The sequence below is a fragment of the Haladaptatus pallidirubidus genome (assembly GCF_020700235.1).
Lineage (GTDB): Archaea > Halobacteriota > Halobacteria > Halobacteriales > Haladaptataceae > Haladaptatus > Haladaptatus pallidirubidus.
Window position 1 is genome coordinate 715286 of the sequence record NZ_CP085301.1, and the last position, 108624, is coordinate 823909.

Below are 108624 nucleotides of genomic sequence, written 5' to 3' on the forward strand. Positions count from 1 at the left end.
TGAGATAACCGTCGATGCACCGACCCGCGCTTTCGAACTCGATGCTTTCGGGCTCGATTGGTGGGACCGGCCACGCCTCAACCTCGGATCGAGTGATTCGGTGGGTTTCGTCGCTCGTATCGACGCGGACTTCCGGCGAGCGTCGGGCATCCGCGTGCAGATACGCCAGACCGTCGCCGGATGGCGACGGTCTGGGATGGACGTTCGTTCCGGGCGTTTCGACGAGGAGTTCCGTTCGTCCCGAGAGCGTTACCGAAAAGATGTGGCGTTCGCCGGGGTTGTTTCGGTTCGAGGCGAAAACGAGGGTTTCGTCGTCCGTCCACCGCGGCGTTCCGTCGGCGACGCCTTTGTCCTCGAAAGTTCCTTCGGTGAGTTGCGTTCGTTCGCCAGTTTCGACATCGACGACGTGGATGTGATCCCACCCGTCGAGAGGAAGGACGAGGGCGATTTTCGTCCCGTCGGGGGAGACCTCAGGTGCACCCTGCGAGACGACGCCGCGTTCGCGGTCGATTTCCCGCGCGAGGACGATTTCTTCGCCGTCTTCCGGGTCAACTGCGACGATTCGCCGGACGCGGCCACCTTCGCCTTGCCGGTCGAGAACGACCCGACCGTCGGCCAACCACGCCGGAGTGTGACTCGCCATTTCGCCGCGAGTGCGCCACACTAATTCGTCGGCTTCGACATCGACGACGCCGACCTGCGTCGCCTCGTCGCCAGCGAATCGATAGGCGAGATACGTATCGTCGGGAGACCACGCGAACATCCGAGATTCGGCGAGGAACGGGCCGCGCTTCGGGACGTCGTAGGTTCGTTCGCTCCCCGTCGCAACGTCGCGGACGACGGGTCGGCCGTCGCGGTAGAATGCGAACCGTGACCCGTCGGAAGACCACGTGTAGGCTTCCCGGTCGTCCGGGCCGGAGATGAGTCTGCTTGTCGTCTGCCCGTTCGGGTCGGCCAGAAAGAGGTCACCGTCGTCGGTGGCGACGAGCAGTTCCGCGGCGGTCGGCGACCACGAAATGTCGGTGACGAAACTGTTTTCGGGCGAGAACCGCCACGTTCGCTCCCCGGTTCGGTCGGAGACGAACAGTGCCTTTCCGTCGTCTTCGTACAGCGTGACGGCGAGAAACTCACCGTCGGGAGACCACGAAGGAGTAGCAGGATACTCCACATTTAACACGTCAGAGAGTGTGAGGCTCGATGACATACCCACCTAATTTACACACAGCCTCAAAGCGATTCCCAATCCGGCGAGGGTAGTTGAATACATTTTGATGCGTCAGTAGTTCCGTCCGCCGAGTTTCGTTAGAAACGCATCGAGCACTTTCTGCTCGCCTTTTCGGAGGTGTTCGAGGAACGTCGGCCCGCTGATGCCGAAGTCGTCGGCGATGTCGTTCGCAGACACCTCGCGGGGCCAGTTGTAGTAGCCGACGTCGTGTGCTTCGAACAGGCATTCGGTCTGGCGGGCCGAAAGCGAATCGTAAATCTTGTCGCTGGTGTCGGCAAATTCGACGTTGTCGTGGGGGTTCACTTCGTGGATGGCTTCCAGCGTGATGTCGTACTCCTCTTCGAGGCGGGCGAACACGGATTCGAGGCGGTCGGAGCGCACGAGAACTGTCCAGTGTTCGTATCCGCCGGTAATGTGAACCGGTTCGATGGGCATGAACTCCGAGTTGACAATTTCGGGAACGATGCTCGATGCGCGCTCGTAGGTGACGACGACGCGGGCGCGACTGCCGCCGTCCTTCAGGATGGCCGTGCTCTCGACGACTCCATGGGAGTCGATGGCTTCGACGAACGTTTCGACGTCGTGGTCGCCCTCGGAGACGAGAATAAAGTCCCCTTTGACCGTCTCGTCGGTCGGATAGAGCGATTTCTCCAGAATATGCGTCCCGTCGTACTCGTCGGTCACTTCCAGTGTCCAACAGCCGGGATGCCACAGTTTGAGTTCGACCTGTCGATAGGACGCCCCATCGTGTTGGTCTCTGACGTGGATGACACTCATGGCATGTGATTACGCCACACGGTGAAAAATTTGTGGGATTTTCCGGTTTATATTTTACGCTGGGCGGCCCACACCGCGGTCGCGCCGAGCAAAATCGCGGGAACCAGCGGCACAACGATGTACGCGAACTTGAACGGAAGGTACGGCGGATTGATGTAGATGAGAAGGGGCGCGATGATGAACGCGAGCACCATCACGGCGACCAAAACCCATCCGCTTCGTCCGAACTCCCTGCTTTCAGTCATCATAGTTCACTGTCGGGTTTGACGACGACTTTTCCGAATCCGTCGCGATTTTCGAGCATTTCGTGGGCGCGCGCCGTCTCACTCATAGGAAGCACGTCCCGTATGGCGGGTTCGAAGGTACCGTCCCAAACCAGTTCCAGCGCGTCGTCCGCTTCGCCGTGAGAGGCCATCGTGGAACCGATGACGGACAACTGATTCCAGAAGATGCGGTTGATGTCCGTTTCCGGATTGCCGCCCGTGGTCGCCCCGCAGGTTAGAATCCGTCCGCCCTTGGCGAGGCTCTTGAGGGAGTCCTGCCACGTCGCCGCGCCGACGTGGTCAACGATCACATCGACGCCGCGCTTGTCCGTCAGGTCGCGGATTTGCTGGACGAAATCGTCGTCCTCGTAGTTGATGGCGTAGTCCGCGCCGAGTTCGCGCGCGTGGTCAAGTTTCTCCTCGCTGCTGCCGGTCGCGTACACAGTCGCCCCGGCGTAGTCCGCGATTTGGACGGCGGCGTGCCCGACGCCGCCGGACGCGCCGAGAACCAGCACTTTCTCGCCGGGGCGAACGTCCCCCCGGGTGAGGAGCATGCGCCACGCGGTCTGGAAGACGAGTGGCGCGGCGGCGGCCGTCTCCCACGAAACGCCCTCCGGAACCCGAAGCAGGTTGTCCTCGGGCATCACCGCGAGTTCACTGTGAATTCCGCGAACGTGTTCGCCGATGACGTGGTATTTCACGCACATCGAGTGCTGGCCGTGGCGGCAGAACTCGCATTTTCCACAACTGACGCCCGCCGAGAGGGCGACCCTGTCGCCGGATTCGAAGCGAGTTACGTCCTCGCCGACTTCGAGAACTTCGCCCGCTCCGTCACTACCGGGGATGTGCGGCATATCGAGCGAGAGACCGGGAAGCCCCCGTCGCGTCCACACGTCCAAATGGTTCAACGCGCCCGCTTTCACGTCGATGAGAACTTCGTTTCGTGCCGGTTCCGGGTCGGGGAACGCCGCGTAGTCGATAACCTCCGTCCCACCGTGCCCTTCGAACTGGACGGCTTTCATGTGCGATAGGTCGGATGGGAGGCCTAAAACTGTACCTTAACGGATTCGCCGACGATTTTTAGGAGTCGCGATGGGAACGAACAGCTATGGTCGATTTTCAGTCACGCGATACACGCCGCGCACCGATGGACGAGGAGGACGAGGAAGCGGACGAAACCGCCGAAGAATCCAACGGCAGGGAGAGAGCGGACGAACAGGAAGAAAACAAAAAACGGCAAGAGGAAAGCCATCAAAACTACCGCGATGAACGCGATCACGACGGCCAACAGCACGACCACGGTGACCAGCAACACGACCACGGGCACGACCACGACGACCACCACGCGCACGACGTGGACGAACTCGGATTCGGCGTCGTCACCGTTTCCTCCTCGCGCTCGCTCGACGAGGACGCCGGGGGCGATGCCATCGCCGAACTGGTCGAAAACGACGGACACGACATGGTGACGCGGGAACTCGTCGACGACGACTACGATTCGGTGCAGAAAACCGTGGACAACCTCGTCGGGCGAAAGGACGTGGACGTGGTCGTGACGACCGGTGGAACCGGCGTCACGCCCGACGACGTGACCATCGAGGCGGCGACCCCGCTCCTCGAAAAGGAACTACCGGGATTCGGCGAACTGTTTCGCAGTCTCTCTTACGACGAAATCGGGACGAAAATCGTCGGAACGCGGACGACGGCGGGCGTCGTAGATGGCGTCGTCGTCTGCTGTCTCCCCGGCAGTGAAAGCGCGGTTCGACTCGGAACGGAAGAAATCCTGCTTCCAGAAGTCAGCCATCTCGTCGGATTGTCGGGGCGGGAATCGGCGGAATGAGATTTAAAAATCGAAAGCGGAACTCAGAGACGAAGCGGTTCGGCCATCTCCCACCGCGAGGCGAACTGGCTATTGACGTTCGCCGCAAATTCAGGATCTTTGAGGTCTATCATGGCGAACGCCTCACCCGGCGATAGCGGATTGGCCACCTCGATACACACCTCGATTTCGTCAATGAGGTTGAACGTCCCGTCGAGTTTCGGCGTCGTCCGCACTGAAAACTGCGGATGATCGGAGAGCGTCGTGGCGTAGCGGTCGCCGACGCTCGACGGCAGTGTCCGGACGAGTTCCGGCGACATGAGCACCGATACTTCGACGTCGCGGTCGAGCGCCCGCTCGATGTGTTCGGTGACGGTTTCGCCAACGTCGCCGATGTCGAACGTCGGCGATACCCGCCCGGCGACCATGACGATTCGCTCCTCGGCAGCGTCCAATCGCTCTACGAGCAGTTCGAGCGATTCTTCCGGGCCGACCGCCGCAGTCCAAAACCCTTCTTCGATGGGCGGTTCGGCGGTGTTGAGTTCGGTGCTCAACTCGTTCACGATGCCTTCGTACTGCTCCGCCTTCGCGTCCAGTTCTTGCAGTTTGTCGTCCAGCAGTCGGTCGAGGGCGGTGCTCGGTTCGACCGCGACGTACTTTTTCGGCCGACTCGCGCTCTGACTGCGGACGAGATTGTGCGTCTCCAAACTGTTGAGAACGTCGTATATCCTCCCCATCGGTACTTCGCTCGCGCGCGACAGTTCTTTCGCCGTGGTCGGCCCGGTGTTCAACAGTGCCCGATACACCCGCGCTTCGTATTCCGAGAGACCTAAATCGCGGAGACTTGCCATGTCTGTTGACATTACGCTAACTCTATAAAAACGCTCCGTGCGTTCGATGAGGTTTCAACCGCGCGCTTGCTCTTCCCCATACTATTCATACTAAAAGAAATCAGCTGCGAGTTCGTTCAGTTCGGCGGGCGTCCTCGCCGGGTCGGACACCGTTCCCGCGGAGACGAGATAGGCGCGACCGTCTTTCAACTCAGCGTCCGCGCCATTCACACTACCCACACTGGTCGCGTTCGGTACGACGACTTTCTCGTGGTCAGCGATACGAAGGCCCGCGCGGTGGAGGTCTGACCCCGCCGGAGCGGCGACGACGACTTGAATCGGTCGTCTACACAAGCGGGATGCGGCGGTTCCGTAGCCCGCGACCTGCACGCCGATTCTGTCCGCCGCGCCAGCGAACGCACCGAGTGCTTCTCGCGCCGTCTTCTCGTAGCGCAGTTCGTCGGTGAGAATCGAGAGGTCAACCAGCGCGTCGGCAAGCGCCGCGTTACCATCGACGGGACGAAGCGGACGGGAAAGCAAACCCGGCCCGTCCATCGGCCCATCCACGAACGCGCCGTCGTCCTGCTGGAGCGTGTCGATGGCGTAGTCCGCGACTTCGCGCGCGGTGTCGAGGTAGCCGGAATCCGTCCCATCGTCGTCGCCAAGCACCTGTACGGCGGTCGTGAACGCACGAGCGACGTGTGCGTGGTCGGCAAGCAGACCGGATTCGACCGGAGCCGTGCCATCTTCTACCCCATCGCTCCGATAGTGAACGACCGCGCCGTCGTCCACGAGCGAGTCGAGGAAGTTCAGCGTTCGCTCCGCGTAGCGTCGAGCGTAGTCGTCGTCGGTGTAGGCCGTGAAGGTGAGCAAGGCGTCGGCGGCCAACGCGTTCCAGTCCGCGAAGGCAGTGGAGTCGATGGCGGGCGCACTCTCGCTCTCGCGGTTGCTCGCGTCGCCGCCGTAATCTCCATCGCCGGATTGTTGGCTTCCGCCGAAGGCGTCGCCGTTCCAGAGCGTCGTCGTCAAGTACTCGATGGTTTTTTCGGCGGGATCGCGGTAATGCTCCTCGCCCGTGTACAGGTAGGCGTTCGCGTAGGCGCGTACGAGCGCGGCGTTCGCGTCAAGTACCTTCTCGTGGTGGATGTCGTTCCAGTCGCGAGTTCCGGCGTAGCGGAAGAAACCGCCGTCGTAGTTGTCGAAGAGATTCGCCGTAACGGGCGACAGGGTGGCGAGTGCGCGCTCTCGATCGCGTTTCAGCGCGAACTCGATGGTTCGAGGGAGGGGGAACTTCGCGTCGTCGCCCCACCCGCCGTGAGTCGCGTCGAATCGGTCTTCGACCTGTCCGACCAGCAGGCGCTCGATTTCCTCGGTAATCTCACCGGCGGGCGGATTCTGGTCGCGAACGTTTCGCGGCACCTGCGCCGCTTCTTTCCCCTTGTGCTTCCAGAGGTCGCGCACCTGTCCGACGACTTGCCGCATGGTGTCGTGGTCGAGGAACGTCGCCCCGGTCAGGTGCTCACCCTCGGGCGTGAGGAAAACGGTCGAAGGGAATCCACCCATGTTGTAGCGCTCCCTGACGCGAGGGTGGCGGTCGATGTCCACTCGAATCGGAATGAAGGAGTCGTTGACGTTCGCCGCCAGCGTCGGTATTGAGTACGTCGTCTCGTCCATCTCGTGACACCACGAACACCACCGCGCCGAGAGCGACAGCAGGGCAGGTTTGTTCTCGTCTTGAGCTTCCTCGAATGCGTCCGCCCCCCACTCTCGCCACTCGATTTTCGTTTGTTCCGCGGACTCGTCCATGCGCGAAGATTTGGGACGGATGGGGAAGTGGTTTCGGAAATCGGATGCTCGGAACGGAAGACCGTTCGAGTTGCCAGATAAGGACCGAGTATCCAAACGTTCGTTTCGCTGGGAGACGGAAAGCCATTTCAACCGAAACGAGCAGTGAGCCACGGGAACCAAACGCCACGATTTTGACAATCAAATGCAGTCGTAACCGATGGGACAATTACGACGGGAAAGTCAACGGCAGCATCTCGACGAACGATTCACAGAGCAACGGTCGCGGGACGGGAGTCGGATGCAACTCATCGAAATCACAACGAAAACGAACTTCCGAGCGTCGCAAAACCAAGTTACAAATTCTTGATAGCCATGACGGCGTCTTCGAGTTCCGGAGCGTCGAAAAACTCGCGACCGACGTAGGCGTTTGCACCAGCGGCATACAAGTCGCGGGCGGAGGCCAGTACGTCGTCGGGAAGCGGTTGCGGGTCCGCCCCGCAGAGCGATTTCCAGTCGGCGACGTCACGTTCTTTCGCGCGTTCTTTGGCGTCGTACACCGAATCGACCCATTCGGCCTGTTCGCGCTTGTGATACTGGCGGATGAACTCCTTGCTCACCTGCTGGCTGTAGAAGGTGAACCGATTTTCGTCGAAGGTGCCGACGACGTCTCCGACTCGAATCTCGCCGTCGTAGTAGAGGCACTCGATTTTTCCGTCCTCGTGAACGAGGTCGGCTTCGGCGGCTTGCCGAGTGATGATGTCGTTCACCTCGTGAGCGAGGTTTTCGAGGGATTCGATGCTGGCTTTCCCGGCGATTTTGTCGGCCTCTCGCCGCGAGAGATAGCGGTCTTCTTCCTCGTACTTCGTGGAGAACTCGACGACCGGCTCTTCGAGTTGCACCGCACCCTCCGGCCACTCCGGAAAGTCAAGGCCGTGGTCGGCGGGGTCGCTCCGGCGACGGAGACTCGACCCGACCGGAACGCTGTTCCGGAAGACAATTTCGAGCGGGATGAGATAATTTTCGTCGGCACCGCTGTGGAATAAATCGTAATCATAGTTCCGTCCCTCGCGAGGTAGGTTCGGAACCTGTGTGAGATCGATCACCATCTCGGTCGGGGGAGCAGTCGCATCCGCGAGGGGGACGACTTCGCCGTCAGAGACGACGCCCCGGTAATGGGTCGGAATCCCCTCGTTTTCGAGCAGTTCGAAGTTGAACGCCCCCATGGTGCAGAGGCTCGCGCCTTTGTCCGCTATTTCGTCGGGCATCTTGCCCCAGTCGAACACCGAGTAGTCGTCGGTAAAGACGAACGAGCCGCGTCCGAGGGAGTCCGGCGTCGGTTCGCGCTCGACCCGAAACTCCTTCACACTCGTCATGGTATGTGCTCTACCGTCCCCAGACTAAGAAGTTTCCATCCTTGTGCTGAAATGAGCCGACATGTGGCCGAACAATATACATAGTCGTGCGATGGATTCGGCCGTGACCCACTGCTTTTTCACGGTCGAACTGGATGAAGGCGTATGGCTAACGTGCGCGCGGAGAGCAACATTCCGCGGGGGGAGTTCGGATTCGAACACGTCCCCGAAACCGACCAGTCGTTCGAGAACGCGCTCGAAAAAGCGCGAACCGGCGAACGCCTGACGGTTGCGGACGGCGTCGAGCTGCTGACGACCGGCACGAACTCACCCGGCATCGACATCGGACGGAAAGAGATGGTGCTGGAGGCCGCAGACCGGCGCAGGGAGGTGGTGGTCGGCGACCGCGTCACCTTCGTCGCCAACCTGAACAACAACGTCACGACGGCCTGCAACACCGGTTGTCTGTTTTGTAACTTCAAAAACACCGCACAGAACTTCGAGGTCGGCGGCGGCGAGCACAGCGGATTCACGAAAACGCCGGAACAATCGCGCGAAATCGTCGCCGACGCCCGCGAACGCGGCATCTACGAAGTCACGTCGGTCAGCGGACTGCACCCCGGACTCACGTTGGACGACGAACATCGCGAAATCCTCGAAGCGAGCGACCGCGGCGATTTGAACTACAAACCGCCCTCGGCATACGAAACCGACCCGAGAACCTACGTCGAACATCTTCGAGCGATGAATCTCCCCAGAATTCACGTCCATTCGATGACGCCGGAGGAGGCGTATCACGCCCGGCGAGGGACGAACTGGGGATACGAGGACGTGTTCCGGAAACTGCAATCCGCGGGCCTCGCGAGCGTGCCGGGAACCGCCGCCGAAATTCTAGTGGACGAAGTTCGCCGCGTCATCTGCCCCGGAAAAATCGACACGAACGAATGGCTGGAGTCGATGGAGGCCGCGGCGAGCGTCGGCCTCGATATGACGGCGACCATCATGTACGGCCACGTCGAAAACGAGATGCACCGCGTCATGCACCTAGAGCGCGTCCGCGACCTCCAAGACCGAACGGGGACGATAACCGAGTTCGTTCCGCTCTCTTTCGTCCATCGAAACACGCCGCTGTACGAGCGCGGCATGGTCGATGCCGGCGCGACCACGCACGAGGACGAACTGATGATTGCGGTTTCACGGCTCTTTCTCGACAACGTCGATAACGTCCAATCCTCGTGGGTGAAGTACGGCGACGCGCAGGGATTGAAGATGCTCTCCTGCGGCGCGAACGACTTCATGGGAACCATCCTTTCAGAAGAAATCACGAAGCGCGCTGGCGGCGAGTTCGGCGAGTTCCGCTCGTTCGAGGAGTACGTTGAGATGATAACCGCAATCGGTCGAACGCCCGCGGAGCGTTCGACCGACTACCGCCAGATTCGAACCATCGATCCCGACGATTCCCCGTTCGGACCGGAGCTGGGACCGTGTGCCGACGGGACGCCGCTACTTCGGTGAACGATTCCCCTCACGTCTGAACTTCGAAGCGCGCACCGTCGGCTTCGATGATTCGCTGAATTTGGTCGGAAATCCAACCGTCGTCGCCGAGGAATTGCCGGTACACCGGGAGACGCTCACGAAGCGGCACGCCCGCTTCCGCCGCGATATCCTCCAACTCGCGCAGTGCCGGCCACGCATACTCCGGATTGATGTGGTCGTCCGTCACGGGCGACACGCCGCCCAAATCGTCCACGCCGCAGTCGAGCAGTTCGCGCGTCGGCGAGAGATTCGGCGGAACCTGCACGGAAATCTCCTCCGGGAGTGCCACCCGAGCCATCGCGACTGCCCGGCGCATCGTCTCGACCGACGGTTGTTCGAACCGCGACCGCTCGTTCGGCACGACGTTCTGGACGATGATTTCTTGAACGTGGCCGTGGCGTTCGTGAAGCTCTCGAATCGCCAGCAGGCTTTCGGCCCTGTCGCGCCAGTCCTCTCCGATTCCGACGAGCAGGCCGGTCGTGAACGGAACTTCCAACTCGCCCGCGGTGCGTATCGTGGCGAGTCGCTGGCCGGGATTTTTCCGCCGCGGGCCAGCGTGCGCCGCCACATCCGCCGTCGTCTCGAGCATCACGCCCATGCTGGCGTTCACGTCCGCGACGAGTTCCATCTGCTCCGGCGTCTGGTCGCCCGGATTCGAGTGGGGAAGTAAGCCCTCTTCCAGCGCGAGTTCGCACACTTCGCGGAGGTAAGAATGGATGGAGTCATGGCCCCACTCCGCGAGTTGGTCATTGACCCGCGTGTAGCGGTCGTCCGGGTCGTCGCCGAATGTGAACAGAGCTTCCGTACAGCCCGCATCGACGCCCATTCGGACGATTTCTCGAACCTCCTCGGGCGAGAGCAGGGAAGCTTCCCCAGGCGGATCGAAGTAGGTGCAGTACGTGCAGGTGTACCGGCAGGCCGTGGTGAGCGGAACGAAGACGTTTTTCGCGTAGGTGAGCGACTCCGCCGGTTCCGCGTCCTCCGGAGTGACGGTGAGCAGTCGGTCGATTTCCCTCTCGTCGAACGCGATGTCGATGTCGTACTCGTCGGCCCCCGGAATCATTGGTTGGTGGTTGGGTGGGCGGGTAAAAGTCCGTTTGGAAATAGGGATTTGAAGTTGGACAATTCCGAGAACGAGCGAGATGATTGAACGTGTTGCTAGTGACTGCCGACTCCTAATACCGCAACCCACCGCAGACGCCACACTCCTCCCCAACCAATTCCTTCGCTCCCTGCCGGTCGCTCAGTCATCCCTCGCACGACTCCAGCACAGTCCTTCGGACGACCCCACGGCGTTCTCGTGAGCGAACGTGAGCGAGATCCTCGAAAATCGAAGATTGTCGGGATGTGACGAATGGGGTGGTTCGTAACCAACTCGGACGAGATTCACTCGTCCGAGTTGCGGGAGGAGGTACGGGATTAGGAGTCGGCAATAGCTAGCCTGAAAGTAAACCAGCCATTTTCTATACCGTGATCTGAAAGGGAGTTAGCAGTCCCTATCACTACGTTCGCAACTAAGCACGCAGTTTTCCACCTCACTGTTTTTCAATCCCGTATCCCTCGAATCCAAATATTCAAGCATTCTTCCTTTCAACACAAAATAACGGATGTCTCCCCCCGACGACGCCTCTCCCCGCGAACTACTCCGCTGGCTCAGAACGACCGAGGACGAACCAATCGCCATCGTCCGCGAGATACTCACCACGGCGATGTGGGCGGTCGGAATCGGTCTACTCCTCTTCGCCGTGAGCGGCGTCTGGCCGCCGATGGTCGCCGTCGAAAGCGGCAGCATGGAACCCCAAATGGAGCGCGGCGATCTCGTCTTCGTGCTAGAGGAAGACCGACTCGCGGGCGACGGTTCCCACGAGGACACGGGCGTCGTCACCCACCGCGCCGGGATGGAGTCCGGCTATTCGGAGTTCAACGAGCCGGGCGACGTGATAATCTTCAAACCGAACGGCGACAGCAGAGAGACGCCGATTATCCACCGCGCGATGTTCTGGGTAGATGAGGGCGAGAACTGGTACGACGAGGCGAACCCCGACTACGTCGGGAGCGCGAACGACTGCGAACAGCTGGCTAACTGCCCGGCACCGCACGCCGGATTCATCACGAAGGGCGACAACAACGGCGGTTACGACCAAGTCGGATTCGGCGCGCACACAGGCCCCGTCAAACCGTCGTGGGTCGTCGGCAAGGCGAAACTCAAGATCCCGTGGCTCGGCCACGTTCGCCTCCAGTTCGCCGTCGCAACCCCGCCGGAACTGCTGGATACAGACCCTGCCCCGGAACCCCGCCCGGCGATGAATACGAGTGCTAATCCGATAGCTGTCTCGACGTAGTCTTCGACCTACCGGTTTTTCTCTTCGATTCGTTGTTCCCGACTCGCTTCAACCCGGCCCTCAGTCACCGAGAGCGAGAAGCCAGCCTTTCGAAGCCATTTGCAAGCCGCTCCGTCGCTGTGCATCAGCACTTCCGCGAGGTCGCCCGATTCGTCCACGTCGGTCGCCAGTCGATGCGAATCCACCTCGACAACCGACGCCCCGACATCGCCCGCGATTCGGCAATGATCGAGATACGAGGTTCCGTGGTAATCCACCCGAAAGTCGGGATGGCGGGAGACGAGCGCATTCGTCCCGCCGCCGCGACCCGGCGCGAGCACCACGTCACCAGCGGTCGAAAAGAGTTGTTCCAGCACCTCCGGCGTCGCCAGCGCGAGGTCGGCCATCACGATTGCGGTGGGTTCGGTAGGTTCCCCTTCCGCCAGCACGTCGTTCACGGCGGGCGTCAGCGGTCTGGAATCCACTGTCTGCGGGGCATCAATGTCGATTGAACTGGTGGTGAGTACCCGCGGCTCCTGCCCTGTCGCGCGGATCGCGGACAGCACGTCTTCGAGCATCGCCAGCGAAAATTCCCGGCGCTCGTCGGGGGCGAGAACGTCGGCCAGTCGCGTTTTCGGGTCGGTCGCCGAGAACGGCACCACCACCTGCATGGCCGGTTCTACTCGGTTGCCGTGTTAAGGGGTTGCGAAAACCGTGAGTTATTCGTGGCGTGCGGCCTGAACCATGATTCCACCCTCGCCGATGTCCACGATGATTTCATTGGTTTTACTGCCGCCCATATGCCATTCTTCAGTTTCGTCTCACCATTTGTGATTTGAACAGTGACGCTGTAATCTCCGGCAGACAGGACGCTCTTTTCGAACGTCGGAGTCGGCCTCGATGTCGAACGAATTGGCAAAACTGCGCTCGTCGGTAGTCGTTTCTTGGAGTGGACTGATTTCTATATCGACGGTTCTCGAACCGTCGAATAGATTGTTGATTCGCAGTCCGACAACTTTTTCGTTCGTTTCCGCACTCGATTGGAGGACCTCTAAACACCCCGCAGAGACGACACTCCCGAGCAACGAAGCGACCGCTCTCCGATTCATACCTGATACTAAATAACTACAAAAATATGCTTTGTACAAAAATCCGCAAGAAACGACTGCCGCGTTACCGCAGTCGGTTCGTGTTCTGTTGCTGGGAACGGTACCAGAACCCAGCGCCGCCGATGACGACGAGGCCGAGGACGGCGACGCCGCCGTACATCAGTAGTTTGCTCTGCTGGGCCGACGCGTTGGCGTCCTCGGTTGCCGAGTTGGCGCTTTCTTCCGCCTGTCCGGCGATGTCCACGGCGTTACCGAAGTTGCCCGCCTCGTAGGCGGAGATGGCGTTTTCGACGCGGCCTTCCGCGTCGCCCGTGTCCGCGCCGTCTGGCGCGTTGTCGATTGCATCCTCCGCGTCAGCGATCGCGGTTCGCGCTTCCGAACTGTCCTCGGTGTGGTGGTTCGCGTTCCACGTCTGGATTTCGTCGCTGTTGCCGCCGTCCCGGGTCTGGCTGAGCGTGGCGAACGCGAACTCCTGTTGCGAGTCGTAGGTGAAGTTCTCGATTTCGGGCACGGTGCCGGACACCTTGACGACCGCCTCGCTCGCGTCACTGTCGAGCGCGAGCGAGTGGTTGAACGACTGTCCGTCGTAGGACTCCTTCGCCTTCTGATTTCCGGCTTGGTCGTAGGTCGTCACCGTCCACGTAACGTCCGTGAGTTCGGTTTCGCCGTTGAGCGTCCACCGCTCGTAATCGCTGTAGAGGTCGGTCAGCGTCAGTTCTGCGCTTACTTCGCCACCCACTTTCGCGTCGTCGGGCACACCCTGCGCGTCGGTCGAAATCGCCGCAACGGGCGCGACCGCCGAGAGGGCCATCGTGACGACGAGGAGGAGTGCTGTCAGTTTAGAACAGCGGATCGAGTTCATCCTCATCATCCTCGACGAGACTTTCGAGATTTGTCTCGCTCTCCTGTCGAATGTCGTCTATGTTGTCCTGTGCCTCGATGGCGACCTGCTGGAGTTCCTTGATTCGTGGAACGTTCGTCACTCCGGAAAGGAGGACGACGCTGGCCACGTTGGGTTCGCTAACGGGGTAGTCTCCGCCGCGAACTTCCATACTGCCGGTCTGCTCCTCCAGCCATTTCCGCCCGCGCTCTATCCCTTTGCGGTTCAGATGCTCCGATGGGCCGCTCATAACGAGCAGTGCGCGTTCGGTTCCCTGAATCTCACACGGGAGCGTCAGACGGCCGAGCGCCGCCTTCCGCACCAGGCTGGTGATTCGGTTCGTCGTGTGAGCGGTGTCTTCTCCCGTGCCGCCACCGTTTCCGGTGAACCGCGACAGAAGTCCGCCGGAGTTCTGCATCTCGACTTCCTCGGCGGCGTAGCCGATTGTCGAGACGCCGCCGCCGGCGAGCATGTTGATGATTTCGCTGGAGTCGACGACGCTCTCCGCGACGTCGTCGCCGCCGCCGATTTCACCCGCTCCGAACAGGATGCCGAACCGCGTGACGATTTCCTCGTTGATTTCTGAGTAGCCGCTTTGGACGCTCTCGCCCGACTGCCGCCACGAATCGTTGTCGAACACCATCAGGTTGTCCACTTCGCGGACGAACGTCTGGAACGAACGCGCCGCGTTCAGGGTGTAGATACCACCCTCGTCGCCGCCGGGGAGGATGCCGAGCCCGTAGACGGGTTCGGTGTAGATGCGTTTCAAGTGTTTTGCGACGACTGGTGCGCCGCCACTGCCTGACCCGCCGCCCATTCCGGCGATGATGAGGAAGGCGTCAACCTCGTGGACAGGAATGTTGTCGATTGCTCCCTGCACTTCGTCGATGTCCTCTTCGGCGATTTCCGCGCCGAGTTCGTTGTCCGCACCCACGCCGTGACCTTTGACGCGGGACTGTCCGATGAGCACCCGGTTTTCCTCCGGAACGTGCTGTAGACCCATGAGGTCAGCGCGAGCGGTGTTGACTGCGACGGCGGCGCGCACGATGCCGCTCTGTGTTCGCTGGTCGTATTCCAGGAACTTGTCAACGATTTTTCCGCCAGCCTGACCGAATCCAATCATCGCGAGTTTCATTTTTCGGTACCGTTCTCCGTTGAGAGAACACCAGAACTAAATACCGTATAAACCTTGTGATGTTTGGTGTATTACTTAAAAGAGAGTCACAGCAGTAACCGCCCCGAGGCAGTATTTTGTCAGTTATTTGGTGAACTAACAGACAGTACTCAGACAACCCCTCTTTAAGTCTGGATATGTCCATCACTCCGGGGTTATCAAGTGTGGATATGTGCAATATCAAAATATATTTGTCATGACTGTGCGCGCTCTGCCAGCGTTCAAATCAACGGTCGTTTCGCATCGCTTCGACGCCGAGATACTCCGCCAGTGTCGTCAGCGAATCGGGTTCGACGCCGAACACCGCCACTTCGTTTTCCCGAACCGTATTGTCGAACCGTAACGACCGATACTGGTCGCCGCCCATCGGCACGCCCGGAATCGCCCCGCCAATTTTCAAACCCGCTCCCGCGAGTGCCATCGGAACCGGGACGACCGTGACCGGTTGTCCCTCGGCTTGGCGCACGAGTTTCGCTACGTCCGCCAGCGTCAGCACTTCCGGACCACCGAGTTCGTAGATTTCGCCGTCGTGAAATTCGTCCACCCCGTCGGCGAGCATCGGGACGAGGTCTCCTATCCAAATCGGTTGGAACCGCGTCTTTCCGCCGCCCGGAAGCGGGGCCAGGTACGGAGGAGTGAGTTTCTTCGTAAACGAGAGAAATTCGCTTCCGTCACCGAACACGACCGACGGACGGAAAATCGTCCATCGAAGGTCTGAGTTTTTCACCAGTTCCTCCGCCTGTCCCTTCGCCCGAATGTACTCCGTCGGACCGGTCGGACTCGCCCCAAGGGCGCTCATCTGTACGATTTTCCCGACGCCATGTTCCTCGGCCGCCTGCACGATGTTCTGGGTTCCACCGAGGTGGACGCTCATATGCGTCGCTCCTCGAGGCGGTTTGAACAGTGGCGATAGCGCGACAAGGTTGACGACCGCGTCCTGATTTTCGAACGCGCTTTCGATGGACGCGAGCGCGGTTACGTCGCCCATCGTTCGTTCGACGCCCTCAGGGAAGTCCGCTTCGTCTGGATTTCGTGCGAGTGCGGTTACCTCGTGGTCTCGGTTGTGCAATTCGCGGATGAGGTGCCGTCCGATAAATCCGGTACCACCCGTCACGAGAATCTTCATAGTACAGATATGTGCGTCACTGTGGGTAAATCTACCTGCCACGAAACCCGCAACGTTTTACCCGGCAACCCGAACGTTCGGATATGCTGATAACGCTGGAGGGACTGGACGGAAGCGGAAAAACTACCGTCTGGGAGGTACTCCACGAGGAATTTTCAGACGCGGTGTTCACCCGCGAACCGACGAATTCGTGGTACGGCGAGGCAGTCAATCGTTCCATCGACGACGACGACGCGGATTCCATCGCCGAACTGTTTCTGTACACCGCGGACCACGCGGCCCACCTTTCGAACACGATTCGGCCCGCGCTCTCCGACGGCAAGCTCGTCATCTCCGACCGCTACTCCGACTCTCGCTACGCCTACCAGGCAGTGGCGCTGGACGGCCATGTCACGCGACCCATGGAGTACATCATCGGCGTCCACAAGCCGTGGACTCGCCCACCGGACTGCACCATCTATCTCGACGTTGACCCCGAAACCGGAGCGGCGCGAAGCGGCGCGACGAATAAATTCGAACAGGCCGGATTCCTCGCGCAGGTGCAGTCGAACTACGAGCGACTGATGGACGCCGAACCGGGACGATTCGTCTGCGTCGATGCGACACGGTCGCCGGAGGCGGTCATCGACAGCGTCGTTTCGACAATCGAGCGCGTCATCGACGAACCGAATGAGCAGTGAGAACGAACGAGTAGTTTTCAGGGGCCGGGTCGTATATCGGCTATGGCAGACCGGGACGACGATTCGGGATTCAGTTTCACGCTCCCTCCGATGCGTATTCCGCCGGTAACACTCCCGGATCGGGTTCGACTCATCGTGCCCGTTTTCGAGCGTCCGGAGCAACCGGACAAATCGACGCGACTCCGCGTCCGCCTCAGGACGCTCGTCGCCTTTTTGCTCCTCTTCGATTTGGTTGACGCCCTGTTGGTTCTGCAAGGGTCGCCAGCGCCGTGGTTCCGGGCCGTCATCGGAACTGCGCTGCTGACAATCGTCGTCGGACCCGTCAGTTTCGCGTACTTGTGGGAAGGACTCGCCGTTTTCGCTGGTGTGGGTTGGCTAGCGGTCGCGCCGTCAGCGACTCTGTTGTTGCTCGCGCGGTTCCTTCGGTAGGTCGATTTCCTCGGGCGGGGGCATCCAGAACAGGTCGATGGAGAGCCCCAGCGTGAACGGAAGCACCCAGATGAGGATTAGGGCGGTGTCCCTATCCTGCAGGCCGGTTCCGCCGAAGCCAATCGCCCCGCTCAACAGAATCGTCGTGGCGACGTAGACGAGGGGAACCAACAAGAGGGAGTACACCACCGCACCCCACTTCGTCGAGAGCCGAAGGCGGAAAAAGCGGATGACGACCGCTGTGATGACGGTGTTGATGGTGATGATGACGAGGAAACCGAGCGCCGTGGCGGCCGAGACCATACCCGACGGTAGGGTGTCAGTGCTCTTTTGCGTACCGGATGCCGACAGGGAGAGTGAAACGGGTGCCTCGTTGTTTAAGATGCTCGCGTACGGCAATTTGTTCATCTGAAAGAAAATGATAGAGACGAAACTTTTCCGGTGAGAACGAGTAGCGAAGCGATGAGTGACTGATGGAGCGAAGGCGTGGCCAACAAGCGTGATGTGCAACCATTGAAATTCAGATTCTCTCTCCTGACCGTTCTCATATCCGGCCTCAAAACGCCTACCCGAGGCAAACCATTCGAGACGAAACCCCCGCTATCGCAACAAGGTTTACGCCGGAACAGGCCCTCCCGTCCACCATGGCAATCACTGCACGCGACCTCATGACGACGGAGGTAGAAACGGTCGCACCCGACGACGAAATCAGCGAGGTGCTGACCCGTCTCGCCCGGGAGAAGTTCAACGGATTTCCGGTCACGGAGGACGGAAAGTTAGTCGGTATCGTAACCCAGCACGACCTCGTTCACATCTTCCAACCGAGCGACCGAACGCTGTGGATTCCCATCGGTTTCCCGCCGTTTCTCGAAAGCATCGAATACGGATTCGACCTCTCGTGGGACGGCCTCGACACCAGTCTCGGACTCGTGAAAAATGCGCGAAAGCCGATCCGAGAAATCATGACCGAAGACGTGGTGACGGTCACGCCGGACGACGAATTAGACCGCATCCTCGACCTGCTGGCCGACGCCGAGTCGGACATCAACCGTCTGCCGGTGCTCGAAAACGACGTACTCGTCGGAATAATCGCGCGGCAGGACGTGATTCGGGCGATTCGTGACCAACGTCGGTCGTCGAACTGATTGAGTCGAGCGCCGGTGTCCCGTGTCTGCTGGCTTTACTTCTTTATTTGTATAAGAAATAAATTGAATCTAGGTTAATAGGGTGAGATATTAAGTTGCGGTACGGTTTGCGTTCGGTATGCGTTCACACAAAACGCTCGGACGACGAACGTTCATGACTGCCGCCGCTTCCGCCGCCGCCACTGCAACCGGTGTCGGCGCACTGTCCGACACAGCGAGTGCCGCTCGGTTCAACGAGTACAGTTCCGTCTACACGACCGAAAGCCTCTCCGTTCGTTCCGGTCCCGGAACCGGCTATTCCCGAAAAGCGGTCGCCGACCAGTACACCGGCGGCTACGTCGTAGGCGGCCCACAGAGCGCGAACGGCTACACGTGGTGGAAAGTACGGTACAACGAGGACGACACCAGTTCGGCTGTCACCGGTTGGTCGGCGGGCGACTGGCTTGTCCACTCCGACTTTTCGTATCCGGCCACCGGAACCGTCACCTCGACCTTCTACGACGGTCGAAGTTCTGGCAATCACGGCGGGGTCGATATCGCCAACGACACTGGCACGAACATCCTCGCAACCCGCGGCGGCACCGTGAGTACCGTCGGATGGGATGGCGATGGCTACGGAAACTACATCATCATCGACCACTCCGGGGGCTACCAGACGCTGTACGCTCACCTCTCCAACGTCTTCGTCTCCCGAGGCGAAAGCGTCTACTGGGATCAGCACATCGGCGACATAGGTAGTACGGGGAACTCGACCGGTCCTCACGTCCACTACGAGATTCGTCACAACGGCACCAGACAGTACGTTCCGCCGAGCGAAGAGTCCGAAGGGAACTACTACTTCGCCCGCTCCGGCGTCCCGAAAGTGTACTACTGAATCCGGCATTCGGTGGGGGTTTTCGAAAGCTACTCCCTTCCGCGAGGCAGATATCGTACAGTGACCCAGTACAGAAATGCAGTGCTGTTCGTTCTTCTCGCCGCCGTCTGGGGATCCGCGTTCATGGCCATCAAGGTAGGTTTGAAATACTTTCCTCCCGTGCTGTTCGCGGCCATCCGCTACGACGTGGCGGGCGTGTTGATGCTCGCGTACGCCGTCTACGCCACCGACAGATGGTACCCTCAAACGCGTGGCGAATGGAAACTCGTTCTCGTCGGCAGCGCGCTTATGATTGCGGGCTATCACGCCTTTCTCTTCGTCGGCGAGATGGAGACGACGAGCGCGGTCGCCGCGATTATCGTCAGCCTTTCCCCGGTTTTGACGACCGGTTTCGCACGTGTTCTCCTTCCCAGCGAACGACTCGAGCCGTCCGGAATCGCGGGTCTCCTACTCGGACTCGTTGGGGTTGCGATACTGAGCCAACCGAATCCGAACAACCTGCTCGCGGACGATTTTGTCGGCAAAATCCTCGTCCTGCTGGCGGCCGTTTCGTTCGCCCTCGGAAGCGTTCTCTCTCGGCGAATCGACGCCGAACTCCCAATCGAAACGATGGAAGCGTGGTCGATGGTGCTCGGCGCGCTCATGATGCACGGACTCAGCGTCGCCCGGCCGAGCGAATCGTTCGCCGCCGTTCGGTGGACGCCCGAAGCAATCATGGCACTGGTTTACCTCTCGATTGCCGCCAGTGCAATCGGCTTTCTGGTCTACTTCGACCTGCTGGAACGACTCGGCCCAATCGAAATCAACCTCGTCTCCTACGTCGCGCCGGTTTTCGCCGCGGCCGCTGGCTTCCTGTTCCTCGATGAAACCATTACGCCGCTCACCGCGCTCGGCTTTTTCGTCATCTTCGCGGGGTTCTGCCTGCTGAAACGTCGCGCAATTTCGCGCGAACTCCCGCGAATTACGGGCGTGTTTTCGTCCGGTCGGTGAGAACTGAAGTTCGGATAAACGTCGAGAATCTACAAGGGAAATTCCCCGGTTGCGATGCTCTCCGCAATCATCAGCATGTAGTCGATATGCGGTTCCCAGTCGGATTCGGCCCCAGTTTCGATTCGTTCCCGGTGAAAATCTTCCCAGACCACTGCGAGTGAGAAGGCAGCATACGCACGGTAGAACCGTTCGTTCTCGAATCGGATTCCCGTCTCGTCTTCGTAGCGCGCAACCATCTCCCGTCGGGTGGGACTGCCGGATTTCGCCGTTCACGGCGAAATCCCCTGTTCGTTCCGCTCTCGTAACTGCCGTATCACGGCTTCGTTCGAATATCGCGCTTCGAGTTCGTCGAGCGACGGCGTCGGGTCGTTTTCGTCCTGCCAGCGGAGCAGAAGGTATCCGAGGTCGATTCGCGGGTTGCTAAGCATCGCCGTCTCCCAGTCGAGAACGCCGACGATTTTAGGATCATCCCCCTCTGCGAAAAGGGCGTTTCCAGGCCTTTAATCCCCGTGAACGATGGTTTCCTCCGTTTCAGATGGGGCGTTTCGTCGGAGCCACTTTGCGACGGACTGAAGTTCGGGCGGTTCGTGACCTGTTACGCTCGCCGACGCAACAAGTCGCTCGGTGGTGCGAGCGACTAGTTCTCGCGGAGTTTTCCGTTCACAAACGTCTTCGAATGGTTCGACGGCCAGCGAGTGCAGTTCGGTGAGCGAGTCTATCAGGTTGTTCGCCAGCTTTTCGCGCGATTGTGCGTTTTGAAATCGCTCGGGAGGTCGGAACCAAGCGGAACCGATTCCCCGTCGAGATGCGTGATGACGAAAAATGAATCACCGATAATCGACTCGTCATCGCAAAACAAAACCGGCACTGGTGTGTGTACTGCGGTATCTCGAAGCCACTGCATCACCTCGTACTCCTGTTCTAACTGGTTGACGTAGCTCGTGTGCCGCAACATGTTCGGCCGTCGAACGATGTACCCGTTTGCGTCTTCTTCGGTCGAAACAGCGACGGTCAGATTGAGCCCATCGCGAAGTACCTCGGTTTCGACCACGACTTCGTCTAGTTCCGTCGAAAGATATGATTCGAGAATGGCGAAATCGACGCCCGTCTCGTTCGTAGTCATAAATTGGCAGAAACTGCCGGTTTTCATAAAACTTCTCTCGGAGAAGATAGCGAACAAAAATCGGATACGGTCACCGGTGTGACTCCCCAGTCGTCTACTCGTGTCGCGCCGTTCCTATCTCTCTGGACTCTACGGAGTCACGAATCCGTACAGAACAGCTTCGCCGTCCGTCCCTCCAACGTCCGGAAGTGTTGCCCGTTCCGGATGCGGCATCATGACCGCGACGGTGTCGGTCTCGCCGACGATTCCGGCGACGCTTCCTTTCGACCCGTTCGGGTTCGTCTCGTCGCTCACGACACCGTTTTCGTCGCAGTACCGGAAGAGCACTCGGTCGTCCGAATCGAGTTCGTCGTACCGCTCGTCCGTGATTTCGAACCGACCTTCGCCGTGGGCAATCGGCACTTCGATGACTTCGCCCTCCTCGTAGGCGGAGGTCCACGGCGTTTCGGCGTTTTCCACGCGGAGCTTGACGTGTTCGCACTGGAATCGCGCGCTTCGGTTGGTCGTGAACGCGCCGGGCGTCAGCCCCGACTCGCAGCCGATTTGCGCGCCGTTGCAGACGCCGAGAACGGGAACGCCCGACTCCGCGGCCTCGCGGATCTCTGCCACGACTGGGGAGTTTGCAGCGATTGCTCCCGCGCGGAGGTAGTCACCGTAAGAGAATCCGCCGGGGAGCATCACGCCGCTCACGTCCGCGGGGAGACCGTCTTCGTGCCAGACGAGTTCGGCGTCGATGTCGAGGTGGGAGAGCGCGCGCTTCGCGTCCCTGTCGCAGTTGCTCCCGCCGAACCGGACGATGGCGACCGTCATCGTTCCTCGATAGCCACCGTGTAGTCGTGAATCGTCGGATTGGCGAGCAGACGTTCGGCCATCTCTCCGGCGCGTTCCTCGGCGTTGGACGCGGATTCCGCGTCGAGGTCGATTTCGAACTGATCCGCCGAACGGAGCGATTCCAGTTCGAAGCCGAGTCGGTCGAGCGCTTGCCGGGTGGTTTCGGCTTCGGGGTCAAGGACGCCCTGCTTCAGGCGAACCGTCACCGTCGCGGTGTAGGCAGTCATCACCTGACCCTGCGCGTCTGTGTTCAAAAACTCTTTTGGAACGAAACCGATACACACGTTTGTGTATTGCGAACCGCAACGCGCTTCGGAGACTCATGCGTACTACCGCAACTGCGGATGCGCCAATCAGTTATTGTCGGTTGGCCCTCCCTACTCCAACATTCACTCGTGATTGATCTCGATCGTTATTTTTCAGGCACCCCACAATTCCTGTAATCGCCTGTGAAAATTTTGCACGGTCGGCAACGTTTTTGCCTCCGCCAGTTCTTACACCTATTCCATGACTGTCCTCCGTGTACAGCAGGTGAGACGATGAGTTCCCGCGAATTGACCGAAATAACCGTCGTCGGCAACGACGACACCGGACTCGTCGCCCGCGTGACGACCCTCCTCTTCGAGCGTGGAATCAACATCGAAGACGTTGACCAAGCGGTTCGTGACGGCACCTTCCGGATGACGATGCTCGTCGAAACGAGCGAGATGACGGTGGACGAACACCAACTTCGGTGTGACCTCTCCGCCCTCGGTGACGATTTGGGCGTGGACGTTCGGGTACGATTTCCGTCGGAGCGCGACACCCGACAAGTCGCCGTCCTCGTCACAAAGGAATCGCACTGTCTCCAGCGACTACTCGACACCCGTAGCGACCTCGACGCCGAAATCGGCGTCGTCATCGGGAATCACGACGACCTCGAACCGGTCGCCGAACGCCACGGCATCCCCTTCCACGACGTTGGCGACGAAAACGGGAGTCACGACGAGGAACAGCTTCTCTCCGTACTGGACGACTACGATATCGACTTGCTCGTCCTCGCGCGATTCATGCGAATCCTGAGCCCGGAAGTCGTCTTCCGATACGAGGGTCGCATCATCAACATCCACCCGAGCCTCCTTCCCGCCTTCCCCGGCGCAAAAGCGTACCGGCAAGCGAAAGAGGCGGGCGTCCGCGTGGCGGGCGTCACCGCCCACTACGTAACGACCGATTTAGACCAAGGCCCGATCGTCACCCAGCGCGTGTTCAACGTTCCCGACGATGCGGCCGTCGCGGAGATGCGCGAGCGGGGACAGCCCCTCGAAGCGGACGCCCTTCTCGAAGCGGTTCGCCTGCATCTGAACGACGACGTGTCGATTCGACGCGGACGCACAGAGCTCGGTGATTCGGAGACCGAGTACAATCTCGGCATGCCGTCGGAACTCGACGAGGAGACCCCCGACAGTCCGGTTGACGGCAACGTCGTCAGTGGAATGGTCGGCGAGTCGGTCGGGAAATCGGACGATTAACGAATCGCGGATTCGGGTTTCGATTCTGCTCGGCGTAAACCAGGCCTGCGAAAATCACAGGCTCTCACAACACCGGAAACTACCGATTTTCTCCGGGGTCGCGTTATTCGAAATCTCGCCGCATGGCGATTTCGAACCACGGGCAGAGACGGAGTTGGCGGTACCACCGCGGATTCTCGTACAGGCGCTCGTAGGGCACCCACATCAGGCCGCCGACTTCCTCCTCTACGGGGTCGAGCGAGGTGTCCTGAAGTGTGAGTTTCAGTACGGCACAGACTTCGTGTTCGACGCCTTCTTGGGGGTAGTAGCGTTTGTACTCGAATTTGTCCGTCTGGCGCAGGTCGTCGTACTGGTCGGGCGAGATACCGAGTTCGTCTTCGAGTCGCTGGCGGGTGGCCTCCTCTTGGGACTGACCGGGATTCGGGTGGGAGGCGACGGTGCCGTCCCAGTAGGTGTCCCAGAGTCGCTTGGTCGGTGCGCGCTGGGCCAGCAGGATGTTGTCGTCCTCGTCGAAAATGAGCGCTGTGAACGCTCGGTGGCGGATGCCATCGCCCGTGTGGGCTTCGAGGCGATTGACGATTTCCAAATCGTTGTCGTCGCCGTCCACGGCGACGACGGATTTGCGGGCGTTTTTGTGGGTTTCACCGGAATCTTCGGCGGCGACATCACCGGACGAGTTGGTGGCGTTGTCAGCACTCATACCGGTATAGAGAACCATCCGTTTCAAACGTTCTTCGGAACACGTCCGAGGACGGGCCGTCATCACCGTCTTCGATTTCCGGTTCGAGTCGCGCCATTTACCTTCGCGCGAGTTCGACAGTCGGGTAATGACCGACGCGGCCACTACCGGGGACGACTACTCCGGACTGCTCGGCGCGTTTCGCTACAGTTTCCGGGCGAGCGATTCGCGGACTTTCCGCCTCTACGTCCTCGTCAGTTTCGTCCTCGGCTTTCTCTTCGCCCTCATCTTCCTCTTTGCGCTCATCTTCTGGTTCGTGGAGACGCTCGGCCACTCCGCGTTCGACACGTCCTCGAACGCCTTCCTCGGCGTCGTGGCGCTGTTCGTCCTCGGTCCTCTCTTTGCGCCCGTCCTCTTCGTCGCGCGCCGACACCGCCGCGGCGAAGCGACCGTTTCCACCTACGACACGCTACTCGCGCTCGGCGGATTCCTGTTCCTCGGCTCGCTGTACGCCGGACTCATCATCACGGTTCCGCCGGAGTACCAGTCCGCCAACGCTGGCGCAATCGGGTCGTTTCTCTACTCGCTCCCGCAGTTGTTCGGCCTCGTCCCGCCGCTCGTCTCCGGATTGCTGATTTTCGTCCTCCATCGAGCCGCCCGATAGCGAAATTCCACCGTTCCCTCGAAATTCCAAAGCTCCAAAACTCCAAAACGCTCCTCCGGAGCGCAATCCGGAAAAGGCCCCGCGACCTACCCACGGCCATGACAGAGAAGACGAGTACCTTCCTCGTCACGCACGCAGAAGAGGAGTCGGCAGTGCTGAAGGACGTTCACGACGGACAGGTGCACGCCCTTTCTGAAAATCCCGGCGTCGAAACCCACGACGCCGTGGATGCGACGGTCGCCGCCGAACCACCCATGGAAATGACGTGGGAAGTCGTGGAAATCGATGACCAGCGACCGCTCCGGGTTCACGAAAGCGAGGAACCGCCCACGGTGCAGGAGCGCGACATCGCGGAGGAACAGGAAATCGGCGACCTCGAACGAACTGAACGCGCCGGAATCGGCGAGATTCACGTCCTTTCCGTATCAGCGGATGAAACCGATGCCGCCGTGAGCGACGTGCTGGAGGACGAAGGGACGCTCGCGCGCGCCGCCCGACTCGGCGTGAATCGCGTCGAAATCCGGTCGGAAGACGGCGTGGTGAGCGTTCGTTATTTGCCGTAACTATCCGTTGTCGCTCACGCCGAGAATCGCGCCACAGTGCGGGCAGTTCCAAACGGTTCTCGAACCAAAAAATCCGCCAGCGGACGCATCGCTTTTGACCCGTTTTTTCGATTTCTTCGCCGCAATCAGGATAGTGCGGTTATGCAACACGGAATCGGCGAACTCATCCGCGAGGAACACGACATCCTCACTCGTTACAGCTAATCTTTTCTACCTGACTCAGAAAGCCTCTCGTATGGCAATGCAACCGCACCTGCTCGTTGACGAGGGCGATCTGAACGACATCGCGCTGATTCCCGGCGACCCTGGCAGAGTTGACCGAATCGCAAAGCAGTGCGATTCCTCGGAAGTCGTCTCGGAGAACCGCGAGTACAAGGTCGTCAACGCGGAGTACGAGGGCGTCCCGCTGACGATTTGCTCGACCGGCATCGGCTGTCCCTCCGCGACCATCGCCATCGAGGAGATGGAAGCCGTCGGCGTCGAAACCGTGATTCGCGTGGGAACGACTGGCGCGCTCCAGAAAAACATCGAAATCGGCGACATGGTCGTCGCCACGGGCGCGGCGAAGGACGAGGGGACGAGCCGACGCTACGAGAAGGACACCTACCCGGCGGTGCCGGAGTACAACGTCCTCTCCGCGCTGGTCGATTCCGCGGAGGCCAACGACGAAGACGTCCACATCGGCCCGATTGCGTCCGACGACGCCTTCTATGCCGAAACGGACGAGTACGTCTCGGACTGGGAAGACGCGAACATCCTGTCGGTCGAAATGGAAGCCGCCGCGGTGTTCTCCGTCGCTCGCCGGAAAGGCATGCGTTCGGGAGCAATCTGTACGGTTGACGGCAATCTCGTGAAGGGTACGCAGAAGGGTACCGACACCGAGGACGACGAACTGCCGGAAAAAGCGAAAAACAACGTCGAGCGAGCGATTCGAATCTCGCTGGACGCGGTCGTCTCGTTGTCGGGATAACAGAACGCATTTATTCTTAAATCGCCCTGTTTTTCCTATGTTCGATGACCTGCGGATGCGATATCACGCGGCCCTCCGACGCATTCGCCGGTTCGAGCGGCGCGAAATCAAGCAGTTCGTTCGGTGGGTCGAACACACTCGGAATCTAACCCGGCTCACGGTGCTGGTGGTAGCACCGCTTCTCATCGCCGGTATCACGTGGCTTTCGAACGCGGTGAACATCATTACGTTCCTGATTTTTCCGCCGCTCGCATCGGGAACCTACACCCTCTTTACCGACCCGGAAGGAAAGTACGCCTCTCCAACCCGATTCGTCGGCGGAATGACCGCCGGGGCACTCTGTGGCTGGGTCGCACTGGTGTTTTCCGCCAGATACCTCTACCACGTCCCGCCGGAGTCTATGACGATTCACGCGGGCGGGGCGGCGCTCGGTATCCTCCTCACCGTCCTCGTGACGTGGTCGCTCGACGTGGAACAGCCGACTGCGTTTTCGTCCGCGCTCCTCGTCCTCATGTTCCCGCTCGGCGAGACGGGAAGCTTCGGAAGCTTCTTGTCCGGGTTTCTGTACGTCGTCGGCATCGCTATTTCGAGCAGCATCGTCGCCGGTGTGTTCGTCCTCTGGCGACGCGAGTTCTACGAACGTCGCGCGCGCTATCTCTACCGTTCCACGAAAGGCGACGACCACGTCCTCGTTCCGATGCGCGGCGAAGATGCCGAGCAGACGGCCATGTTCGGCGCGAAACTGGCGGCGGCACACGACGCGGGAAAAGTCGTCCTCATCGACATGGTCGATCGAACCGCAATCGAGGAGGCAGAGGAGAGTATCGAGGCGTCCGCCCGGAATCAGACGAAGCGTCACACGAAACTGGTCGAGCCCGAATCGGCGGAACTCTCGTCCCGAGACGAATCCACCGAAGCCGAGGCTGAAGCACAGGCCGCGGATGTCGCGGCGGACAGACTCGAAGCGCAGGCGCACCGAATCCGGACGCGGATGGGCGTCCCCTGCGAAGTCGTCGTCGCGGGCGACGGAAAGACGCCCGCAAGAACGGTTCTCAGTACCGCTCGCGAAGTGAACTGCGACCTCATCGTGGCGCCCTACGAGAAACGACACGGCGGACTTTCGCCGTTCGTCCGCGGCCTGTTCCGCGGAAACGTAGACGCCATCGCGTATCGCCCCGGCCTCGATGGAAATCCACGTCGAAGGTGGAAACGAGTCTTGGTTCCCGTCAGGCGAGCGGGTAACACTGCCCACACGATGATAGATTTCGCTCGGCGTCTGGTCGGCCGTTCGGGGTCGGTCAGTGTCTGCACCTGCATCGACCGCGAGGCGGAACGACGGGCCACCGAATCGACGCTCGCCGACCTCGTGGAGGCGTTTTCCGGGTCGTTCGAAACCCGCGTCTCGCGGAGCAGTATCGAGGATTTCCTGTCGGCGAACGACGACCACTACGACCTGATGATAATCGGTGCGAGCACCGACCGAAGCGCGGCATCCCGATTTATCTCTCCGCCGACGTTCGAACGAATGCACGAAATCGACTGTGACGTGGCGGTCGTCCACCGCGGGTGATAGTCGGTCTTCGTCGGGTAGCGAATGTGCCCGGCCGAAAACTCCGCCGGGCACATCAGAAATCGTCCAGCGTCCGGTTCGTGCGGTCGCCTGCCAATTGCTCGGCCAGTTCTTCGACGTGTTCTCCTCCGAGCGCCGCTTTAACCAGCATCCGCCCGACGAAGGCCGGGCTGACTACGATGTCGGCACCCGCCCGCCGAAACTTCTTCACGTTCTCGTGGTCGTTCGCACCGGCGACGATTCGAACGTCCGGATTCAGCTGTCGAGCGGTCAGCACGGTGAGGGCGTCGTCGGCGTCGTCGTCAGTTGCGACGAGAACCGACTGTGCCCGGTCGATGCCGACCCGTTCGAGTAGCTCCTCGTCGGTCGGGTCGCCGTGGATGACGTTCCGTTTTTTCGATCGGAGCTGCTCGACGAGCGAGTCGTCGTCGATGACGAGCACGTAGTCGTCCCCGCTCGTGAGTTCGTCGAGTATCCACTCCGTGAGCAACTGTCCGTATCCGAGCACGAGTATGTGGTCTTCCATGAGTTCGATGTTGGCGTTTGTCGTTCGACCGAGGGCGCTGGAGAAGCTGTTTTCGACGATAGGCGTAAAGAGAACCCCCAGCGCGACCGCGAAGCTGCCGGTGCCGAGAACGATAACGGTCATCCCGAACGCCTGCGCGAAGGGCCTCGTCGGTTGAATGTCGCCGTACCCCACCGTGCTCGCCGTCACAACGGTGAAATAAAACGCTTCGAAGATGGCGTCATTGCCATCGATACCGTCGAAGTACCCCCGGAGTGCGTAGGCCCCGATCGTCCCGTACAACTGCGAACCGACGACGGCGGCGGCGGCCGCAATCTGCGTCGTCGTCGGTTCGATAGGTCGTTCGAACCGGTGACGGTGCCGGATCAAAAGCGGGAGGGTAGCCAGCGAACCGACGACGAGAAAGAGCGAGTACGGGGTCGATTGGAGTATCCCGTGCATCGCGGCGAGAAGAACGAGAACGGTACTTGCGTACCACGCCGAGCGAAAACCGCGGCGGAGACCGATGGCGGTGACGAGGAGGAGAAACCCGACGATAGTGCCGGTGTACGATGCGGTCGTGCGGACGATTTGTGGAACGAATCCGCCGTACAATCCGCCGCTCCCGCCGGTGCCGCCGAGCCCCGTCGAGACGAGTCCGGTCGCTATCGAAAGCAGTGCGACGCCGATAGTCATCCAAATGACGATTCGGGCGGAGACGATTCTCCGCCGAAATCTCGACACCATGTGATTACCGTTGCTACCCCCCGTGCGATAAATCAGATGGCCGAACGGTTGCGGACGAACGACTATCTCCGCCGTCCTTTCGCGGAACCGCGCTCGGTTCCGTTTTCGAGGCGGTACGGCTTTGTAACTGCCACGACTGTCCGGCGTATGGACTATTCGCTTCCGGTCGCGGTGCTCCTCGGTCTCTATCTCGGGGCGCTCACCGGGGTCGTTCCGGCGCTCGTCGCGTGGTGTCTCGGCTTCGTGTTCCGGTACGTGACCGGTGTATCGCTCCCCGGATTCGGTGTCGTCGTCCTCGGTGTCGCCATCGCAGGCGTGCAAGGCGGATTGTTAGGTCTCCTCGACCCAACGGTTCTCAACTCACCAGTGGTCGTCGTCGCGGTCATCGTCGTGATGCTGACGACCCAGTACGCCCACGCGAAGGGTGACTCGATGGGGTCGTCGTTCCCCCGGCGTATCGGTCTCCGACATCTCCGGGAAAACCGCCTTTCGAGCGACGTGATAGAGCGGGTCGGCCGATTCGGTCAGGTTCGAGTTCGCGTGACGAGAACCGTCGGGGACATCGACGGCTATCCGCCGCTGCCCGACGACCTCCGGGCGGCGATTCGTGACGGAGAGTGGACGTTCCCCGGAGACCTTCCCCTCGCCGAACTGGAATCCAGATTGGCCGACCGGCTTCGAACCGAACACGGCCTCGCCGACGTTTCCGTCGAAATCGACGCAGGCGGGAAAGCGACGGTTGCAGCCGCACCGCCGGAAGGGTCGCTTTCCCGACGCCTGCCCCCAAACCGACGTGCGGTGTCGGTCGATACGCTCGTCCCGACTGGAGTCGCGCGCGGCGACGAAGTCGTATTCGACCTGGACGGCGAGGACGCGGTCGGAACGGTTCTGAGCGCAGAAACAGGAGCTGAAAAATCGGACGACGACGCGACCGAAACCACGGAGACGGTATCCCGTGCGCCGACGACGACCGGCGGAGACGGACGGGTGACCGTGGCGGTTTCGACCGCCGGCGCAAAAGAACTCATCCGGGGTGACCCGTCGAGCCTTCGGGTTCGCTCGCGCGAAACCCGCTCCGAATTCGAACTCGTCAATCTGTTCCGACAGGCGGGCAAGCACTGGAGGAAGCTCCAGATCTCCGCCGGAAGCGGTTTGGACGGAGTGACGTTGGGAAGTCTCTCCGTCCGCGACGTGCACGACGTGGCCGTCCTCGGTATCGAACGGGGGAGCGACCGAACGATTGCGCCATCCGGAACCACCCCACTCGCCGCCGGAGACGAACTGTACGTGGTCGGAACGCGCGACTCGATACGCCGATTTTCGGAGGTCGTCGAGTGATGCAGACGCTCCCGCAAAATCCCGAAGGTGCGCTCGTCCAAATCATCGGACTCGCCATCCTGTCCGGAACCGTGGCCGGTGCGGTCGCGTTCGTCCACAGATGGTACGCCCGCAAACGGATTCCGAATGGGGTCGCCATCCTCGCCGGGGTCGGAACGGTCGGCATCTCGTTGGGAACCTGGAAAGCGCTCCAACCGTTCATGGGAGGGAACCCGGACGTACTACTACTCCCCGAGGCAACCAGAAACATCGCCTCGTTCGCCGTCGCGGGCGTCACCGCCGTTATCGGTGCGCGAATCGGCGACCGGGCGACGACTAACATGGCCGCCCTCTCGGGCGCGACGAAACTCGACGACGACGTGAGCCGAATCGTCGGCGCGGTGGGTCGCATGGTGACGGTTACGCTCCCCGAAACTATCGACGACATCGACGGTTACGATGCGGTTTCGGACGAAACGAAGGAAACGCTCGCGGGGTCGTCGTTCGTGTTCCCGCGCAGAATCACCGTCACCGAACTTCGGGAGCGCGTCGTCGCCCGACTCGAAGACGACCACGGCATCGGGCAGGTAGACATCGACCTCGCTTCCGACGGCACCGTCGAATACCTCGCCCTCGGGAGTCGAATCGCCGGACTCGGCCCGCTGCTCGTCCCCGGAACCGTCGGCGTGGCCATCCGCGCAGACCCTGCCTTCAGCGCGGGCGCTGGTGATTTCGTGGCCGTTTGGCGGCGAAGCGACGACGGTGCCGAGCGCGTCGCAACCGGCGAAATCAGGGGCACAGCGGAAGACGTAGTGACGCTGGCCGTAGACGCGACCGACGCGAGGAAATTCGACGCGACGGAACAGTATCGACTTGAGACGCTTCCACGCCAGTCCCGACCGGAGCGCGAGTTCGTCGCCCGTCTCAGATCCGCCGACGAACGAATGGGCGTGCTGACGGTGGAACCGGAAAGCGACCTCGTCGGCCTTCCCGTCGGAAGCCTCGATTCGACCGTCGTTGCGGTCAAGCCGACCGACGGCGCGGTTGAAACGCTTCCGGTTCGGAGTCGTCTGCTGGCCGCGGGCGACGACCTGTACGTCGTCGCCCGCCCTGCCGTCCTCCGGCGAATAGAACGCTCGGCGAGGGAGAAGTCGGATACGACCGAAACGGAACCAAAGGAGAATCCGTCGCAGTAGGACAGCGCGAAGGTTGAAATACCAGCACGAACCCAAATCGGTCGATGCACCCTCGTTCGGTGGTACTGCTGGTCGTTCGGGTTTTCGTCCCGCTGTTCCAGCGGGGTCGGTTCGGTCGCCAAACGGCGACCGAACCGACGATGCGTCCCCGCCGAGAGAGAAAGCCACTTCCCGCACCCCACCGTCTCAGCGCACATGCAGTGGAAACTCTTCGCGGACCTCGCGGAACTCGCGGGAGACAAGGAAGTAACAGTAGGCGCAGAGTCGGGCGACACCGTCGGCGACGCGCTCTCCGACCTTCTCGAACCGCGCCCGGAACTCGAAAATCGCGTGCTGGACGACGATGGCCACCTCCGCGACCACATCAACGTGCTTCGAAACGGGACGAACGTATTCACCGAATCGGGACTCGAAACGGAACTCGAATCTGGCGACGAGTTGGCGCTCTTTCCACCCGTGAGCGGGGGATAACGTGTGAACGTTCTCCTGACGAACGACGACGGCGTCGATGCTCCCGGCCTCGACGCGCTCTACAACGAACTCTCGGCGGTGGCCGAGGTGACCGTCGTCGCGCCCGCGGACAACCAGAGCGGTGCCGGTCGCACCAACTCCCACAGAGTTGCGGTTGACGACCACGAGCGCGGCTTCGTCGTTCACGGAACGCCCTGTGACTGCGTCGCGGTCGGCCTCCAGGCGCTCGACCCGACGCCGGAACTCGTCGTTTCGGGATGCAATGCAGGACCGAACTTCGGCGCGCACAAACTCGATCGCTCCGGAACCGTCGGGGCCGCGAAGGAAGCCGTCTATCTCGGCGTCCCCGGAATCGCCATCTCCGCGTACGACCCCGTTGCCGGTGGTTTGCGCGAGTTCGAGCGCGAGGATTTCGCCAACCCGGCACGGGTCGCGCGCTATCTCGTGGAAAACGCCGATTCCATCGGTTCCGGAACGTACCTAAACGTCAACGTTCCGACGAGAGAACGCGATTCGCGGATTAGAATCACTCGCCCCACGCGGGATTTCGACGTCCGAATCGAGAAAGACGGGGAGGAAGCTGGTTTCGCGGTCGTCGACCAATTTTACGACCCGCTCCGCGGCGACCGGCCGGAGGAGTTGGACGACCCGAAAGGTACCGACCGCCGAGCGCTTGCGGACGGAGAAATCAGCGTCTCCCCGCTCGGGGTCGGCCATGAACTGAAACGAAGCGACAGGCTGTCGAACGTCGCGGACACGTTTGGATGAGTAATTCGCCAGTGAACCGCCCAGTCGTCACCGATACGGTTTGGTCAAATCCATCCCCATCACGAAGTCGGGGTCGTCGGAGATTTCCACTCGGCAGTAAGCCGTGTCGCTGACGAAGCGAGCCGTTTCGGGTATCAACACTCGCGTCCGCTCCGCACCGCGTTTCGCGGCATCTCGACTGATTGCGGCGAACAGCGCCCGCGCGGCGTCGGCGTCGTCCCACGCGCCGACAGAGTATTCGACCCACGATTCGGGGCCGCCGTCCTCGTTTTTCCACTCCGATTCGCGACAAACTGCCGCGAATCCTCGCGTACCGTCGTCCTGTACAACGAGGAGTTCGCCGCTTTCTGCGCTTCGCCGGAGGTCGTCGCGAACGAGTTCCGACAGTGCCCACGATTCCTCGAAATCGAGGACGAGACCCTGCAGATGGGTGCGGGCATCGCTTCCCGTCCAGAACTTCCACGCCGCGTTCGCGTCATTCGTGACAGTCATCTCGGATTCGGCGTCAGCGTTCGGTTCGGGGTGTGCCCACCTGAACTCGGTGACCGGGTCGTACCCCGCAGAACGCGACGAACCGAGTCCGGCGACGTTCCACGAAAATACCATGTTTCGCAGGACGGTCGCGCCTCGTTCGCGCGCCCAGTCGAACAGTTCGTAGGTCATACGGTTTGCGACTCCCTGCCCGCGGAAATTCGGGTTGACGCGCATTCCCTGTCCCCACGCTTCCCAGTCCGAAAGCATGACGCATTGGACGATTCCGGCGAGTTCGTCACCAGCGTCCGCGACGATGGTGTACTGGTTCTCGCCGTCTATCCAATCGTGGTAGATTCGAGGGATGTAGTCTCCTCGTCCGCGGTCTTCCCACGTGTCTTCGGTGAACGCGACAACGCCGTCGTAATCGTCGTGAGTGGCCTCCCTGAGTTCGATTTCGGTCACTCCCATGGCACCGACCGATCGGAAATCTCGCCCGCGACGGATTTTTGCATCGTCGTCGCCGGGTCGTCGCTGTTCGCAAGCGCCCACATCAGTTTCACCTTGGCGGTGCCGGGGAGCATGTCTTCACCTTCCACGATGCCCGCGTCGAGCAGGTCGCGTCCGGTGTCGTACACGCGGTCACAGACTCGACCCTCGATACATTGGCTGGTCATGACGACGGTCGTCCCGTCGTCAACCAGTTCCGAAATCCTGTCCGCCCAGTCGGAGTGGACGTGACCCAAACCGGTTCCTTCGAGGACGAGGCCCGCCTTTCCCTCGGCGAAGTCGAGGGCTTCGACGCCCATTCCGGGCGTGAATTTGAGCAGTTCGACCGCGCTTTCGAGGTCGTCCATAAGCCCGAGTTCCTGCGTACCCCTCTTGGTGTACTCGCGTCGGAAGGTGACCTCCTCCGTGTCGTACTCCACGTTCCCGAGCGGTTTCGAGCCGATGGTTTTGAAGGCGTCCCGCCGCGAGGTGTGGTTCTTACGTACCCGGGTTCCGCGGTGGAGCGCACAATCGTCGTCGCTTTCATTTTCGTGCATGCAGACCAGCACCTCGGCGCAGTCGGATTTCGCGGCTTCGACGGCGCAAACCGCGTTCATCACGTTGTCGGAAGACGGTCGGTCGGCGGAGCGCTGGCTTCCGGTGAAGACGATTGGAACCGGCGTGTCGAGCATGAACGAGAGCGCGGAGGCCGTAAACTGCATCGTGTCGGTGCCGTGCATCACGACGACGCCGTCGGCGCCGTTTTCGATTTCGTCGTACACCGCTCGGGCCAACTCCTGCCACACGTCAGTCGTCATGTTCTCGGACAGGATGTTGGCGACAACTCGACCGCGATAGTTCGCCCGCCCCGCGAGGTCGGGAACCGCACGAAGCACGTCCTTCGCGTCGAATCGGGCGGTTACCGCACCCGTTCGGTAGTCCACCGTGGACGCGATGGTTCCGCCTGTGCTGATGAGCGAAATCGTCGGGAGTTCGGGGTCGAACTCCACGGCCGACGAGTCGCTCGTCTCGCCGTCCTCGATGTCGTACACGTCCGATTCGAGCACGTCCACGTCGGCGTCGTCGCGGTCGATGCCGACGTTGTAGCCGCCGTCGAGTTTGACGACGAGATTGCTCGCCGTCGAGGAGGGTAGGAGTACCCCCTCGAACGTCTGTTCGGCCCGTTCGACGCGGACGCGGTCCCCTGGATTCATACCTCGGGGTAACGCGGCGTTCGACTTCAATCCACTCGTTTCGGGGAAAGGCACATTACCACCGGGCGTCAACTCGGATACATGACCCAGCGTACCCGGACGCGCGAGACGGAAGACGACCTGTCCGACATCCTCGGTGATTCGGAGAGCGGAGAGCAGGCTGGACAGGGAGAGAGTTTCCGGAGTCGCACGAAGCGCAAGGCGGTGAACTTCTTCTCGCCGCGCTACTTCCTCCTCGCAACCGTCGCGCTGACGATTTCGATGTTCGTCGGCGGGTTCATCCCGTTCGTGGAGACCATCGGCGGCCTCGTCGGCCTGTTCGCGGCGGCGTTCGTCCTCGGTGGGTTGACGAGCGAGTCGAGGACGCTCGAAACGGCGACCGGCGGACTGGTCGCCGCGGGACTTACGCTCCTCCTCGGAAATCTCACCTTGCTGGCCGCGGGGGGAACGACCGTCGCCGCCGTCGGACTCGGTGCCGGATTCCTCATCGCCGGTCTCGGCGCGCACTTCGGCAACGACCTGCGCGACGGCCTGACCCGCGACCTGTAACCGCTCGCAAAATAGCTACCCGGAAAGCGTCCAGTTGCCGCCGTTGTCTTTCACGATTCCACGTTCCGACATGCTCGTGAGATGTCGTTCGACGATGTGCTCCGGCGCGTCGGTTTCCCGGCTCACGTCTCGCACGGTTTCCGCTCCCGCTGCGAGCGCGGCCAGAATCTCCGCTCGAATTCGGTTCTGTCCGTTCTCGTCGACTTCCTCGCCCAACTGGTCGAGAACGTTCGTGATTCGCCCGTGAACCCATCGCTGTGCGAGCGACAGTTCGCTCTTTAAATCCTCCAAACAGTTGAGCTCTTCCGCGAGCGTGGCTATTTCTCCCGCCTCGGCCTCGCTCACGGTTTCGGTGTCGTCTTCCGCCTCGCGGCCGTCGGGCTGGTTTCCGTACTGAACGTTGAGCGAAAGATACTGGCACGTGCTCACGTCCAGACTGGGACTGGCCGGGTAGGCGCTTTTCATATCGAACTCGTAGGGAGAAACATCGACTTCCAGACGGAGATTTCGGGAGATGTTGAAATATTTGCGGCGCTGGTCGTCGGTTCTACTTTCGACCAATCCCGCTTCTTCCAGCTTCCTAAGGTGGTCGATGACCGCCTTCGGACTGACGCCGAGATATTCGCTTATCTCCGTGACGTAGCAGGGTTTGTGCGAAAGAAGTCGCAGGATGCGCCTGCGATTTTCATTGCCGAGTATATCGAGCAATACAGCGGAGTCCATTCACGTCAACGACTTGGTAACGCGAACGGAAAAGCGTGTCTCTCGCCGTGAATCGAAATTGCGGTTCATCGGGACGCGGAAATCGACACATTCTCGGTTAACGAGTCGCCGTTCCCGACGGTTTCGTTGCTGGTGTTCCCATTTCCGTTCCCGGTATTTCCGTTGGTTTCGTCGCCAGCGTTTCCGTTGCTACCGCCTCCCGTATTCCCATTTCCGACGTTTCCGTTTCCGGGCGTCGTTTCACCGCCCGAAGTTCCGTTCCCCTGCCCGGAACCGTTGCCGACGCCGGGTGCATTCGTGGAATTGTTCGCGTTTTCGCCCGGAACGTTCACGCTGTTAAGCGAACGAGCGACTTCGGCGACTTCTGGCCCGCTGACGTTGTTCGCCTGATTATCGAGTTGCTGGAGTCTATTAACCCGGGTTCCGACCGTTTCTGCTCGCGGTTTCGTCGCGTTGATGCCGTGTTCGAGCGAGCGAATGTCGCCGATGAGTTCGCTCATTCTGGACTGGTACTCGAGTTGACTGATATCGCCGTTGTTTCGCGCCTCGACGAGGCTCTGCTTTCGCTCTTGGAGCGCGTCGAGTTCGGTCTGCATATCCTCGACGTGATGTCTCACGAGGGCTCGTCGCGCCGACCTGTTTTCCGTTTGGTTGAATCGGGCGACCCACAGGCCGGTATCGACGGTTCCTTGCGCTTGTGACGTGCTAACCTGCATGAACGACGAGATTTCGGCACCGAGCGTGCTGTTGGAACTCGTGGCGTTCTGTTCGGTTTGGAACGTATTTGGAGAGGTATCTACTGGTGCTGAGGGCGACGGCGCGGCGGCGGTTGGCAGAGCGACGGCAAACCCGCACACGGTGAGCGTCGCCAACAGGACGGCGCGAATGGCGTTCATCAATAGCTCATTACCGTCCCAGTTTAAAAATAGGGTAATTCGTTCGTTTTGTTCACGCCTCAAAACGAAGGTGTGAGCGGTGAAAGGAGCGTTTAAAATCGCGTTAAACTGGTTCTAATCGCTCAAATACCCGTGCCGCTGCGAAGACGGATATAACCGACAGGGTGATAGTTGCGAGAGGGAGCAAAAGCCCGGGTTCGTAGCGGAGCGGCGGGTGGAACCCGAATCCGTAGTCTAACACGTCGCTCGCCAGTGCGACGGCAAGCGCGGCGACCAGTGCGCCGCGCGTCGTTCGCCCGTAGTGTGGAATGAGAAACGCTTCAGCGACGAACGCGAGGTGCGTGACGATGATTCCCCAGTAGTCCCAGACGGCGTTCGGGTCCCACGGCGGGCCGAAGTACGACGAAAATCCGAGGTTTAGTCCGACGAACGTCCAAATGCCGAACTTGACGAGCCAAACGAACGCGAAAGTGTGGAGATAGGCGAGGGGAAGATTCTGCGGCGCGTCGGAGAGGCGATTGCCGAGATTGGGCAACAGCGTCAACAGCGAGGCGGTGACGAGCGCGAGCGCCATCGGCGAGTCGGCGTACAGCGGCCAGAGAAACGTCGGCACTTCGGGCATGGTTTCGACGTAAAAGCGAACGCCGACGAGAATCGCCAGCGAGTTGACGACGAGCAACCACACCAAACTCGGCGCGTTTTCGAGATAATATCGGGCGTACCGCTCGGGAATGGCCATGTTCTTCCCCCCGGGGTGAGCCACTAAAAGAACTGCTGTCATCGTTGCACGGCCGAAACAGATAGAATTATTTATATACCAAGTTTGTTCTTCTACATAAGAGTTTTGCATAACCGCTATATAACTACTACCCATTGTGTGTTACTGTCTACCATGTTCGAGTCGTTTTCCAGCGGCTACTACCTCGGCCGTCTGTACGTCGAACCGTCCGGCGCAGACCGCGCCGTCATGTCTCGGGACGACCACGAGCGCGTGAACCAAGCCCTCTACGCAAGCGGCGACGGCGTCGAGCGAATCGACTGGCCGCTCGTGATGAAAATCGACCGACAGCATTTCTCCGTCCGCGGGGAAGAGGGCGTTCCGAACCAGACCCTCGTCGTCCCGGACGACCTCCTCGAAAACACCCGGATTCGCAACCCGCCGGAACTGAAGGAGGTGTTTCTGGCGAAAGCCGACCGCGTCGAACAACTCATGCAGTTCCAGCCGCAGGACGATGGATTTGGGCAGGGGGGAGCGGTGTAGACCGGCTAAGGCATACGGTGAATTCGGATTTGCTGTAACCTGCGCGATGAAGCTATTTTGAGAGGTGGCGATTGCAGTTCTAAGCGTACGCCACGAGCGACTGCGCGAGTTCGGGTAGTTGCTCACAGTCGGCGTCTGCAATCCGCAGTACTCAATCACACGCCAGAATGCTCGTGTCGAAGGTGCGGCCTGCTCCTCCGTCTGTAATCGCAAACTAGAAAACGCAGGGTTAGTCCGAACGCGTAACATCACTCCGTTTTGGTTCGCTTAACACCCGGATAAAACGCTCAAACAACGCTCTCCGGTCTTAGTTTCCGCGACCCTGAAGCTTCTCCTCGTTGGGTATGTCGGCGTTGGCCTCACCCTTCATGCCAGCGCCGATATCCTTGCTGATTTCGGCGAGTCGCTCCGGGTCGTCCCAATTGTTCGTCGCCTCGACGATTGCGTTGGCCATCGCACGGGGATTTTCCGCACCGAAGATTCCCGAGCCGACGAAGATGCCGTCACAGCCGTGGTGCATCATGAGCGCGGCGTCGGCGGGCGTGGCGATACCACCTGCCGCGAAGTTCACGACCGGAAGGCGATCCGCTTCGGCGGTTTCGTGCACGAGTTCAGCGGGCGCTTCGAGTTCGCGCGCGAGCATCTCGCGCTCCTCGTGGGTTTTGCCTCGAAGTTCCCGGATGACGCCCTTGATGGTGCGCTGGTGGTGGACGGCTTGATTCACGTCGCCCGTTCCGGCCTCGCCTTTGGTGCGAATCATCGCCGCGCCCTCGTTGATTCGTCGAAGGGCCTCGCCGAGATTCCGCGCGCCGCAGACGAACGGGGCGGTGAACTCGCGCTTGTCGATGTGGTATTTGTCGTCCGCTGGTGTGAGCACTTCGGACTCGTCGATCATGTCCACGCCGATGGATTCCAAAATCTGGGCTTCGACCGAGTGGCCGATTCGCGCTTTCCCCATCACCGGGATTGATACCTCGTCGATGATTTCCTCCACGTCGGCGGGGTCGGCCATCCGCGCCACGCCGCCGCGCTTTCGGATGTCCGCTGGAACCGCTTCGAGCGACATGACCGCGACCGCTCCCGCGTCCTCCGCGATTCGGGCTTGCTCGGGGTTTACGACGTCCATGATGACGCCGCCTTTCTGCATCCGGGCGAAGCCGCGCTTTACGAGTTCCGTTCCGCGCTTCAGTTCCTCGATGTCTGTCGGTTCTGCCATGGGTGTGCGTAGCGAACGAGGGGACTTAAGCCGTACCGATTGTGAAACGTGAAACCTGTCGGTGTTTTCGAGTCAGTGTTTTTCGGATTTTTCTCGCGCACCACATCGCTCGATTGATTTGTTGCATGGTTGCGCCAGCGCGTTCGCATGAACGCTGAACGAAGTGAGGCGTGAGTGCAACTCCGCGCTGGCGGGGAGGTGTGGGGAGATTGGCTGTAGCGGGACGGTTTCTGGTGGACGAAGGGCGAAGGAGGAGTGACCGGAGTTCTCGTGAGCGAGAGCACGGAAGAGTTTCGCTCTTCCGGTGGGAGCGACGACTGAGGGCTTCGTTTGTTGCCGTGATTCGCTCACGCTCGTTTGGTTCTATTGTGTTGGATCAAATCACGACTCCAATCAAACCGCCCCCGCACTGCAACCGCCCACACCCTCCCCAACCGACTGCACGTTGCACTACGTTCCAGTGCTCATCCCTCGCGCGCCGAAGTTGCTTGTCCCGATTGCTCCCGAAAAATCACGCCCTCTTCGCGTATCGAAGCCTCTTTGGCCCGACCATTCGTGGCCGCGAGTATGACCGGCCTCCCGCCCCGTGAAGACCTTCCGTGGTACGTCGCGCCGCTTCCGCAGTGGCTGGAGGATTTCGGCCTACGAATGGCGTGGGTCATCGTCGCCGTCAACCTCGTCGGCACCGCGTTCGGCTTCTGGTACTACGGCTTTCACCCGATTCCACTCTCCGACCCGTTGATAACGTGGCAGTTCGCGGTGGAAGCACCCGAAATGTGGCTCTTCGTCCCCGACAGCCCGGTTGCTACGCTGTTCATCGCGCTTTCCCTCGGCCTGTGGAAACTGGGGCGAAATTCGGAGTGGGTGAACGCCCTCGCTTTTTTCGGCTGTATCAAACTCGGCGCGTGGACGCCCTACGTGTTGGCCGCCTTCTTTTCCGGCTTCATCGGAGTTGGCTGGCCGATGTACGCCTTCCTCTTCGTCAGCCACCTCGCTATGGTCGTGGAGGCGTTCCTCATCTACCGCTACAGCGACTTCCCGGTCGGTGCCGTCTTCGTCGCCGTCGTCTGGTACGGCTTTAACGATATCGTGGACTACTTCGTTCCAATCGTCGGCACGCCACACCACACCGCGCTTCCGGCACAGGAGGCCCTTGCTATGGGGTATAGCCATCCGTCGCCGACTCACGAAATCGCGGCGGCGGGCGCGGTTACGCTGACCCTGCTGGCGACGTTTCTGGCACTTTCGACGCGAGTGAAGAAGTTAGAATCGGCGGGTGAATAGCGTCTCTTGCGATGGATTGGACCGTACTATTCTACTATCAAAACTGGTTCGAGAACGTTACAGTATCCGAAAGTACATTTTAGTAGTTTGCAGTGCGAATAGGTACCATGCCCATCGAGCGAGATGATTTCGAGAATCTTCCACGGCCCGCCTCACACATCAAAAAAGGAACGAACGGTCGCAGGGCACTGGCGTTTCTCGCCGCAAACGACGGCGACGCGTTCACGCGAAGCGAAATACGAGATGGAGCGGGAATCTCGGACGGGAGCATCGGGCCGGTACTGACGCGACTGGCGGACGACAGTCTTCTGGAACACAGAGGGCGGTATTGGGCGCTCTCCGTGGAGAGGAGAGAGGACATCGATTCGGAGGCGTTACTGGCCGAACTTCGGGAAGAGTGGAACGAAGGCTGGTAACGCGCGTGTTCGCCGAAGGCACTCAGACCTCGTTGTCCGTATGCGCACGCACCCACAACTCTCCGATTCGTGAGAGTCGCGTTCGGTAGGATTTTCCGTGATCTTCTTGCTCGATGTAACCTTTGCCGCCCGGCCCTAACCTGTCCACGTTGTAGATGACCTTCGACCGGAAGCTATCGGTGTACTCCTCGTTCAAATCGCTGGACAGGGCTTGAGCGAGTTCGCTCACGCTTTCGAACTCCCCGTGCTCGCCGAGGGTGAACAGAATAAGCTCCTCGAACGGTTTGACGTTCGAAAACGAAGCGACCGGGAGTTCCACGATGTGTTTCCCGTCGATTTCTTTCGCGCCGATGGTCGTCCCCCGCTCGTCGAATTCGGAGAGCAGGTCGCGGGCGCTCTCCAGTCGGGTTTCGATGCGCGCTTCGTCTACGTCGCCGTCGAGGACGGACGCGAGCAGGTCGATTTCCGCGCGCAGTTCCTCGGCGAGTTCGGTTTCCAGATACTTTTCGGGGGCGGTGTAGTAGGTGTGAATCTTCTCCCGGTCGCTCTGTCGTTCGACCATGATTGAGTGGGCCGCCGTCGCGAACGCGAAACTCACCGTTCGAGGCATCGCGCTGACGTTCACCCACACCTCTCCCCCGGCGTCAAGTTCGGCGTTGATTCGGTCGTAGGCCTGTTCGAATGCCGCGTCGTGGTCGTAGACGTCCGCCAAAACGACGCGCTCCGTTTCCGCACCGAGCAGGTTTTCGAAATCTTTGCTGAGTTTTCGAGAGAGGTGACGGGAGTACTCGACGTTAGCCTCGCTTCCAACCGCGCCTTCGAGGAGGATGACGCGGTCAACGTCGAGTTGGTCGCGCACGAGGGGCGCGATGACCCGGTCGTAGTCGAATCCGACCGGAACGATGTGCGTTTGCATGGGTGTCAGTTCTCGTGAAGGCGGTTTAAATTCGTCGTGAACTACTTCGGGAGTCGGTAGGTTTGGAGAGGGCGAAAAAAGGGTCGTGTGTTCACGCATGTTGAATTACTATTTTCTACTATTATTCTCCGTTTCTCGTGTCGCTGGCTATGGCCGACACTAATAATACTCCTACCGCGACCAAACGAATCAGCGAACAATCCACTCCGACGTCGGGTTCCGCTAGTCCCGACTCCAATCAAAAGTTCCATTGGAGTCGGGTCTTCCGAGCGCCACCCGAGAAAATCCATCCTGTAACCTTTTTGTTTGGATAATCTTTGTGTAAATTCTATATTTACTGAGATATAAAAATAAACAGTCTGCTAGTCGGCGTGGAGGTCGAAGTACAGATTCGTCTCCTCGTCGGGCGCAGGCGACGTGACGGCGGAAGCCGAGACTGTCAGCACGAGTCCGACGAGCATCCCGACGACCATCGGAAGCCAACCGCCGTACAGCGCCGCGGCGTTCTCGACGAGAAAGACGTTGATGAGATAAAACGACTGACTGCCGACGATTCCGACCACAATTCCGGTTCGCGTCACCCGCGGCCAGTAGAGCGCGACGATGACTGGGAGCGCGAGTTGGGCGAATCCCCCGAAGGCCGTCGAACCGATTGTCGTGATGGCCTTGGGCGAGTACAGACTGGCAACGAAGGCGGCGATTGCGAAGATGGCGACGCCAATTCGTCCGAGGGTGTCCTCCCAACTGCTACTCGCGTCGGGGTTGACGAACAGACGGTAGAGGTCGCGGGTGAAATAGGACGACCCGGAGAGGAGCATCGAGTCGGAGGATGACATCATCGCGGCCATCGCGCCCGCGATGACCAGCGCGGCGAACCACGCCGGGGCGTATTCTGCGAGTAGGATGGAAAGGACGTTCTGGTCGGCGGCGTCGATTGGCAGGCCGCGCGCCCACGCGCCGAGCATGAACGCCGGGACGAACAGCAGGACGACGAGGATGGGCCACAGCGAGAAGGTTCGCTTCAGCACCTTCTTCGACCCCGCGACAAAAAATCGCTGGTTGACCTGCGGGAACATCGCCACGCCGAACGCGATGCCGATGGCCTGCGAGAGCATCCATTGCGGGGAGTACACCCCTCCACCGAGCGAGAGGAATTCAGGGTTCGATTCGGCGAGTCTCGCGGTTGCGGAACTCACGCCGCCCAGTTCGGTGAGCACCCAGAGCAGGGCGACCCAAACCATCACGAGCATGAAGACGCCTTGTAGGGTGTCCGTCCATGCAATCCCGCGCATTCCGGCGAGGACGACGTAGGCGATCATGAACACCGTCACGAGGCCCGCGCCCATCGCGTAGGAGAGGTCGCCGCCGGTGAGGGCTTCCAACGCGGTTCCAGCCCCGACCTGCTGGAGCATCACGTAGGGGAACAGCCAGAACAGGCTGATTCCGGCGACGAGGCCTCGGAGCAGGGGCGACCCGAACCGGTCGCCAAGCATCTCGCCGAGCGTGACGTAGCCGTGTTCGCGCCCGAGGAGCCACTGTTTGTAGCCGACGACGTACCACAGCACGGCAAACAGGATGCCGTCCATTAGTCCCATCACGAGAATCCATTCCGGCCCGGACGCGTATGCTGTGTTCGGCCCGCCGAAGAACGTGAACGCCGACAGCAGAGTCGCGAACGTCGTGAACAGCAGGACGACAGTGCCGAGGGTTCGACTGGCGAGGTAGTAATCCTCCGCGCTCCGGTCGGTCAACCGGTACGCGAGCAGGCCGACGAGCAGGGAAAGGAGGAGGTAGCCACCGACGATACCCACCTGAAGCATCGTCTCGCTCATACGCCCTCCTCGATGCCAAGGCCCCACGCTCGGTCTGCGAATAGTTTGAACGCGAGCGACGCGACTACCATCCAGCCGATGTGCCACCAGAGCCACACCGGTAATCCGTATAGTATCTGTCCGTCACCCCAGAGGAACCACGGAATCGTCAACGCGATGAGCACCGCGAAGACCATAAGCCACCCGATTCGTGTGGAGTCGTTCATCATCGTCCCTACCGTTTGACTATACGGGGATAAGATTTACTAACTGTGTTCGAAAGGAGCCTTCGAAGAAAATTTCTCTTCAAAGAGACGCCGTTTCCGCAACACCTATCGTCCGTAATTCGGATCATTGCCGTATGACGGACGACGCGAGACGCAACCGTCGCCGATTCGTGGTGGTTGCGTTCGCTCTCACAACCGTCGTTTCGATTGGTTTTAGCGTCCTGCTCGGCGACTCGCTACGCTCGTCGCTGGTTAGGGGTATCGGTATCGGGTTGGGGTTTGCGGCCGGTTATTGCCTGTTCTGGAACGGCGATTCTTTCACCAAGAACAACGACTAACACCGTGGGAATCCCACGAACACCATGACCCAAACCGCGATTCAGTTGTATTCCCTCCGCGAACTTGACGAATCGCTCCTCGACCTGCTCGCTCGCGTCGGCGAAACCGAGTTCGACGGCGTTGAGTTCGCGGGGTTGGGCGATGTCTCTCCCGCAGACGTCGCGGAAACGCTTGACGAAGTGGGACTCGGCGCCGCCGGGGCACACGTCCCATTCGACGAACTCGATGCGAATCCGGGGGACGTGGTCGAGACGTACGAAATGGTGGGCTGTGACAGACTCGTCGTGCCGTATCTCGACGAATCGTACTTCGATAGCGAAGAAACGGCAATCGAAACCGCACACCGATTGGATGACCTCGCGGAACGAGTCGAGAGACGCGGTGCGGAACTCCATTACCACAACCACGCCCACGAATTTGTCGAAATCGGGGACAGGGCGGCCTTCGACGCCTTCATCGCGGAATCGAAAGTGAACATCGAACTCGACGTTGGATGGGTCGTCGCCGCGGGCCGCGACCCTGTTTCGCTCCTCGACCGTCTCGCCGGGCGCGTTCCGTTGGTGCACCTGAAAGACACCGCCGACGGAGCCCCCGTCGAACTCGGGGACGGCGATGTGAACGCAGAGATCTGTGCCGACACTGCGCGCAGTGTCGGCGCGGAGTGGTTAGTGTACGAACACGACGCTCCGAGCGACCCGGAATCGTCACTTCTCCGCGGTGCCGAACGTCTCTTAGAACTGAACAAACGTCCATGAATATTAGTTATCGTTATACTCATACTGATGATTTTAGGTAAAAAATACCTGTAAAATCACCCCAGAAAACGACGGTGACGACAGCTATTTCAGCACTCAAGCGCCAAAATGAGACGTATCCATGGCACGGCTCATGGACGCATCACAATCACGCCCTCCACAGGGGCAGTTCATCACTCATGGACGATACAGCGAAATACCTCATTCACGCAGACATTACCGCCGACGGGGTGGTAGAGCGAAGTGACGTCGTCGGCGCGATATTCGGGCAGACCGAGGGACTGCTAGGCGACGACCTCGATTTGCGAGACCTCCAGCAGTCCTCCAAAGTCGGTCGAATCGACGTTCGCGTCGAGAGCGAACACGGCCAGTCGTTCGGCACTGTCACCATCGCCAGCAGTCTCGACAAGGTCGAGACGGCGATTTTGGCGGCCTCGCTCGAAACGATAGAGCGCGTCGGCCCGTGTCGCTCCAGCGTTAGCATCGCCAACATCGAAGACGTTCGAACCGCGAAACGCCGGGAAGTCGTCGACCGCGCGAAGGAACTTCTGTCGTCGTCGTTCGACGAAGATGTGATGACCAGTCGCGAGATTCTGGCGGAAGTCCGCCAGAGCGTCCGCGTCGAGGACATCACCGAGTACGAAGGTTTTCCCGCCGGACCGAACGTCACGAACAGCGACGCGATTATCGTCGTGGAAGGCCGCGCAGACGTGTTGACCCTCCTCCGATACGGCGTGAAAAACGCCATCGCGGTGGAGGGAACGAACGTTCCGGATGTCGTCGCCGACCTCACGCAGGAGCGCACGACCACCGCGTTTCTCGACGGCGACCGAGGCGGTGACCTCATTCTGAAGGAACTCGAACAGGTGGGCGATATCGACTACGTGGCCGTCGCCCCGCCCGGAAAATCGGTCGAAGACCTCTCCCGAGACGAGGTGATGTCCGCCCTCCGGAAAAAACAAACCCTCAACCGGTTCGAACAGGGTGAAACCGGATTGGCCGCCGCAACCGACGGAAGCACGCGCCCGGCACCCGAGGCCGACGAAAGCACCACGGAAAAGCCGGTCGAACCCGCAATCGAGGACGCGAGCAATGACGAAGTCGAAAACGACGAGAGCACTTCGGATGTCGAAGGCGGAACCGTCGAAGCCGTAACGGCCGAGACAACGGAAATTGAGTCCGAAAGTGGAGAAAACGTGGAAATTAACGACGATTCGCCCACAGACGAGTCGTCGATGCAATCGAACCTCGAAACGGATTCTGAACGCAAAACAAAATCTCAATCCGAGTCCTCCCCCGAATCGGAACCTGGCGCTGAGGAGCGTGAATCCCCGACGCTTCGCAGTCACGTCCGAACCGTCATCGACGGCGAATCCGTGACGGTGCGACTGCTCGACTCGGAGTTCGAAACCCTCGCGGAAGCGCCCGCCGACGAGACGTTCGACGCAATCGAAACTGCGGAATCGGTTCCGACCACGGTCGTACTCGACGGAACGCTCACGCAACGAATCCTCGACGTTTCGGCCCAGCGCGGCGTCGAACAAATCGTCGCCCGCGACGAGGGAGAGTTCGTGAAAAAGCCGACGACGGTTCGTATCCTGACCGCAAACCGCTTTTAATATTTTTTTCCGAACACTAACGCAGTACCGCCGTCGGCGTAGTAATCCGATTCCGTCCGCCACAGTTCGAATCCTAACGATTCGTACAGTGCTTGGGCCGCCTCGTTTTCCTCGTGAACCGTGAGCGAAACGTGGTCACAGCCTCGCTTCTCCGCTGTTTCGATTGCCGTTTTCAGTAGTTCTGTCGCCCTCCCTTCTCGGCGATGGGCAGAGTCCACCACCAGTTCCGCAATATACGCGTCGTCGGAAATCAGCATCAGAACGTAGCCGACCGGACGACCTTCGGCGGTCGAAACGAAGACGAAGCCGAGACCTGTGAGAGCAGTTTCGAGCAACCTCGGCGTCGGTTCGGGAAGCCACTCCCGGATCCGTTTGAGGCGAGATAGGTCGTCCCGGGTGGCCGCACGAATCACACCGGTAGACCTGCCAGTAGTGCGAGACCAGCCCCCAGCAGCGCCCCGGAGAGCGTGGCGAGGAAGTTGACGCTCTGGTTGCCGATTTTATCGCCTTCGACGGTCGCGCCAAGGAGACTATCGACGGTCATGCCGCCGACTCCGGCAAGTGCGATGACGACCCCGCCGAGCAGTCCGATCGAATCGAACAATACCACGGCGATGAGCGCGACGACGCTCGCACCGAGGGCACCGGCCAGTTCGCCCTGCCACGTGACGCCACCGTCGGTTCCCGGTTCGACTCGCTTGAGCGAGGTGATGAGCCGCGGATTGTCGAAGACGCCGCCAATTTCGCTGGAGAGGGTGTCGCTCATCGCGGTCGCGATGCTCCCCGCGAATGCAAAGAGGAAGACGGTGCTGGCGATCGGTAGACGGTCGCTCGCGGCGAAGGCCAGCACCGCGAACAGCGCGACTGCGGCGTTACCCAGAACGTTTCCGCCGCCGCGTGCGCCTTCGTTGGCTTCCGCGACGCCGTTTTTTCGTTTCTGCTCGTAGCGGAACTTCGTGGACAGCGCCCCAAGCGCGAAAAAGGAGATGAGGACGGCGAACCACGGGTAACCCCCGAGGACGATGGTGAGCAGTGCGAGCAGGACGCCGGTAAGCATCCCCGTGACGGAGGCGGTGTCGAGCGCCCACGAGATGTAGCCGAATCCCGCCGTAATCGCGATTGCCAGCGCGACTTCGAGCGGCGTCACCGTCACGGTCAGGTCGGCGAACAACCAGAGGAGGAGCGCCACGGAAAACATCACCAGCGGGTCGTCGCGCTCGAAGAGAACCGACCGAAGCAGTCCGGCCAACAGCGCGCCGCTCGCTGCCAGGAAGATGATGATGGGAACCATCGAATCCACCGGTGCACCGTCGATCTGTAGGACGATAATCTGCGCGACGATGGCTGCCGCGAATCCGCCGAGAGTGAATCCCGTCGTCGCGATAATCGCGGTGTTGTTCCACGAGCGAGCGATTTGCTCGGCGAGGTTTCCGTAGACGAGCAGACAGACGGCGGCGATGAACACGCGCGTCGGAAGGTCGACGAGCATGACGAGCATGGCGAGTCCCGCGGTGGCAAAGGAAAACGCGGCGAGGCCGCGCAGTCGTCCTTCGCTGCGGTCACTGGGGCGTGCGAACAGGTCGAACACGACCCCGTCGTCTACGACGAGCGCAAGCGCGCCGATTGCGGCGAACAGCGCGGCCACGCCCGCCACCAGCACCGACCCAACGAGGGCTAGCGTTCCGATTCCCGCGAACGCCGCCGCCCGCCGAATGCTCGTGGTCACGGTGTGATTTTTCGGGGACGAACACTTAATCCTCCCGAACGGAGGATGGCGTGACGTTTAAGAGACGATAGCGGCAATTCCGCGCCAGTGGGACTTTACGACCAGTACCTCACGGCGCGCGTCCGCCGCCACGAAGCCGAGCCGCCGAGCCACATCGCAGTCGTCATCACCGAACGCGACCTGTTGGAACAGGGCGCGTACGAAACGCTCGAATCATTTTTCGATTGGGCGTTCGACCACGGGGCGAAACGCGTCACCATTTACGTGAGCGTCCTCGACTCCGGCGCGGTGCCGACCCTCCAGCGCGAACTCGAAAACGTTCGTACACCGCGCGAAATCGCGGTTCGCGGCCCCGACGACCTCACGCCCGCCGACGCCCCGATTCAGGTGAGCATCGGACTCGGGGGAAAAAGCGAGTTCGCGGAGGCGGTGCGGGCGGTCGCGGAGGACGTGGAATCGGGGGACGTATCCGCCGACGAGGTAGACGAATCGGCAATCGAATCGAGATTGGTGTTTCCGACCGATCCCGATTTGGTCATCAAAACCGGGGCGGAACGTCTGTCGGATTTCATGATTTGGCAGTCGGTGTACTCGGAACTGTACTTCACCGACGTGAACTGGCGCGATTTCCGCCAGCGCGACTATCTGCGGGCGATTCTGGATTACAAGAACCGACAGCGGCGATTCGGGCGGTGAAAAGCGTAACTCACAGATAACGACGAGACACTACGCCAGTGTATCGCATTCATCAGAAATGAGAATATCATTTTTTGTCTACTTCTCACCAAACCCTACAATATCCCGAATCTTTCCGAATAACCATCAAAAATCCCGCGTAAAACGCGAGAGCGTCCGCCGTAACGGCTCAGTCGCTCAGGTTGCCGTCGGCTACCTCGTCGGTACTCATCGACGCGGCACTCGCCGAGGCGTACGGTTGCCCGTCCACGGTCAGGGTCGCCGGGCCACTCTTCGTCGCGGAGGTGACGCCGCCGGTCACGTAGAAGGCGTGTGCTCTCCCTGCTGGAACGGTTCCCGTCGCTCGCCTCGAATTCGGCGGCCGTTTCGCCGAGACCGACGACGCCCAGGACGTCGTGAGGGTCGCACCGTTATCTCCTGCGGGGCCGATGTAGGTGCCCGCCCGAACGTCGTAGATGGTCGCGGAACTGTTACCTTTGTTCTCGATACGAACAAGGTTCGCCGACTGGAGCGGCACCTGTCCGAGCGGCGGTGGACTCGGCAGTGGTGGCGTCGTATTCGGCGCTGTGGGTGACCCGCCGGTAGTCATCCGGTCGCTGACGTATGACGAGTTCGTCTGCATACCGCCAATCGTTCCCGAGACGGTTCCCCACGTGTCCGGCGCTTGACCGATGTAAATACCGTAGACGGAGTCGTGGTCGTTTCGAACCTGCACGTTGTTGAGTTGGAGGTATTCGAGATTCGCCTCGGAACCGTCTTCCATCCGTGGTCCGACGAGGGTATATACTGCGTGCTGGTTCAGTTTGGTCGAATCGTAACTGATTCGAACGTTCCGAATGTCGATGCGTTGACACGGCGTTCCCGCCGCGATTGGAGCGCCACAGCTCGGATCCAAATATCGGTGGAGGAAATCGCTATCCGCGATGGTAAGCGTCCCGTTGTAGCTGTCGATACCGCCCGCCGAATCCGTCAGTGTTGTTGCCTCCGCGGTGACGCCGCGCTGGAGCGACCCACCCGACCACGTCTGTCGAGGATGCTGGGCGTTTTTGACCGAGACGCAGTTGTTAACTTCGGTCTTCCCTCCGAGTCGCATCCCGTTTTGCGTATTTCGAAGGTAGCAGTTGAAGATGTTTAGCTTCCCCGCGGGCTTTTTCGCGTAGATCGTGTTTTCGCCCCAGAGTTCGAACCAACATCGATTGAACGTGAGTGCCCCTCCCGACGATTCGACCAGTATCGCTCGACGGTTACTGGCCTGCGTCGGCGTAGCTGACCCTTCGTGGAAGTAACAATCCTGTAGAAGGCCTCTCGTCCCTTGCGCCGCCGCGAGACGGAAGTACGTCCGCGCGTCGCTCGAATTGTTGCTTCCGACTTTGGTGTCGGTGTCCGCTCGAACTTTCCCGCGCGTAACGAGTCGCTTGAGCTCCCAGTTCCCCGCACTGGAATTCATTCTGATGAACGGCGGCACCGTCACGTTTCGCATATCGAGTTCGAAGCCGTCGAGGACGAACCCGTTAGACCGCGCTTCAATCCACCGAACGTTGCCGGAACGACCGGGAACGAGTCGTGCACCGTTCGGCGCCCTCAGCGTGAGGTTGTCAGTTCCCGACGCGACGAGAATGTCGTTGAGCTTGTACGTACCCGGAGGAAACGTGATGGTAGTATTGCTCCCGACGAGTCGGTCGAGAACCGAGTCGATAGATGTGTTTCCCGTACTGTCCGCGCCTTGGTTCGCGATGTTGTAGGTTGGCATTTACGTATCTCCCACTCGTGGTAGCGTACGGTCTTCGTGTCTTCTTCTGCGTGCGGTTGGTCGCCCCGTTTTTCGAACTGTTCCCGCCGTCCCGTCGTTCGCGTCTCGGTCGGTAGCAACGAGTCGTCTCGTCTTTTTTCGACTAAAACGCGCTGCAGTGCCGGTATCGCTTCGTGATTCCGTTCTGAATGTCATTTTCATGGCTTCGATGCGTTCGTTCCCGTTCGCAGATGAATACTGAACAGCACCGTAATTAATTATTAACTTCTTACTTGATAGAATAATAGTAGAATATAGTTAATTAAATTCTAGAGAGAAGATTTTAAACTAATTGGACAGATGACAACTAATGTAGTCTGAATAGTCCGCGAACGCTCCGAAGACGACGTTCGAATGCAGTTGAATTCAAAACGCGTGACAGTACCGATGACGGATAGTTCGACGGGATTAGCCCCTCGGTTTCGATAGCGGTACCCGAATGCGGCTTGGTAACTGGGACGTCTTACGGAGCGGAAATTCGGGCAGTAGGTGGAACCTACACCGACTACGCCCGGCTTGACCCGCTTTACGCCCACCATTACGAAATAGCAGACGGCAGTCGTACCAATGAATGGGGTCATCGAGCGACGGAACGACCAGACGCAACTATCTCCGTGTCGCCGGTGTCGCGCTGGCGACCGCAATCGCCGGATGCGACGGCATCTCGGAGCCGAACAAACAATCCGTTCTCGCCCCCTACGGCGACCGATTCGAGACGGTCGCCGACCTCGGCCGAACGGACGCGGATAGAACCGGAACCGAGAGGGTGGATTCGGTCGTAAACCGATTGGCGCGCGATGGAACGCTGCTCTACTTTCCGCCCGGCACGTATCGGCTTTCGAACCTCGACCTCTCCGGTCGCTCGAACTGCGGGCTCGTCGGCAACCGAGCAACCTTGCTCGTTCCCCCGTCCGAACAGGGAAACTGGATTTACGGAGAATCGGTTCGTAACCTCCTGTTCGACGGATTCACGCTCGACTACACGGCACCGACCGCCGCACCCGTCGTCGCTTTCTCGGTCGCCGGTCGGAGGAACGCTCTGCGAAACCTGACGTTCGAAGGGAGTCGCGAGGCGTATCCGCGAAGCGGTTTGGAACTCGAAGTCCCCGATCGATCTGCGTCACTGGTCGTTGATAGCCTCGATATGCGCGGCGGGTCTCGGAACGGAAACGCGATTTTCACGCACGCCGGTGACGGGTCGCTGAAATTCGTGGACTGTCGGGTCGAGGACTGGGCGGAAGGTCTCTACGCATCCCCGCACTCCGGCCCACTGGTCGTCAGCGGCGGCACCTACGCCAACAACGGTATCGACCAGATACGAATCGGCGGTGGAACCAGCGGCGCACGCGTGGAGAACACGACTGTTCGCGTGGATAACCCGAGAAATCCGAAGGCAAAGCCGAACATGCGCGGGATTTGGTTGGAAGAAGGAACGAACGCAGTCATCGACAACTGTTCAATCGAAATTACGGATTTAACCGGGACGTACAGCTCTGGTGGAATCGTGGTCGAAAAGCAGTTCGGAAGCGCGAAAATCACGAACACGACGATTCAGACGAACCAGAGCGTCCCGGCCATCAACATCCGCACGCCGACCACCGAATACGACCCCGAAACGATGCCGAGTATGGACGGACTTCCGTCGAACCACAACGTCACCTGTGAAACCGTCTCGATGTACGGAACTGCCCCGGAGGGAACTGCCGTCTTGCTTGCGGGGCGGGATGGATGCAAATTTAGCGATATTTCCGTTCAGCACCATTTCGGCAATCGGGACGGAATCACCATCAAGGATGGTCGTGGAACGAGGATTCACGATGCTCGGTTACGAGTGCGTGGTACGCCGATTGTCGCACCGGGTTTGACGCCAATGACGCAGAATATAAAGACGGGCGGAATCGGTTCGCTGTCGCAGTTAGGTGAATCGGTGTACGACTCCATTTAGCGTGGTTGTCCGTATGAATTCGGTGATGTTAACGCTCTACTCGGGGGTTCGCTCTTCGCCGTCCAATTCCTCCATCGCCACCCCATCGGGCACGTATCCGCGGAATTTCCGGATGATCGACCGCGCCTCGTCCAACTCCACACCGCCGATGGCCCGAACCAGCGCTAGCGCGCGCTGGACTTTCGCCTGGTGGAACGACTGTTCGCGGGATTCGTACGTTCGCACCGCGCGCAGGAAGTCGATTTTCGAGAACTCGGGCCAGTAGGGAGTACAGAAGAAGACGGCGGCCTCGTTGCCGTTCGCGTGCCAAGGGAGGAAGTTGCTGGTGCGCTCGTCGCCGCCGGTTCGGATGATGAGGTCAACGTCGCGGATCGGACGGTCGTAGAGCCGCGATTCGATGGTTTCGACCGAAATACCGTCCGGCGCAAGGTCGCCGGATTCGACTTCGCGTGCTACGTCACGGGCCGCGCCGAGGAGTTCGTTTCTACCGCCGTAGGCCAGCGCGATGTTGAGGACGAAGTTGTCGTAGTCGTGCGTCTGTCCCTCGGCGTAGTCGATTGCTTCCCGAACGCGCGCGGGAAGTTCCACGACGTCGCCGATAGCGCGGATGCAGACGCCGCTGTCGTGGATGCGCTCCGCGTCGGCGAACTCGTACAGTTTGTTCTCCAGCAGGTCGAACAGGGCTTCGCGTTGGTCTTTCGGACGATCGAAATTCTCGGTCGAAAAAGTGTACAGCGTCAGCTCCTCGACGCCGATGTCCTCACACCAGTCGAGGACGCGTTCTGTCGTCTTCGCACCTTCGCGGTGACCTTCGGATGCCTTCGCACCCTGTTTCGTGGCGTAGCGCCGATTTCCGTCTTGAATGACTGCGACGTGGGCGGGCGCGCCCGAGATGGTTCGCCGCAGATGTCGCTCGTAGGCTGTTTCCAACTGTCGCCGAACCCGCGTCAACATCGTCTTGTTCTTTCCCACACACCCGATTGGTATCAGCCTTGTCTTCCGAGTTACACTGATAGCTGATCTTTCCCAGGGTAGGGGTACTCACCATTCATGATAAATGTTCACAATGTGCGAAGACACTTGCATACCTTTTTAACTATCGAATCACTTTGGGAGAATGCAATGGCGAAAGGTACGGTTGACTTCTTCAACGAGACTGGCGGTTACGGATTCATTGAAACAGACGACGAAGACGAAGACGTGTTCTTCCACATGGAAGACGTCGGCGGTCCAGACCTCGAAGAGGGCCAAGAAGTCGAATTCGACATCGAACAGGCAGACAAAGGTCCACGCGCGACCAACGTCACGCGCCTGTAAGGCGGAATCGGAAGCGATCACTTCTCGCGGGAGTTCCCACTGCCGCGCGAAAACCAAGATTTTCGAGCGACGACTGTACCCATGAGTGTCGGCTATCGCTGTGACCGAGACCACAACCGTAGGTCGTATAACGTCGGCCGCGTATCCTCGGATATGGACCACGTCATCGACGACGACCTCTATCGACGCACGCAACAGCTGCTGGAACCGGGGGAGATAGAACTCAACGGTGCCATCGTTCACACCGACCTCGGAAGCGATGCGGACATCGAGATGCACCAAGCGTGCGTGGACATCGGCGACGTTATCGCCGAAAATGCAGGTTACGACCCCAAGGACACCTACGTCTACTCCGGTACCGACGACACCGATTTCGCCTCGAATCAGCACCAAGGGCTGACACTCGACGGCGAGGAGTTCGTCTGGGAATGCCAGCAGTTGCTCCGCAACGGCACATTCGACGTGGTGTATTATTACGAGGCCAGCGCCGACCAACAGGGGATTTTGGCCGGCATCCGCGACCTCGGATTCGAAGTCACCGGCGTCGAAGGGTAAGATATCACTGGAACGAAAAGCGAAGGTTACAGAAACGGGGCGTCTGCGACGATACGAAGGCGAGTCAGAAGCATTTACATATGGCCCATTCTAACGGTCTGATACAACAATTGGGAGCGTTTCGTATGACCTGTGTATTCTCTTTCCACTGGAGGCGAAAGCTGTGACGGGGAGTGGCGGCGTTATCTCGGGCGTCCGCGTCTCCCACGACCGGGCGTCTCTTGACGACGTTGCGACAGCTTGTCACGCAGACCAGCGGGCAGTCATCGCTCGACTCGTCGAAGAACCCGGCGTCTCGGAGGCGTTCGCGCTTCAGACGTGTAATCGGTTCGAGGCGTACATCGTCACCGACACGCCAACCGCTGGCGGGGCCGTCCTCGCGGAGTTCGCACCCGACGTGGCCGACCACGCGGTCGTCACGATGGGTCACGAAGAGAGCCTTCGCCACCTGCTTCGCGTCACAGCGGGATTAGAGTCAATCGTCCTCGGCGAAGACCAGATTATCGGGCAGGTACGCCGTGCGTACAAATCCGCGCGAGCGATCGGCGCTATCGGGCCGATGCTCGAAGAGGCGTTGATGAAGGCGATTCACGTCGGCGAACGCGCTCGCACGGAGACGGCGATAAACGAAGGTGTCGTCTCCATCGGCAGTGCCGCGGTCGCACTCGCGGACGAACAGCGCGACTTAGACGGCGCGACGGCGCTCGTCGTCGGCGCGGGCGAGATGGGAACCATCACGGCCCATGCGCTGGCCGACGCCGAAATCGAGACGCTCATCGTCGCAAACCGCTCGACTGAGCGCGCCGAGACGGTCGCCGAAGAAGTCGAGATGGTGGATGTCCGGGCGGTCGGATTGGAGGCACTTCCGGCCTGCCTCCCGCGCACCGACGTCGTCGTCACGGCGACCGGAAGCGACGGGCACGTTCTCGACGCCGACCTGCTCGCGGACTGCGGCGAAACGCTGGTCGTGGACATCGCGCAACCGCGGGACGTTTCGCCCGCGGTGGCCGCACTGGACGGTGTCACGGTACACGACATGGCCGCGCTGGAATCCGTGACGGACGAAACGCGAAGTAAACGGCGTGCCGCCGCCGAATCGGTCGAGACGATGGTTGACCGCGAGTTCGAGAACCTGCTCGAACAGTACAAACGAAAGCGCGCGGACGAAGCGATTGCCGCGATGTACGAAGGCGCGGAGCGAGTGAAAGAGCGCGAACTACAGACCGCACTCGCTCGTCTCAAGGCACAGGGAATGGACGAAGACCAGCGGGCCGTCGTGGAATCCCTGGCCGACGCGTTGGTTTCGCAACTGCTTGCACCACCGACGAAGAGCCTTCGGGACGCGGCGGCGAAGGACGATTGGACGACCATCAACACTGCACTGCAGTTGTTCGACCCCGAGTTTGGCGACGAACCACCCGCGTTCATCGCCGACCGACTCGAATCCGCCGCGGACGACTGACATCGTGGGCGCGCTGGCAACGAACATACCACACAGACGGCAAACGCTTTTATCTTAATTCCAGTTGTGCGGTTTCGTATGGCAGACTTGCTTTCCGACGATGAGATTCAGACTCGAATACCAAGCGGTTGGGAGCGCGAGGGCGACGAAATCGTCCGAACCTACGAGTTCGACGACTATCTCGAGGGCGTCGCGTTCGCTTCCGAAATCGGCGAAATAGCGGAAGAGGAGTTTCATCACCCGGAAATCATCATTAGCTACGAAGAGGTCGAAGTACGCCTGACGAGCCACGAGGAAGGCGGAATCACCACTAAGGACGTGGATATGGCGGAACGATTCGACGACGTTCGCTGATGAACGCTCGTTACGTCTTCGCGGTTCGGTTTCGCCTCGAACCGACAGTCGCCGACCTGTCGCTCGAACCGCGGGAGTTCGAAACCCGGATTTTTCGGCGGGCCGACCCGCCGGGTGAAGACGGTTGGCTGTTCTTCCGGGACAACCTCTGGCGCGGCGACATCGGTGACGAGCGATATTTCCGCGACCTGACGAGCGATGCGCTCGGAGTTCCGGTGAGCAGCGTGAACTACCGCGCGTTCGAAACGGACGAGGAGTATTACGACGAACTGAAAGACGAAATTTCGGCCAATTTGGCCGAATTCAAAGCCGATTCTGTGTCCGAAGTGATTTCGAAATATCTCGGCAGTTCGGTCGAAGTGGAGCGCTAACTGCGTTGCGATAAAGCGCTTCATCTTCGAAAGTAGGGCCGCCGTTTTGTAATCGCCGCACAAACCGCGTCCTCAACTTCTCGGCGTCGTTTATTCGTGTACTTCGACAGACTCGAGAACGATGTCGTCTTTCGGCTTGTCCTGTCGATTCGTGTCCGCGGAGCCGATTTCCTCGACGACATCCATGCCGTCGATAACTTCGCCGAAGACGGAGTGTTTGTTGTTGAGGTGCGGCGTCGGGGCGAGCGTGATGAAAAACTGCGACCCGTTGGTGTCGGGGCCGGAGTTCGCCATCGAGAGGATTCCTTTGCTGTCGTGCTGGAGTTCGGGGTGGAACTCGTCGTCGAACTGGTAGCCGGGACCGCCGCGTCCGGTTCCGGTCGGGTCGCCGCCCTGAATCATGAAGTCGTCGATGACGCGGTGGAACAACACGTCGTCGTAGAGCGGTTCGCCGGAGACTTTGTCGCCGGTTTTCGGGTCGGTCCAGTCGCGGTCACCCGTCGCCAGTCCGACGAAGTTTTGGACGGTGCGCGGTGCGCGCTCGTCGAACAGTCGAACTTCGATGTCGCCGTGATTCGTGTGAAGCGTGGCTGTCAGGTCGTCTGCCATAACCGAACCGTCTATCTCCAAGGAAAAAAGGCGTTCTATCCTATTTGCTCGCAGTCGTGTACAGCACTGGGGCAATGACCAGCAGCGCCAGGCCGAGATAGGCGAAGTACGGCGGTGCACCCATCGCCACCACGGTGAGGAACAGCAGGCCGAACAGGATGGTGTTCAACGACAGTACCTTTCGGGACTTTAGCGGAATCGCGGCCAGCAGTGAGAGCGCGAACAGGACGAAAACCGCCTGTCCCACGTTGTATTCGATGAGGAAGTCGTCAACGAGTGGGAGTGGGACGAACTCAAGCATTCCTGTCCGTGAATCGGTGTGAGTTCTCCTTTAAACTTCCGCTATGCCCCGCTCGACCCGGTCAGTTCCAGCGGTCTGACCCAGATGTACCAGATGAGGAGTGCGGCGGTGAGATAACCGGTGTAAAAGACGGCGGTTCCGACGAAACCGTATCCCATCTCCGTCAGGACGTATTTCGACATTCCGGGGACGACGACACCGAGCGCCAGCGCGAGTCCGAACCGAATCTTCCCACCAGCATTCTGTGTACTCATGTCGCAGACTATGTACTGAATAGGGGTGAATCGCTCGGTTCGTACCGACGAAATTCCGAATCGAGAAAATATCAAACCACAAAGTATTTATCCAAATATGAAACGAATCGGATATGAATCGCGAACGAACACTGGCGGGCGGAATCGCCATCATCGTGATGGCGTCCCTGCTCGCCGCCGTCCTCATTCCCGGTGCAATCGCGGAGACGGGCATCGAGGACGTTCGGGCCAGCTCCCTCCAAATCGAGGACGTGGCCATCGAGCCCGGTTCCGTCTCCGGCGGTACTGCGACGTTGGGCGTCGAAACCCGCCTCGAACACAGGGGTGGCCCGGCGGGGAACGTCACGGTACTCGTCAGGGCGATACACGCGGACTCGGGACTGGTCGAGACGACCACCGAACGAGAAATGCCGACCATCGAAGGCGAGCGCGAAGCCAGCGTCACGCAGAACGTTTCGATCGAACGACGCGGCGACTACCGGATCGAAACCGTCGTCTTCCGCGACGGCGAGCGAATCGCGGAGGGTGCCAAGGAAGTCAACGGCGTCGGCACCCTCAAACCGGCCTACGCAGAAACGAACGTCGCCTTCCACTGGCAGGACAGTACGAGTGAGTTCCCGCCAGTCGAGTATTCGGTTGCCGACGCCGGGAACAAGCGGACCACGCTCAACGTTTCAACGTACCTGACGAATCAGGGCGACGATTCGTCTGATAACGTTCGCATCGTGTTCACGGCGCGGCAGGCCGACACGAACATCGTCGCCGACCGCGTTTCGGTTTCGGTCGGCGAAATCGATGCTGGCCGAACAGCGAGTCCGTCAGCGACCCTCTCGGTCGCCGACGACTACAATTACTACCTCGACGCCGTCCTCTGGAAAGACGGCGTCGTCGTCGAGTCGGCGCGCAGTGCGGCGAATCTCGACCCCACGGAGCGACTCTCCGTCAACGAGACGAACCGGGAAATCGATCTCTCGGTGTCGGATTTCTCGGGCGACAACGATCCGGACTCGGCCAAAGAAACGACCACCATCGAAAACGACGAGGGACAACCGGGCTTCACCGCCCTCGCCGGTCTCGTCGCGTTACTCGTGGCGGGCGCACTCGCACGGAGGAACCGTGAGTAACGATGACTGAAACGAAATCCAACTCGACGACTATGACGGAACCGACCACCGACCAACCGACGCGGACCGAGCGCAAAAAACCGAACCGCCAGAAACGGAACCACGAAAAACCGAACCGCCAGAAACCTGATCGAGAAAAGGTGCAGGGATACGTCTATCGCGGGGCGCTAGTGCTTCTCTGTTTCCTCGCCATCGTCGCGCTGTTCCAATTCTACATGAGCGCGCTCGCGGTGATTCGAACCTTCGTCGCCGACCAGTACCGTCCGCTGTTCAACGCGGGGTTCAATCTCGCTGTTCTGCTGCCGACCGGCATCGGCATCTCCTCGGTGGTCAGAAAGTTAGACTGATTATCGGACACCGGTCATTACCGGGTTCGAACAGTCATCTCGACCGGATTTTCGGGATGAATAGTGACGAACGGAACGAGCGAAAGCGGCGCGTCGGAGACGAGTTCGAAGTCGAATCTGCTTCCCAACGTCGCAAGGACGAGTTTCGCTTCCCGCATCGCGAATCCGTCGCCGATACATTTGCGCGAACCGCCGCCGAACGGGAAGTAGGCGAATTCGGGGAGTTCCCTGCGAAACTCCTTCGTCCACCGCTCCGGACGGAACGCCTCGGGAGCGTCAAAAAATCGCTCGTCGTGGTGGACGACCCACTGGGGCGTAGCGACGACGGTGTCGGCAGGGATGTGGAATCCGGCGAGCGTATCTTCGTTCTCGGCCTGCCGATAGATGACGTAGGCAGGAGGATAGAGTCGCATGGTTTCCATGACGACCCGTTCAAGGTAGTCCAACTCCGCGAGATCCGCGACGGTCGGCGAGCCATCGACAACCGAATCGAGTTCGTCGTGAAACTGTTCCTCCGCTTCGGGATGCGTCGAGAGCAGATACCACGCGTAGGTGAGCGTCAGGGCGGTCGTGTCGTGGCCCGCGAGCAGCATCGTCATCATCTCGTTGCGAACCTGCTCGCTGCCCAGTAGTCCGCTTTCTTCTTCCCCGAGCAGTTTGCCGAGCAAATCGTCCGCCTCGCCGTGAACGTCGTGCTGTCGGCGAATGTCCCGTAACACCCTGTCCAGCGTCTCGACCGACCGACGATAGCGCACGTTTCGCGGCGTCGGGATCTCCTCCGGAACGAACCCCTGCGGGCCGGGGCGAAACCGCTCGCCGACCTCCAACAGCGCCTCGCGGATGGTGCGTTCCATTCCGTCGATTCGCGAGCCGAGCAGGCTTTCGACCACGATTCGGAGCGTCAGTTCGGACATCTCGCGGTGAATATCGACGTGTTTGCCGTCGTACCACGAATCGGCCAGCGTCTTCGAATCGCGGACGATGGTGTCGGCGTAGTCGTCGAGTTTGTCGCCGTAAAACGACGGTTGCATCACCGTTCGCTGGCGTCGCCAGTGTTCTCCGTTGCTAGTGAGCAAGCCGTCGCCGAGCAGTCCGCCCAGTCCCTCATCGCCGCCCAAACTCGGTTTCTCGTAATTCTCGGCGTTCGTCACCAGCACGCGACGAATCGCTTCCGGGTCGGTGACCTGATACACCTCCTGACTGTACACGTCGATTCGGGCAACGTCGCCGTACTCGTCCGCAACGCGCTCCATGAACCCCAGCGGGTCATCGGCGTAGTGGAGACTCGACCCCAGAATCGGTACCCCCTCCGGTCCCGATGGCACGCGGTCTGCCATAGGAGACAGTAGGCCGCAGGCGGTAAGAACTCTCGCCCAAACAGTGACAGGATTTTTATGATTCGTGGAGAAGGTGGCTGTATGCGCGACACGCACCAATCCCTAGCCGACCAAATTTCGGGTATCTTCGCACTCCTCGTCCTCGGCGTCGGCTTGACGGCACTGTTTCTCGGCTATTCGTGGTTCTGGATGGTGTTCGTCCTCGGGTTCGCCGTCGCTCTCCCGATTGTGGCGATTCTCTCGGAATCACTGTTCGGACGAGAAAGCGAGAGCGAATGGCGGGAGGATGAATCGAAATCGGAACAAGTGGACGAACAACAGGACGCCCTCGACACGCTTCGGGAAAGATACGCGCGCGGCGAAATCGACGAAACCGAATTCGAGCGGCGAGTTGACCTGCTGTTGGAAAACGAGACGGTCGCAGACGTGAAAGCGCGGAGGGGGCGGGAACAGAAGCGAGAAACCGAGAGGGAGCGCGAACGAAACTGAGTTTCTATCGAGCTGAAAGCTTATGCTATCGTGTCGGTTCGGTGGAAGTAATGAATCGACGTGAGTTGTTGGCGTGTGGGTATGGCGTTCTGTCGGTTGGATTGGCAGGGTGTTTGGATTCGGTCGGTGTTGGAGAGGACAACACGACGGAACATACGGCCACGGAATCAACTTCCTCAGCCACGGCTACCAGGACAACACAACCCGGAACCGAGCAGTTACTGCTACAGAACAGTGATTCGGAGGCGCGCGAGATGAGCGTCACGGTAATACGACAGTCAGGGGAAGAAGAGACGCTCATTGACGCAAGTTACGAAGTTCCGAGCGAGTACATACTGGAGTTTACCGACCTACTCGAACACGGACAGGAGTACCGGTTCGAACTCACGACTGGAGAGGGGAAATCGGTAACGAAGACGCTGGCCGCAGAGAGTTGTAGTGATGACCAATACAATTCGAGCGGCGACCGCTCGATTCTCATTTGGGTAGCGGGTAATCCGGGTGTCCGGTACAAAGAATGTGATGTACTGCTCCCGCCGAAATACACGCGCAGTTCAGCAGACCAGCACGAAATTTCCGATTCTGAAGCTGAAGCGACTACAACGACCACCACCTAATCCGCCACAATCGGTTTCCATGTCTCTGCCGACTGGAATCCATGGTGCAAAACCAAGAACCGCCGGGATGGCGCGAACTGCTGAAACACATGCTGACTGGACTGGCAATCCTGTCGTTCGTCTGGGTAATTCGACGACTCCAAACCGAATCCACTGACGGATAGCAAATTGGAACGGAAAACGCAGCGGAAATTCAGAACTGTCGACACGTATACGGCGATGACGAACGTACGACGTCGTGTGGCATGATAATGACGCAGAGAGGGAAGCGATGAACGAAAGTTTGCGGAACAAGCGGATACTGGCAATCGTCCTCGTTTTGTTGATGCTGTTGGGTGGGGCGGGAGCGATTCTGTCGGTGACCGATGCGAAGGAAAACGCCAGAACGTATCCAGGAACAGAGATGAAGGAAGTACCGAGTGGCAACGGTGACATCACAAAGTGGGAAGGAGACGCTAACGGTGACGTGAAACAATCGGGAGACTCGTAGTATCTGGTGAAAACCGCAAGATTAGGTGGCTGGGGAGTTGTCCTCGGCCCACGTTGAAAGGTGGGCCAACGCGGATTTGAACCGCGGACCTCCCGGTTATCAGCCGAGCGCTCAACCTAACTGAGCTATTGGCCCCGGTTGGCGCATTTCATCGTTGCGCCCTGCAACGTTTAAGGGTTTCTTTTCGAATCGGAATCGTCCTCGAAGTCGATGTCGTAGGCGTCCGAATCCACCCGATAAGTGTCGCCGTTGTTGCCGCTGGAACTGCCCGAACTGCTCGCTCCGCCGGGATTGCTTGATCCGCCGCCCGCGTTTCCGGGGTTGGGGAAGCCGAACGTGTAGACGTTGCCCGAGGCAAACCCGCCGGTCTGTTTGTCGATGTAGGGCGTGATTATCCACTTCTTTGCGACCTTTCGGAACACCGCGCGCGTCACTGGGAACGCGAGCAGGAAGCCGAGCAAATCGGTAATCAGTCCGGGCGTCAGCAGGAAGGCACCCGCGATGAGCAAGAATCCCCCGTCGATGATGCGATTAGTGGGGATGTTCCCGCGGTGGAGGTCGGACTGAATCTTTCGAATCGTGTGTCTCCCTTCCGCGCGCACGAGCAACATTCCGAGTAGGGCGGTCAGCACGACGAGCGCGACGGTAAGTTGCCAACTCAACAACTGGGTCGCAACGAAGACGAGAAACAACGAATCGGCTAACGGAATCAACAGCAACAGCGCCAGCAACCGTTTCCACATGGTCGGACGTTGTAGTTCCGACTGTAAAACGCTTTACCTGCTGACTCGTTCGTGGGGAGGGGAATTGTGGAACGGATGGTTTGGAGCAGTTGGTGGATTCTCTGGCGTTCTGATGGATGTTGGCGAAATAGTAGTGACGACTGATGCCGACTCCACGCCACGCCCGACTCACTCGCTCCACTTTCAGACGCGAAGCGTCTGCTCGATTCGCTCGTTCGTTCGCCCGTCCCCGGCCCAACCGCGGGGCGGGCGGGCCAGCGGCCTGCCCGCCCAACCCAAAATTAGCAAGCCGATTTCGGGACGGAAGCCGTCCTCTGCTTCCGCAGAAAGCTGACTTCCGACAGACGATGGCAAGTCGAGCAAGCAATTGATGGGCGAGTGCGACGCACTCGCCCGCCTGCGGTTCCCGGTGTATCAAAATCGCCGCGCGATTTTGATGGCAGGGAAGAACTCGCTTCTTCCCGTGGCAACAGGCGAACGCGGGAGGGAGCGAGTGGCTTGCCACGAGCGACTGACCACGTGAGGGCGTGGCTTATTACCTGCATTTCGGTTACTACTGATTCGTTAACTATTACAACATCATTGACTTCCAAAACGTATCGTGAACGTGGCGTAGAGTCGAAATCTGCGGTTGTCGTCTCAACCAAATCAATTCTATTGCACCAGAAGCGCTCCTCGGAGACAAAAACCGATCAACTAAACAAAACGTATCGTGGTTCCGAAATTCGAAATTCGATTTCGTTCCTCGTAACGATTCGTGGCGCTTATTACGATGTACGAACTTTACCACGATAACAGCCATGAGTGACACCGAGAACAGAACGATTTTGCTCATCGGAAGCGGCCCCATCCAAATTGGGCAGGCCGCGGAGTTCGACTACTCCGGCGCACAGGCCTGCCGCGCGCTACAGGAGGAGGGGGCGCGGGTCGTTCTCGTCAACTCCAATCCGGCGACCATCATGACCGACCCGGAGATGGCCGACGAGGTCTACATCGAACCCATCACCACCGAAGCTATCGCCGAAATCATCCGAAAGGAGCGCCCGGACGGAGTCATCGCCGGACTCGGCGGACAGACGGGACTGAACGTCACCGCAGAACTGAGTGAGGAGGGTGTGCTGGACGAGTACGACGTGGAAATCATGGGCACGCCGCTCGACACCATCTACGCCACCGAAGACCGCGACCTGTTCCGCGAACGAATGAAACAGCTCGACCAACCGGTTCCGCGCTCCACGACCATCTCGCTGGACGAAGGCGAATCGGTGGGCGAACTGGACGAGGACGCTCTCGGCGACCGAGTCGAAGCGGCGGTCGAGTCCGTCGGCGGCCTCCCGGTCATCTCGCGCACGACCTACACCCTCGGCGGGTCGGGGTCGGGCGTCGTCGGCGAGATGGGAGAACTGAAAGAGCGCGTTCGCAAAGGGCTTCGCCTCTCGCGCAACAGCGAGGTGCTCATCACCGAATCCATCGCCGGATGGGTCGAATTGGAGTACGAGGTGATGCGCGACGCGGACGACTCGTGTATCATCATCTGCAACATGGAGAATCTCGACCCGATGGGCATCCACACGGGGGAATCCACGGTCGTCACGCCCTCGCAGGTCATCCCCGACGACGGCCATCAGGAGATGCGCGACGCAGCCCTCGAAGTCATCCGCGATTTGGGGATTCAGGGCGGCTGTAACATCCAGTTCGCGTGGCGCGACGACGGCACCCCCGGCGGCGAGTACCGTGTCGTGGAAGTGAACCCGCGCGTCTCGCGCTCTTCTGCACTCGCGTCGAAGGCGACGGGCTACCCAATCGCCCGCGTTACGGCCAAAGTCGCGCTCGGCAAGCGCCTCCACGAAATCGAGAACGAAATCACGGGCGAAACCACCGCGGCGTTCGAACCCGCAATCGACTACGTAGTGACGAAGGTGCCGCGCTGGCCCAAAGACAAGTTCGACGACGTGGATTTCGAACTCGGAACGGCGATGAAATCCACGGGCGAGGCGATGGCAATCGGCAGAACGTTCGAAGAAAGCCTGTTGAAAGCCCTCCGCAGTTCAGAGTACGAACCGGACGTGGAGTGGGAGGAGGTTAGCGACGACGAACTCGAAACCGACCACCTCGAAAAACCCACTCCCGACCGCCCCTACGCGATGTTCGAGGCGTTCGAGCGCGGCTACACCGCCGATGAGATCGCGGAACTCACTGGAATCGAAGGCTGGTACGTCGAACGCTACGAGCGCATCGCAGAAGCGGCCGAGGCCGCGGAAACCGAAAACTTCGACCTCGCCGCCGAGAAGGGATTCACGAATCAGGAAGTTGCGACGATGGCGGGTGCAGATGTCGGAGCGGTCGAAACCTCGGCCCCAGATCGCTCGTTCAAGCAGGTCGATACCTGCGCGGGCGAGTTCGCAGCATCGACTCCGTACTACTACTCCGCCCGCTCTGCGCTCGAAACGAACGTCTCGGGGCGCGACGAGCTCCGAGTGGACACTGACGTAGAGAGCGTCGTCGTGGTCGGCGGCGGGCCGATTCGCATCGGACAGGGCGTCGAGTTCGACTACTGCTCGGTTCACGCGGTGCGCGCCCTGCGCGAGATGGGCATCGAGGCGCACGTCGTGAACAACAACCCGGAGACGGTTTCGACCGACTACGACACTTCCGACGGGCTATTTTTCGAACCCATCACCGCCGAAGAGGTCGCGGACGTCATCGAGGCGACGAATGCCGACGGCGTGATGGTGCAGTTCGGCGGCCAGACCTCCGTGGACATCGGTCACCCGCTCGAAGAAGAAATCGAGCGCAGAGGACTGAATTGCGAAATTCTGGGAACCACCGTTGACGCGATGGACCTCGCGGAGGACCGCGACCGGTTCAACCGCCTGATGGACGATTTGGGCATCGCCCAACCGACCGGTGGAAGCGCGACGAGTGAAGAGGAGGCACTCGAACTCGCGCACGAAATCGGTTATCCCGTGCTCGTGCGCCCGTCCTACGTCCTCGGCGGCCGCGCGATGGATGTCGTGTACGACGACGACGACCTCAAAGAGTACATCGAGGAAGCTGTCCGCGTCTCGCCGGACAAGCCGATTCTCGTGGACGAGTTCCTCGCCAACGCTGTCGAACTGGACGTGGACGCCGTGAGCGACGGCGAAGACATCGTCATCGGCGGCATCATGGAACACGTAGAAAGCGCCGGAGTGCACTCGGGAGACTCGGCCTGCATGATTCCGCCGCGATCGCTCGACGCTGAAACCCTTGCTCGCGTTCGTGAGGTGACCGAAGACATCGCCCGCGCCCTCGACACAGTCGGACTGATGAACGTTCAACTTGCGGTGCAGGAGGGAGAAGTGTACGTTCTCGAAGCGAATCCGCGCTCCTCGCGCACCGTCCCGTTCGTATCGAAAGCGACGGGGGTTCCGATAGCCAAGCTCGCCGCGAAGGTGATGGCCGGGGACACGTTGGCCGAACTCGACGCCACGGAGCGGATTCCGGAGCAGACGAGCGTGAAAGAGGTCGTGCTTCCGTTCGACCGCCTTTCGGGTTCCGACCCGCGCCTCGGCCCGGAGATGAAATCGACGGGCGAGGTGATGGGAACCGCCGATTCGTTCGGCAAAGCCTACGAGAAGGCGCAGGCCGCGGCCTACAACGCGCTTCCGGACGACGGAACCGCGGTCGTGGAACTCGACGTGGACGGCTTCGGCGACTACTACGACCTCGCCGAGTTCGAGAACACCGCCGACGCCGTTCGCGCCGGGAAAATCGACCTCCTCGCGACCGACGACCGCGAGGCCCTCGAAATGGCCGTCGAGGAGGACGTGCCGTACTTCACGACCGTCGCGGGTGCGAAAGCGGCAGTCGAAGCGCTCGGTGCGCGCGACGAGCCGTTGTGCGTGCAGTCCGTCGGCGACAGGCCGAAAGTCGTGCGCCAGTGGGGACGCTGAGCGAGACGGATGAGGATTCGTGTGGGATTACTCTAGCCAGAACGTCCCCTTCGACCACAGGTTTCGGGCAGAACCGCCGTCGGAGAACTGTCCTTTCACCTCGTTTTCACAAATGTCACGGCGACCCATCGAGGAGTCCCAGTAGTCCATCGACGCCGCGCTCGATGGTTGGAAGCCGACGAAGTTCTCGCGGGTGTCGTCCCCGGCATTGACCTTCAACTGCCACTGGTTGTATTCGTTGTATGCGGACGATTCGTCCACGACTTCGACGTTCGGCTGGGAGTACGACCACGTGATACCCGCCGTGACATGTGCCGTCATCCATCCGGCGTTCACGCTGAGCGAGTACGCCGTCGTTGACGACCCACCCTGCGTTCCGTAGGGATTCCACTGACCGTAGTCCACGTCGGTGTTGCCCATCTGGCTCTTGTTCCACCGATTGAACACCCGGCCCCAGTTGTTCGTGTAGCCGCTACCGAACGCCTGATGACCCGGTTCGAATCCCGCGGGAGAGTGGAACGAGTGGACGTCCCCCTCCGTGCTGTCGAGATTGTCGCGGAACCAGTAGAACGTGGCTCCGACCACGCCGTACGGGTCTTCGGCGTATTCGAGTTTGTCGGAGTACGCCTGTTCCATGTTTTCGGTGCCGGACACCGTTCCGCCGGCCATCGTGGTGACCTGCCGTTCGGATGCGGCCACCGCACGGGAGAGTTCCGCAACCCGACCCCCGAAGCGGTCGTGAATCAGGGCTTCTGCGCGCCCGGACTGCGCCTCAGGTTCGACAGTATTTTCACCGGCGATACCGGTGTACGAGCGAGCGGTACCGTTAGCGTCAATACCGTAGGCATACGCCACCACTTCGTCCGATTTCGAGCGGTGTTCGCTCGCCGGAAGCTGTTCCGGCGAGCGACCGTTTTTCCGCTCGAAATCGCTCACCGCGCGCTCTCTGACCTGCCGACGATGTTCCTCGGAAACCGACGCGCCGCGCGCTCCTTTTGCGGTGTAAACGGTGCTTCCCCGGCGTGCCGGCTGGTCCGAATTCGCCTCGTTCGCGCTGGCAAGATTTGACCCTACAACGAGGGTACTCAACCCGACTGCGCCGGATTTGAGGACGTTTCGCCTGTGAGTTTGCTTGTCGTTCCGTTTCGATCGAGGATTTTCTTTCATTTCCCCGGTAACATAATATATTTACAATCGTAAATAATTAATTGAGTTCATAGTAAATTTGGAATATTTATTGAGAGTCGTCGTTAGGAGGTCGCCTCCGGTTTTCCCGAATCAAGCGTTGGTTGAATCAATTTCCGGACGAGCCGAGACGCGACCACAGTCCACTCATCACGGCTGTAATCCAACTATCGCGGTTCCTGTTCGACCGTCACAACGCGGCCACGACTTCTTTGTTCGTCCCAATCGAAAACCAGCAGACATGAGTTCCGAGATTCGGCGCGTTCTCGTCGCGGGTGCCGGCGGCGAAACGGGGCGCGAGATACTGAAACGGCTTCGAGACACCGACCTGACCGTCAAGGCGATGACGCGCTCGCCCGCCAAAGAACGCGACTTGACAAATCAGGGCGCGGACGAGGTCATCGTCGGCGACCTCCTCGACCCGGCAGACGCTTCCCGCGCAGTCGCCGACTGCGACGTGGTGCTCTGTGCGATCGGGTCGAAGCCCGGCCCGAAGATGATTTTCGGCGGGGAGCTGGTCGATGGGACGGGCGTCGAAAACCTCGTTCACGCGGCGGTTGCGGCCGACGTAGACCGCTTCGTTTTCGAGAGCGCAATCGGCGTGGGCGACTCCCGCGAGAAGATGCCAGCGCCGTTCCGGGCGCTACTCAGGAACAATCTAAACGCCAAAAATCACGCCGAGGCGGTGCTCCGCACGTCCCCGCTGACCTACACCATCATTCGGCCCGGCGGATTGACGAACGCCCCCGCAACCGAGGACGTGCTGGTCGGCGAAGGCGGCGAAACCGTCTTCGGACGAATTCCGCGCGCCGACGTGGCCCGGTTGATGGTCGCCGCACCGTTTACGGCCGAGGCCGAAAACCGAACCTTCGAAGTCGTCAGTCGGGACGGGCTTCGTGGAACTGCTCGCGGCGTGGTCGAACTGGACTGGCAAGTGCCGGGCGAGGAAACGATCGAAATCGAAGAGTAAGTTGGGTTGTACGCCACTTCAGCCGACGAGGTACTCCCACGTCACGGGACCAACGACGCCGTCGACCGCGATTCCGCTCGCGCTCTGGAAGGATTCGACCGCACCCTGCGTTTCCGGCCCGAAGATGCCATCGACTGCGATGCTGTAACCGTGTTTGTAGTTGAGGCTGTCCTGTGCGGCGCGGACGGCTTGATTCTCGTCGCCGTTGCTGACGGTGACGACGAGTTCGCCCCACGTGTTCGGACCGACGACGCCGTCCACGGCGAGGCCGCGGTCGGATTGGAACTGCTCGATATTCGTCTGGACTTCCGATCCGTAGATGCCGTCGTGGTACTGAATCGGATAGCCGTTCGCTTCGAGGAGGTACTGGACGGTGTAGACGTCGCGCGCCGTGTCGCCGTTGGAGTAAATCGGCCACCCTGAGGTGCCGCCGTCGCCGTCGCCAGGGTCGCCGATAACGTCGCCGCCGACCAAGTCCATGAAGTGCTCCCAGTCGAACGTGTCGCCGGGGTCCACTTTGCCGTCGGTCGCGCCGGTACAGGTCGTGTTCGGAATCTGGTTGTGGCCGATGACGCCGCCCTCGCCGTCGTAGGTGTTACACGGCGCGAGGTCGTCGGTCGGGTGCTGTTTCGGAATGCCGTACTTGTCACAGACGTGCGCGACCGCCTCGGCGGTCTGCTCGTAGATGTTGTCGTTGAAATCCGTAACGTTTGCCGAGCCTTCGAGTTCGAAGTTGACGCCCGTATCGTTGTACGACCCGTCGCCGCCGTTCGTCCACGCGATGTCGGAGACTTCGACCATCTGCATGATTTGACCGGGTTCGTTGCCGATGACGAAGTGGGAGCTGACGTTCGAGTCGGGGTTTTCGAACCAACTGTAGCCCGCCTCGTAACTTCCTTCGATGGTGTGGATGACGACCCAGCGAACGTCCGAGGCGGTTCGGTTCGCATCGGTGTAGTTGCTGTCGTGGGCCGGGTTCCACACGTCGGTGACGCTCTCGTACGCGGATGCGGTGGACGCGGAACCGACGATTGCTCCGGCACCGATTGCGCCGGACGCGAGTTTTACGAATTTTCTTCTGGATTTCTCCATGGTTTAATCACTGAATGGGATAGGAAAAATTTTTCCCGAGTAAATGGAAAAATCTCGCGGAGAGGAATGTTACGAGGGATAGAACGTTGGTTCGCGGCTAGTCGCGAATCGATAACCGGTTATTCGCCGACCGAATCAGTCGGCGATGACGAGTCGCTTTCGGGGTGCCATCGAAAGCACGTCGTCGAAGAAATCGAAGGTGTCGTGCGGGCCGGGGTTAGCTTCGGGGTGGTACTGGCGCGTGATGACGGATAGGTCGTCGTTCTCCAACCCTTCCGGGGTGTCGTCGTTGACGTTGATTTGCGTCACTTCAAGTTCGCCGGGGTCGGCGACGGTGTAGCCGTGGTTCTGCGTCGTCATAACGACTCGTCCCGATTCGAGGTCGAGAACCGGTTGGTTGACGCCGCGGTGTCCGAAGTCCATCTTCTCGGTGGTTCCGCCCAGCGCGCGGGCGATGATTTGCTGGCCGAGACAGATTCCCGCGAGCGGGAGTTCCCCGACGTAGGTTTCGACCAGTTCTTGTGCCGCTTCGAAGTTCGCAGGGTCGCCCGGACCGTTCGAAACGAACAACACGTCGGGGTCAACGTCTTCGACATCGTCTTCGGTCGCGTCGTGCGGAAGGACGTGGACATCCGCGCCGCGTTCGACCAGCGCGTCGATGATGCTCCCCTTCGCGCCGCAGTCGACGAGCGCGACGGTTGTGTCGTCGTCCGCGTCCTCGCCGAGGTGAATCTCTCGCTCGTGGACGCTGACCTGCGCGCCGATGTCGTGGTGGTCGCTCATGCCCGGACAGCGTTCGAGTTCCGCGAGCGCGTCCTCGGGCGTGGCGTTCTCGCCGACCGCGATACCGCATTTCATCGCGCCCTGCTCTCGAATCCCGCCGACGAGGTCGCGCGTGTCGAGGTGGTCAACCGCGGGGACGCCTTCGGCTTCGAGCCACTCCACGACATCGTCGGTCAGTTCGCGCGCGACGACGGCGCGGGGGTGGACTCGGTCACTCTCGAAGCGTTCCTCTCGGACGCCGTAGTTTCCGATTAGTGGATACGAGAACGTCAAGACCTGTTCTTCGTAAGACGGGTCCGTGAGGCTCTCTTCGTATCCCGTGTATGCTGTTGTGAAAACCAGTTCTCCGCAAGCCGTACCCGGAACGCGACCACGGGCTTCCACCACATGGCCACCTTCCAGCGCGACGTAGGCACCCGGCATTACGAGATTCATATGGAATGTGGGCTAATAAACCTTGCTTTCGAAACATTGTTACGATATTCGTAATCATCAAGTAGCAGGCCCGATTAGGTGCTAATCTCCATGGACGCACTCGACCGACAGATACTGAATCTCCTCCGGCGGGACGCCCGCACGCCCTACACGGAGATAGCCGAGGAGGTCGGAACTTCGGAAGGAACGGTTCGAAACCGAGTCGAACGGATGACCGAAAACGACGTTATCGAGCGGTTCACCGTCACGACCCACACTGGGAACGTGAAGGCAATGATAGAAATCGGCGTGGACGTGGCCGTTGATACCACGCAGATGTCCGACCGACTCGCGGAGTGGGAGCAGGTGGACTTCGTTTGGCAAGTTAGCGGCGAAGACGACATCGTACTCATCGTGGACGCCGCCGACACGCAAGGCGTGAATCAACTCATCACTCGCGCACGTGAGCTGGAAGAGGTCGTGAGTACCAAAACGAGACTGATTCTGGACGAACGGCTCGGATAAATCCTCATCCGAGAGCGATGTGCGAGGACTGAAATCGTATCTCGACGGGGAAGCGTGGTTTACCGCACCTGTTCGCCAGTCATCTCCCAGCACCCGCAACCATATACGTCAGATAGTTACAACATCAAAACATGGAGTTCGAAACGAACGTCGGCGGAATCGACCGCATCATCAGAGGTGTCTCCGGAATCTGGTTCATCGCCGTAGCAATCTCCGCCTTGCTCGATGACCGACGCACGACAGCTGTAATCATGGCTATCGCAGGGGCGGGATTACTGCGCAATGCGCAAGCCCAACACTGCGGCGGAAACGCATTGCTCGGCATCGATACGACCACGTCAGAGTCTTGCTCGCGGGAGTAAGCCCAACCAATCAATCCTCGGGTTGCGGCGGGTCGCCCACGCCCGGTGACTCCTCCTTCGGGCGATAGAGATTATCCTTCCCTTCGTGGATTTTTCGGTACAGTCGTCGAACGCCTTGGTCGAGTGTGCCGCGTCGAACTCGCGGTTCGACGCGGCCGTCGCGAATCGCCTCGACGACGCTTCCGGGCGTGAGGACGTCCGCGTCCACGAGCGTGTAGGCCCGCCCGACTTCGACCGGATAGTGGGCGTCGCTGCCGCCGACCAGCGGGAGGCCATTGCGTCCCGCGAGGGTTCGCACCCACTCCTCGGTTCGCGGGTGTTTGCCGTTCACCTCGATTGCGTCGAAGTCGGCATCCACGTCGCGCACCGTGCTGTTGCGGTAGGGGTGCGCGACAATGGCCGCACACCCTCGTTCGTGGGCCATTTCGACTACCTCGTGAGGAGTCAACGTTCCGGGTTCCGTCTTCGTCGGCGGGTCGGGACCGACGACGAGGATGTGCCCCTTCGTCGTCGAAATCTCGATACCCGGAATCGTCTCGACTGTGAGTCCTCCGAACTGACGGTAGTAGTCGTGATTCGTCAGCGCGACGCCGTCCAAGTCGCGGTAGCGCGCCCCCAGCGTGAGGAGTCTGACGCCGATGGGGTCGAACAGTTCCGCGGCCCGCTCGTGGCCGTGGAAGAAACGTGTATGGGCGTGAAGATCGATAGCGAACACGTCCTAAATACATTGCCGACAGACCTTTGGTTTTTCCGCCGGAATTCCATTACATGGATGCCGACGAGGCGGGAACTGCGGGTGACCTCGCGGCGACGAACGGCATGGAGTACGAGCGCGTCGTCGTACTGAACCCCGTCAGTGGCGACGGTGGCCACGCCGAGGAAGTTCGAGAACTTGCCGCGGAACACGAGTTTACGATTCTCGAAACGCGCGAGGAAGGCGACGCCATCGAGTTCGCCGAGCAAGCCGCCGAAAACGGGGCGTCGATGGTGGCCGCCGCAGGGGGCGACGGAACGTTAAACGAGGTCGTTCGCGGCCTCGTTTCGGCGGACGCGCTGGATTCGGTGACGTTCGGCGTGATTCCGGCCGGAACCGGCAACAACTTCGCCGGAAACATCGGCGTAACGAGTATCGAACAGTCGTTCGAAATACTCGACGCCGGCGAGCGACGGCGAATCGACCTCGGAACGGCAAACGGCCGGGAGTTCATCAACTCCTGTGTCGGCGGCCTTACCGCGGATGCGAGCGTCGAAACCGACTCCGAGCAGAAAGAGCGCCTCGGCGTCCTCGCCTACGTCGTGAACACGCTCCAGTTGATGGCCGATTTCGACGGCGTTCCGCTGACGGTCAAGGCCTCCTCGGAAGGCGAAGTGTCGTGGTCGGGCGACGCCGTCTTCGTCCTCGTCGGAAACGGACGACGATTTCCCGCGAAGGGGCGCACGCAGGCTAACATGGAAGACGGTCTGCTCAACGTCACCATCATCGAGGAGATGCCCGCTCCGAATCTCGTGGGAGAAGCTCTCCTTCAACGCGTGTTCGGCGCGGAATCGGATAACGTCACGCACCTCCACGCGCCAACGGTGGACATCGATATCCACCGCGACAAACCGGTTCAGTTCAGTCTCGACGGTGAGATGGGTGAATGGGACGACCTGACGCTCGGCGTGATGCCGCGCGCGCTGGAGTTGCCCGTCGGTCCGGAGTACGAACCGATTCCCGGCGACGAGACGGACGGCGGAAGCGGATTCTAAGGCGAGTTCTCGCCCAACCTCGGTGAGCGACAGCCGCAGTGGCTAGGCGTAGCAGTCATTATAGTCCCGACCTTCGTCGCGCTACGTCATCGGAATCAATGGCACTCTCGAGAAAACGGATGAAACGCGCTCACGCAACGCACGCCTCGTTAGAATCGACAGACCCTTTCGCGCGAGTATCCGACCCACGTGCATGAGCACGATTCGGGTCGTCTGGGGAACCGCGAGCGGGCCGACGAAGATGTCGTCCTACGACGCGGCGCTCGCAGCGGCGAACGTCCACAACTACAACCTCGTCTCCGTCTCGTCTGTCATTCCCGCCGACGCGTCGGTCGAAGCGGTCGGCACCGCACCCGACCTCGGCCCGGCAGGAAATCGGTTGACCGTGGTGGAAGCGCGGGCGACGCGACCCGGGCCGGGCCACGTTTCCGCAGGGCTAGGGTGGACCGAAAGCGATGGCGCAGGGCTGTTTTACGAGGCCGCGGGTGAAACCGACGCGAGCGAAATCGAGGAGAGAGTTCGCGCCGGATTGGCGGCGGGGCGGGAGCTCCGCGACTGGGAGTTCTCGGACGAAGCGGTGAAAACGGTAACCGAGGACGCGGAACCCGGCACATACGTTACGGCAGTTGTCCTCGCGGTGTACGGCGAAAGCGAGCCGATTTGTTAGTTTCCGGGGACGACGGGTTTATACGGCGGACAACCTTATCAAAGAGTAGCAGACCGCATGAATGGAAATACTCCCTACGCTGGTACACCCGACGTGACGCAGGCCGGACAGCGTGCGTCTGCCGATGTTGTCGAACTCTCTTCCGAACAAACGCGCGCGCTTCGAGACAGCGTGGCCGACATCGCCACGCTGACTCGACAGTTTCTCCCCGACGAGTACGTCATTGGGTCGCAGGTTACGAACGGTCTGACCGGGCCACAAGCGACCGTCTCGGTTCAACCGCCGGTCGGCCACATCGTCAGCGCTGGATTCGAACCCGACGACGACGACCTCGATGACGAACTCATCGACGCAGAAGAACGCGACGAAGTCGCCCGTGGACTGGCCGCTAGTGCCGTGCTTCAGGTAAAACAGGCAGTCGAAGACCAGATTACACCGACCGCCCGGTAGGCGGTCGGTTGAACAGTGCGTCGGCTATCGTGATCGCCGACGCGAGGCCCGCCAGCATGATACCGACGTTCATCGGTACCGAACCCATCGTACTAACGACGAAACCGCTCATCAGTATCACCGGAAGGACGAGCAACACGAGGTCGTAGTACGAAATTGACCACTGAGCGATGCCACTCCGGTATCGGCTACGTACGCTCATATTCATCCCTCCATCATACGGCTAGGTCGTGAGGGACTAAAAATTACTTGCCCCAGAAGGGGTCGCGTTTTCTCTGTTTGTCGAGATACATCCGGAGCGCTTCGAGTTCGTCGCCCGGAATATCGTCGGAGAGTTCTTGTTCTAAAATCTTGGCGTGTTTTTCGGGCAGGTCAATCCACAGTTCGTCGCCCTCCTCGATTTGCCGACCCACCGTTGGCCCGTCGATGGCGACGCTGACCCGCGTTCCTGCGCGGGCCTCGTCCACGTCGTCTCCCTGCTCCTGAATCCCTTTGATGGTGCCGACGCGCTTCGGTTCGTTGCCGTCGAACTTGGCGACGAAGGAATTGTTTTTCACGGTTCCGGACAGAACCTCGACGCCGACCACCGCGGGGTTGTTCTGTCGGAACACGTGGTCTTGCAAAATTTGGAATCGGGACGGGCGGGTGATGTTGTCGAGGACGGTCTGTTGCTGGGCGCGCTCCATCTCGTCCACGTACTCTTCGTACTCCTCGATGAGTTGGTAGATAACGTCGCTGTCGAACAGTCGAACGTCCCGCTGTTCCGCTTCGTCCGCGGCCTCGGCGAGCGTATCGACGTTGAACGCCAGAATTGTCCGGTGTTTCTGCTCGTCGGCAGTCGTCGCAAATCGAATGTCGCGCGGCGCAACGTCGCCGACTTCGGCGAGCATGACCGGAATCTCTTCTTCTTTGAGCGTGCTCACCATCGCTTCGAGACTTCCGAGCGTGTCGGCTTTCACGACGACGCCCTCTTCCGCCGTACTGACCTCGACTTCCGCGAGTTCCGCCTCGACCTCCTCGATAACGTCGTCGATTTCGCGGTCGCGGACGACGCGGACGGGTGCACCAGCCATCGCATCGCCGAGGTCGGGGGCGGCAATTTTCACACCGGCGGCGGCACCGATGGAATCCACCTTCTCGAATCGGTCTTCGGTTCGAATTTCGGCGAGGGGGCGCGGTTTCAACAACGCTCGGACGTCCGTGACGATTGGCTCGTTCTTCCCGCCAACGACGACAGTTTCGTCGGCACCGACGGTGCCGTCGTACAGCACCACGTCGAGCGTCGTCCCGAATCCTTTCTCCTCTTTGACTTCGAGGACGGTTCCCGCGCCCGGCCCGGTCACGTCGATTTCCATGTCCTCGCGCATGTAGCGCTGTGCCAGTCCCATCAGCACGGTGAGCAAGTCGGGGACGCCTTCGCCCGTCTCCGCGCTGACCGGAACCACGCCGACGTTGTTCTGGAAGTTTTGCACCCGCCAATACAGGTCGGCCGAAAAGCCGGCGTCGCTGAGTTCGCCGATGAGTTCGTAGAGGTTCTGGTCGAGCATCGAGCGAGCGCGCTCGCTCTGTGCGTCGTAGGTACCCTGAATCGGAGAGTCAGGGTTTGGATTCCACCCCGGCGTCGTGTCGATTTTGTTCGCCGCGACGACGAACGGAGTCTGTGACTGCGCGAGGATGTTTATCGCTTCCTCGGTTTGCGGCTGAAAGCCGTCGTTTACGTCGACGACGAGGATTGCGATGTCCGCCAGCGCACCACCGCGCGACCGGAGGGTCGTAAACGAGTGGTGGCCCGGCGTGTCGATGAACAGCAGCCCCGGCAGGTCGAAGTCGTCTGGATTGACGAGTTTCCCTGCGACTTTCGACACGATGTCGAGTGGCACTGCCGTCGCACCGATGTGTTGTGTGATTGCGCCCGCTTCGCCTTCTATCACCGTCGAACCGCGGATTTTGTCGAGCAGGCTGGTTTTGCCGTGGTCAACGTGTCCAAGGACTGCGACGATGGGAGTTCTGAGAGACGGGGTTTCCGCCTCGTGTGAATCTGTGTCCGACATACCTACCACCCGGGAGAAGTTCTTATCACAGAACAGCCCCGCACGGCATTTAACTCCATCGCCATGCGGGTGAGGTAACCAGACGCGTTCAATCGAACGTCCGCGTTTTGTGCGGACTTCCGATAAACAGGACGCACAGACTATCGGCTACACCGAAGACGGCCCGCTACAGCACCCCGTGGAGTTTATGTAGTAGCGGTCGGTAACCCCCAATTATGTCGGACATACTCGCCGAGAATCTCTCAGGGAAGGCCGTCATGGGTTCGGACGGCACCGAGCTGGGGATGCTCTACAACATCACCATGAATTTGAAGACGGGAAAGCTATCCGGCCTCGTCGTCGAACCGGACGAACAGATAGACCCGAAGAACGTTGACCTCGAACTCGACGAGGACGGGCATTTCGAACTGCCCGTCAACAGGGTACAAGCAGTGAAAGATTACATCGTAGTTCAGCGGTAATGTACGTTTTAGACGCCTCAGCTTTTATCAACGAGTATCACACGACCGAACAGACAGCGTCCATTCCAATGGTACAAGAGGAGTTAGAGGGCGAACACGCCTTCCGATTCGACGCCATGGAAGGGTCAGGGATGCATATTCACCTCCCCCGCGACGACGCGGTCGAAAAAGTGCGCCGAGCCGCGAGCGAAACGGGCGATTTGGACGTCCTATCGATGACCGACATCCGACTCATCGCGGCCACCTTCGAACTAGACGGAACGCTCGTCACGGACGATTACGCGATGCAAAACGTCGCCGACAGGATGGACGTTGCCGTCGACGTCATCGCGCAAGACGGCATCGAAGAACAGCGAAACTGGTCGTTCCAGTGTTCCGGCTGCGGTCGGGAGTTCGACGAGGAGAAAGACCGCTGTCCAATCTGTGGCAGTCCGCTGTCGCGGAAAAACCCCTCGTAACCGGTATCGACGCGAGTAAAACTGACCAGCTATCGTAACTCGGTCAGAACTGACCAGTTATCTGGAGATACATCAGCCCGAACAGTATCGCATCGTACGACCCGTGGATGAGCGCCGAAATCGTGACGTTTCCCGTTTTGAGGTAGGTCACGCCGAGGAGGAGCGAGAGCAGGAAGATGATGACGAGCGTGCTCGCGGTTCCCATCAGCGTCGCCCCCATCGCGTAGGCCGGGATGTGCGCCAGCGCGAAAATCGCGCTGGCGACGACGACCGCACCGCGTTTCGAGAACGTATCGTACAGAGATTTCTGGATGATGTTTCGATAGAGCAGTTCCTCGCCGGGACCGATGATGAGCCACGCCGCGGGAATCAGAAGGAGGAGGATTTCGGGGTTTCCTTGGCTGGCCTGCTGTTGGATGCTGTGGTCTGCGGTGTTGATTCCGAGTTGCATCATCACGAACCCGGCGACGATTTGCAGGACTAACAGGGCGATAGTTCCGACGATGACGTAAACGAATCCACTGACATTGGGCAGTTTGAAATCGAGATACGAGGATCCGTACCCGCGACCGGCCATGAACAACGCGGCGACCGTTCCCGTCCCGAACCCGAGCGAGAGCGTGGAGAGGGCGAGTTCTTCCATCGGCCCGAGCGTATTCGGGCCGAGAACGAGGACGAATGCAGTCGCCCACAACGAGATGGCGAGCAGACCTGAAAGGCCGAGAACACTCCCGATGAAAACTGCACGCACCATTTGGCCGAGCGAAGCGCGGGGCCGAGAATCGCCGCCCACACCTGCTGTACCGTCTTCCATACGCGCGAAAAGGAACTGCGGGAGTAAAGATGCTACGACCTGAAGGTTAGCGTCGTCGGGAGAGCACTGCGATACCAGCGACTGCAACGACTGCGGCAATCAGTCCGAACCCGGGTTGACCGCTGCTGTCGCTCGCCTCCATGGTCTTCGTGGCCGTCTGTTTCGCCGCATCGTCCGCCGTCATTTCGGTGGTCGTTTCGACTTCAGATTCCGCGGCGGCTTCTGATTCCGTTCCGACTTCGGACTCTGCGTCGGTTTCGGTTTTCGTTCCGGCATCGTCGGCCGTGGTCGCCGTTTCCGTCGTCGGCTCCATTATCGTTGACAGCGTTTCCGTGGTCGTCGTCGACGCTGGCCCCGCTCGGAGGACACCATCGGAGACGGCAAGCGGTGTCGCGGCTGTCTCGTTACTCTCCGGAGTGGCGACGACGACACCGAACTCGATGCCGGGGTCGTAACCGCTGAAATTGAACAGTGCGGCGAACGACCCGTTTGGCTGTACCGAGACCGTTTGCGACTTGAAGAACTGCCCTCTGGCGTGAATCTGAACGAGGAGTTCAGTGTCGGGGTCGAAGCTCGTCTGCCCGCGAACCGTCTGATTTGCGGCGGCGTCAAAGGCGAAGCCGTCGCCACCGGTATCGAGCGAAACGGAGCTGTTGTTCGCTTCGGTCGTGCTGTGGTCGAATGGGACGTCGGATGTCGCTCCTACCGAGCGGTCGACGAGCGAGGTGGTTACACTGGTCGCGGTCGTCGTGCCGCTGAAGAGCGAAATCACGACGAGCGCCGTGAGAACTGCCGAGACGTAGTTGTGACTCATCATACTGAAAGGGTGTCATTCAGGGGTGACACGAGGGGCGTATGAATACTTCCCGTAGGTCGGTAAATGCTTTGTGAACAGCGACTATTCTATCACGAACGTAGACTTGTCAGCGACCGAATCGGCTTCGTCGAAATCACCGTCGCCGAGCAGGCCACGGGCAGCGCGCTTACCCCACTCGACCGCGGGTTGGGTGAACGTTTCGACGCTGTAGAGTTCGCCCGCGAGAATACAGGACGCTTCCAGACAGTAGAGCAGTTCTCCGAGTCCGTACTCGTCCACGCGGTCGATTTCAAGTCGAACCGACGGTTGGCCCGATTCCGCGAGGCTCGCCTCGGTCGCCTCGAACTCGGCGTCCAACAGCGTTCCGAGGCTCTGTCCGCCGAGGTATTCGAGTCCGGGCAAGTCAGTTTCTGGAATCGCACAATCGTCGCGTTCGGTCGGTCGAACGAAGGTGACCATCTTGTCGCGGGGGCCAGCGCGATACAGTTGCAGTTGCGAGTGCTGGTCAGTCGCCCCAAGCGCACGAACCGGCGTCTGGCCGAGTCCGTCCTTGCCGAGGCTCTCGGCCCACAGTTGGGCGAACCACTCGGCGAAGGTTTCTAACGACTCTGCGTAGGGCATCATCGCGTTGATTCCCGCCCCGCGTTCGTCTAAGGCGTAACACGCCGTTCCGTAGGCGTAGGCCGGCGATTCGAACAGCGACCCCGAAAGCCGATTCGCTTCCGCCCGCGCACCCGAAAGCACCGCGCCGATGTCGTGGCCCTGAATCGCTGCGCAAGCCAATCCGACCGTCGAAAGAACGGAAAATCGACCCGGAACGCCGTCCGGAACGTCGAGCGCGGGCAGGTTGTGCCGGTTCGCGAGGTTCCGGAGATTGCCCTCCTCGCCCGTCGTGACGAAGGTTCGCTCCGTCCAATCCACGTCCGCCGACTCCATCGCATCGCGGACGACGAGGAAGTTCGTGAGGGTTTCGGCCGTCGTGCCGGAGCGAGAAACGACGTTGACCGCGGTATCCGAAAGCGAGATGTTGTCGAGCAGAGAGGAGACGTGTTCGGGATCGACGTTGTCGAGGAAGTAGGCGTCAACGTCGGATTCGAGTCCGTGGGCCAGCGTCGCCGCGCCGAGCGCGCTTCCGCCGATGCCGACCGTGAGAACCGTTTTCGCGTCCGCGAACGATTCGACCGCGGTTTGAATTTCGTCGGTGTCGGTCGTCTCCGGCAGGTTCAGCGATTCGTAGCCGTGGTCGTGGTTTTCGCGTCCGGTTTCGATTCGTTCGTGGGCGTCGGCGACGCGCTCGTCCAGACGGTCGAGCGCGTCGCGTTGGATGCCCGGTGAGACAACGGTGTCGAGGGCGTTGCCGAGGTCAACTCGCATACGAGAGTCGGCACTGCGTGGGAAGAAAAAGCCACATGCTTTGTCGTGTTGGGGCCATGCTGATGGTGACGATAGTTCTCGATTCGATGGGTTCAGGCACTGCCTACTCGTTCAGTACATCGTAGGACTGGAGTTTCAGACAGTAGTTGCAGTTGCGAGCAGGCGAGACATAGCACTCGACCGCGACGACCTCTGTGATTTTCACGCGTCATTTGCAGTCACTAGGGCTAATACCGCAACCTCTGATGCAGACACGACTGGTTGAAAATCGACTCATCAGCAAAAACCGGCAGGCCGACCAACCGCTGGAAGACGGCAATCGACACACCCCACGAGAATCAGCAATCGACACAACCGCTAGCGGCCAGCAATCCCACCGCGAACGAGGAGCGTAGCGACGAGTGAGCGGACCGACGACTGAACGGAGCGGAGTTCTCGTGAGCGAAGCGAACGAGAGCACGGAAGACGCTCTGCGTCTTCCGGAGCGAAGTGAAGGAGAAGTGCTTTTGGTCCAGCTTTTACAGAAAATGCGAGATAGCGAAGCTATCTCGTTCATTCACGGTCGACGCTCGTGAAGAAGCCAGCAGAAACGGCGACGACGGTCGTCGCCGTTTCTGCCCGCGACCGCCGTAAAAAGTGAGTTTTAGTAGGCGTACCGCAGGTTCGGAATCGCGGTGTCGTCACCGGCCTCGATTTTCGCTAAGGCACCTTCGAAGTCCGCCATGGTTACCTCGGTACGACCGTCGCGGATGGCGAACATTCCGGCTTCGGTCGTCAGGCTCTCGATTTCGGCACCGCTGAATCCCTCGGTCACCTCGGCGAGGTGGTCGAAGTTCACGTCGTCCGAGAGATTCATGTCGCGAGTGTGGATTTCGAGGACGCGGTGGCGACCCTCGTCGTCCGGGTTCGGCACTTCGATGAGGCGGTCGAAACGACCGGGGCGAAGAATCGCGCTGTCGAGCATGTCGAAGCGGTTGGTGGCCGCGATGATGCGGATTTCGCCGCGGTCTTCGAAGCCGTCCATCTCGGATAGCAGTTGCATCATCGTGCGTTGGACTTCCGCATCGCCGGACGTTTTCGAGTCGGTTCGACGGGAAGCGACCGCGTCAATTTCGTCGATGAAGATGACGGCGGGTTCGCGCTCCGACGCCAACGAGAACAGGTCGCGGACGAGTTTGGCACCCTCGCCGATGAATTTCTGGACGAGTTCCGACCCGGCCATCTTGATGAAGGTGGCGTCGGTCTGGTTGGCGACTGCTTTCGCCAGCATCGTCTTTCCGGTTCCCGGCGGGCCGTGGAGAAGCACGCCGCTCGGCGGATCGATACCCGCAACTTCGAACTGTTCGGGGTTGATAAGCGGTTCTTCGACCGCTTCGCGAACTTCTCGAATTTGTTCTTCGATGCCGCCGATGTCCTCGTAGCTCACCTCCGGCGATGCGTCCACTTCCATCGCCTGCGCTCGCGCGTCCGTCTCCGAATCCAGCAGTCGCTCGATGGTGAACGAGTCGTTGACGGCGACTCGGTCACCCGCTTCGATGTTTTCGCGCAGTTGCACCGCAACGTCGGTCAGCACCTCTTGGTTGTTGCCGTGCTGTTTGATGATAACGCCGTCGTCGGTCACGTCCTCGACCGTGGCGACGTACAGCGAAGTCGTTTTCAGCGTCTCGTTTTCGCGCTGAAGTCGGTCTACCTCATCGGCGAGATCCTCACGACGGTCTCCGGCGTTTTCGACCCGCTCGCGCAGTTTTTCGTTGACCTTCACTATGTCCGTAAAATGCTCTTGAAGCGCCGCAAGACGCTCCTTGTCGGACATCTCCGGGTCAAGTTCGAGTGTTGGTCTATCAGGGACAGATGGACTGCGCGACATTTGTTATTCGTTCGTATGTCGCCACATTAAAAGTGCCTTTGGGTCGCGGGACATCCGGAAGATTTGTGTATGTTCGAAAGTGTCGCGCGTGTTTGGGCAGTTTCGCGCTATTTTGCCGGTATTTTTCGAAGGTAAATCAGTTTTTCTGACGCTGTTAAAATTAATCGTTTAGAAAGCGGCCGCAAGAGGGGTCGTTCGTACGAAGATTCGGATTCGGTAGAAGAATTAATTTTTGAAAGTACTGAATTAGATAAGCTCTTCCATTTCGTCCAGATGCGTGTCGTACACGTTGAGCGCGCGTTGGATAGGCTCGGGCGACGCCATATCGACGCCCGCATCGCGGAGGAGTTCGAGCGGGTATTCGCGCGACCCGTTGCGCAGGAAGTTCAGATAACGTTCCGCGGCGGGTTCGCCTTCGTCCAAAATCTTGTCGGCCAACGCGACGGCGGCGCTGATACCCGTGCTGTACTGGTAGACGTAATAGGCGCGGTAGAAGTGCGGGATACGCATCCACTCGCGCTCGATTCGGTCGTCCACGACGGCGGGTTCGTAGAACTCCCGTTTGAGGTCGCCGTAAATCCCGTCCAGTCGGTCGGGTGTGAGCGCCTCGTCGTTTTCAACGATCTGATGGGCCTGATACTCGAAGTCCGCAAATAGCGTCTGGCGGTAGAGGGTCGAACGGAATCGCTCCAGATACTCGTTCAAGACGTGCAGGCGGAACTCGGGGTCGTCCACGGTTTCGAGCAGGTGGTTGGTCAACAGCGCCTCGTTGACCGTGCTGGCCACCTCGGCGACGAAGATTTCGTAGCCGCTGTACACGTAGGGTTGCGTCTCGCTCGTCAACTGCGAGTGGAGCGAGTGACCGAGTTCGTGTGCGAGGGTGTACATCGAGGAGATGTCGTCCTGATAGTTCATCAGGATGAACGGCTGAGTGTCGTAGGTGCCGCCGCTGTACGCTCCGGCCTGCTTGTCCTGCGATTCGTACACGTCTATCCAGCGCGATTCGATGCCTTCCGCGACCCGCGACTGATAATCCTCGCCGAGTGCGCCGACCGCTTCAACGACGTATTCGACCGCTTGGTCGTAGTCGAGGTTGGGACTCTCGGAATCGGTCATTGGCATGTAAAGATCCCACATCCGGAGTTCGTCTACGCCGAGGCTGTCGCGTTTGAGTTCCGCGTGCCGGTGGAGTTTGTCGAGATTGTCCCGGACGGTTTCCAACAGGTTGTCGTACACCTCAGACGGGACGTTTGGGCCGTCCAAGGCAGCCTCTCGTGCGGTGTCGTAGTTCCGGGCACGGGCGTATTTCACGTCGGCTTTGACGCTGTTTTTGTACGCCGCACCGACGGAATTTCGCACGTCGCTCCACTCGTCGAAGTAGCCCTCGTACACCGACTGTCGGAACTCGCGGTCGGGGTTCTTGAGCAGGTTGACGAAGTTACTCTGCGTGATTTCGACCGCATCACCATCAGGGTCTTCGACCGTCGGGAATCCCATGTCGGCGTTCGACAGCATGTTGTAAATCTCGCCGGATGCGCCGGTCACCTCGCCGAACTCCGCGAGCAAGTTCTCGATTTCGGCGGATCGGGTGTGTTCTTTCATCCGCATCACGTCGTCGAGATAGTGATCGTACTGTTCGAGACCGTCAGTTTCCGCAATCATGCGGTCGAGTTCGTCGCGGTCGAGCGACTGCACTTCCGGTTCGATGAAACTGCCCGCGCTCCGGGCGCGCGATGCGAGCGACTGCGCGCGGGTGGAAAGGGCCTGATACTGCTGGTCCGACGTGTCCTCGTCGCTTCGCATCCGCGCGTAGGACGCGACCATAGCGACCTCGCGGATGAGTTCGTCCGACAGTTCCAACACAGAAAGAAGGGTTTCGCCGTCCTCCGTCGCCCGTCCCTCGTATGCTTCGAGATCGGAGAGCCTCCCTTCGACTTCCTCGTAGGCCGCCTCCCAGTCCCCGTCGGTCGCGTAGATGCTCTCCAAATCCCATTTGTACTGCGCGTTGATCTCACTTCGTTCGGGTACAGAACTCATACCATACTGGTAAGAACAGCCACCCTGTAAACGTTGAGATTTCGGAAGGATACTTTACCGCCGGACAGAGGTTTTTACGGGATGCCGACACAGAGGGGGTATGGCTGACGAGGCACACACAGCGCTCGCCGAAATGTGGCAGGACGATTATCCGTGGCAATTCTTGACGAAGTTGACCGAACTAGAAAACCGGATGGGCGGCCATCCCGGCGAGAAACGGGCCGCCGAACTCGTCGCCGAAGGATTCGAACGCGCCGGTGCGCGAAACGCTCACACCGAATCGTTCGACATGGATTGCTGGTCGCGCGGTTCCGCACGACTCGCCGTTACCGACCCGGTGGAACGTTCGTTCGAAACCATCGCACTACCCTACTCGCCCGCTGGCGACGTGCGAGGCGAATTGGTCGATGTTGGCCACGGCATGCCGGACGAGATAGACGAAAAAAATGTCGGCGGGAAAATCGCGGTCGCCAGCACGACGACGCCCGCCGGAAGTCGGTTTATTCACCGGATGGAGAAGTTCGGCTACGCCGCCGCGGCGGGCGCGGAGGGATTCATCTTTCACAACCACGTCTCGGGACAGCTACCACCCACGGGGTCGCTCACGTTCGGCAGTGAAACCGCGATTCCGGGCGTCGGCGTGAGCAAGGAAACAGGCACGTGGCTGACCGACTACGCCGACCGCGAAGCGACCGCGAGGCTCACCGTCGATGCCGAAACGACGGCGGGAACGAGTCACAACGCCATCGCGGAACTCGGCCCGGAGACGGAAGAAGAAATCGTGGTCGTCGCTCACCTCGATTCCCACGACATTGCGGAGGGTGCGCTCGACAACGGCTGTGGTATCACCGTCGTCGTTGCGACGGCCCACCTGCTCGCAAAGATGAACCTCGACACGCGCGTTCGACTCGCTGGCGTCGGCTGTGAGGAAATCGGCCTCCTCGGAGCGAAGTCACTAGCCGGGTCGCTCGACGCCTCGAAAGTGAAAGCGGTCGTCAACATCGACGGTGCAGGTCGCTTCCGCGACATGCGGGCGTATCTCCACGACTCCGAAACGATGCGCGACGTGGTCGAAACAGTGTCCGAAGAGGCGAACCAACCCATCCACCAGCAGGACGGCGTCCATCCGTTTAGTGACCACTGGCCGTTCTTAATGCGCGGTGTTCCGGCCCTCCAACTGCACAGCGAGCAAGACCACAGCGCGCCGGGCGTACGCGGGCGGGGCTGGGGCCACACGCACGCCGACACGCGGGACAAGGTGGATGATCGAAACCTCCGCGAACACGCGATGCTGGCCGCGCTGCTCATTCGGGAGGTCGCCTCACGCGACGAGATTCCGCGACCGAGCGCCCAGAGCGTGGCCGAAAACCTCCGCGAAAACGACTTCGAAAAAGGGATGCGGGCCGCAGGGATCTGGCCCGAGGACTGGGACTAAGCTTCGATTCGTTCGCCGTCCACGATTGCGCCGACGAGGATTGTGAGGCCGCGAAGCGCGAAGTAGACGCCGAAGAAGGTAGAAAAACGCGAAGACAACCGGCCCGAATCCGTCGATTACTCCGGCAGTCGTTGTGTCGATCCAGCGTCCGAACGAGAAAATTAGTATTCCGGCGGTGACGTTCACGGTCACGTCTCGTACCGCGTCGCTGTTTAACACATAAAATATCAGTAAATAAAAGTTATAAGACTTGTCACGGGGATAAATCTATTCGAGAGAGGTGGAAATTTCGCGGGAGATCCGTGACCGAGTTCGCTGTTCGACGCGCAGGTCGCGGAACACGGCTTCCGCGCTTTCCGCCGCATCTTTCTCGATTTCGAACTCGCAGTTGTATCCCACATCCGCGAGCAGAAGGGGGTGGGCCGGTGCGGTCGGAACGCCGTCCGGCCCGGAAAGCGGTTTTGAAGAGAGGACGCGCTCGATTTTCGCCATCGGCGCGTTCCCCACGGCGATTCCGTGGACGAGCGAGACAACTCGGCGAACCAGATTACGGGCGAAGCCTCCCGCACGAAGCGTGAAGACGAGATAGTCGCCGTCCTGGAGGACGTGAATGTCGAGGTCGCGGACGGTGCCGTCCTCGTCCGGCGTCAGGTTGTGGAAATCGTTCTCGCCAGAGAGTCGCTCGCTCGCGTCTTTCGCCAGCGCGAGGTTCGCCGTCGGCGCGTAGCAGTGATAGACGTACTCCCGATAGTAAGCGTCGTGGGTCGCGTGAAACTCCGGGACGACGTTCGTGCTGGCCCACGCACGAATCGACCCCGGTAGTTCGCTGTTGAACGCCGACGGGGTGAGCCAGTCGGGACAGTCGAACGCGACGGTCTGGGAAAGCGCGGAGACCCCGGCGTCAGTTCTTCCCGCGGCGGCGTACCCCTCCGGCACGATATCGGCGACGCCGAGGGCTCGAAGCGCGTCGAACATCGCATCCTCTATGGTCGGGACATCCGGCTGACGCTGAAATCCGTAGAACGGACGGCCGTCGTAAGCAACTCGAAAGGCGCGCATCTCCAGTTCGTACACGCGGGATGGCTTTAGTTCGTTGCATGCTACCGCGCAGAACGGGGTCGTTGCGGAAACGAATCGAAAAAGCAGCCATCGATTGACTCGTACCGAGTGCAGTATCGGCTCCCCCACACGACGAGCGAACGTCTAGCAGGCACTGCGTTATCGTGGTGTGAGAAACCCTGTAACGTAGGTTTGTTCGTGCGCGGGGAACACGTCGTTCACTGCGTCAGCGCCGTGTTCGTCCGCGAGGAGGGAACGCAGTTCTCCCTCGTAGTCGGCCTTGCGAATCTCGTCGCTCGGCCCGGATTCCACGTCGAGATTCGCCCTGACGAGCGAATCGACCGCACCGCGACCGAACCCGGAGAGGGGGACGATGTAGTCGATTTCATAGCGGTCTTCGAGGCTTTGGGCTTGTGCGCGTGAAACCGTCGGCACGCGGTCGTCCCGGCGTGTGCCGTCCGCGACCGCGTCGAACCGCATGCTGGCAACGGTTTCCAAGGCGTGCAGGTGAACCTGTTGAATACCGTTTCGCGGGTAGCCGTTCTCAACCATCTGTTCAACCGCGGTGGTAGCCACATCGCGGTCGAGTTCGACCGCTTCGAAGTCGAAGCCGGTGGCTTCCGCGGTGTCGCGGGCGTGCTTCCAGTCGTCTGCGACGCCGAAGTGAGCCGTGACGAGCGTTACGTCGTAAAAGTCGTTCAACAGGAGGGCGGCGAGCGTCGAGTCCTTTCCCCCGCTGTAGAGGAGTCCGAGTTCCATCTCAGCGGCGTTTGATGTTGAAGCTCTTTTTGTCGGGCTTCAGTTCGCGGAGGAGTTCTTTCATCTTCTGGTCGTCTATTTTCCCGTTGATACGCCCGCTCTGGGCGATGGCGAGTATTTGCTGTTCGACCTGTTCTGCGAACTGCGGTTTGCTCATCCGAACCGAGTTTAGCCGTTTTCGAGCACCGTCGGTGAGATACTGTCGGAGCAGGGCTTGTTTTTGCGCGTCTGCTTGCTGTTGGGCCTGTTGCTGGGCCTCCTCTTGCTGTTTTTGGTCTTGCAGTTCCTCCATTTTCTTCTGTCGAAGCTCTTCCAGTCGGTCGTCGTCAGGACTTCCACTCATGCCTTATCACTTCGTTACCGCGCACGACCAAAAACAATTACGGAGGACAGCGTTCGACTGGTTCGAGAAAATCGGTCTGAATGTTCTGGATTCGGATTTCCGAAGGAGCCGAAATCGACGCACCCGGCTCGAGGACGTGCGGCGTAGACGGTTCGCGCGACCGGCGCGAACCGTCCGAGTGCCCGGGGAAGAATGGGGACGACGAGGGCGAGTGCGCCGACCGTTGGCGCACTCGTCCGCATGCGGTTGTTTGTTGTCGTGATTTGGGTCACAAGAGCCAGTTACAGGAAATGAAAGCCTGCAAAAGCCGCGCAGAGCCGCAACTAATCAGATAAAAACCAATAGCCGAAGACGGAAATCGCGTCGTTACGCGTAGCGTTCGAGTTCCGGGCGGTCGAGGTCGGACATGACCTCACCGGCCGTGTCGTCGAGGAAACTGCGGCCCTCGCCGGTGACTTCGCGGCCGCGGCTCTCGCTGGAACTGATGAAGCCCTTCTCTTCGAGCTGCTGGAGGATGGTTCGGATGATCTTCTTGCTCCCGTCGGCGCGGTGTGCTGGCGCGACGGCGTAGCGGTTCGAACCGGATTTGCTGTCGCCGTACTCGGTCGAAAGGCGCTCGACACCGACCGGGCCGCTCATGGCGACCTTGCGGAGGAGACTACCTGCGCGGATGTACCAGAAGTTGTCCTGTTCCGGCGGCAGTTCGCGCTGTGCACCGGTTTTGGCGAACTCGAACCAGTCGGGCTCGTCGATTCGATCCTCAAGCTCGTCGGCAAGCGCCTCGATGAGCGCGTCGGCCGGAACGTCGTAGAGCGTCGTCATACGATTGGATTCCCTTCGGCGGCGTTTAAAGCCATCGTTACGGACTTCGGACGAGGGTCGCTCGATGGCTGCCTCTGCTATCGATTCCGCTCGCCGTGGGCTTTCCGAACCATCGAAATCAGAACGGCGAACGGGAACGTTCAAGTGCGGAACCGACTCCGGGATACGACGGGACAGAGGGAGCCACCGGTAAATAGCCTCAGTGGGCCATCCGAACTACCGCGGTAATTCTCCATTGGCATTGTCGGCCTCCAACATCGCCGTCGTCACCCCGCCGAGCATTGTCGGAAGCCAGTAGGTTGCCCCGCGGTGGATGACCGCCGCCGCCCCCGCCGTCGCCGCAGTGACGCCCGTGATGGGTACGAGCAGGAGCACCAGCGCCGCCTCTACGCCGCCGAGTCCCCCCGGAAGGGGTGCAACACCCGCGATACTCCCAATCGGGACGATGAACAGCACCGCCGCGAATGGAACGGGGTGACCGAGCGAGTAGAGCGAGAGCCACAGCGAGAGGGACGAAAGAAGCCATCCGAACGCGGAAAAGAACAGGGCGAGCAAGAGACCGCGGCGGTCGCCCGCGATTCGCTCGATCGTCCCGAAAAAGCCCTGAATCCGCCGTTTGACGGCGGGTTTCGTGGTCGGGGTCACGGGGGGAACAACGCGTGCAACGAGTCCGACCGCGGGGACGACGACGCCCGCGACACTCGACCCCAATCGGTTTCGACGACGCCACGCGAACACCACCACGATGGGAACGGAAAGCGCCAACGCCACGATGGAGAGCGCGACCAGTTCGACCGTGCTGCCGAGCGTCAGCACCGTCGTGTAGTAGGCGATGCCGACCAGTGCGAACGAGATGGAGGGAACGAAATTGATGGAGTCCACGGTTGCGATAGCGCCGAGGCTCGTCTCGTACTCGGCATCGGTGACCCGCGAGATAAGCAGGGCGGTGAACGGCTCGCCACCCGCCTGTCCGAACGGCGTCACGTTGTTTGCGAACGTCGCTCCCGCGTAGAGGAAGAACGCCCGGAGAGGCGAGGTGTGAACGCCGAGGATACCGAGAACGGTTCGGAGGGACATCGCCCACGAGAACAGCCAGAGGACAGCCACGACCGCGACGGCGGCGACGATTCGCGCGTCGGCCATCGACAGCGCCGACACCACGTGGTCGATACCGACGATGGAGAAAACGACCAACAGGACGGCGACTGCGGCGACGAATCCGACCGTCACCGTTCGCAGGTCACCTAAATCAAGGCGCATCAATTATCAGTTTTCACCTATCAGCGAGACTGCTTGAAGCCAGCGAAGACCGTTCAGCTTTTTTCCCGGCGCGATAGAACGACCGATATGGACGAACGGGCCGCGCTCAAACTGCTGGCGGGAAAACTCCCCGACGCGGGCGACGACGCGGCGGTCGTGGACGGACTAGTGATAACAACCGACATGCTCCACGAGACGACGGACTTCCCGACGGGAACGGAAAGATACACCGCCGGATGGCGCGCGGTCGGTGCCTCCCTCTCGGATGTCGCGGCGATGGGGGCAAAAGCGGTCGCCGCCGTCGCCGTCTACGCCGACGCCGGGTTCGACCGCGACGAACTCGAAGCGTTCGTCGCGGGTGCGAGCGACGTGTGTGAATCGGTCGACGCACGCTACGTCGGCGGCGACCTCGATACGTTCGCGGAGTTCACCGCGACGACGACAGCACTGGGTCGAACCGACGACCCGGTTCTTCGCTCGGGGGCGCGGCCCGGAGACGTGCTGTGCGTGACCGGAACGTTGGGTCGGAGCGGGGCGGCTCTTCGATTGTTCGAGGACGGAGAAACCGAGCGCGCAAACGACCTCTTTCGCTTTGAGCCACGAGTCGCCGCAGGACGGGCCCTCGCGCCCTACGCAACCGCGATGATGGATTCGAGTGACGGTCTCGCGCGGTCGGTTCACCAACTTTCCGAAGCGAGCGACTGCGGGTTCTCCCTCGATAGCGATGCTGTTCCAGTCGCAGAAAGCGTCCGTGAAGTCGCGGAAAACGAAGACGACGAACGCGCGTTGAGCCTCTTTTTCGGCGAAGATTTCGAACTGGTGCTGACGCTTCCGGAAGACCACGTTTCCGCGGCAAGAAAAGCCTCGCCGACGCCGATTTTCGTCGTCGGCACGGTAACCGATTCGGGAGTGACGATGGACGGCGAACCGCTTCCCGACCGTGGGTACACTCACGGATAAGAGACAGAAGACGCAAAGCGGTGAAACGGTTAGGAGATGATTTGAATCGGGGTCGGGGTAAAACAGAGCAGTCCGATGACGAACGTCAACACGCCCAGTAGCTTTCTGCGCGGGTCGAGTTCGTCGTCGTCTATCGGCGTCGCGGGGCCGACGTAGGCAAAGAACATCGAGAGGAATCCCCAGATGACCCAGAGTACCGTCGCGTTGCTCACGTTGAGGACGTAGAAGACGTAGGCCGCCAGTCCGAACAGGACGGCAGGGACGAGTGCGGCAATGCTCTCCTGTCGTTCCCCGATTATCGCGCGAACGATGTGACCGCCGTCGAGTTGGCCGACCGGGATGAGGTTGAGAAACGTGACAAACATGCCGACCCAACCGCCGATAACGACCGGATTGACCGATTTCGTCGGGTCGTTGTCGTAGGCCAGCGGTTCGCCCATAACGGCCGCAATCCCTTCCAACAGCGGCGGATAGCCGAACTTCACTTCGATAGTTGACGCGCTGTTGAGCGTTTCCTGTGTGACGGTCACCGGTTCCATCGTCAGCCCGATTGCGGTGACGACGACCGTCGCCACGAGACCAGCGAGCGGCCCTGAGACGCCAATATCGAACAGCGCTTTGCGGTCTGGCATCTGTCCTTTCATCCGGATAACCGCCCCCATCGTCCCGATGAGCGTCGGCATGGGGATGAAGTACGGAAGCGACGCATCCACGCCGTGATATCGACTCATCACGTAGTGGCCGAGTTCGTGCGTTCCGAGGACGCCGATCACGGCAAGCGTGAAGGGCCACGCGGTCAGCAGTGCCTCTACTGGGTTCGAAACAGGATTCACGTGATACCACGATGCACCCGCCCAGAGCGTCGAGAGAACGGTGGCAACGAAAAGAAAAACGTTCTTCCACGGGACGCCGTTCGGTCCGAGTTCGACCGGTTCGGCCACGAGAACGTACTCGCCCATTCGCGTCGAGAGCATGACTTCGTAGCCCTGTTCTCGAAACAGCGGCCACACCGTCTTCATCAGTCGGTCTTGAGGAACCAGCGGTTCACCGTAATAGACCAATTGGTCGCCGTCTCTGCGAATATCATAAACCCGAAACACGGAATGAAGTCGCTCGAGTGGAGGTCCATTCTCGGGCGGCTTGGTCGAAGCCATTCACTCTCAGTACGGAACGAACCGGTATAAACCCCTAGACGATGGTACCTGACTGCAAGATAGCGATGAGGAGCGTTAACACCGGTACACTCACCAGCGTGCTGATAAAAATTGCCGTGCTCACGTACTCGGGTGCGGTCAACCCGACACCTCCCTCGTCGTACTCGATAGAAAGGATGAGCGGGGTTATCGCCGCTGGCATCGCACATTCGAGGACGAACACCCGCGCGACGGTGAGGTCTTCGAATCCGAGCAGGAAGACGACGCCGACGGCGACGAGCGGCGCGACGAGGAGTTTCAACGTACTCGCAACGCCCACGCGCGAGACCGCGGCCCCGGAATCCGTGTTGGCCAGTTGAATCCCGAGCATGAGCAACATCACCGGAATCGCGGCGTCGCCGGTCAGTTGTATCGTCTCCATCGCCGCCGAATCGACGGGTGGAACGACACCAAGGATGCGAGCGATTCCGGCGGCCAAAACCGCGTACACGAGCGGAAGTTTGAACACCTCTCGGAGCGCCGCGAAGTTCGACGTGCCGTTACCTCGAGAAGCGAGGTAGACGCCGACAGTGTACGTGAGAACGGACTGGGCCGCGATGTAGAGAATCGCCGTGCTCCGGCCAACGTCGCCGAACGCGAACTGTGAGAGCGGAATCCCGTAGTTTCCGGCGTTCGGAAACGAACTCGCCAGCACGAGAGCGCCGAGAATCGGTTCCGATTCACCGAGTGCTCGCCCGACGAACTCCGCCAACGCCACCATGCCGAGAGTGAAGGCGACGACGGCGACTGCGAGCGTCAGCGCCGTCTTTCCGCCGAGCGACGTCGTGGTGAGACTGTGGAAAACCAGTGCGGGTGTCAGAATGTAGATAGTGACTGTACCGAGCGCGTCAACGTTGATGTCGCGGAGCGTTCCGAGAAGAAAACCGACGGCGGCAACCGAGAGAACGGGGAGGATAGCGTTCGTCAACGCGGAGAGGAGTGACACTGGTCGAACGGAATCAGCGAGTAATTACAAAGGCATCGAAGACGAAAAGCGAGGCTCAAGGACGTATCGTTTCGAGGGAATGGAGTGCGTGTGGAGGGGTTCGCGGGGGAGCAGGTGGGGGGATTCGGGGAGCAGGGTCGTTCAGGGGGTTCGGGTGCGTTTCGTCGGAGTGGGTGTTTTGGGGGTTTCGCGTGACGGGGCGTTTCAGGTTGCAGGTGGTTGCAGGGGTGGAGGGCTGGGTGCGCGGGGACGGGGCCGAGGAGCTTACGCAGGGGCCACGCGCCACGTGGTTGCGCTCGTGTACGACCACTTCTCGACTTCGAGTTCGGCGCAGTCGGTCAGTTTCACCATTAGCGCACCGATTTCCTTCGCGGAGAGGTTGACTTCGTCCGCGATGAACTTGCTTTTGAAGTACATCTCTCCGTCGCTCGCCTTCTCGCACAGGTACTGCTTGAGTCGGTCTTCCTTGGTTTCCGGTTCAGGGCTTTCAGGGGCAACTTGGGTGGTAGCGCTCATGTGCTGACTCCAGTTTCTGCATAGTCGGGAGGGATGTTATAAAGGAAGGAAGCTTAGGGTAGTTTCGGGAATATTCAGTTCCCCTAAGCGGAAATCGACGTGAATGCGGGTGAAAATGACTTTTTAGAAATCATTTAAAATCACTTAGAAAGTTTAAAAACGCCTCTCGCTTTTTATTTCCTTGATAGCATTCGGCGGCTCGTTCGACACCGAAACCGTGACAAATCACACCGGTAACTTCGGCCTATCGCTCGTGAACCCAGAACTGTTCATCCGTCGTTACCTCTTTTTTGAAAATCGGCACCTCCGCTTTCAACCGATTGATACCGTCCTCGACGGTTCGAAACGCCTCCTCGCGGTGGCCAGCCAGGACGACGACGAAGACGATGTCCTCGCCGTACTCGATAACACCGGTTCGGTGGTGCATGAGGACGGTGAAAACGCCTTCGCGCGCTTCGAGTTCCTCGCGGATTGTGTTCAGTTTCGTCTGCGCAACACCGTCGTACATCTCGAATTCGAGGGATTCCGTCGGGGTGTCATCGTCGCCGTCCTTGGCTCTGACGCGTCCGGTGAAGGTCGCAATCGCGCCCGAGCGTTCCGCATTCGGTGACCGCTTCGCGCGCGCGACGAGCGACTGGAGCGTTTCGTACTCCTCGACGCCAGCCAGCGTGTCGCGGACAGCCTCGGTTTCGAGGCTGTCCGCATCTTCCGCGCGAATCAGCGTTTCGCCGACGTGGTCGACGTCGCCGAGCGAAATCGTCGAAATATCGGCGTCCGGGAACCCGGAAACGACGGCGTATTCGTGTGCTGGTGCGAGTTCATCCAGAACGTCCGAAAGGGAGCGGTTCGTGCCGCACGCGCTCCAGCCATTCCCGCTGAGTTCGAACGTGGTGGAGGCAGGCGAGTCGGACGCACCAATCGAGTCCACTGAGCCGGTTGAGTTCGGTGATTTGGTCGTATCAGTCGGTTCCGCAAGTTCGGACGTAACGACACCGACCCGCCCGTGTTCCGCGAGGCGGTCGGCGAGTCGGTCGACGACCGCCGCCGATTCGCCTCCGACAATACTCAGTACTTTCATGGGCGTAACGCAGGCGGCGAATCGCTTTTAGCCTTCGGTCGGAAGTTGAGAACGCTTAAGGCTAAGTCCCGGTAAGACGGCGGTAGTATGAAGGTGGTCGTTTCTATCGGCGGGAGCGTGCTCGCGCCGGACCTAGAGTCCCAGCGTGTCCGTGGCCATGCCGAAGTCATCGAATCGCTCGAAAACGAGGGGTGTACCATCGGCGCGGTCGTCGGTGGCGGCGGCGTCGCGCGTGAGTACATCGGCACGGCCCGCAACCTCGGCGCAAACGAAATCGAACTGGACGACATCGGCATCGACGTGACGCGGTTGAACGCCCGTCTGCTCATCGCGGCGCTCGGCGAGCAAGCCGCGCCAAGCCCACCGGAGACGTACGAAAAAGCTGGAACCGCGATGCATCGCGGCGACATCGCGGTCATGGGCGGCGTGATGCCCGGTCAGACGACCGACGCCGTGAGCGCGGCGCTGGCGGAGTACACGAACGCCGACCTGCTCGTCTACGCGACGAGCGTCAACGGCGTGTTCAGCGACGACCCCAACGAGGTCGATGATGCGACGAAGTACGACGAGCTTTCGGCGGGCGAACTCGTGGGCGTTATCGCCGACCTCGAAATGACGGCGGGAAGCTCCTCGCCGGTTGACCTGCTGGCCGCGAAACTCATCGAGCGGTCGGGCGTCCGGACCATCGTCCTCGACGGAACCGAACCGGAACGAATCGCCGACGCCGTCCTCAACGGAGAACACGACGGAACCGACATCATTCCCGAGGGGACGGACGACGAGATGACGTATTGGGTACAAGGATGAGCACGGGCACGGCGCCGATGGACGAGCGCGACGACGGTGAGGACGGCCACCACGTCTTCTGGGCCGACGAGGTTGCCGACCAAATCGAAGCGCGCGACCCGGACGAACCGATCATCATCAAGGGCGGAATTTCTCCCTCCGGTGTTCCCCACCTCGGGAACGTCAACGAAATCATGCGCGGCTATTTCGTCGCGGAAGCGCTCCGAGAGAGGGGGCGCAAAGTCCGGCAGGTGTTCACCGCGGACGACCGCGACCCGCTGCGGAAACTCCCACGAAAGCTCGCCGACTTAGACGGGAACATCGTCGAATTGGGCGACGTGAACGCCGGTGCGCTCGGCCGAAACCTCGGGAAACCGTACACAGACATTCCCGACCCGTTCGACTGTTGTGACTCCTACGGCGAGCACTTCTCGAACCTTATCCAGCAGAGCGCGGATTTGCTCGGCGTCCCCATCGACGTGGTATCGAACACGGAGATGTACGAATCCGGCGATTTGGAGGACGTGACAGCCGAAATCCTCGATCGTTCGGAGAAAGCCCGCGAGGTGCTCGCCGAGTATCAGGACAAGGTTGACGACGAGTACGTCCCGTTCAATCCGATCTGTGCAGAGTGCGGGAAAATCACCGAGACGGTCACCGACTTCGATATCGAGGAAGGCACCGTCGAATACGTCTGTACCGATCTGAAAGCTGGCGACAACACCATCGACGGCTGCGGGCACGAAGGCACGGCGACGCTCCGAGAGGGCAAACTACCGTGGCGGTTCGAGTGGCCCGCCCAGTGGAAAACGCTCGGCGTGGACTTCGAACCGTTCGGCAAAGACCACGCAGAGGGCTCGTGGCCGAGCGGTGAGGACATCGCCCGGAACGTGATGTATTTCGAACCGCCGGTTCCGATGACCTACGAGTGGTTCACTCTCAACGGGAAGCCGTTTTCCTCCTCGGAAGGAAACATCGTGCTGGTCGCGGAAGTGCTGGAACTGCTGGAACCCGAAGTGCTCAGGTACTTCTTCACGAAAGATCCGAACAAGGCCCGCGACTTCGACATCGGACGTCTCGATTTGCTCGTGGACGAGTTCGACCGATTCGAACGAATCTATTTCGGCGAAGAGACCGCCGACGAGCGTGAAACCGCGATCGCCGAGCGAATCTATTCGATGGTCGTGGACGAGATTCGACCCGAGCGAACCCGGATTCCGTACACCTTCGCGGCCATTTTGGGGATGACCGACGACCCCGACCTCCGCGAGGAAATCGCGCGAAAGGAAGGACACATTCCCGACGATGCGCCGGACTGGGCGGTCGAGGAGGCCCTCGCGCGAGTGGAACGAGCGCAGACGTGGGCACAGCGGACGAGCAACGAGTACGATTACGATCTGAAGCGAACCGAGATGCCCGAGGCGGACATCGACGCCGAGACGGCGGTTGCGCTGGACGAACTCGCCGCGTTCATCGAGACGGGACACGACGGCGACGAGATACAGGAAGAGATTTACGAAACCGCGAAGCGCCACGACATCGACATGGGCGATTTTTTCGGCACGGGTTATCGGCTCTTTTTCGACGAGGAACAGGGGCCGAAACTCGGTCCGTTCCTCTCGAACTTAGACCGCGAGTTCGTCCTTCGACGACTCCGTCGGGAAGGATAGTTCAACGGATTTTTACGACTCCCCTAATTGCCAACAGAGTTAATAGCGTTGGTAAATATAACCCTACTGTCCCCACATAACAGGTGCATAACAAAGTACCCACCAGTGGTAGGGAGATGTGAAGTCTGTCTGGCGACCAATCACGTCAGCGACTAAACGAACAAATTACCATGGCCCTGATAGAACTCAATCTCGAGAAGCCAGCGTTGAAACGCACTGAACTCGTCAAGGAATCCGAAATCGAAGCGACGGAAACGACAGAGACGGAAACCGAGACGACGGAAGAGGAAACGGAGATCGCGGACGAAGAAATCGAGGAGACGAAAGGCCGCGGTAGAGCCGGAACGTTCGCGCGCCGCGCCGCGGTTCTCGGTGGTACCGCCGCCGGACTCGCTGCCGCGCGAAAGTTCCAACAGAAACGCCGAGGCAAGAAGGACGAAGAACAGCAGGACTTCGAAGAAGACTGGCAGACTGCGGAATAACGCCTCCCGATTTTTACGACCGTTTCCCAAACGCCTTTGAGCGGTGCGAACCTTTCTTTTGCCAATGGATACGATTGTGTGGGTGGTTATCGGAATCGCGGCCTACTGGGTCGCCCTGCTCGGACTGCGGGCGAACGGCATGCTGCCGTCGTATATCGGCATGCAGGGGCCGATTCTAACGCTACACACCCAGAAAGGAAAAAAGCTACTCGATAAACTCTCCCGTCCGAAGCGGTTCTGGCGTGCGTGGGGTAACTTCGGACTCGGCATCGCGCTGGTCGTGATGTTCGGGACGTTCCTCCTACTCGTCTTGCAGGCGGTTTCTATCGTTCAGAATCCGCCGGAGCCGACGGCGGTGACGCAACCGCGGAACGTGCTCGTCATTCCGGGCGTCAACGACTTCCTCCCGCTCTCCGTCGCTCCGGAAATTCTGTTCGGCCTGCTCGTCGGCTTGGTGGTTCACGAGGGAGGACATGGTATCTTCTGCCGCGTCGAGGACATCGAAATCAAATCGATGGGACTCGCATTGTTCGCAATCCTCCCAATCGGCGCGTTCGTGGAACCGGACGAGGAAAACCGGAGGAAAGCGGACAGAGGCGGCCAAAGTCGGATGTTCGCGGCAGGCGTGACGAACAATTTCGCCATCACGATTCTCGTCTTCATGCTGCTGTTCGGCCCGATAATGGGGTCGGTAACCGTCGCGTCAGGCGCGGCGGTCGGCGGCGTTTTCGACGGCTCCGCGGCGGGTGATGCGGGCATCGAGCGCGGCGACCGCATTATCGCGGTGAACGGAACCGACGTCGAGAGCAACGTCGACCTCCACAACGAACTCGCCACCATCGACAGCAGATCGGTCGAAGTTACCGTCGAAAACGGTGACGAACAGAGACAAGCGACAATCGAGCGCTCCCTGCTCGTGACAGCGATTACGAAAACGTCGCCGTTTGCGGCGGACGATAGTACCTCCGACGCATCGTCAATCGACACCGGCGAGAACATCACCGCGGTCAACGGAACCACGGTTTACACCGAGAAAAGTCTGAATCAACAACTCACGGACAGGAAGGTCGCCACACTAACCGTAAACGGCAAACAGATAACGGGACCGATTGGCGCACTTTCGACGGTTCAATCAGACGGCCCGATGAGCAGTGCCGACGGATTGAGCGCGGGTGACACGCTCGTCATCACGGCCATCGACGGCAACCGAATCGTCAACAGTAGCGACTTGAGCAGCATCATGAACGGCTACGAAGCGGGCCAAACCGTGACCGTCGAAGCCTTCACGCAGAACGGCGATTCCTATCAGCGCACCACCTACGACATGACGCTCGATGAGAACAACGACGGCGAAGCCATCGTCGGCATCCTCGTCGCTCCGGGAACTTCCGGCATCGAAGCGAGCGGGTTCGGAACGAATCTGTACCCTGCCGAGACGTTCCGCGACCTGATGGCGGGCCAGTTCATGACCGCCTTTGGCGGCGGTGGCGGTGGCGACGGCCCGCTCACGTCGTTCTTGCTCGGCGTCGCCGGAACGCTCCTGCTTCCGTTCGCTAGCGTCTCGATGCCCGTCGGCTACAACTTCGCAGGGTTCGTCGCGTGGAACACCAACTTCTACGCGATTCAGGGACCGCTCTCGGAACTCGGCGGCGGCCTCTTCATCCTGGCGAACGCCCTGTTCTGGACGGGGTGGATAAATCTCAACCTCGGCTTCTTCAACTGCATTCCGGCGTTCCCGCTCGACGGCGGGCACATCCTTCGGATGTGTTCGGAAGCCATCGTCTCGCGGCTCCCGACGAGTCAAGGGAGACAGGTTACCACGATGATAACGACGACTGTGGGGCTGACGATGCTCGCCAGTCTCATCCTGATGATATTCGGTCCGCAACTGTTGACCTGAGAATCGCCAAAAACCTTCGGCGATACTTTACGATTCGTTCTCGACGTCGGGAAAACAGTTGAACTCGACGGTAACGGAGTCCATCGTGTTTTCGTTCGTATCGACTACGACGACGCGATACTGCCCGTGAAACGGACGGTGACCGAGGGTCTGTTCGTACCGAAGTTGTCCCTCACCGACGCCGACTTTGTTCGCCATCAAGTCAGCATCCTCCGGGGAGACCGAAATCGAGTGCGCCAACTCCTCTTCCATGTCGTACACCCGGATCGTGTCGATGTCGTGTTTTCTTACGTCCTCGGTGGACAGCGGAACGGTGAGTCGCACCATTCCACCTTCGACGGTTCCCCTCGCACCGTTGTCGAGGGCGTCTCCGTCGCCGTGGGAACGCGCGTGGGTGTGACAATCGATTGTGTCGGAACCGCCCGACTCGGACCCGCTACAGCCTGCAAGGCCGGTCATCGTTATTCCGCCGAGAATCGTCAGCAATCGCCGTCTGGAGGGCATGACAAAGGATAGAATATTGTAGAAGATAGAATTGTCGATAGGAGAGATATTCGGACGGAGAAGCGGTCCAGATTAGTGTTTTCAGTCTTCGAGTCCCATTCGCTCGTAGAACTCTTCGGGCGTGTCAGGGATGCGCTCGAACTCGTCGAAGTCGCGTTCGTGGTGCCGGATTATCTGTTCGAGAATCCACGAACTGAACGTTTCGTCGAATTGCCACTCCCCTTCGGGGCTTTCGACTTCGAATCGGGCGTCGGTGGCGAAGGCGACGTACACGTGGTAAAAACCGAGAATGACATCCGCGAACTCGCGGGCTTTCGTTCCGCTTTCTTTCCGCTTTTCTTTCAGTTCTTCGTACCCGGAATCGGTGAGTTCGAAGTATTTCCGGTCGGGTTCGTCCTCGCGCTCGATTCGCTCTGCCCACCCTTTCTCCTCGAATTTGTACAGGATGGGATAGACAGAACCGTAGGACGGTTCCCAGTGGCCACCGCTAATTTCGCGTATTTCTTTGAGTATCTCGTACCCGTATCGCGGTTTTTTATCCAAGAGTTCGAACACGAGGTACGATATCAGGCCTTTCGGCGGGCCACTTTTCCGCATTGACAGGGGGTTTAAGTCGTGTTTTTGAAAGGCTTTCGGTCGGAGCGACACTCTCCGGAGAAGTATCAGCGTCAGTATAGCTGAACTTTCGGAGCGACTCAAAAGTTCCTTGTCCGGTCGCTCCTAACCCTCGCGTATGCCGAGAAAAGTCCCGCCGACGCGCGAAGGGTGGTACGCACTCCACGACTTCCGAACGATAGACTGGAACGCATGGCGAGACGCTCCCGAGCGAGTCCGCACGAACGCGCTAACCGAGGGAACGGAATTCCTCCAAGCGCACGAGAACGTCATCGACGCGGAAGACGGGTCGTCGGCCGTGTTCAGCGTCATGGGACACGAAGCCGACCTGCTGGTCGTCCACTTCCGTCCGGAGATGAACGACCTCGACACGGCCGAGCGAGCGTTCGAGCGAACCGGCTTCGCCGACTTCACGGAACGAACCGACTCTTACGTCTCCGTAACAGAAGTCGGCGGCTACACCTCCGACGAGATGGTAAAAGACCCCGAGGATATCGAGGACACGGGGATGGCGCGCTACGTGGCGAGTAAACTCTATCCCAACGTGCCGGACGCGGAGTTCATCTGCTTCTACCCGATGAGCAAGCGCCGGACCGCCGAGGACAACTGGTACGACACGCCGTTCGACGAGCGCGCCGAGATGATGTCCAGCCACGGCGAAATCGGTAAGGGCTACGCCGGAAAGGTCACCCAAATTATCACCGGAAGCATCGGAATGGACGATTTCGAGTGGGGCGTCGATTTGTTCAGCAACGACCCGACGCACATCAAAGACCTGTTGTACGAGATGCGATTCGACGAAGGGAGTTCGCGCTTCGCGGAGTTCGGGTCGTTCTATTTCGGACGGCGATTCCCGCCGGAAGACCTCCCCGCCTTCATGTCCGGCGAGGAAGTTCCGGTGCCGGAGGACGCCCATCCGCACGGGGATTCTCACGGACACGCGCACGCAGACTCGGGAAGCGAGCGTCCACACGGCGAAGGTGGACACCACCACGGAAAATCCAGTGGTGAAGGCGACGAGGCCGACGAACCGGGCGACATCCGCGGCGAACTCGAAGACCTCGACATCTACGCCGGACAACCGCACGGCGAGGACGTGTACGCGATGGTGCTCTACTCCGAGGAAGACCCGGACGATCTGTTCGAGGACATGGACGGTCTGCGGAAAAACTTCGACCACTACGACACGCACGTCAAGACGGCGGTGTACGGCGGCGGCAACCGCTCGGCGGTCGTGAGCATCTGGCAGACTCAGAGCGCGGCGGAGACGGCGGGCGGGTTCCTCGCCGACCTCCCCGGCGTCGTCGCCCGCGCAGGCGAGGAAAGCGGGTTCGGCACGATGGGCATGTTCTATACCGTCAAACCCGACAAACGGGAGGACTTCGTGGACAAGTTTGAGACCGTCGGTGGTGTGCTTGCGGACATGGAAGGCCACTTCGACACCGACCTGCTGGCCAACCACGAGGACGAAAACGACATGTTCATCTCCAGCCAGTGGCGCTCGAAGGAGGACGCGATGGAGTTCTTCCGCAGTGACGCCTTCAGCGACACGGTCAGTTGGGGCCGGGATATTTTGGCCGACAGGCCGCGGCACGTCTTCTTGGCATGACGGAAATTTGTTATTGTTGCAGTTATTTTGGAGTTGTGCAATCCCAAACAACACACGGAGAAACGTTCTACGTCGCGAGAGACGTACGAAATCCTCCGACCGTCTCGAACGACACACGAAAACACTCTCCACCGATCTCTCTATCAACTTCCGGTAGTCGAAAGCGCAAAGTGAAAGTGAACGCGGGCCACAAAGAACACAACCCCGTCCTTCGATTCTCCAGCCGAAACGAAGGTGGGAAGCAGTCACACTCCCCGCCGGAACCAAAACCCCCATGCCCTCAGAACAGTAACTAACCTATAAGAAAATCGAGAGTGAAATAAGGATATGACAAAGCGACACGTTACGCTCCCCGAGTCCGCAGAGGCGGGCCTTCGCGGGTTCATCGACGAAGTGGACGACCGACTCGCCAGCGACGAGGACACGTGCAGAGTGGTCAACGAAGTGCTCGTGGACCTCCACGGCGACCGCGACGCGTACGAGGCGTGGCAGAACGGCGAGCAGGTGTCGAACGCCGAGCGCGTGCGACTCCAAAGCTACGACCCCTGCAACGCCACGCTGGAAAGCGAGTACTACGCCGAAAAAGACGAAGAGAAGTTCCGGCGTTCGAAGCACCTCCAGTGGCTCTGGCGACAGTTCGACGCGACGCCGATGGCCGACAACGTGGAGTTCGCGCTGCGATTCCGCGAGATGCTGGCGAACCACCTCTTCGAGGAGGCGGGCGACAACCTCCGCATCTTCAAGGGCGTCACGATGACCTACGGGCACAACATCACGGTCGGCGACAACACCGTCATCCACGACGACGTGCACCTGGACGACCGAGGCAAATTGACCATCGGAAACCGGTGTTCCATCAGCGACGGAGTTCACATCTACAGCCACGACCACGATGTCGTAAACCAGACCGAAGTGACGAACTTCCACACCATCGTCGCAGACGACGCGCGTCTCACCTACGATTCGATGATTCGCGCGGGACTGAAAATCGGCGAGAACGCAATCGTCGGCGCGCGAGCAGTCGTTCAACACGACGTCCCGGCGCATCATATCGCGGTCGGCACGCCCGCAAAGAGCGTCAAAATCAAGCCCGGATGGGAAGACGAGGCGATTCCGCTGGACGACGTGCCGCCGACCGAAAAGGAGTCCCGGCGCATCGACTCCGAACTGCCGGACGATTTCGAGCAGTTCGACGAGTTCCAGCGCGGCTTCAACTAAGTCAGCGTTTCGACCGGCTGATCGACCCGAACCAATCTATCGCAAATCGACCGTAGGTAATTCGCCAGACAAACTCTCTCGCGGAACGAACCCACACCGCTTTTCTCCCGTGGGGTCGTGGAGCGGACTATGCGACGCCGCACGTACCTCCGGACGATGGCACTCGGCATCACCGGATTCACCGGGTGTATAAAATCGACCGGCAGTACGACGCAAACCTCTACCGCGGATATAGACCAAGGGGTTCGCATCAAGACGGTCGCGATGAACCTCGAAGTGCCGTGGGGTGCCGCCTTCCACTCCAATGGCGACCTCTACGTCACGGAACGGCCGGGACGGATTCGCCGTATCCGTCCGAACAGTAATGACATCGTCGCGGACATCACCGACGAGATAGCCCACGAAGGCGAGGGCGGCCTCCTCGGATTCGAGTTCCATCCGGAAAACGAGAACCTCGCGTACACGTACCAAACCTACGAGGGGCAGAACGGGCTTCGAAACCGGGTCGTTCGCCACCGCATCAACGACGAGTTCGAACGCGAGCGAACGCTGTTGGACGATATTCCCGCCTCATCCGTCCACAACGGCGGCAGGCTCGCAATTTACGACGACGCGCTGTACGTCACAACTGGCGACGCCGGAAATGAAGAGCAAGCACAGGACGAAAACTCTCTGGCCGGGAAAGTCCTCAGGGTGACCTTGAATGGGGAGCCACATCCGGACAACCCGTTCGACAACAAGGTGTTCACCTACGGGCACCGAAATCCGCAGGGTCTCGCGATTCGGGACGGGACGCTATTCAGCACCGAACACGGTCCCGACACGGACGACGAAATTAACGTTCTCGAAGCCGGGAACAACTACGGGTGGCCGACTATCACCGGGAAGGGTGAACAGGGCGACCAGTTTACGAACCCGATTGCGACGTACACGCCGACGATTGCGCCCGGCGGTGCGACGTTCTACGACGGCCCGATTTCGCAGTGGGAAGGCGATTTCTTCTTCGGAACGCTCGTGGGGCAACACCTGCATCGCGTTCGAATCGAAGGGAAGGAAGTGGTCGAACAGGAGCGCCTGCTCGAAGGAGAGTACGGTCGTCTTCGCACGGTGTTCATCGGCCCGGACAAGCACCTGTACGTGACGACCAGCAACCAAGACGGGCGGTCTGCGGGCCCGGCACCGCAGGACGACCGCGTGCTTCGACTACAACCGGCTTAAACCGTAACCGGCTCTGTCTGCCACCGTCGCAAACGGCAACGATCCAGTTTCACGACCAATCAGCAACGCTTCTAAAACTGCCCGATAGAAGTGTGCGAAGCTACCAAGTAGCATGACGACATATAACATGATGTAGCATGAACGTCTGGGGGTGGATCGTCCTGTACGTCGTCCTCTTCGCGGGACTACAGCTACTCATCTATCGGTTTCTCCGGAGCGACGAGGATTCGCCGCTCCTTCAGTCTACGCCATCGGGTCCCGAAGGACGTGCGCCGGACGACATTCGAAAGGAGAGCGTTCTCGAAGAGTTCAGCGAGACCAGCACCGCCGACCCGAGCATTCGCCCGTGTCCACACTGCGGAACGGAAAACGGAGCGGAATACACATTCTGCCGGGAGTGCGTCGAACCGCTCGGAGTTTGGTAGTCGCGTGTCGATACTTATCGGAGCAGAACATCGCTCGCGGTAGCCGGTAGTCACGCTTTTCCCGTCCGCGTTCCCACAGACCGCTATGCCTCGCGCCGTCGCCATCAACGTCGCCGCAAACACCAACCAACCCGGCGTCCGCGGCCCGGTTTTCTCGGACGGGAGCTTCGAGTACGTCCCGATTCCCGAGCCGGAACCGACCAGTCGTGACGTCCCAACCTACGCAGACCTTGGCCTCTCGGTCGAACTGCCCAACGGTGCGGACGAACTTCCGGTTCATCTCGACCCGGAGTTCGCGGAGTACCCCTGCTGTGAGCGATACACCTACGGCGACCCCTTCGGGGTTAAAGCTCGTCCACTCTTGGAACTGGACGAGGACGATTACGTCTTCTTCTATGCGACGCTTTCGACTGCCGAGGAGTCGGAGCGCAGGGTTGGAGAATCGAAGCACGAGTGGATTGCTCCCGACTGGGGCGCGTACATCATCGGCCAGTTTCGACTCGCTCGGGAGCCGATTTCCGGTGCGGAATTTGCGGAGTTGGGAGAGGGAACGCAGGAGGTTTTTGCAAACAATGCGCACCTGAAACGCGAAGCGTTCGACGCCGAGGTGTTGTTGGAGGGGTCTAAGAATGGGTCTGGGCTGTACGAAACTGCGGTTCCGATGAGTAGTTCCGAGGCGGGGGCAGAGGCGAATTGGGTAGTGACTGAGTTATCGAGCGATTCGGGAAAAGGACCGTGGTGGCGCAGGCCGATGAAGTTTGGCGGGGACGGTGTGGCGGAGATTCTGGGGCTACGGGAGCATCGGGACTCCCAGTAATGATTTCGGTGGAATTCAGACACCCCATGCGATTCTGTCCCACAATCGCTCGTAGCAGTAATACGTGCCGGTTTTAACGATGTTCGTAGCGATACCGATGCTCACTGCGTCGGTAGTGCTCTCGGTGACCAGCAGTGCGACGGCGACGGTGACGACGAGCATGAAAACCCGATAGAGGAGCGTCTTAACCACTGCCCGCGAGCGGAGTTGATTCGGGTATCGCGTGACGTACCTCCGCAGCCCGGTGTTCATGTACTCACGAATTCTGGAATAAGGTAAAGTAGTTACGTTAGAAGCGTAACGTAACCCTGATTGGTTACAGTTGCAGTTTTATAGAGTATCGAAAATGGTCGTTCCGCTGTTCGAAGAGCTGTTCGAGAGATGGGTTTTAGAGAAAGAGCAAATGAGAGGGTTCGTGGAATGCGCCGACCGGGAGTCGAACCCGGGCTATGAGCTTGGGAAGCTCATGTCCTACCACTAGACCACCGGCGCGTTTCGTCGCTTCGGTCCTTACGCGCCGAGTCTGACCTCGCTTCGTTCGCTCAGACACCGGCGCACTCGAACGACTGCAACCCTACTACGTCCCGACTCCACTTCAACATCCCCCAGCCAAAACATTCGTCCACAAATCCACTACCATCGGGGAACTTTTAGTCATCAGCAGACCAACAGCCGACCATGATAGACCTCGAACTCTCGGAATCGGAACTCGACGCCCACCGCGAACACATCACGGATTTCATCGAAGAGATGGTTTCGTCGGCGGGCACCGATTCGGCGGTTCTCGGCCTGTCGGGCGGAATCGATAGTACGCTGACTGCCTATCTCGCGGTGGAGGCCCTCGGAACCGAGAACCTGCACGGCCTCGTCATGCCCGGCGCGGTGAGCCGCGAGGACAACATGAGCGACGCGGAGTGGGTCGCCCAAGAACTCGGCATCTCCTACGACGTGTTCGAAATCAACCCCATCGTGGACAAGTTCCTGAACACCTACGGCGAGGCGGAGGGCGACCAGATGGCGGTGGGCAACGCCCGGGCCCGCACGCGAGCGGTGTTG

The 108624-nt window shown here is 60.1% G+C and carries 125 protein-coding genes, 2 tRNA genes and 1 pseudogene (2 of these 128 only partly in view); 61 read left to right on the plus strand and 67 right to left on the minus strand.

Features of this window, described 5'->3' with window-relative positions; translation table 11 throughout:
- The 4 genes from LIX15_RS04100 to LIX15_RS04115 form a co-directional block, all read right to left on the minus strand.
- Window positions 1-1204, minus strand: the 5' portion of a protein-coding gene (locus LIX15_RS04100; protein ID WP_227776234.1) for a S9 family peptidase. The gene continues 764 nt to the left of window position 1, outside the view; 1204 of the gene's 1968 nt are visible here — the first part of the coding sequence; the start codon lies at window positions 1202-1204; its stop codon lies beyond the left edge, outside the window.
- Window positions 1205-1276: 72 nt separating this feature from the next.
- The gene (locus LIX15_RS04105) at window positions 1277-2002 is read right to left on the minus strand and encodes a helix-turn-helix domain-containing protein (protein ID WP_227776235.1); all 726 of its coding nucleotides are present in this window, start codon (window positions 2000-2002) and stop codon (window positions 1277-1279) included.
- A 47-nt stretch (window positions 2003-2049) separates the two neighbouring features.
- Window positions 2050-2250: a DUF7977 family protein gene (locus tag LIX15_RS04110; RefSeq protein WP_227776236.1), complete on the minus strand. Its 201-nt coding sequence runs from the start codon at window positions 2248-2250 to the stop codon at window positions 2050-2052.
- Window positions 2247-3287: a zinc-binding dehydrogenase gene (locus tag LIX15_RS04115; RefSeq protein WP_227776237.1), complete on the minus strand. Its 1041-nt coding sequence runs from the start codon at window positions 3285-3287 to the stop codon at window positions 2247-2249. The genes LIX15_RS04110 and LIX15_RS04115 overlap by 4 nt, the downstream gene beginning before the upstream one ends.
- Window positions 3288-3373: 86 nt before the next feature.
- Here LIX15_RS04115 and LIX15_RS04120 point away from each other — a divergent pair, with 86 nt between their 5' ends.
- A complete protein-coding gene (locus LIX15_RS04120) occupies window positions 3374-4105 on the plus strand; it encodes a MogA/MoaB family molybdenum cofactor biosynthesis protein (RefSeq protein WP_227776238.1) in 732 nt (243 codons plus the stop codon).
- A 23-nt stretch (window positions 4106-4128) separates the two neighbouring features.
- Here the strand turns inward: LIX15_RS04120 and LIX15_RS04125 are convergent, their stop codons facing one another.
- From LIX15_RS04125 to LIX15_RS04135, 3 genes are all read right to left on the minus strand, one after another.
- Window positions 4129-4935, minus strand: coding sequence for a TrmB family transcriptional regulator (locus LIX15_RS04125; protein ID WP_227776239.1), 807 nt, complete (start codon window positions 4933-4935; stop codon window positions 4129-4131).
- 90 nt (window positions 4936-5025) lie between these two features.
- Window positions 5026-6720, minus strand: a complete 1695-nt coding sequence (locus LIX15_RS04130; protein ID WP_227776240.1) for a DUF255 domain-containing protein — start codon at window positions 6718-6720, stop codon at window positions 5026-5028.
- A 335-nt stretch (window positions 6721-7055) separates the two neighbouring features.
- Window positions 7056-8075 carry a phosphoribosylaminoimidazolesuccinocarboxamide synthase gene (locus LIX15_RS04135; protein ID WP_227776241.1) on the minus strand — a complete coding sequence of 340 codons (1020 nt, stop codon included), beginning with the start codon at window positions 8073-8075 and terminating at the stop codon, window positions 7056-7058.
- 144 nt (window positions 8076-8219) lie between these two features.
- Between LIX15_RS04135 and cofH the strand changes: the two genes are divergently transcribed.
- Window positions 8220-9569 (plus strand): 7,8-didemethyl-8-hydroxy-5-deazariboflavin synthase subunit CofH, encoded by a 1350-nt coding sequence (gene cofH, locus LIX15_RS04140; protein WP_227776242.1) that lies wholly within the window; start codon window positions 8220-8222, stop codon window positions 9567-9569.
- A 10-nt stretch (window positions 9570-9579) separates the two neighbouring features.
- Here the strand turns inward: cofH and cofG are convergent, their stop codons facing one another.
- Complete coding sequence (cofG, locus tag LIX15_RS04145) at window positions 9580-10653, minus strand: 7,8-didemethyl-8-hydroxy-5-deazariboflavin synthase subunit CofG (protein ID WP_227776243.1); 1074 nt, start codon at window positions 10651-10653, stop codon at window positions 9580-9582.
- A 79-nt stretch (window positions 10654-10732) separates the two neighbouring features.
- Here cofG and LIX15_RS04150 point away from each other — a divergent pair, with 79 nt between their 5' ends.
- Window positions 10733-10894, plus strand: coding sequence for a hypothetical protein (locus LIX15_RS04150; RefSeq protein ID WP_227776244.1), 162 nt, complete (start codon window positions 10733-10735; stop codon window positions 10892-10894).
- Window positions 10895-11197: 303 nt separating this feature from the next.
- On the plus strand, window positions 11198-11932 hold the full coding sequence (locus LIX15_RS04155; RefSeq protein ID WP_227776245.1) for a S26 family signal peptidase: 735 nt from the start codon (window positions 11198-11200) through the stop codon (window positions 11930-11932).
- An 8-nt stretch (window positions 11933-11940) separates the two neighbouring features.
- Here LIX15_RS04155 and cofC read toward each other — a convergent pair whose 3' ends face one another.
- From cofC to LIX15_RS04180, 5 genes are all read right to left on the minus strand, one after another.
- A complete protein-coding gene (cofC, locus tag LIX15_RS04160) occupies window positions 11941-12582 on the minus strand; it encodes a 2-phospho-L-lactate guanylyltransferase (RefSeq protein WP_227776246.1) in 642 nt (213 codons plus the stop codon).
- A gap of 150 nt (window positions 12583-12732) precedes the next feature.
- Window positions 12733-13020, minus strand: a complete 288-nt coding sequence (locus LIX15_RS04165; protein WP_227776247.1) for a hypothetical protein — start codon at window positions 13018-13020, stop codon at window positions 12733-12735.
- A gap of 64 nt (window positions 13021-13084) precedes the next feature.
- Window positions 13085-13882 carry a hypothetical protein gene (locus LIX15_RS04170; RefSeq protein ID WP_227776248.1) on the minus strand — a complete coding sequence of 266 codons (798 nt, stop codon included), beginning with the start codon at window positions 13880-13882 and terminating at the stop codon, window positions 13085-13087.
- Complete coding sequence (locus LIX15_RS04175; RefSeq protein ID WP_227776249.1) at window positions 13860-15035, minus strand: tubulin/FtsZ family protein; 1176 nt, start codon at window positions 15033-15035, stop codon at window positions 13860-13862. Before LIX15_RS04175 ends, LIX15_RS04170 begins: the two co-directional genes overlap by 23 nt.
- A gap of 265 nt (window positions 15036-15300) precedes the next feature.
- Window positions 15301-16200 carry a complex I NDUFA9 subunit family protein gene (locus LIX15_RS04180; protein WP_227776250.1) on the minus strand — a complete coding sequence of 300 codons (900 nt, stop codon included), beginning with the start codon at window positions 16198-16200 and terminating at the stop codon, window positions 15301-15303.
- Between the two features lie 83 nt (window positions 16201-16283).
- Between LIX15_RS04180 and tmk the strand changes: the two genes are divergently transcribed.
- Entirely contained in the window at window positions 16284-16880 is a 597-nt protein-coding gene (tmk, locus tag LIX15_RS04185; RefSeq protein ID WP_227776251.1) for a dTMP kinase, read from the plus strand.
- A 42-nt stretch (window positions 16881-16922) separates the two neighbouring features.
- Window positions 16923-17309, plus strand: coding sequence for a hypothetical protein (locus LIX15_RS04190; protein ID WP_227776252.1), 387 nt, complete (start codon window positions 16923-16925; stop codon window positions 17307-17309).
- Here LIX15_RS04190 and LIX15_RS04195 read toward each other — a convergent pair.
- Window positions 17271-17717 (minus strand): DUF7991 family protein, encoded by a 447-nt coding sequence (locus tag LIX15_RS04195; protein ID WP_227776253.1) that lies wholly within the window; start codon window positions 17715-17717, stop codon window positions 17271-17273. The two genes, LIX15_RS04190 and LIX15_RS04195, sit on opposite strands and share 39 nt — an antisense overlap.
- Before the next feature lie 236 nt (window positions 17718-17953).
- On the opposite strand from LIX15_RS04195, the gene LIX15_RS04200 reads away from it, so the two are divergent.
- The 3 genes from LIX15_RS04200 to LIX15_RS04210 all read left to right on the plus strand — a co-directional run bounded on the left by LIX15_RS04200 (window position 17954) and on the right by LIX15_RS04210 (window position 20318).
- Window positions 17954-18454: a CBS domain-containing protein gene (locus LIX15_RS04200; RefSeq protein WP_227776254.1), complete on the plus strand. Its 501-nt coding sequence runs from the start codon at window positions 17954-17956 to the stop codon at window positions 18452-18454.
- Window positions 18455-18572: 118 nt separating this feature from the next.
- On the plus strand, window positions 18573-19328 hold the full coding sequence (locus LIX15_RS04205) for a M23 family metallopeptidase (RefSeq protein WP_227776255.1): 756 nt from the start codon (window positions 18573-18575) through the stop codon (window positions 19326-19328).
- A gap of 60 nt (window positions 19329-19388) precedes the next feature.
- Window positions 19389-20318: a DMT family transporter gene (locus LIX15_RS04210; protein ID WP_227776256.1), complete on the plus strand. Its 930-nt coding sequence runs from the start codon at window positions 19389-19391 to the stop codon at window positions 20316-20318.
- 29 nt (window positions 20319-20347) lie between these two features.
- Here LIX15_RS04210 and LIX15_RS04215 read toward each other — a convergent pair whose 3' ends face one another.
- The 5 genes and pseudogenes from LIX15_RS04215 to purS all read right to left on the minus strand — a co-directional run bounded on the left by LIX15_RS04215 (window position 20348) and on the right by purS (window position 22499).
- Window positions 20348-20554 (minus strand): hypothetical protein, encoded by a 207-nt coding sequence (locus LIX15_RS04215; protein WP_227776257.1) that lies wholly within the window; start codon window positions 20552-20554, stop codon window positions 20348-20350.
- Between the two features lie 33 nt (window positions 20555-20587).
- Window positions 20588-21142, minus strand: a pseudogene (locus tag LIX15_RS33090) (phosphotransferase).
- Window positions 21037-21441 (minus strand): phosphotransferase family protein, encoded by a 405-nt coding sequence (locus tag LIX15_RS04225; protein ID WP_227776258.1) that lies wholly within the window; start codon window positions 21439-21441, stop codon window positions 21037-21039. Before LIX15_RS04225 ends, LIX15_RS33090 begins: the two are co-directional and overlap by 106 nt.
- Before the next feature lie 129 nt (window positions 21442-21570).
- Window positions 21571-22251, minus strand: a complete 681-nt coding sequence (gene purQ, locus LIX15_RS04230; protein WP_227776259.1) for a phosphoribosylformylglycinamidine synthase I — start codon at window positions 22249-22251, stop codon at window positions 21571-21573.
- Window positions 22248-22499 carry a phosphoribosylformylglycinamidine synthase subunit PurS gene (purS, locus tag LIX15_RS04235; RefSeq protein WP_227776260.1) on the minus strand — a complete coding sequence of 84 codons (252 nt, stop codon included), beginning with the start codon at window positions 22497-22499 and terminating at the stop codon, window positions 22248-22250. Before purS ends, purQ begins: the two co-directional genes overlap by 4 nt.
- Before the next feature lie 312 nt (window positions 22500-22811).
- Between purS and LIX15_RS04240 the strand changes: the two genes are divergently transcribed.
- On the plus strand, window positions 22812-23780 hold the full coding sequence (locus tag LIX15_RS04240; RefSeq protein ID WP_227776261.1) for a formyltetrahydrofolate deformylase: 969 nt from the start codon (window positions 22812-22814) through the stop codon (window positions 23778-23780).
- 103 nt (window positions 23781-23883) lie between these two features.
- On the opposite strand, the gene LIX15_RS04245 is transcribed toward LIX15_RS04240, so the two are convergent.
- Window positions 23884-24480, minus strand: coding sequence for an NUDIX hydrolase (locus LIX15_RS04245; RefSeq protein ID WP_227776262.1), 597 nt, complete (start codon window positions 24478-24480; stop codon window positions 23884-23886).
- A gap of 127 nt (window positions 24481-24607) precedes the next feature.
- On the opposite strand from LIX15_RS04245, the gene LIX15_RS04250 reads away from it, so the two are divergent.
- Window positions 24608-25123, plus strand: a complete 516-nt coding sequence (locus tag LIX15_RS04250) for a DUF8056 family protein (RefSeq protein WP_227776263.1) — start codon at window positions 24608-24610, stop codon at window positions 25121-25123.
- A 98-nt stretch (window positions 25124-25221) separates the two neighbouring features.
- Window positions 25222-25686: a DUF5812 family protein gene (locus LIX15_RS04255; RefSeq protein ID WP_227776264.1), complete on the plus strand. Its 465-nt coding sequence runs from the start codon at window positions 25222-25224 to the stop codon at window positions 25684-25686.
- Here the strand turns inward: LIX15_RS04255 and LIX15_RS04260 are convergent, their stop codons facing one another.
- Window positions 25687-25866, minus strand: a complete 180-nt coding sequence (locus LIX15_RS04260; protein WP_227776265.1) for a hypothetical protein — start codon at window positions 25864-25866, stop codon at window positions 25687-25689. It abuts the gene before it with no gap.
- 55 nt (window positions 25867-25921) lie between these two features.
- Between LIX15_RS04260 and LIX15_RS04265 the strand changes: the two genes are divergently transcribed.
- Together LIX15_RS04265 and LIX15_RS04270 are read left to right on the plus strand one after the other, a co-directional pair.
- Window positions 25922-26656, plus strand: a complete 735-nt coding sequence (locus tag LIX15_RS04265; protein WP_227776266.1) for a guanosine phosphorylase — start codon at window positions 25922-25924, stop codon at window positions 26654-26656.
- A 37-nt stretch (window positions 26657-26693) separates the two neighbouring features.
- Window positions 26694-28226, plus strand: a complete 1533-nt coding sequence (locus LIX15_RS04270; protein WP_227776267.1) for an HPP family protein — start codon at window positions 26694-26696, stop codon at window positions 28224-28226.
- Between the two features lie 55 nt (window positions 28227-28281).
- On the opposite strand, the gene LIX15_RS04275 is transcribed toward LIX15_RS04270, so the two are convergent.
- On the minus strand, window positions 28282-29478 hold the full coding sequence (locus LIX15_RS04275) for a DUF7126 family protein (RefSeq protein ID WP_227776268.1): 1197 nt from the start codon (window positions 29476-29478) through the stop codon (window positions 28282-28284).
- Between the two features lie 147 nt (window positions 29479-29625).
- Between LIX15_RS04275 and LIX15_RS04280 the strand changes: the two genes are divergently transcribed.
- The 4 genes from LIX15_RS04280 to surE all read left to right on the plus strand — a co-directional run bounded on the left by LIX15_RS04280 (window position 29626) and on the right by surE (window position 33230).
- A complete protein-coding gene (locus tag LIX15_RS04280; RefSeq protein WP_345410696.1) occupies window positions 29626-30816 on the plus strand; it encodes a potassium channel family protein in 1191 nt (396 codons plus the stop codon).
- A complete protein-coding gene (locus tag LIX15_RS04285; RefSeq protein WP_227776270.1) occupies window positions 30816-31991 on the plus strand; it encodes a DUF8167 domain-containing protein in 1176 nt (391 codons plus the stop codon). The genes LIX15_RS04280 and LIX15_RS04285 overlap by 1 nt, the downstream gene beginning before the upstream one ends.
- 195 nt (window positions 31992-32186) lie before the next feature.
- On the plus strand, window positions 32187-32462 hold the full coding sequence (locus tag LIX15_RS04290) for a ubiquitin-like small modifier protein 1 (protein ID WP_227776271.1): 276 nt from the start codon (window positions 32187-32189) through the stop codon (window positions 32460-32462).
- A 3-nt stretch (window positions 32463-32465) separates the two neighbouring features.
- Window positions 32466-33230, plus strand: a complete 765-nt coding sequence (surE, locus tag LIX15_RS04295) for a 5'/3'-nucleotidase SurE (protein ID WP_227776272.1) — start codon at window positions 32466-32468, stop codon at window positions 33228-33230.
- Window positions 33231-33257: 27 nt separating this feature from the next.
- Here the strand turns inward: surE and LIX15_RS04300 are convergent, their stop codons facing one another.
- Together LIX15_RS04300 and gatD are read right to left on the minus strand one after the other, a co-directional pair.
- A complete protein-coding gene (locus LIX15_RS04300; protein ID WP_227776273.1) occupies window positions 33258-34172 on the minus strand; it encodes a GNAT family N-acetyltransferase in 915 nt (304 codons plus the stop codon).
- Window positions 34163-35404, minus strand: a complete 1242-nt coding sequence (gene gatD / locus LIX15_RS04305; protein WP_227776274.1) for a Glu-tRNA(Gln) amidotransferase subunit GatD — start codon at window positions 35402-35404, stop codon at window positions 34163-34165. Before gatD ends, LIX15_RS04300 begins: the two co-directional genes overlap by 10 nt.
- An 81-nt stretch (window positions 35405-35485) precedes the next feature.
- On the opposite strand from gatD, the gene LIX15_RS04310 reads away from it, so the two are divergent.
- Complete coding sequence (locus LIX15_RS04310) at window positions 35486-35953, plus strand: DUF8526 domain-containing protein (RefSeq protein WP_227776275.1); 468 nt, start codon at window positions 35486-35488, stop codon at window positions 35951-35953.
- A 15-nt stretch (window positions 35954-35968) separates the two neighbouring features.
- Here the strand turns inward: LIX15_RS04310 and LIX15_RS04315 are convergent, their stop codons facing one another.
- The 3 genes from LIX15_RS04315 to LIX15_RS04325 form a co-directional block, all read right to left on the minus strand.
- Window positions 35969-36676 carry an ArsR/SmtB family transcription factor gene (locus LIX15_RS04315; protein WP_227776276.1) on the minus strand — a complete coding sequence of 236 codons (708 nt, stop codon included), beginning with the start codon at window positions 36674-36676 and terminating at the stop codon, window positions 35969-35971.
- A 65-nt stretch (window positions 36677-36741) separates the two neighbouring features.
- Window positions 36742-37572 carry a DUF7096 domain-containing protein gene (locus tag LIX15_RS04320; protein ID WP_227776277.1) on the minus strand — a complete coding sequence of 277 codons (831 nt, stop codon included), beginning with the start codon at window positions 37570-37572 and terminating at the stop codon, window positions 36742-36744.
- A gap of 103 nt (window positions 37573-37675) precedes the next feature.
- Window positions 37676-38311 (minus strand): DUF1405 domain-containing protein, encoded by a 636-nt coding sequence (locus LIX15_RS04325; RefSeq protein WP_227776278.1) that lies wholly within the window; start codon window positions 38309-38311, stop codon window positions 37676-37678.
- Between the two features lie 153 nt (window positions 38312-38464).
- Here LIX15_RS04325 and LIX15_RS04330 point away from each other — a divergent pair, with 153 nt between their 5' ends.
- A complete protein-coding gene (locus LIX15_RS04330; protein ID WP_227776279.1) occupies window positions 38465-38833 on the plus strand; it encodes a DUF5802 family protein in 369 nt (122 codons plus the stop codon).
- 307 nt (window positions 38834-39140) lie between these two features.
- On the opposite strand, the gene pdxS is transcribed toward LIX15_RS04330, so the two are convergent.
- A complete protein-coding gene (gene pdxS / locus LIX15_RS04335) occupies window positions 39141-40049 on the minus strand; it encodes a pyridoxal 5'-phosphate synthase lyase subunit PdxS (RefSeq protein WP_227776280.1) in 909 nt (302 codons plus the stop codon).
- Between the two features lie 567 nt (window positions 40050-40616).
- Here pdxS and LIX15_RS04340 point away from each other — a divergent pair.
- Both LIX15_RS04340 and LIX15_RS04345 read left to right on the plus strand, forming a co-directional pair.
- Window positions 40617-41333 carry a DUF1405 domain-containing protein gene (locus tag LIX15_RS04340; RefSeq protein ID WP_227776281.1) on the plus strand — a complete coding sequence of 239 codons (717 nt, stop codon included), beginning with the start codon at window positions 40617-40619 and terminating at the stop codon, window positions 41331-41333.
- A 107-nt stretch (window positions 41334-41440) separates the two neighbouring features.
- The gene (locus tag LIX15_RS04345; protein ID WP_227776282.1) at window positions 41441-41749 is read left to right on the plus strand and encodes a MarR family transcriptional regulator; all 309 of its coding nucleotides are present in this window, start codon (window positions 41441-41443) and stop codon (window positions 41747-41749) included.
- A gap of 22 nt (window positions 41750-41771) precedes the next feature.
- On the opposite strand, the gene LIX15_RS04350 is transcribed toward LIX15_RS04345, so the two are convergent.
- From LIX15_RS04350 to LIX15_RS04360, 3 genes are all read right to left on the minus strand, one after another.
- Entirely contained in the window at window positions 41772-42665 is an 894-nt protein-coding gene (locus LIX15_RS04350; RefSeq protein ID WP_227776283.1) for an HFX_2341 family transcriptional regulator, read from the minus strand.
- 362 nt (window positions 42666-43027) lie between these two features.
- Window positions 43028-44497, minus strand: coding sequence for a sodium:solute symporter family protein (locus tag LIX15_RS04355; RefSeq protein WP_227776284.1), 1470 nt, complete (start codon window positions 44495-44497; stop codon window positions 43028-43030).
- Window positions 44494-44706: a DUF3311 domain-containing protein gene (locus LIX15_RS04360; RefSeq protein WP_227776285.1), complete on the minus strand. Its 213-nt coding sequence runs from the start codon at window positions 44704-44706 to the stop codon at window positions 44494-44496. The genes LIX15_RS04355 and LIX15_RS04360 overlap by 4 nt, the downstream gene beginning before the upstream one ends.
- Window positions 44707-44837: 131 nt before the next feature.
- Here LIX15_RS04360 and LIX15_RS04365 point away from each other — a divergent pair, with 131 nt between their 5' ends.
- The 3 genes from LIX15_RS04365 to dnaG all read left to right on the plus strand — a co-directional run bounded on the left by LIX15_RS04365 (window position 44838) and on the right by dnaG (window position 47416).
- The gene (locus LIX15_RS04365; protein ID WP_227776286.1) at window positions 44838-45041 is read left to right on the plus strand and encodes a hypothetical protein; all 204 of its coding nucleotides are present in this window, start codon (window positions 44838-44840) and stop codon (window positions 45039-45041) included.
- 24 nt (window positions 45042-45065) lie between these two features.
- The gene (locus LIX15_RS04370; RefSeq protein ID WP_227776287.1) at window positions 45066-45797 is read left to right on the plus strand and encodes a sugar phosphate isomerase/epimerase family protein; all 732 of its coding nucleotides are present in this window, start codon (window positions 45066-45068) and stop codon (window positions 45795-45797) included.
- 179 nt (window positions 45798-45976) lie between these two features.
- On the plus strand, window positions 45977-47416 hold the full coding sequence (dnaG, locus tag LIX15_RS04375; RefSeq protein WP_227776288.1) for a DNA primase DnaG: 1440 nt from the start codon (window positions 45977-45979) through the stop codon (window positions 47414-47416).
- Here dnaG and LIX15_RS04380 read toward each other — a convergent pair.
- On the minus strand, window positions 47413-47829 hold the full coding sequence (locus tag LIX15_RS04380; RefSeq protein ID WP_227776289.1) for a GNAT family N-acetyltransferase: 417 nt from the start codon (window positions 47827-47829) through the stop codon (window positions 47413-47415). The genes dnaG and LIX15_RS04380 overlap by 4 nt on opposite strands.
- On the minus strand, window positions 47826-49142 hold the full coding sequence (locus LIX15_RS04385) for a DUF92 domain-containing protein (protein ID WP_227776290.1): 1317 nt from the start codon (window positions 49140-49142) through the stop codon (window positions 47826-47828). The genes LIX15_RS04380 and LIX15_RS04385 overlap by 4 nt, the downstream gene beginning before the upstream one ends.
- 87 nt (window positions 49143-49229) lie before the next feature.
- On the opposite strand from LIX15_RS04385, the gene LIX15_RS04390 reads away from it, so the two are divergent.
- Window positions 49230-49838 carry an undecaprenyl diphosphate synthase family protein gene (locus tag LIX15_RS04390; protein ID WP_227776291.1) on the plus strand — a complete coding sequence of 203 codons (609 nt, stop codon included), beginning with the start codon at window positions 49230-49232 and terminating at the stop codon, window positions 49836-49838.
- A gap of 169 nt (window positions 49839-50007) precedes the next feature.
- On the opposite strand, the gene LIX15_RS04395 is transcribed toward LIX15_RS04390, so the two are convergent.
- Window positions 50008-51588: a hypothetical protein gene (locus tag LIX15_RS04395; RefSeq protein ID WP_227776292.1), complete on the minus strand. Its 1581-nt coding sequence runs from the start codon at window positions 51586-51588 to the stop codon at window positions 50008-50010.
- Between the two features lie 610 nt (window positions 51589-52198).
- Here LIX15_RS04395 and LIX15_RS04400 point away from each other — a divergent pair.
- A complete protein-coding gene (locus LIX15_RS04400; protein WP_227776293.1) occupies window positions 52199-53572 on the plus strand; it encodes a right-handed parallel beta-helix repeat-containing protein in 1374 nt (457 codons plus the stop codon).
- 36 nt (window positions 53573-53608) lie between these two features.
- Here LIX15_RS04400 and uppS read toward each other — a convergent pair whose 3' ends face one another.
- A complete protein-coding gene (gene uppS, locus LIX15_RS04405; protein ID WP_227776965.1) occupies window positions 53609-54526 on the minus strand; it encodes a polyprenyl diphosphate synthase in 918 nt (305 codons plus the stop codon).
- Between the two features lie 168 nt (window positions 54527-54694).
- Between uppS and LIX15_RS04410 the strand changes: the two genes are divergently transcribed.
- The 5 genes from LIX15_RS04410 (at window position 54695) to lwrS (ending at window position 57631) form a co-directional block, all read left to right on the plus strand.
- Entirely contained in the window at window positions 54695-54889 is a 195-nt protein-coding gene (locus LIX15_RS04410) for a cold-shock protein (RefSeq protein WP_049969619.1), read from the plus strand.
- A gap of 153 nt (window positions 54890-55042) precedes the next feature.
- The gene (locus tag LIX15_RS04415; RefSeq protein ID WP_227776294.1) at window positions 55043-55444 is read left to right on the plus strand and encodes a DUF5778 family protein; all 402 of its coding nucleotides are present in this window, start codon (window positions 55043-55045) and stop codon (window positions 55442-55444) included.
- 163 nt (window positions 55445-55607) lie between these two features.
- The gene (gene hemA / locus LIX15_RS04420; protein WP_227776295.1) at window positions 55608-56906 is read left to right on the plus strand and encodes a glutamyl-tRNA reductase; all 1299 of its coding nucleotides are present in this window, start codon (window positions 55608-55610) and stop codon (window positions 56904-56906) included.
- Between the two features lie 78 nt (window positions 56907-56984).
- Window positions 56985-57260 (plus strand): 4a-hydroxytetrahydrobiopterin dehydratase, encoded by a 276-nt coding sequence (locus tag LIX15_RS04425; RefSeq protein WP_227776296.1) that lies wholly within the window; start codon window positions 56985-56987, stop codon window positions 57258-57260.
- Window positions 57260-57631, plus strand: a complete 372-nt coding sequence (gene lwrS, locus LIX15_RS04430; RefSeq protein ID WP_227776297.1) for an LWR-salt protein — start codon at window positions 57260-57262, stop codon at window positions 57629-57631. The genes LIX15_RS04425 and lwrS overlap by 1 nt, the downstream gene beginning before the upstream one ends.
- Before the next feature lie 90 nt (window positions 57632-57721).
- Here the strand turns inward: lwrS and LIX15_RS04435 are convergent, their stop codons facing one another.
- The 3 genes from LIX15_RS04435 to LIX15_RS04445 are packed head-to-tail and all read right to left on the minus strand — an operon-like array spanning window position 57722 to window position 58795.
- Window positions 57722-58240, minus strand: coding sequence for a peptidylprolyl isomerase (locus tag LIX15_RS04435; protein ID WP_227776298.1), 519 nt, complete (start codon window positions 58238-58240; stop codon window positions 57722-57724).
- Window positions 58241-58280: 40 nt separating this feature from the next.
- Window positions 58281-58541, minus strand: coding sequence for a DUF8006 family protein (locus LIX15_RS04440; protein WP_227776299.1), 261 nt, complete (start codon window positions 58539-58541; stop codon window positions 58281-58283).
- A gap of 41 nt (window positions 58542-58582) precedes the next feature.
- Window positions 58583-58795 carry a DUF7996 family protein gene (locus tag LIX15_RS04445; protein WP_227776300.1) on the minus strand — a complete coding sequence of 71 codons (213 nt, stop codon included), beginning with the start codon at window positions 58793-58795 and terminating at the stop codon, window positions 58583-58585.
- Between the two features lie 113 nt (window positions 58796-58908).
- Here LIX15_RS04445 and LIX15_RS04450 point away from each other — a divergent pair, with 113 nt between their 5' ends.
- Together LIX15_RS04450 and LIX15_RS04455 are read left to right on the plus strand one after the other, a co-directional pair.
- Window positions 58909-59919, plus strand: a complete 1011-nt coding sequence (locus tag LIX15_RS04450; RefSeq protein ID WP_227776301.1) for a DUF7490 domain-containing protein — start codon at window positions 58909-58911, stop codon at window positions 59917-59919.
- A gap of 2 nt (window positions 59920-59921) precedes the next feature.
- Window positions 59922-60266, plus strand: a complete 345-nt coding sequence (locus tag LIX15_RS04455) for a DUF8060 family membrane protein (RefSeq protein WP_227776302.1) — start codon at window positions 59922-59924, stop codon at window positions 60264-60266.
- Between the two features lie 17 nt (window positions 60267-60283).
- Here the strand turns inward: LIX15_RS04455 and LIX15_RS04460 are convergent, their stop codons facing one another.
- Window positions 60284-61603 (minus strand): cytochrome P450, encoded by a 1320-nt coding sequence (locus LIX15_RS04460; protein WP_227776303.1) that lies wholly within the window; start codon window positions 61601-61603, stop codon window positions 60284-60286.
- A gap of 81 nt (window positions 61604-61684) precedes the next feature.
- On the opposite strand from LIX15_RS04460, the gene LIX15_RS04465 reads away from it, so the two are divergent.
- The 4 genes from LIX15_RS04465 to LIX15_RS04475 all read left to right on the plus strand — a co-directional run bounded on the left by LIX15_RS04465 (window position 61685) and on the right by LIX15_RS04475 (window position 63199).
- A complete protein-coding gene (locus LIX15_RS04465) occupies window positions 61685-62092 on the plus strand; it encodes an SHOCT domain-containing protein (protein WP_227776304.1) in 408 nt (135 codons plus the stop codon).
- 50 nt (window positions 62093-62142) lie between these two features.
- Entirely contained in the window at window positions 62143-62709 is a 567-nt protein-coding gene (locus LIX15_RS04470) for a hypothetical protein (protein WP_227776305.1), read from the plus strand.
- Window positions 62710-62750: 41 nt separating this feature from the next.
- A complete protein-coding gene (locus LIX15_RS32710; protein ID WP_265338410.1) occupies window positions 62751-62873 on the plus strand; it encodes a hypothetical protein in 123 nt (40 codons plus the stop codon).
- Between the two features lie 107 nt (window positions 62874-62980).
- Window positions 62981-63199, plus strand: coding sequence for a hypothetical protein (locus LIX15_RS04475; RefSeq protein WP_227776306.1), 219 nt, complete (start codon window positions 62981-62983; stop codon window positions 63197-63199).
- Window positions 63200-63260: 61 nt separating this feature from the next.
- Here LIX15_RS04475 and LIX15_RS04480 read toward each other — a convergent pair.
- The 3 genes from LIX15_RS04480 to LIX15_RS04490 all read right to left on the minus strand — a co-directional run bounded on the left by LIX15_RS04480 (window position 63261) and on the right by LIX15_RS04490 (window position 64296).
- A tRNA-Ile gene (locus LIX15_RS04480) sits at window positions 63261-63334 on the minus strand.
- Window positions 63335-63369: 35 nt separating this feature from the next.
- On the minus strand, window positions 63370-63942 hold the full coding sequence (locus tag LIX15_RS04485; protein ID WP_227776307.1) for an FxsA family protein: 573 nt from the start codon (window positions 63940-63942) through the stop codon (window positions 63370-63372).
- Between the two features lie 183 nt (window positions 63943-64125).
- Window positions 64126-64296: a hypothetical protein gene (locus LIX15_RS04490; protein ID WP_227776308.1), complete on the minus strand. Its 171-nt coding sequence runs from the start codon at window positions 64294-64296 to the stop codon at window positions 64126-64128.
- Between the two features lie 16 nt (window positions 64297-64312).
- Between LIX15_RS04490 and LIX15_RS04495 the strand changes: the two genes are divergently transcribed.
- Window positions 64313-64465: a hypothetical protein gene (locus LIX15_RS04495; protein WP_227776309.1), complete on the plus strand. Its 153-nt coding sequence runs from the start codon at window positions 64313-64315 to the stop codon at window positions 64463-64465.
- 277 nt (window positions 64466-64742) lie between these two features.
- On the plus strand, window positions 64743-67877 hold the full coding sequence (gene carB, locus LIX15_RS04500) for a carbamoyl-phosphate synthase large subunit (protein ID WP_227776310.1): 3135 nt from the start codon (window positions 64743-64745) through the stop codon (window positions 67875-67877).
- Window positions 67878-67904: 27 nt separating this feature from the next.
- On the opposite strand, the gene LIX15_RS04505 is transcribed toward carB, so the two are convergent.
- On the minus strand, window positions 67905-69044 hold the full coding sequence (locus LIX15_RS04505; RefSeq protein WP_227776311.1) for a hypothetical protein: 1140 nt from the start codon (window positions 69042-69044) through the stop codon (window positions 67905-67907).
- A gap of 259 nt (window positions 69045-69303) precedes the next feature.
- Here LIX15_RS04505 and LIX15_RS04510 point away from each other — a divergent pair, with 259 nt between their 5' ends.
- Entirely contained in the window at window positions 69304-70032 is a 729-nt protein-coding gene (locus LIX15_RS04510) for an SDR family oxidoreductase (protein WP_227776312.1), read from the plus strand.
- Between the two features lie 18 nt (window positions 70033-70050).
- Here the strand turns inward: LIX15_RS04510 and LIX15_RS04515 are convergent, their stop codons facing one another.
- Window positions 70051-71124 carry a peptidoglycan recognition protein family protein gene (locus LIX15_RS04515; protein ID WP_227776313.1) on the minus strand — a complete coding sequence of 358 codons (1074 nt, stop codon included), beginning with the start codon at window positions 71122-71124 and terminating at the stop codon, window positions 70051-70053.
- Window positions 71125-71259: 135 nt separating this feature from the next.
- Window positions 71260-72330, minus strand: a complete 1071-nt coding sequence (gene carA / locus LIX15_RS04520) for a glutamine-hydrolyzing carbamoyl-phosphate synthase small subunit (RefSeq protein ID WP_227776314.1) — start codon at window positions 72328-72330, stop codon at window positions 71260-71262.
- Between the two features lie 102 nt (window positions 72331-72432).
- On the opposite strand from carA, the gene LIX15_RS04525 reads away from it, so the two are divergent.
- Together LIX15_RS04525 and LIX15_RS04530 are read left to right on the plus strand one after the other, a co-directional pair.
- Window positions 72433-72846: an Lrp/AsnC family transcriptional regulator gene (locus LIX15_RS04525; RefSeq protein WP_227776315.1), complete on the plus strand. Its 414-nt coding sequence runs from the start codon at window positions 72433-72435 to the stop codon at window positions 72844-72846.
- Between the two features lie 131 nt (window positions 72847-72977).
- Window positions 72978-73208, plus strand: a complete 231-nt coding sequence (locus LIX15_RS04530) for a YgaP family membrane protein (RefSeq protein WP_227776316.1) — start codon at window positions 72978-72980, stop codon at window positions 73206-73208.
- A gap of 10 nt (window positions 73209-73218) precedes the next feature.
- On the opposite strand, the gene LIX15_RS04535 is transcribed toward LIX15_RS04530, so the two are convergent.
- Window positions 73219-73923, minus strand: coding sequence for a PHP-associated domain-containing protein (locus LIX15_RS04535; RefSeq protein WP_227776317.1), 705 nt, complete (start codon window positions 73921-73923; stop codon window positions 73219-73221).
- Window positions 73924-73976: 53 nt separating this feature from the next.
- On the opposite strand from LIX15_RS04535, the gene LIX15_RS04540 reads away from it, so the two are divergent.
- The 3 genes from LIX15_RS04540 to LIX15_RS04550 all read left to right on the plus strand — a co-directional run bounded on the left by LIX15_RS04540 (window position 73977) and on the right by LIX15_RS04550 (window position 76074).
- Window positions 73977-74957 carry a diacylglycerol/lipid kinase family protein gene (locus LIX15_RS04540; RefSeq protein ID WP_227776318.1) on the plus strand — a complete coding sequence of 327 codons (981 nt, stop codon included), beginning with the start codon at window positions 73977-73979 and terminating at the stop codon, window positions 74955-74957.
- A 193-nt stretch (window positions 74958-75150) separates the two neighbouring features.
- A complete protein-coding gene (locus LIX15_RS04545; protein WP_227776319.1) occupies window positions 75151-75624 on the plus strand; it encodes a pyruvoyl-dependent arginine decarboxylase in 474 nt (157 codons plus the stop codon).
- A 57-nt stretch (window positions 75625-75681) separates the two neighbouring features.
- The gene (locus LIX15_RS04550; protein WP_227776320.1) at window positions 75682-76074 is read left to right on the plus strand and encodes a DUF5811 family protein; all 393 of its coding nucleotides are present in this window, start codon (window positions 75682-75684) and stop codon (window positions 76072-76074) included.
- Here LIX15_RS04550 and LIX15_RS04555 read toward each other — a convergent pair.
- Entirely contained in the window at window positions 76055-76276 is a 222-nt protein-coding gene (locus LIX15_RS04555; protein ID WP_227776321.1) for a DUF8015 family protein, read from the minus strand. The genes LIX15_RS04550 and LIX15_RS04555 overlap by 20 nt on opposite strands.
- Before the next feature lie 43 nt (window positions 76277-76319).
- On the minus strand, window positions 76320-78125 hold the full coding sequence (infB, locus tag LIX15_RS04560; RefSeq protein WP_227776322.1) for a translation initiation factor IF-2: 1806 nt from the start codon (window positions 78123-78125) through the stop codon (window positions 76320-76322).
- Between the two features lie 215 nt (window positions 78126-78340).
- Here infB and LIX15_RS04565 point away from each other — a divergent pair, with 215 nt between their 5' ends.
- Window positions 78341-78586 carry a PRC-barrel domain-containing protein gene (locus LIX15_RS04565; protein ID WP_227776323.1) on the plus strand — a complete coding sequence of 82 codons (246 nt, stop codon included), beginning with the start codon at window positions 78341-78343 and terminating at the stop codon, window positions 78584-78586.
- Window positions 78586-79044, plus strand: a complete 459-nt coding sequence (locus LIX15_RS04570) for an NOB1 family endonuclease (RefSeq protein WP_227776324.1) — start codon at window positions 78586-78588, stop codon at window positions 79042-79044. The genes LIX15_RS04565 and LIX15_RS04570 overlap by 1 nt, the downstream gene beginning before the upstream one ends.
- 43 nt (window positions 79045-79087) lie before the next feature.
- Here the strand turns inward: LIX15_RS04570 and LIX15_RS04575 are convergent, their stop codons facing one another.
- From LIX15_RS04575 to LIX15_RS04585, 3 genes are all read right to left on the minus strand, one after another.
- Window positions 79088-79858 (minus strand): CPBP family intramembrane glutamic endopeptidase, encoded by a 771-nt coding sequence (locus tag LIX15_RS04575; protein WP_227776325.1) that lies wholly within the window; start codon window positions 79856-79858, stop codon window positions 79088-79090.
- Window positions 79859-79904: 46 nt separating this feature from the next.
- Window positions 79905-80675, minus strand: coding sequence for a BGTF surface domain-containing protein (locus LIX15_RS04580; protein WP_227776326.1), 771 nt, complete (start codon window positions 80673-80675; stop codon window positions 79905-79907).
- Between the two features lie 81 nt (window positions 80676-80756).
- On the minus strand, window positions 80757-82049 hold the full coding sequence (locus tag LIX15_RS04585) for a phosphoglucose isomerase-related protein (RefSeq protein ID WP_227776327.1): 1293 nt from the start codon (window positions 82047-82049) through the stop codon (window positions 80757-80759).
- A gap of 245 nt (window positions 82050-82294) precedes the next feature.
- Here LIX15_RS04585 and LIX15_RS04590 point away from each other — a divergent pair, with 245 nt between their 5' ends.
- Window positions 82295-82444 carry a hypothetical protein gene (locus LIX15_RS04590; protein ID WP_227776328.1) on the plus strand — a complete coding sequence of 50 codons (150 nt, stop codon included), beginning with the start codon at window positions 82295-82297 and terminating at the stop codon, window positions 82442-82444.
- Between the two features lie 248 nt (window positions 82445-82692).
- On the opposite strand, the gene pan2 is transcribed toward LIX15_RS04590, so the two are convergent.
- Both pan2 and pepF read right to left on the minus strand, forming a co-directional pair.
- Entirely contained in the window at window positions 82693-83916 is a 1224-nt protein-coding gene (gene pan2 / locus LIX15_RS04595) for a proteasome-activating nucleotidase Pan2 (RefSeq protein ID WP_227776329.1), read from the minus strand.
- A gap of 246 nt (window positions 83917-84162) precedes the next feature.
- A complete protein-coding gene (pepF, locus tag LIX15_RS04600; RefSeq protein ID WP_227776330.1) occupies window positions 84163-85953 on the minus strand; it encodes an oligoendopeptidase F in 1791 nt (596 codons plus the stop codon).
- A 100-nt stretch (window positions 85954-86053) separates the two neighbouring features.
- Between pepF and LIX15_RS04605 the strand changes: the two genes are divergently transcribed.
- Entirely contained in the window at window positions 86054-87388 is a 1335-nt protein-coding gene (locus tag LIX15_RS04605) for a M28 family metallopeptidase (protein ID WP_227776331.1), read from the plus strand.
- 267 nt (window positions 87389-87655) lie between these two features.
- Here the strand turns inward: LIX15_RS04605 and truA are convergent, their stop codons facing one another.
- The 6 genes from truA to LIX15_RS04635 all read right to left on the minus strand — a co-directional run bounded on the left by truA (window position 87656) and on the right by LIX15_RS04635 (window position 91631).
- Window positions 87656-88447 carry a tRNA pseudouridine(38-40) synthase TruA gene (gene truA / locus LIX15_RS04610; RefSeq protein ID WP_227776332.1) on the minus strand — a complete coding sequence of 264 codons (792 nt, stop codon included), beginning with the start codon at window positions 88445-88447 and terminating at the stop codon, window positions 87656-87658.
- A 159-nt stretch (window positions 88448-88606) separates the two neighbouring features.
- Window positions 88607-89206: a DUF7411 family protein gene (locus LIX15_RS04615; RefSeq protein WP_227776333.1), complete on the minus strand. Its 600-nt coding sequence runs from the start codon at window positions 89204-89206 to the stop codon at window positions 88607-88609.
- 1 nt (window position 89207) lies between these two features.
- The gene (locus LIX15_RS04620) at window positions 89208-89549 is read right to left on the minus strand and encodes a DNA-binding protein (RefSeq protein WP_227776334.1); all 342 of its coding nucleotides are present in this window, start codon (window positions 89547-89549) and stop codon (window positions 89208-89210) included.
- Window positions 89550-89563: 14 nt separating this feature from the next.
- Window positions 89564-89821 carry a hypothetical protein gene (locus tag LIX15_RS04625; RefSeq protein WP_227776335.1) on the minus strand — a complete coding sequence of 86 codons (258 nt, stop codon included), beginning with the start codon at window positions 89819-89821 and terminating at the stop codon, window positions 89564-89566.
- 94 nt (window positions 89822-89915) lie between these two features.
- Window positions 89916-90371, minus strand: a complete 456-nt coding sequence (locus tag LIX15_RS04630) for a 30S ribosomal protein S19e (RefSeq protein ID WP_227776336.1) — start codon at window positions 90369-90371, stop codon at window positions 89916-89918.
- 216 nt (window positions 90372-90587) lie between these two features.
- A complete protein-coding gene (locus LIX15_RS04635; RefSeq protein ID WP_227776337.1) occupies window positions 90588-91631 on the minus strand; it encodes a lysylphosphatidylglycerol synthase transmembrane domain-containing protein in 1044 nt (347 codons plus the stop codon).
- Between the two features lie 87 nt (window positions 91632-91718).
- Between LIX15_RS04635 and thiL the strand changes: the two genes are divergently transcribed.
- Window positions 91719-92591: a thiamine-phosphate kinase gene (gene thiL / locus LIX15_RS04640; RefSeq protein ID WP_227776338.1), complete on the plus strand. Its 873-nt coding sequence runs from the start codon at window positions 91719-91721 to the stop codon at window positions 92589-92591.
- A 29-nt stretch (window positions 92592-92620) separates the two neighbouring features.
- On the opposite strand, the gene LIX15_RS04645 is transcribed toward thiL, so the two are convergent.
- The 4 genes from LIX15_RS04645 to LIX15_RS04660 all read right to left on the minus strand — a co-directional run bounded on the left by LIX15_RS04645 (window position 92621) and on the right by LIX15_RS04660 (window position 96324).
- A complete protein-coding gene (locus tag LIX15_RS04645; protein WP_227776339.1) occupies window positions 92621-93745 on the minus strand; it encodes a site-2 protease family protein in 1125 nt (374 codons plus the stop codon).
- A gap of 34 nt (window positions 93746-93779) precedes the next feature.
- Window positions 93780-94730 carry an AEC family transporter gene (locus LIX15_RS04650; RefSeq protein WP_227776340.1) on the minus strand — a complete coding sequence of 317 codons (951 nt, stop codon included), beginning with the start codon at window positions 94728-94730 and terminating at the stop codon, window positions 93780-93782.
- 264 nt (window positions 94731-94994) lie between these two features.
- Window positions 94995-95246, minus strand: a complete 252-nt coding sequence (locus LIX15_RS04655; RefSeq protein ID WP_227776341.1) for a DUF7123 family protein — start codon at window positions 95244-95246, stop codon at window positions 94995-94997.
- Between the two features lie 244 nt (window positions 95247-95490).
- Window positions 95491-96324 (minus strand): molybdopterin synthase, encoded by an 834-nt coding sequence (locus LIX15_RS04660; protein ID WP_227776342.1) that lies wholly within the window; start codon window positions 96322-96324, stop codon window positions 95491-95493.
- Between the two features lie 87 nt (window positions 96325-96411).
- On the opposite strand from LIX15_RS04660, the gene pyrH reads away from it, so the two are divergent.
- The 4 genes from pyrH (at window position 96412) to LIX15_RS04680 (ending at window position 101162) form a co-directional block, all read left to right on the plus strand.
- Window positions 96412-97131 carry a UMP kinase gene (pyrH, locus tag LIX15_RS04665; RefSeq protein WP_227776343.1) on the plus strand — a complete coding sequence of 240 codons (720 nt, stop codon included), beginning with the start codon at window positions 96412-96414 and terminating at the stop codon, window positions 97129-97131.
- A complete protein-coding gene (gene lysS / locus LIX15_RS04670) occupies window positions 97128-98780 on the plus strand; it encodes a lysine--tRNA ligase (RefSeq protein WP_345410171.1) in 1653 nt (550 codons plus the stop codon). The genes pyrH and lysS overlap by 4 nt, the downstream gene beginning before the upstream one ends.
- Before the next feature lie 170 nt (window positions 98781-98950).
- A complete protein-coding gene (locus LIX15_RS04675) occupies window positions 98951-99262 on the plus strand; it encodes a hypothetical protein (protein WP_227776344.1) in 312 nt (103 codons plus the stop codon).
- A 64-nt stretch (window positions 99263-99326) separates the two neighbouring features.
- Entirely contained in the window at window positions 99327-101162 is a 1836-nt protein-coding gene (locus LIX15_RS04680; protein WP_227776345.1) for a site-2 protease family protein, read from the plus strand.
- Between the two features lie 27 nt (window positions 101163-101189).
- On the opposite strand, the gene LIX15_RS04685 is transcribed toward LIX15_RS04680, so the two are convergent.
- Together LIX15_RS04685 and LIX15_RS04690 are read right to left on the minus strand one after the other, a co-directional pair.
- Window positions 101190-101666 carry a hypothetical protein gene (locus LIX15_RS04685; protein ID WP_227776346.1) on the minus strand — a complete coding sequence of 159 codons (477 nt, stop codon included), beginning with the start codon at window positions 101664-101666 and terminating at the stop codon, window positions 101190-101192.
- Window positions 101667-101747: 81 nt separating this feature from the next.
- Window positions 101748-102263: a PadR family transcriptional regulator gene (locus LIX15_RS04690; RefSeq protein ID WP_227776347.1), complete on the minus strand. Its 516-nt coding sequence runs from the start codon at window positions 102261-102263 to the stop codon at window positions 101748-101750.
- A 136-nt stretch (window positions 102264-102399) separates the two neighbouring features.
- On the opposite strand from LIX15_RS04690, the gene LIX15_RS04695 reads away from it, so the two are divergent.
- From LIX15_RS04695 to LIX15_RS04715, 5 genes are all read left to right on the plus strand, one after another.
- Window positions 102400-103890, plus strand: a complete 1491-nt coding sequence (locus LIX15_RS04695; protein WP_227776348.1) for a heme-binding protein — start codon at window positions 102400-102402, stop codon at window positions 103888-103890.
- A gap of 327 nt (window positions 103891-104217) precedes the next feature.
- Entirely contained in the window at window positions 104218-105108 is an 891-nt protein-coding gene (locus LIX15_RS04700) for an acyltransferase (protein WP_227776349.1), read from the plus strand.
- Between the two features lie 129 nt (window positions 105109-105237).
- The gene (locus tag LIX15_RS04705) at window positions 105238-106326 is read left to right on the plus strand and encodes a PQQ-dependent sugar dehydrogenase (RefSeq protein WP_227776350.1); all 1089 of its coding nucleotides are present in this window, start codon (window positions 105238-105240) and stop codon (window positions 106324-106326) included.
- A 137-nt stretch (window positions 106327-106463) separates the two neighbouring features.
- Window positions 106464-106751 (plus strand): DUF7577 domain-containing protein, encoded by a 288-nt coding sequence (locus LIX15_RS04710; RefSeq protein ID WP_227776351.1) that lies wholly within the window; start codon window positions 106464-106466, stop codon window positions 106749-106751.
- A gap of 85 nt (window positions 106752-106836) precedes the next feature.
- On the plus strand, window positions 106837-107568 hold the full coding sequence (locus LIX15_RS04715; protein WP_227776352.1) for an Nmad3 family putative nucleotide modification protein: 732 nt from the start codon (window positions 106837-106839) through the stop codon (window positions 107566-107568).
- 15 nt (window positions 107569-107583) lie between these two features.
- Here LIX15_RS04715 and LIX15_RS04720 read toward each other — a convergent pair whose 3' ends face one another.
- Window positions 107584-107820: a DUF2061 domain-containing protein gene (locus LIX15_RS04720; RefSeq protein WP_227776353.1), complete on the minus strand. Its 237-nt coding sequence runs from the start codon at window positions 107818-107820 to the stop codon at window positions 107584-107586.
- A 169-nt stretch (window positions 107821-107989) separates the two neighbouring features.
- Window positions 107990-108060 (minus strand) — tRNA-Gly (locus LIX15_RS04725).
- 186 nt (window positions 108061-108246) lie between these two features.
- Here LIX15_RS04725 and LIX15_RS04730 point away from each other — a divergent pair.
- Window positions 108247-108624 carry the beginning of an NAD+ synthase gene (locus LIX15_RS04730; protein WP_227776354.1) on the plus strand. 417 nt of this gene lie beyond the right edge of the window, so the window shows 378 of its 795 coding nt (coding positions 1-378); its start codon is at window positions 108247-108249; its stop codon lies beyond the right edge, outside the window.

Coding starts and splice junctions, on each gene's coding strand:
- LIX15_RS04105 (WP_227776235.1), bottom strand. CDS start 2,002: ATGAGTGTCATCCACGTCAGAGACCAACACGATGGGGCGTCCTATCGA.
- LIX15_RS04110 (WP_227776236.1), bottom strand. CDS start 2,250: ATGATGACTGAAAGCAGGGAGTTCGGACGAAGCGGATGGGTTTTGGTC.
- LIX15_RS04115 (WP_227776237.1), bottom strand. CDS start 3,287: ATGAAAGCCGTCCAGTTCGAAGGGCACGGTGGGACGGAGGTTATCGAC.
- LIX15_RS04120 (WP_227776238.1), top strand. CDS start 3,374: ATGGTCGATTTTCAGTCACGCGATACACGCCGCGCACCGATGGACGAG.
- LIX15_RS04125 (WP_227776239.1), bottom strand. CDS start 4,935: ATGGCAAGTCTCCGCGATTTAGGTCTCTCGGAATACGAAGCGCGGGTG.
- LIX15_RS04130 (WP_227776240.1), bottom strand. CDS start 6,720: ATGGACGAGTCCGCGGAACAAACGAAAATCGAGTGGCGAGAGTGGGGG.
- LIX15_RS04135 (WP_227776241.1), bottom strand. CDS start 8,075: ATGACGAGTGTGAAGGAGTTTCGGGTCGAGCGCGAACCGACGCCGGAC.
- cofH (WP_227776242.1), top strand. CDS start 8,220: ATGGCTAACGTGCGCGCGGAGAGCAACATTCCGCGGGGGGAGTTCGGA.
- cofG (WP_227776243.1), bottom strand. CDS start 10,653: ATGATTCCGGGGGCCGACGAGTACGACATCGACATCGCGTTCGACGAG.
- LIX15_RS04150 (WP_227776244.1), top strand. CDS start 10,733: ATGATTGAACGTGTTGCTAGTGACTGCCGACTCCTAATACCGCAACCC.
- LIX15_RS04155 (WP_227776245.1), top strand. CDS start 11,198: ATGTCTCCCCCCGACGACGCCTCTCCCCGCGAACTACTCCGCTGGCTC.
- cofC (WP_227776246.1), bottom strand. CDS start 12,582: ATGCAGGTGGTGGTGCCGTTCTCGGCGACCGACCCGAAAACGCGACTG.
- LIX15_RS04165 (WP_227776247.1), bottom strand. CDS start 13,020: ATGAATCGGAGAGCGGTCGCTTCGTTGCTCGGGAGTGTCGTCTCTGCG.
- LIX15_RS04170 (WP_227776248.1), bottom strand. CDS start 13,882: ATGAACTCGATCCGCTGTTCTAAACTGACAGCACTCCTCCTCGTCGTC.
- LIX15_RS04175 (WP_227776249.1), bottom strand. CDS start 15,035: ATGAAACTCGCGATGATTGGATTCGGTCAGGCTGGCGGAAAAATCGTT.
- LIX15_RS04180 (WP_227776250.1), bottom strand. CDS start 16,200: ATGAAGATTCTCGTGACGGGTGGTACCGGATTTATCGGACGGCACCTC.
- tmk (WP_227776251.1), top strand. CDS start 16,284: ATGCTGATAACGCTGGAGGGACTGGACGGAAGCGGAAAAACTACCGTC.
- LIX15_RS04190 (WP_227776252.1), top strand. CDS start 16,923: ATGGCAGACCGGGACGACGATTCGGGATTCAGTTTCACGCTCCCTCCG.
- LIX15_RS04195 (WP_227776253.1), bottom strand. CDS start 17,717: ATGAACAAATTGCCGTACGCGAGCATCTTAAACAACGAGGCACCCGTT.
- LIX15_RS04200 (WP_227776254.1), top strand. CDS start 17,954: ATGGCAATCACTGCACGCGACCTCATGACGACGGAGGTAGAAACGGTC.
- LIX15_RS04205 (WP_227776255.1), top strand. CDS start 18,573: ATGCGTTCACACAAAACGCTCGGACGACGAACGTTCATGACTGCCGCC.
- LIX15_RS04215 (WP_227776257.1), bottom strand. CDS start 20,554: ATGGTTGCGCGCTACGAAGACGAGACGGGAATCCGATTCGAGAACGAA.
- LIX15_RS04225 (WP_227776258.1), bottom strand. CDS start 21,441: ATGACTACGAACGAGACGGGCGTCGATTTCGCCATTCTCGAATCATAT.
- purQ (WP_227776259.1), bottom strand. CDS start 22,251: ATGACGGTCGCCATCGTCCGGTTCGGCGGGAGCAACTGCGACAGGGAC.
- purS (WP_227776260.1), bottom strand. CDS start 22,499: ATGACTGCCTACACCGCGACGGTGACGGTTCGCCTGAAGCAGGGCGTC.
- LIX15_RS04240 (WP_227776261.1), top strand. CDS start 22,812: ATGAGTTCCCGCGAATTGACCGAAATAACCGTCGTCGGCAACGACGAC.
- LIX15_RS04245 (WP_227776262.1), bottom strand. CDS start 24,480: ATGAGTGCTGACAACGCCACCAACTCGTCCGGTGATGTCGCCGCCGAA.
- LIX15_RS04250 (WP_227776263.1), top strand. CDS start 24,608: ATGACCGACGCGGCCACTACCGGGGACGACTACTCCGGACTGCTCGGC.
- LIX15_RS04255 (WP_227776264.1), top strand. CDS start 25,222: ATGACAGAGAAGACGAGTACCTTCCTCGTCACGCACGCAGAAGAGGAG.
- LIX15_RS04265 (WP_227776266.1), top strand. CDS start 25,922: ATGGCAATGCAACCGCACCTGCTCGTTGACGAGGGCGATCTGAACGAC.
- LIX15_RS04270 (WP_227776267.1), top strand. CDS start 26,694: ATGTTCGATGACCTGCGGATGCGATATCACGCGGCCCTCCGACGCATT.
- LIX15_RS04275 (WP_227776268.1), bottom strand. CDS start 29,478: ATGGTGTCGAGATTTCGGCGGAGAATCGTCTCCGCCCGAATCGTCATT.
- LIX15_RS04280 (WP_345410696.1), top strand. CDS start 29,626: ATGGACTATTCGCTTCCGGTCGCGGTGCTCCTCGGTCTCTATCTCGGG.
- LIX15_RS04285 (WP_227776270.1), top strand. CDS start 30,816: ATGCAGACGCTCCCGCAAAATCCCGAAGGTGCGCTCGTCCAAATCATC.
- LIX15_RS04290 (WP_227776271.1), top strand. CDS start 32,187: ATGCAGTGGAAACTCTTCGCGGACCTCGCGGAACTCGCGGGAGACAAG.
- LIX15_RS04300 (WP_227776273.1), bottom strand. CDS start 34,172: ATGGGAGTGACCGAAATCGAACTCAGGGAGGCCACTCACGACGATTAC.
- gatD (WP_227776274.1), bottom strand. CDS start 35,404: ATGAATCCAGGGGACCGCGTCCGCGTCGAACGGGCCGAACAGACGTTC.
- LIX15_RS04310 (WP_227776275.1), top strand. CDS start 35,486: ATGACCCAGCGTACCCGGACGCGCGAGACGGAAGACGACCTGTCCGAC.
- LIX15_RS04315 (WP_227776276.1), bottom strand. CDS start 36,676: ATGGACTCCGCTGTATTGCTCGATATACTCGGCAATGAAAATCGCAGG.
- LIX15_RS04320 (WP_227776277.1), bottom strand. CDS start 37,572: ATGAACGCCATTCGCGCCGTCCTGTTGGCGACGCTCACCGTGTGCGGG.
- LIX15_RS04325 (WP_227776278.1), bottom strand. CDS start 38,311: ATGGCCATTCCCGAGCGGTACGCCCGATATTATCTCGAAAACGCGCCG.
- LIX15_RS04330 (WP_227776279.1), top strand. CDS start 38,465: ATGTTCGAGTCGTTTTCCAGCGGCTACTACCTCGGCCGTCTGTACGTC.
- pdxS (WP_227776280.1), bottom strand. CDS start 40,049: ATGGCAGAACCGACAGACATCGAGGAACTGAAGCGCGGAACGGAACTC.
- LIX15_RS04340 (WP_227776281.1), top strand. CDS start 40,617: ATGACCGGCCTCCCGCCCCGTGAAGACCTTCCGTGGTACGTCGCGCCG.
- LIX15_RS04345 (WP_227776282.1), top strand. CDS start 41,441: ATGCCCATCGAGCGAGATGATTTCGAGAATCTTCCACGGCCCGCCTCA.
- LIX15_RS04350 (WP_227776283.1), bottom strand. CDS start 42,665: ATGCAAACGCACATCGTTCCGGTCGGATTCGACTACGACCGGGTCATC.
- LIX15_RS04355 (WP_227776284.1), bottom strand. CDS start 44,497: ATGAGCGAGACGATGCTTCAGGTGGGTATCGTCGGTGGCTACCTCCTC.
- LIX15_RS04360 (WP_227776285.1), bottom strand. CDS start 44,706: ATGATGAACGACTCCACACGAATCGGGTGGCTTATGGTCTTCGCGGTG.
- LIX15_RS04365 (WP_227776286.1), top strand. CDS start 44,838: ATGACGGACGACGCGAGACGCAACCGTCGCCGATTCGTGGTGGTTGCG.
- LIX15_RS04370 (WP_227776287.1), top strand. CDS start 45,066: ATGACCCAAACCGCGATTCAGTTGTATTCCCTCCGCGAACTTGACGAA.
- dnaG (WP_227776288.1), top strand. CDS start 45,977: ATGGACGATACAGCGAAATACCTCATTCACGCAGACATTACCGCCGAC.
- LIX15_RS04395 (WP_227776292.1), bottom strand. CDS start 51,588: ATGCCAACCTACAACATCGCGAACCAAGGCGCGGACAGTACGGGAAAC.
- LIX15_RS04400 (WP_227776293.1), top strand. CDS start 52,199: ATGGGGTCATCGAGCGACGGAACGACCAGACGCAACTATCTCCGTGTC.
- uppS (WP_227776965.1), bottom strand. CDS start 54,526: ATGTTGACGCGGGTTCGGCGACAGTTGGAAACAGCCTACGAGCGACAT.
- LIX15_RS04410 (WP_049969619.1), top strand. CDS start 54,695: ATGGCGAAAGGTACGGTTGACTTCTTCAACGAGACTGGCGGTTACGGA.
- LIX15_RS04415 (WP_227776294.1), top strand. CDS start 55,043: ATGGACCACGTCATCGACGACGACCTCTATCGACGCACGCAACAGCTG.
- LIX15_RS04425 (WP_227776296.1), top strand. CDS start 56,985: ATGGCAGACTTGCTTTCCGACGATGAGATTCAGACTCGAATACCAAGC.
- lwrS (WP_227776297.1), top strand. CDS start 57,260: ATGAACGCTCGTTACGTCTTCGCGGTTCGGTTTCGCCTCGAACCGACA.
- LIX15_RS04435 (WP_227776298.1), bottom strand. CDS start 58,240: ATGGCAGACGACCTGACAGCCACGCTTCACACGAATCACGGCGACATC.
- LIX15_RS04440 (WP_227776299.1), bottom strand. CDS start 58,541: ATGCTTGAGTTCGTCCCACTCCCACTCGTTGACGACTTCCTCATCGAA.
- LIX15_RS04445 (WP_227776300.1), bottom strand. CDS start 58,795: ATGAGTACACAGAATGCTGGTGGGAAGATTCGGTTCGGACTCGCGCTG.
- LIX15_RS04450 (WP_227776301.1), top strand. CDS start 58,909: ATGAATCGCGAACGAACACTGGCGGGCGGAATCGCCATCATCGTGATG.
- LIX15_RS04455 (WP_227776302.1), top strand. CDS start 59,922: ATGACTGAAACGAAATCCAACTCGACGACTATGACGGAACCGACCACC.
- LIX15_RS04460 (WP_227776303.1), bottom strand. CDS start 61,603: ATGGCAGACCGCGTGCCATCGGGACCGGAGGGGGTACCGATTCTGGGG.
- LIX15_RS04465 (WP_227776304.1), top strand. CDS start 61,685: ATGCGCGACACGCACCAATCCCTAGCCGACCAAATTTCGGGTATCTTC.
- LIX15_RS04470 (WP_227776305.1), top strand. CDS start 62,143: ATGAATCGACGTGAGTTGTTGGCGTGTGGGTATGGCGTTCTGTCGGTT.
- LIX15_RS32710 (WP_265338410.1), top strand. CDS start 62,751: ATGGTGCAAAACCAAGAACCGCCGGGATGGCGCGAACTGCTGAAACAC.
- LIX15_RS04475 (WP_227776306.1), top strand. CDS start 62,981: ATGAACGAAAGTTTGCGGAACAAGCGGATACTGGCAATCGTCCTCGTT.
- LIX15_RS04485 (WP_227776307.1), bottom strand. CDS start 63,942: ATGTGGAAACGGTTGCTGGCGCTGTTGCTGTTGATTCCGTTAGCCGAT.
- LIX15_RS04495 (WP_227776309.1), top strand. CDS start 64,313: ATGGGCGAGTGCGACGCACTCGCCCGCCTGCGGTTCCCGGTGTATCAA.
- carB (WP_227776310.1), top strand. CDS start 64,743: ATGAGTGACACCGAGAACAGAACGATTTTGCTCATCGGAAGCGGCCCC.
- LIX15_RS04505 (WP_227776311.1), bottom strand. CDS start 69,044: ATGAAAGAAAATCCTCGATCGAAACGGAACGACAAGCAAACTCACAGG.
- LIX15_RS04510 (WP_227776312.1), top strand. CDS start 69,304: ATGAGTTCCGAGATTCGGCGCGTTCTCGTCGCGGGTGCCGGCGGCGAA.
- LIX15_RS04515 (WP_227776313.1), bottom strand. CDS start 71,124: ATGGAGAAATCCAGAAGAAAATTCGTAAAACTCGCGTCCGGCGCAATC.
- carA (WP_227776314.1), bottom strand. CDS start 72,330: ATGCCGGGTGCCTACGTCGCGCTGGAAGGTGGCCATGTGGTGGAAGCC.
- LIX15_RS04525 (WP_227776315.1), top strand. CDS start 72,433: ATGGACGCACTCGACCGACAGATACTGAATCTCCTCCGGCGGGACGCC.
- LIX15_RS04530 (WP_227776316.1), top strand. CDS start 72,978: ATGGAGTTCGAAACGAACGTCGGCGGAATCGACCGCATCATCAGAGGT.
- LIX15_RS04540 (WP_227776318.1), top strand. CDS start 73,977: ATGGATGCCGACGAGGCGGGAACTGCGGGTGACCTCGCGGCGACGAAC.
- LIX15_RS04545 (WP_227776319.1), top strand. CDS start 75,151: ATGAGCACGATTCGGGTCGTCTGGGGAACCGCGAGCGGGCCGACGAAG.
- LIX15_RS04550 (WP_227776320.1), top strand. CDS start 75,682: ATGAATGGAAATACTCCCTACGCTGGTACACCCGACGTGACGCAGGCC.
- LIX15_RS04555 (WP_227776321.1), bottom strand. CDS start 76,276: ATGAGCGTACGTAGCCGATACCGGAGTGGCATCGCTCAGTGGTCAATT.
- infB (WP_227776322.1), bottom strand. CDS start 78,125: ATGTCGGACACAGATTCACACGAGGCGGAAACCCCGTCTCTCAGAACT.
- LIX15_RS04565 (WP_227776323.1), top strand. CDS start 78,341: ATGTCGGACATACTCGCCGAGAATCTCTCAGGGAAGGCCGTCATGGGT.
- LIX15_RS04570 (WP_227776324.1), top strand. CDS start 78,586: ATGTACGTTTTAGACGCCTCAGCTTTTATCAACGAGTATCACACGACC.
- LIX15_RS04575 (WP_227776325.1), bottom strand. CDS start 79,858: ATGGAAGACGGTACAGCAGGTGTGGGCGGCGATTCTCGGCCCCGCGCT.
- LIX15_RS04580 (WP_227776326.1), bottom strand. CDS start 80,675: ATGATGAGTCACAACTACGTCTCGGCAGTTCTCACGGCGCTCGTCGTG.
- LIX15_RS04585 (WP_227776327.1), bottom strand. CDS start 82,049: ATGCGAGTTGACCTCGGCAACGCCCTCGACACCGTTGTCTCACCGGGC.
- LIX15_RS04590 (WP_227776328.1), top strand. CDS start 82,295: ATGCAGACACGACTGGTTGAAAATCGACTCATCAGCAAAAACCGGCAG.
- pan2 (WP_227776329.1), bottom strand. CDS start 83,916: ATGTCGCGCAGTCCATCTGTCCCTGATAGACCAACACTCGAACTTGAC.
- pepF (WP_227776330.1), bottom strand. CDS start 85,953: ATGAGTTCTGTACCCGAACGAAGTGAGATCAACGCGCAGTACAAATGG.
- LIX15_RS04605 (WP_227776331.1), top strand. CDS start 86,054: ATGGCTGACGAGGCACACACAGCGCTCGCCGAAATGTGGCAGGACGAT.
- truA (WP_227776332.1), bottom strand. CDS start 88,447: ATGCGCGCCTTTCGAGTTGCTTACGACGGCCGTCCGTTCTACGGATTT.
- LIX15_RS04615 (WP_227776333.1), bottom strand. CDS start 89,206: ATGGAACTCGGACTCCTCTACAGCGGGGGAAAGGACTCGACGCTCGCC.
- LIX15_RS04620 (WP_227776334.1), bottom strand. CDS start 89,549: ATGAGTGGAAGTCCTGACGACGACCGACTGGAAGAGCTTCGACAGAAG.
- LIX15_RS04630 (WP_227776336.1), bottom strand. CDS start 90,371: ATGACGACGCTCTACGACGTTCCGGCCGACGCGCTCATCGAGGCGCTT.
- LIX15_RS04635 (WP_227776337.1), bottom strand. CDS start 91,631: ATGCGCCTTGATTTAGGTGACCTGCGAACGGTGACGGTCGGATTCGTC.
- thiL (WP_227776338.1), top strand. CDS start 91,719: ATGGACGAACGGGCCGCGCTCAAACTGCTGGCGGGAAAACTCCCCGAC.
- LIX15_RS04645 (WP_227776339.1), bottom strand. CDS start 93,745: ATGGCTTCGACCAAGCCGCCCGAGAATGGACCTCCACTCGAGCGACTT.
- LIX15_RS04655 (WP_227776341.1), bottom strand. CDS start 95,246: ATGAGCGCTACCACCCAAGTTGCCCCTGAAAGCCCTGAACCGGAAACC.
- LIX15_RS04660 (WP_227776342.1), bottom strand. CDS start 96,324: ATGAAAGTACTGAGTATTGTCGGAGGCGAATCGGCGGCGGTCGTCGAC.
- pyrH (WP_227776343.1), top strand. CDS start 96,412: ATGAAGGTGGTCGTTTCTATCGGCGGGAGCGTGCTCGCGCCGGACCTA.
- lysS (WP_345410171.1), top strand. CDS start 97,128: ATGAGCACGGGCACGGCGCCGATGGACGAGCGCGACGACGGTGAGGAC.
- LIX15_RS04675 (WP_227776344.1), top strand. CDS start 98,951: ATGGCCCTGATAGAACTCAATCTCGAGAAGCCAGCGTTGAAACGCACT.
- LIX15_RS04680 (WP_227776345.1), top strand. CDS start 99,327: ATGGATACGATTGTGTGGGTGGTTATCGGAATCGCGGCCTACTGGGTC.
- LIX15_RS04685 (WP_227776346.1), bottom strand. CDS start 101,666: ATGCCCTCCAGACGGCGATTGCTGACGATTCTCGGCGGAATAACGATG.
- LIX15_RS04690 (WP_227776347.1), bottom strand. CDS start 102,263: ATGCGGAAAAGTGGCCCGCCGAAAGGCCTGATATCGTACCTCGTGTTC.
- LIX15_RS04695 (WP_227776348.1), top strand. CDS start 102,400: ATGCCGAGAAAAGTCCCGCCGACGCGCGAAGGGTGGTACGCACTCCAC.
- LIX15_RS04700 (WP_227776349.1), top strand. CDS start 104,218: ATGACAAAGCGACACGTTACGCTCCCCGAGTCCGCAGAGGCGGGCCTT.
- LIX15_RS04705 (WP_227776350.1), top strand. CDS start 105,238: ATGCGACGCCGCACGTACCTCCGGACGATGGCACTCGGCATCACCGGA.
- LIX15_RS04710 (WP_227776351.1), top strand. CDS start 106,464: ATGAACGTCTGGGGGTGGATCGTCCTGTACGTCGTCCTCTTCGCGGGA.
- LIX15_RS04715 (WP_227776352.1), top strand. CDS start 106,837: ATGCCTCGCGCCGTCGCCATCAACGTCGCCGCAAACACCAACCAACCC.
- LIX15_RS04720 (WP_227776353.1), bottom strand. CDS start 107,820: ATGAACACCGGGCTGCGGAGGTACGTCACGCGATACCCGAATCAACTC.